This is a genomic window from Lysinibacillus sp. KCTC 33748 (assembly GCF_002237755.1).
Lineage (GTDB): Bacteria > Bacillota > Bacilli > Bacillales_A > Planococcaceae > Lysinibacillus.
The window spans coordinates 1-104,218 of the sequence record NZ_MWSJ01000015.1 but is presented as its reverse complement, the minus strand read 5'-3'; the positions used below and the strand labels follow the sequence as shown (position 1 = coordinate 104,218).

The following is a 104,218-nucleotide window of genomic DNA, read 5'->3' as shown; positions in this document are numbered from 1 at the left end:
GCTTTCGACGCTTCGATCACTTTCGAGCAAAAATCTTATTAAATTTAAAGTATAAAGAAATTGGAGTTCATCTGGGTTAAGGTGCTGAAAGAGTATAGCACCCCAACATTTGACTTAGAACCTGTTTTAGGAAATTTTGTTTCCCTCTTACTATATTACGTCTGTCTGCCCTCAACGATTGTTTTAAAGATTCTTCTTCAACTAACGTCCCCATTAGTTGAAGAAGGTCCTAAGTATTATTTCTTCGTTATTTTGAAGGAGATCAAACGGTCACTGACTATCGTTCAACTATATGAGTAACTCTCTTATTATATGTTTATCTTCCAATACTCACCAAATCCATAAGGCTTTTTTCAATGTTTTCTAAAGATTTTACTAAAATAGTTCTTGGACATGCAAAATTGATTCTTTGGAAATGTTCTCCCCCCGCCCCGAAGATATATCCATCATCCAGTGCAATTTTTGCTTTTTTCTGCAGCATTTGCTGCAGTTCCACATCTGTAAAATTAAGATCACTAAAATCAAGCCATGCTAAATAAGTCCCCTCAGGTCTAACTAACTTTACTCCTTGCATTCGTTCTTTTATAAATTTATCAATTAAATCAAGATTGTTTTGCAGGTATTCAATAAGTTGCTCAAGCCACTCTTCCCCGTTATTGTATGCTGTTATCTGAGCCACTGATGCAAAAGATCCTGGATCGATGTCAATTGTTGTTAGTTTATGGTTTAATTCTTCCCTTAATGATTCATTGGGTATTATAATATCAGAAATATGCAAACCTGCAAGATTGAATGTCTTTGAAGGCGATGTACATATAATTGAGTTCATTTTAAATTCCTCAGAAATCTTACCAAATGGAATATGGCAATTTGGCTGATATATTAAATCAGAGTGGATCTCATCTGAAATCACCAGTAAATTATTCTCTAAACAAATTTCACCCAACCGTTGTAACTCTTCAGCTGTCCATACACGTCCAACTGGGTTGTGGGGACTACATAAAAACATGAGCTTTGTTCTGCTATCTTGAGCAATTCTTTCTAATTCAGAAAAGTTCATTTCATATTTTCCATTATTAAATATCAATGGATTATTAGCAATATGACAACCATTATTGGTGATAATGTTAGCAAATGGGTAATAGACAGGACTTTGAATTATCACCTTATCACCTGGCTTACAGAATGTTTCTACAATAAAATTTAGTGCAGGTATTATTCCAGGCGTGAAAAGTATCCATTCCTTTTCAATATCCCATCCGTTTCTCTTTTTATGCCAATTTACTACTGACTCTAAAAATTCATCACTTTTATGACCATAACCAAAAATACCATGTTGTGCTCTCTCTGTTAGTGCCTCAATGATAGGTTGAGCTACTTTAAAATCCATGTCTGCAATCCACATTGGAATGCTTTCTGCATCTCCAAAATTTTCTTGAAGATGTTTTTTAGACCATTTTATAGAATCAGTTTCTCGTCTATTAATAATTTCATCAAAATTATATTTGATCATAATATCTTCTCCATAGATTCCTTTAGGGATTTACAATAAGAAATAAACTGTAGCTAGCTTTTTATACCAAACTATACTTTACTAAAGTCCTCTTTAATAATTGAGTACATGTATAAATCATCGAATTTACCACAAGTATATTCATAATGTCTCAGCAAACCTTCTTTACTAAAGCCTTGCCTTTCAACAAGTTTTTGTGATGAAAGATTAGCTGGTTCAATTAATGCCTGAATTCTTTCTAACTGAAGGTGATGAAAACCATAATTAACAACAGCTTCTAATGCTTCACTAGCTATCCCTTTTCCCCAGTAATCTTTGCTTAATTCATACCCAACTTCAGCTCTATTATGTTTTGTAATCATATTAAGAAAACCGCAACTTCCTATAACCTTACCACTATCTTTTAGAGTTATTCCCCATCTAATTCCTGTACTTTCTTCGTAAATTGATTTATACCATCCAATTTCATCTTCAACATCTTTTACATTTTCACAGGGCATTATTCCCATATGTTTAACAACATCTTTATCAGATAAGTATTTAAATATATCATTAACATCTTCTAGCATTATTTCTCTCAAAATTAATCTATTTGTTTCAAGTATAGGAAATTTATTTTTCATTTAATTACCATCCTTTCAAACCTCTAACATTCGATTTATTTCTTATCAAAAGAGTGGTTTTGAATTTATTTAAGTGTTATTACTTTTACTTATAATATTTTTAAACTCAGGAGTTTCCATTAATCCTTGGAAAAATTTATGTTTGGCTTCTCTATAGATATCCATTGATTTGCCTTCATATTCCTTCTTTAAATTATCGTATTCATCACGGTAATTGATATTAGCCAATAAAACCTCTCTTAATTTCCAAAAGAAATCAAAATCAGCATCAATTATAGTTAATTGCACGCCTAAAGGTGGATTGGTCGTATCATCTTTAAATGCCCTAAAGGTATCAGTCTTAATACTTTCCTCATTATGTTCATATATACTTGAAAGTAGTTCCACAGCTTTCGGAAATTGCTCAGCACAAACACGTACTTGGATGTCTAAATCCCCCTTAGTTAAACTATTAGGAATTGCTGTACTGCCCACATGCTGGATATCTACATCAGGCAAAAGCATTTTAATCTTATTTTTATTCAATAAAAATGTTTTCTCAACATTTTTATTGAATAGTTCACTATCAAAAAAATTTACCTTTTCCATAAGGATCTCCTTTCTATTATTTATTATTCTTTCGATGTTCCCCTATAAAAGGGTACTTCAATAAAGTTGTGAAGAAATCCTACTTTGGAGAAATAGAACTGAAATGGTTTTATTTAAATATTTAATTTACTTTAACTTTCATTAGAGGGAGACTACGGTCAGGAAATACAGTAGATGGAGCAGAACCAATATTTTTTGCTCCCATTTTTAAATAAAAACCTTCTGCGTTAGGATCGCTATCTATAGTAAACTCGTTTAACTCTAACTCCTTTGCTTTATTTAATAAATGGCCCCATATTATTTTCCCTAATCCCTTACCGATATAGTTAGGTTCTATGAATAGTGCATCTAATTTTTTTTCATTTATATCAAAGCTATAAAATGCTACTATTTCGTTCCCACTTTCAACTAAATAAACTGAATTCTTTTCTATATATTCTTTTGTTACCGTTAAAGCATCTGTATCTTTACATTTTCGGATAAAATCTTCTGTATAACCCCAGTAAGCTTTTGATTTATAAGCTATATTGCTTAATATATTACTATCCTCAATTTGGGCTCTTCTAAATAACATATTAATACCTCCTATTTTGCTTTTTTTCTATAATGGCTGAGTGATACTGTATTAAAAATTAATATTGTTCCAATACCGCGTTTCAATTCCTATTTTTGCTAATCAATACCTTTTCTTTTAGATCTCCATTCATCTTCAATTCCCTCAATTCGCTGAAAAGCAAGCTGATATATCAAATGGAAGTCCTGTATTCTCTTTTTAGCTACATGATAGTCATCTAATTGATCTTCTTGGATATCTGACTCTTCTGGCCAGTTTTCTAATATACTCTCAGTACCTGATAAAAATTGTTTCATTTTTGTTAAAAGTGTTTGAGCCATTATTAGGCTATTATCTTCAGCTACATAATAATAATCTTTTCTATCACTTATTTTAGATTTTTTCACTGACAATCCACCTGCTTCTAAATCACGAATTCGGATGCTTACAGCGGCTTTTGTTACTCCTAATTGATTAGCCATTTCTTGTAAACTTAATGGTTTAGACGAAAATAATAAAGCAGTAAAAAGTCTTGCAGCTAATAAATTACCACCGTCAGCACTTAATTTCTCCAATTCTTGGCTAAATTGTTCCTGTAAATTATGAAGATTAGACATTTTAGTTCTCCTTATCACTTTATCATTAACGATGACGTTAACGATATTAATGATAAATAATGAATAGGATATTGTCAATGTGTGTTAGCGTTAAATTAGATCATTTTATTTTTAAATTTCCATTTTCAATCCAAGTTTTTATTTGACTAAATATTACATCTACCATATCGTTAATATCGTTAAGAACAATTTTAATGATATTAACGATATGGGGTGTGTCTAATGAATTCATCATCAATTGAAGATAAACATTATGAGTGTGCAGAGAGATTACTGGTTTGGAATACGCTAAAGGATGTACTTAATGGAAAAATTATTCCGAACTGGTTCGGAGAATCAGAGTGCTTTTGGTATCAAAGAGATATAAATACATGCAGCAAGCAATTTATAGTGGTTGATCCAATAAGGAAAAAAAGAAAAGAAGCATTCGATCATGAAAAGCTGGCAAATGCTCTTTCCCTATTAACAGGGAATCCGTATACTCCTTATGACCTTCCATTTGATTCATTCAGCTTTATCGATAACGAGCATTCAATTCAATTTAGTATAGAGGAAGCCTCCTGGGTTTGTCATTTACATCAATATGAATGTAAAAGGATAAAAACAAATAGAGGACTTTCGCCATATGAAAGCTGTTCACCTGACGGAGATTGGTCTGTTTTTACTAAAAATAATAACTTGTATTTGCGCAGTTTAAATACTGCAAGTGTTAAAGCACTTACTGTCGATGGTGAACCATATTATGATTATGGAATTCAGCCAGATTCAAGCACAAGTGCAGTTTTTGATCGTTTGTACCAAAAACATCTACCACCTCTGGTTTTATGGTCGCCAAATTCTAAAAAAGTTGTTTCTCATAGGTTGGATCAAAGAAAAGTTAGAACACTACATTTGATACAGTCGGTTCCACAAAATCAAGCAGGTGAACCTGAAGCTCATGCTTACCGATATCCTTTGGTTGGTGATAAATATGTTCCACTAATAGAATTTTTTATTTTCGATATAGAAAGTGAATCTACAATAAAGGTTGATTTCGGTCCTATAATTTCTGGAATGATGTCACCTTTAACGCATAATTCACAAACTGCATTTTGGACAGATAAAAGTAATAATTTCTTTTTTTTAAATTTCTCTAGAGATTATCGAATGGTCCAATTTATCTTAGTAGATGCTGAAACAGGTAAGGCTAGAATTTTATTAGAGGAAAAGAGTAATAGTTTTATATTTACAGATTTATATAATCTCGGCTTTGGAGGTGTGAACATAAGATGGATAAATAAAAGCAATGACTTTATTTGGCATTCCGAACGAGATGGTTGGTCACACCTATACTTATATGATGGAAATACTGGACAATTAAAGAACCGTATAACGTTGGGAGAATGGGGAGTTCGCCAAATTATAAGCGTTGATGAGGAGAAGGAATGGTTATACTTTACAGCGGGAGGGAGAGAAACTGGCCGTGATCCTTATCTTCAACATCTCTATAGAGTTCGCTTTGATGGAACTGAACTCATGCTTTTAACCCCTGAAGATGCAGAACATGAGGTGTTTATCTCCCCTAGTTATAACTATCTTGTAGACACTTACTCCCGTGTTGATTTACCACCTCAAACCGTATTACGTAAAACTGATGGAAGCTTTGTTTGTCATTTGGAAAAAGCAGATGTGAATCAACTTTTAGCAAAGGGGTACAATATTCCTGAACGTTTCACGGTTAAAGCAGCTGATGAAGTTACTGATTTATATGGGATTTTGATACGACCAGCAAACTTTACAAAACATAAAAAATATCCAGTTTTAGATAGTTTTTATGGTGGTCCTCAACTCATTCACACTCCTAAAAAATTTACTTGGGGTGGTGAGTTTTTAGTAGGACCTCTAGATTTTACAGGTGGAGCACAGGCATTTGCTCAGCTTGGATTTGCAGTTATTATAATGGATGGAAGGGGCACACCCTATCGTTCCAAATCGTTTCATGATTATTCTAATGGAAACTTAGAACGAGCTGCCGGTTTAGAAGATCATGTAGTAGCCCTTAAACAATTAGCACAGCGGTACCCTTTTTTAGATAAACACCGTGTTGGTATATACGGGGAATCTGGTGGCGGCTACGGATCTACTAGAGCAATCCTATCATATCCTGAAACCTATAAGGTTGCAGTTGCTGGTTGTGGAAATCACGATCAACGTTATTATTTAGCCTTTTGGGGCGAACGATTTCAAGGAATGTTTGATCCTGAACTATATAAAGAACAAGATAATACGCTCTTAGTAAGTCAGTTAAAGGGAAAATTACTTTTAGTAACAGGAGATATGGATGATAATGTGCATCCTTCTTTGACGATCCGAATGGTACACGCACTAACTAAGGCAAACAAAGATTTTGATTTAATGATTCTTCCTAATCGGCATCACAGTATTAGTGCAGATGTTTATTATATTCGTCGACGGTGGGACTATTTTGTTCAGCATTTATTAAAGGTAGAACCCCCTAAAGAATATTCCATTAAAGATCCTATGTTTCCAGGATAACTACATTAATTTGATGGGAGAATCTCCCCCCTCTCCAATTATGCTTTTCTGTCAGTAAATGAACGTTTACAACACATTTTTATCAATCTTTTTTACAAAACAACAATCAGATTTCAATACAAGTTAGCTATCTTATTACGTCACATAATAGAAATGTATAGCATCTAGCTACTGATTTTGTTACTAAGGGTCACTAGTATAGTGATCCTTTTAAATTCTTTCCTTATATTGAAATTAGTTGCCGTTATATAGGACTCGATATTCCACATAGATATTCTACTTACTCTTACTGATTAATTAGCTATGCTAAAGTTAGTTCTCGAATATCTATAAGTGTTACATACTTATCACGTTTATTACTGACATCGTTATAAATGCCACGAGCTGTAATAAGTGTAACATCCAAGAAGGAAATTTTATCTCTGGTAGAAATAATCGGATGAAAAGAAAGTTAGGTGTTAAAAATGTCTGATTATGATAGTTCTGCACATTTGAAAGCGATTCATGCCAACCGTAAGGTAAAAACCTATCAAAAGGTAGATAAAGCAATTAAAAGGCTTGTAAAGACCAATGAAAAAATTAACTTTAACATTGTATCCAGTGAAGCAAATATATCAAAAGCAACACTCCATTTTGAGAAAAGCTTGCTCAAAATGGAGGTAACCTTTCTAATTATTTTTATAAAAAGTTTCATCAATTAGATGAGAGTCATTGAGCTAAAGCACTTCATTAGTACAATAAATCCAATAAAAAAGACCATCAAAAATGATGGTCTTACTTCACTAACTATCACACAGTCATTAAAAATCAAAGGACATTATAGAAAATAAAATCCTCCATCTTTAAATTTATTGTTCCATAACATTTCTAATAAACAATTGCTTATTTTTATGAGCAATTGTACTTACTATCGCAAGCAATAGCCCCGAAATAACGAATACAATTCTAACCCCTAACAAATCTGCTAATACTCCCATAACAAGAGAACCAACGCCAAAAATCCCAGTTCCGATAGCACCTAATGAAGTATAAACAGTTGACAACTGTTCTTTTGTCACACTAGTTTGTATAACTGTTTGTTGAGGAATGGTTTTAATTTGTCCAAAAAGCCCTACACAAAATGATAAAAGTAAGGAAATCAATGGAATGCTGTTGATGCTAAATAATATTGTGAATAAGAAACTTGCGAATGAACCGACAAAAATAAAGGTTCCTATTTTCTTTTCAACAAAAGACGAAAATTTAATACAATAAGCACTTCCTAAAATCAGACCTAAAAAGTTAGCTCCATTGATAAATCCCCACCATTTTTCATCAACGTTCAATGCATCATTGACAAACACATATAAAATAGCAGCTATCCAAACCGTTGCTGCCATTGTTTCCAAAAATTCTATCCAAGCAATCTTTTTTAATACTGGCGTGTTAGATAAGGTTTTCCAACCCTCTTTAATCTTTTCTAGTTTCCCTTTTAACTCGGTTGTTTCATGGTTTACACTTTCTAAAAGGCAAAGTATTATGCTTGCAATGACAAATAAACATCCAACTAACCAAATAAGTTGTTGAGAACTCATAATAATTAGCAATGAACTTCCTACGAACCACATACCTGCTTGTATGACCTGCGTAACAGTTTCTGAAATGCCATTAGCTTGAATTAGATGTTCAGGTTTAACATAATATGGAGTCAATGTCTGTCTTATTGGATTTGCACAACCGTCAAAAAAAGCAATCAATCCTATTATTAAAAAGATAAAATAATAATTAGCTGCTGTTAAACCAATTAACATAAACCCTAGAATAAAGAGTAAAATCGTTTTTGCAATTTGTGACCCAGCAAGTAACCATTTAAGATTTAATTTCTCAACCAAAAGAGGTGTCAGCAGACTGGATATAAACATAGAAGAAGCAATCGTAAATGGCACAAAAGATGCTGCAATTGCAGAATCTGTTAACAAAAAAATTGTACTTATAACACTTACTATATATAATACATCGCCTATATTAGCGAGTGACTGACCCAAAAGTAATAAAGAAAAATTTCTATTTAATTTCATTATATATCCCCCATTTTTTCATTCAAATTTTGAATCAATAGGGGGAATTTTAGATTGGACTATTCATTTTATATCCCCAATATTTCATTAGAATTATGAATTAATAGGGGGATTTTAAATTGGACTATTCATTAAAATTTGACTCCTATCATATATCGATAAATCTGGGGGATGTAGATTTATCACAAGTTTTGTATCAACAATAATTACTTATATGAATTATAGCATTGTTTTCAAAAAAATTTCAGAAAAAATAATATATAGAGGTTCTTGTCTTTATTATACAAAATCTAAAAATTCTTGTCCTTAGTTTTGGACAAGAACTTTTAGACATTTTATTTTAAGACACCAAATTTTAAAATTTGGTGTCTTAAGTTTCATTAAGTTCAAAACCATTTTGTTCTATATACGAGAAGAATATACCGATTAATTAAATCTCTTAAAGTCTTATCGTATAATCGAAAGGGACCTGTTTTTTCTTGACAAACCCTCTTGTCTAAATAGATTGTGTATTACTTAATTCTAAGTAAGCGAATTAATTCTCTCTGTTGTTCCTGATGAAAATAAATGCTTTGGAGAGATGATAAGAGTTTTAAAAAAGGATGGAAGGATTCTGATCTTTGAAAATTTGCTCCTAAAAATCAAAAAATAACTCTAACAAAAAAACTGTTTAGACCATTTATAAGCATGTTAGGAACTGATATTGGACGAAGTTTTGAGGGATTGATTAACTAAAATGAACGAAGACTCAAAATTATAAAAGATGAACCCATAATGTTAAACGGAATGTATAGATATATTGAAGTAATTAAACTTTCTTAACTACTAAATAATAGGCATAGCTGCACAAGCACTATGCCTATTATTAGTAACTGCACTTATTGTCAAACATACACTTCTAAAAATTATTGGATTAACAATTAAATGCGTCACACTATCTATTATTAATCAGTAATGAAAACACCTATAGGATACTAAAAATAGTATAGTTTGTTAAATCCGAGTGAGTGTTTAGTATTATAGTTACTTACATTTTAAAGCTATCGCTTTTGTACGTCGCTCATTAAATTCCATAATTCGCGTTTCATTATTATTACCTACTTCAGATTTTAAGCGCTCGATTGCTTCATCAAGAATAGCAATTTCATTATCATAATCTTTTAATTTACGATAAGCCTTCGCATAAGAACTATAAAGCGCAGGTGCATTATACCCGTTAAAACGTGCTTTATCGAATAGTTCTATAGCTCCAATAATGTTGCCGGATTTGCGTTCTTTATCACCTTCTTCGTAATAATGAAAACCTTTATCAAAGCCTTTCTCCCAATTGTTTAGATTTTTAATATCTTTTAATGGTACACGATTATGAATAGCATTGATTACTGGTTCTTCTTTCGAAACAGAAGCAAACTCTTCAAACTTATTCTTTAAATGTTTCCATACATCAATCAAATGATACGTTGGAATTTGACCTCCTAATTCAATTAAGGCTTTCTCTTGATCAATATCGTAATTTATGACGTAATCATCACCAATGTATATCCATGCCGTTACAGATTTAGCAAATTTACTTTTCAGCACCTTATTTTCATTTGCTTTTAACGTGTTTGTAACCTCATCTTTATACTTTTCTAAATTCCCACCATATATAATACTAATTTCATCACGCATACTACGTGTAATAAAGGCAACAGCTTTTAAATTTTCGTTCTGAACTTCATCGAAAGTACGGTGTTGTATACCAAAATAATGTTCTTCTATTTCAGATGCATATAAAACTGGCGCCGTTTCAAACTGTATTTTGGGTGTACTTGGACTGCGATCATAGCCATTCCCTCGTTTTGTAAACAAAGGGATATGACGATTGGTTAATCTATCATTAGTTTCGTTTAAAATACGAGATATCTCTTTGCTTTCCAATTCAATCGCTTCACTTTCAGTTAACCCTGTAGCAACGAAATGATTATCTGTTTCATACATTTTTCGGATTTTTTCAGCTTCGTATGCTCGCTGATGGAACTCTATAAAACGTTTGCCACGTCCTTTGCCAACATAGAATATTTCTCCTGTTTCTTTAATAAACCATTCATACACATAAAAATCTTTTTCAGTACTACCTGTTGATACACCAACGGGTAATGATGTTAAATTTATATTTCCTTCATTGTTAAGTCCTATTGAAAATCCTAGACCACCTGTGTATTCAAATTTATTTGAGTTTGTATTTTCTGAAACTGGCTTTTGGTTAGTATTCACCTTTTTCTTCTCTCCAAGCTCTACGTCTTTCTTTTTACTCTTAAACAATTTACTGAAAATCCCCATAACAACACTTCCTTTTTGAAAATGTAATATTTCAACAAAATTATAGATTCTTTATAGCCCCCTACTTCGAATAACAATTATTAAATAAAATACTAACTTTCACATTTGAACGTACGATAAATGACGAGGTATTTTGAAAATATTTCTTCTTAACATAAAAAAGAAGCATGATTTTAACCATGCTGCTCTGTAATTTATAAGTGTTCCCTCTTTAACATTTATTCATTTTTTCAAAGATTAATTTTTAGTGTTATATGTTGTACATCCTTATAAAAAACTAATTGAATAAGTGTGTAAATTAATGATATTAGACTTATCCCACTTTTTAAAGATCTCATTTTTCGTATGTCTTAAAAATTTCATTTGCAATATTTAATATTAAACGGAGTTCGGTTTCACTTTTACCTTCTATTAGATCTTGCAAGATCATAATCAACTCTTTTTTTTCAAAATACTTGTTATCGAAATTTAGAGTATCAAATTTAAAGATACTACTCGGTGCTTCTTCCAAGCCTTCAGTAATCTTTTCTAAGGTCTGGATGGTAATATTCCTATCCCCTCTTTCAACTCCAGCCAAATATGAAGTTTGCAGTCCACATTTTTCGGCCAATTCTTCCTGAGTTAGTTTTTTTAATTTCCGAATTTCCTTGATGTTGCTACCAACTAATTTGACTAAACTTTCCACAAAATCACCTCACATTTAGACTATGTGAGGTTTGTACTATCTTACAGATACATATAGTATAAATTTGATTTAATTATGTACTTATAAGTACTATGCTGTTTAAGTATTAAATTTTTGTTAAGGAGTTTTTATTATGAGTAATAACTTACCTTCAAATATAGCAATAGAAAATGTATTACAGTCTAAAATGCGTGGTCGTGTTACGTATCAAGGCTTTGTTTCATCTCAAATTGCAGTCAACTTTTCATATTCAAAACTTTATAATGATTCTTCTGGTAAAGGCTATCAACGTCCTATTGATAAAAAAAGATGCAAAGATTTTGCAAGTTATTTATCACAAGGTGAAGATGCTCTTTACACGCCAATATTATTAAATGCTTCAGGACATTGGGAATTTCACGCATATGATGGTCAAAGAAGAAATTTTAAAGCTACATTAATGGATGGGCAGCATAGATTAGGTGGAATAAGTGAATATATTAATGAAACAGACAGCACACTTAATGTTCCCTTCCTGGCTTTTCATTATTTAGATGAGGATGAAGAAATTAAATTATTTGATGTAATTAATTCAAAAGCTAAGGGTATTGGTACATCACTAAGTCGCTATTTAAATAGGGATAATGATGAAATAAGCTGGGTCGCTACAAATTTAATTCTAAAGCCAGAGAGCCCATTCTTTAGTAAAGGAACCTTAATTGGAAGAAGAACTAAAGAAAAAAACGTAACATTACAAAATCTGTACAACATCATAAAATTATTAACCAAAAAATCTGCTTTAGCAAATCTCTCAAAAGAACGAAAACTAAATATAGCTTTACTTTACTTCAATTTAATAAAAGATTTGTTTCCAGAACAGTGGAATGATAATCAGTTGTATAGAATGACACATATTACTTGTTTAAATGCATTGGCGATTGTTGGAAATGAAATAATTAATGACAATTATTCAATGAAATCTCAACAACCGGATTCTGTAAAAATTACCGAACTTTTAATTAACTTGAAAGAGGTTGATTGGTTATCTACAGGGAATTTAAAGTATTTAAAAGGGGCTACGGGTTCTAAAATGTTGGCAGATGATATTTTAAATTGTATAAATAGTTAATAATAAAGCCTCCGATTTTTCGGAGGCTTTATTAAATGAAAAGTGCAGTTTTATAAAAGTGTTTATTACGAAATCAGCTATTTAGATAAAAATAAACTGAAAACGTTTTATTATAAAAGCTGACTTTAGATCCATTGTCCTTCCTCATCTATTAACTTTATTTTGGAGTTACTTTCGATTAATCTGATTAACCATAATATTTGAGGCTTTTTCTCTGAATAAAAAGATTCTAGTAACTCACTTAGAATGTCATATGAATAATTTTTCAATATAGATGCCATATCTTGATATGCATGAAAATGATTTTCTGGCCATTCAAATAAAGCGTTTAGAATCCTTTTAATTGCGGAAAGACACGGCAAAACTACCACGCAATTTATGCTAAGGTGGAACATAGACCGCAACACAGCAGTTATACCAAAATCAGCTAATCGCGAAAGATTAAAATCAAATTTGGATATATTCGATTTCACATTTTCCGCAGAGGAAATGAATAAAATAGCAAACTTGGATCAAAATAAAAGAGGATTTGTTAATCCAAACAATAATTTCTTTTTATGGATCACCCAATTTCTTCGTTAACTCCGAAAATCGGGTTTTCCTATAAGATGATGGCACATCCGTATTTTTAAAGTAATGTCATCGCTAATGTTTCACAAAATTGCGAAAAATAATATTCCCCCAATCACACTTGAAACTAGATTCCTTGAATAAGGTGAGATGAATAGCTGGAATCTGGATTCTAGTGTTGGGGGTGGAATAAAGTTTGATTAAAAGTATGCTATGAACGTTCATGTAATACGACAAGCCTAGCCTTGTTCCCGACAGCCCTTTATTCCTCGTTTCTTCTACAACATAAACAAAAATACCCTATAAGATGACCTTTTTGAAAGTGTCTATCTTATAGGGTACATTTTAATACGTAAACTTCACCTTTTTTCTAATATTTTTACGCTAACTGCAGCATACGTAATTATTACTTTTTTATCCTTTTTTCAATGAACCTCCACAATGGATAAGCTACTTCTATGTCTTCTTGTAAACTATTCCTTAGCGTTCAGATTTAGCCTCTCTGAAGATTATCTAAAGGAAAATTATTAGCAGTTACACTATTGCGAATTTCACGCTTTTTTTTCCGGTGAATAGATAGTATTACTATTTCCATCAATAATTAACACTGATTTTCCTGGTATTGTCTTGCCTTGATAGTTAAATTTATCTTCTGAAAAATTCGCGACTACTTTTAATGCTTCGCCATATTCAGTCATTTGAACGAGTCTATCATCTGAAATTATTTTAAAATCTGTCATTTCTTTCGTTATTGCTTTTTTGCTAAAATTTGACCATACCTTTGAATGCCTTACAATTGTTTCTTTATGTTTTTCCCACTCGTGTTTATCTATATGATATAAAGGAGGAACATTATAAAGTATCTCATACAACATTCTATTTGTTATTTCGTCTTTAAATTTTAAGGTTCCCCATCCCCACCAATGAGTTGTGATCACTGAATCGTTGTAAACCAACTTATACAATGGGATCGTGTAGTTTGAATCCAAAAATAACTTCTTGTACTTATCCTTTAGTGGTATTTGTTTAGAAAACATTTCGGGAACTCCACCATTACTCGAATAGTATCTCCCTACGTAATACTCACTTTGTTTGTTTTTTGCCATATCCTCGTCCATCCAAGAAAATGATGGCGTTTCTATTCCATGTGCAAAGGCAATAGATTTGCTAGCAAAATCATTTCCGCCCTCAGTTCCTACTACCATATTCCATTCTTTTTGCAGATACTCCATTCTCTTAATCCTAGCCTGGATATCTTCCTTTTCAGTAGTAATATGTTCTGGCGAATAGTCATCAAAGATTTCTCCAGTACCATCTGTGTCTAAAAACCATGAGTTAAATGCTAAGCCAGTATTTAAAATCGAAGTTACTCTTTCTTTTACACTAGGCATTGCAAGCGTCGGATTCAACTTTCTACCTGCACCTTGGAATCCTTCAATCTTTTCTCCATTTTTATTTGTTACAGTTGCATTCTCGTAAAGTGAAGTGTCCTTAAATTTAGCAGTTTCCCACTTCTCTTTACCTGGTTCATGGATTGAATGATATGAATCATAGGTACCAAATAGATAGCCGAATTCTTCTGCTTCTTTTACTAACTCTGGTTTAATGAATCCTTCCTGCCAATCATCCAAGCCGATCCACATATTTTCTAGCCCAGAATCCTTCATGTCCTTTATCACATCCACAGTATTAGCATCTGCCCACTTCTTTATTGGGTCAACTACTTCTCCAAGCATGCTTTTTAATAATCTCTTATTTAGGTCAATTAATTCAACGGGATTTAATTTTTCTATTCCTTTGTTTAACAGCCTCTGAGTATCTTTATCTGTTTCAGTAAATACTTCCGGATTATAGAATTCCTTTAGTTGCATTACGGCACTTAAGGCTTTTATTATTCTTTTTTTATTGTATTTATCTACATAATCTAAGGTTTTTAAATCTTCAAAAGCTGATGAAAGCTCTGATCCATCCTCAACATTAGTAGTTAATAGCCTCTGAATCCATAATTTCAGTTTTTCGGGAAAACTGTCTCTCAGCTTTGCCCATTTAATATTTTCTTCTGAAATCACAGTTCTGTCCCAAAAATAAGCATGAGGTGCTCCATAAAGCTTTTCAATATTACTATTTTCTTTAGCCTTATCCGCCAAGCTTTTGAAGTTCCCCTGTTCAATCAAATAATTTTTATAGGTCTTTGCAACATCTACTGGATTTTTTTCCGTTAAATATATTCTGAAACCATATTCCTTCTCTTTATTAATAGTTGGAAACTCATGATTAAAAGTAAACTCAATATCGTTTTCTGTATTATAAACAATTTCACTATTATAAGGGTTTTTAATTATATATACTAGTGAATACCCACTTTTATCAACTGCAAAAAATTGCATAGATAAAGCCTCAATTACCTTCATTTTTTCTTCACTTAAGTAATTTTTCCAAATTGAATCATTGCTTGGAATATACTTCCCTTGATTTAATGGGAGCATATATCCGTCACCTTTCACTTTTGGCCATGCAAACATGTTGTCTTCATCTTTGCTGGATTTTATGGTTACATCAACATACTTATCTTTTTTTTCGATATCAACCTTAATTCCCTGTTCTGCGTAGTTCCAGCTAATGTTATCTCCACTGTCTTTTAAATTTGAAACTTTCATTTTCCCCAATGGTTCAGATAATTTCTCAGTAATTCCATTGGATTCCACCTCAAGCGCAAGTGTCTCAGGATCCACACTAAAGTTAAAGTCTAAATTATTTATTTGTGGTTTACCCTCTATACCTGTATTAATTTTTTCTTTCTTACATCCCGTAAGAACGCTTGTTAATATTGCAGCAATTAACATGATTGATAGAATTTTTTTCATGTAACACACCTCCATACCTAGAGTAATATCGGTTTGTTACACTAATGTGACAAACAAATCTAACATATTATTTTTTAATTCAAAATAAAAGGCAAGCCCAAATCCTTAGTAGAGAGATTCTATTTTTGATTTTCCAATTCGTAAAAAGTTCTCCAAATATTTTCTAAATCATTTATGTCAATTCGCCAACCCCAATAGTTTGGAAATAAAGAAATAAGGTCTTTCTATTGTAAATATGGCTGAAAAATAAGGTATTGATAGAGAATACACATTGCAACAAAAATCCTAAGAGTGAGGTAGCAATCAAAAAACAAAAGAAAAGATGAAAAGGAAGTACGTAACCTTTCACAAAAGGAACTTCGCTGGCTTTTAGAAGGTTTACCGCTTCAGCAGCTAAAAGCGATAACGAAATCTGCAAAAGGTGTCTTTTATACTCCCTGGTATAATCATCCATAACTTATTCTGAACGGAAATGTGGTGAATGATTTGAAGAACGTTCCTAATCGAGAAAATCAAAATTAACGATTAATTCGAATACTTGCGCAACAATTAGCTCAGTCAAATCGACAAATCGAAGCATTGACTGGACAAGTTCGCCAATTAACCAAGGCTTTATATGGTTCAAAATCGGAAAAATCAAAGTATCAAGGGCCAGACTGACATGGCTCTTTATTCGATGACGATCCGTCTTTTAACGAATCTGAGCACACAGAAGAACATAGCTCAGCGACGGTTACTTAAACTGTTAAGCGTAAATTACAAAAAAAACGGAATGATTCTTTTCATGATGGGATTGAAATAGAAGAAATTCACCATCATCCCACCAATACACAATGCGACTGTTACCTTGGCCCAATGACCGAAGCCGGTACAACTATTGCGCGTGAAGAAGCAAAATTCATTCCGGCAAAAATGATGCGCATTCAGCATATTGAACATACCTACGAGTGCAAGCACTGCAAAATGGATGCCACACAAAAAGCACAAATGAAACGTGGGAAAGCCCCACAAGCTGCCATTCAGAGAAGCATTGCGGGACCTACCGTTCTAGCAAAACTCATCTATGATAAGTTCATCCAATACTTGCCTCTTTACCGTTGGGAACGATATGGCCTGCTTACGAATGATAAGAACTTTTCAAACTGGGTGTTCCATGCAGCAATGGAATAGACCCAAGTACGTCGCTTTATCCAATATTTATTAGGATCATTAAAACAAAAACCTCGTTCGGTGAACCGAAAAATTTCTTCCTTAAAATCATTCACAGCTAATGATTTTACGCACGGGATTGAATCGCCAAAGACCGATGATAAACTTCCTGTCTATATGACACTAACGGATCTATAACAGCTATTTGACTATTTAGAGCGCTCCCAATCACGTTTTTCGATGCGGAATGAGCTAATGTTTAAATTATTAGCAACAACAGGTCTGAGGCGTTCTGAGCTCGTTTCATTGACCTGGGAACAAGTTGATTTGGTAAGTGAAACAATTCGAATAGAAGGAAAAGGGAAAAAAGAACGTATATTGCCCCTTCATCCACACTTAATGCCGCTTCTGGCATCCTATAAAGCTTCTTTAAGATCATATCAAATTTATCCAACAGAACCTGTTTTTCTAAATAAAAATCGTAAAGCATTAGATCCGCGGGGTTTACATGTCATTTTTTAAGATGTATTGAAAAAAGCAGGCCTTCCACCTACCCGCTTCTCGCTACATCACTTACGGCATACTTTTGCAACATTGATGTTACAGCAAAGTAAAGATAACGTTGATTTACGAACACTGCAAGAATTACTTGGCCATGAAAGTATTACATCAACTCAAGTCTATACACATGTTAAGTTTGAACAGAAAAAGAAAGCAATTGATTCTTTTCGAATATTTTGATTCCTTATTTTTTAAAAGGAAGCAACTACCCGTAAATGGGTAGTTATTATTTATTAGAAAAATCGTAACCGTTCAATTGATTTGGATAGCTAGACTGAAAATGATTAGTTGTTAATTGCGGTTGATAAGGATAATTCATATTTGTTGACGGCATTGTAAATCCTTCTGATTGAAACCCGACTTGTTGACGATAAGAATAAGGGTTTACTTCAGCTGTTTGAAACGGTGATGTTACATTTTTACCTTCAATTGAAGGATTAGAAAAAAGTGTAGCATTATTAGAATAAGGACTTGTATTCGATAACATTGCGTGCTCCTTTTTTTAAAAAGTAAAACGAATTAGTTGATCCTTAAATTCATTAATATAGTGTGGATTTTTTAATAGGTTTTCATATGCTACTGGTAGTTGTTCATAGATCGTTCCTAAATCCATTAGTTCTGTTGTGACCCAGGTATTTATATTATGTAAACTAAAATTATTTGTCGTGGAGGAGGGCTTGGTTAACTACTGTACATGGACATCAAAGTTTATACTTTACTTTGATGACAAAATTGTTTAGACTTTGGTGTCTTATGTGTTTTCTCAATTTGATATTAAATTCATATTAAAAAAACAGAACCATACTTGTTAGTTCTGTTTTTTTAATCTTTGTTGATTATTAGATTCAATACTACTTTATTCAAAGTAAACGAAGAGAAATTAGAATTACAATAACGATCTTACTACCCACTTTTTATTTATCCCACACTCTCATCTGCTAGTGCTACTATTTTTTATTACCAAATTAGCCGTTTCACATGGATGGTTAAGAGGAAAATGATGACCATATGGAACAAAATCAACCTTACCAAGATGCGAAGGAGCAGAATAGCCTCTGTCATAATCCCCCCAAATAATGCGAAGATTATACTTTGTTACTTCATTGAAATCACCTTGAACGTTTTTAAATAGTAAACTGTTAAGCTGAACCGTGGTATTTAAAATTCTAGGAGAAGTAAAACTGTTACTTATTTTTTCAATATAATGTTCAGGGATGTTCTCCGTACTTTCAAATAAACCATTACTTAATAAATAACGCTCTATCAAATTAGTAGTTGCCAATTTCAATGTCCATTTGTTCATAAATTGAGGAACATTGATCGATTTAGCATTTTTTTTAGCAACAGGTGGCTGAAGTAAAGTAATTGTATACTTCTTATCTATGTACTTTTGTACTAATGCTTCCAAAAGAATATACGCACCAAATGAATGGCCAATTAGATGGGCCCCATTAGTAGCTTTCTCCAATAACTTTTTCACTACATTCAAATAGATATTTAAAAGGTTTTTCTCTCGTTTAAATGGAGAACGTCCCAAACCTGGAAGGTCCATGATCCATACAGGTCGACCCGTTTTTTCATGAAGCTCTTTTCCTAAAGGAAATAAATCCTCTCCATCACTTAATAAACCATGTAATAAAATAAACGGTTTACCCTCTCCTTGTGATTGGTAAATGGTAGTGTTATTACATAATGTTCGTTTAAATAAATGACTGTGCTGGCCATTTTGATACATCATGCGATAATCCAGATCAGCTATTACGGCTGGGAGAAATTTCATTACATTTGTCTCCTTAAACCAATCTTCTCCCATAATCTTTTTCGCTGAACCATTTGAAAATGTTCGATTTGTAATAAAGTTTAGCCCATCAGCAGGAATTTGGGTTATTTTGCTTACGCCACTATTCATAAGTGCTTTCATAAATGGCAATGGGGCAGAAATTTTAGGTGCAGTCATATTCATACTTTCTGACATAGCATCTAATAATTCTGAAATATTCTGATCATGTTGTTTATCTTCAACAAGTGTATATGTTTGTATAGTTGGTTGCTCCAATCTGAATACCTGCACAATAAACTTTGCTAGTTCATCGTTTGCAATAAGTGGTAATCTATATTCCTTACCTCCAGGGATCACTGGCATGAGCCCTTTTCGCATACTCTTCACAAGCAAGCCTAAGCCTCCTGTTTGTTCCGTACTCCCTGTTTTACTACTACCAACTACAGTTGGTGGATTAATTACTGAAAGCGGATAACCTACTGTTGATGCCTGCTGACGGATATAAAGATCTGCTAAAAACTTTGTTCTCTCATATGGATTTTTTATTTTCAAAAAATTGTTTCCTTCTTTAAACACATCTATCGCAATCTTGCTATTTATATCATCAAAGGGACTCATATAGCCTACAACATGAATAAATTGTTGCAATCCCTTCAATCGATGAATATTTTTAGCGAATTCACTAATATGTTGGGCACCATTCAAAAATACGGAAGCTGCCTCTTTGCTTGTCGCTTGAATATCCATGGGGCCACCTGCGTGAATAATCACATCCGTTTTCAATACCAACTCCTTATCTTCAGCACTTAGACCTAAGTCTATTTTCGACAAATCACCTTCAATAAAGTGCATAACTGCCTCTTTTAAGATGCCTCTTTCTTGATAAATGCGTGTTGCTTTACTTTTCGATCTCACTAATAGAAGAATTGTAACATGCTCTTTGGCTAATTCCTTCACTAATTGCTTTCCAATAAAACCTGTGCCACCAGTTAAAAATACTGTTCTCATATAAATCCCCATTTTAGTACTATTCAGTACTAATTTGATGTAAAAAAAATGCTTCTTTTATCGAAGCAAGTTAAAAAAATGATCTGCTGTTTTCATGATTACAGTTGCATCCTTCAGTGTTTCTGAAATAAATAGCGCTCCTTCAAGATTTGTAATAAAAAGAGATGCAACCTCGTCAATATTAATTGTCTTTCTAAATTCACCATTCTCTATCCCTTGTTTAAGTAATAGAGAAACTTTCGTTTGTAATCCTGCAAAAAAAAGACCTATTTTTCCTTTTACTTTTGTGGCATTTGCAGGGCTTTGAATATAAAGCGTAATAAATGGACAGCTCCCCTTATATTCTCTCGTCTGAACTCCTTGTGATAATTGCTTTAAAAACAGTTGGATACGATCTTCAACTAATAATTGGTTTTGAGATAGTAAGCCATCAATTGCAGATTGATACATTTCTATCCAATAATCAACGACCCCTTCCAACAATTCTTCCTTATTAGAGAAGTGATAATACACATTAGACTTTGAAACTTTGCTTACACGAACTAATTCATCCATGCTTGTATAAGCAAACCCTTTTTCTAAAAATAATGTTGCAGCTACTTCAATCACACGTTTTTGATTCATTAATTTTACCCTTGTCATAATTAGTACTATACAGTCCTATAATAGGTGTTGCAAGTATTTTTGTTAGTTTTATAAAAATTGATCAAAAAAGCTATACTTTAATTGATTTTACTGCTAATAATTAATCTCATTTTGAACAAAGTTGAACTGAACCCCAAAACTGTTTTGGATGGCTTGCAATTCAACAATCTGGCCCTTTAGATGAAGAAAGACGCATTCCTTTTAAAAGTAATGCGCCTGTTTATGTAATAGCAGTTTACTTCTTTTTGTTTGCATGCCTTTTTGCAAATGTAGAAGGGGAAAATGAAACTTTGTATTTCCCTTCAAGTTCCTTCCTTACTTTTTCCGTTAGCTTTAATCCTTGTTGATTATGTATTTCTTCAAGTTCAATTCCAATAGGAACTATTTCATCATTAGCCCAATCAATCCACTCACCATATTTTAATATCCATTTTGTTAATTCCGATTGCAGTTCGATGGAAATTGGAACATATGATATTTCAAAGTTACAGAGGCATTTATTACACCATATAGCATCAGCCCCGATATCTGCTTCTACTCTTAAATCATATGTTTCATCACATTTACATTGTTCAATCATTGCTTTTTATCTCCTCTTATCTTTTCTCTACTATTTTTTGAGTAAAGAGATGATTTCTTTGTTTTGTTCAATCTGGATTTCAATATTTACCCAAATAATCTGAACCCATCTTAATAGTAACGCTACTAACAATATAGGTATTAACTGAAACAACAATCCAACCATATCTACCGTATCTCCAGAAAAATTCATGCAAACCCTTCTTTATAATATAATTTTAACATATATAGAATTCAGTTTAACAATTAAACAATATGGCCCTTTTCATGAAGAAAGATGCTTTCCTCATTACAGAAAAGCGCCCGATTGCGGAATACTTTTGATTTACACTTTTTATATAAAAATTACCTGATAATGTATTTTTTTAAAAGTATCAAATTGTTATTAGAATTTATTATAGATAGGGAGAAGAATATAAAATAATTGGACCCGAAGTTCTTATCATTTTACACTTCGTTTGTTTAAGTAGAAAAGGTTTTTCCTCCATAGATGAAGTAAAGCCCCGGTTAGTTCAATTATTTTTAAACAGAAGTTTTAAAATATTCTTTGTAAACTCCTCATATGAAGAATTCTTTCCCCGCTGGTTATACCACTTTCGAATCGTTTCTACTAACCAAAACGGCACAGAATTTCCATCTATTAAATGATAGTATTGCTCATATCCTTTTTTTAAATGCTCCCATCGAAAATCATTACCTTGTAATGTGTATTCAGAGACATCAATTATTTTTGCTCTTCCATTTTGTAGTAAAATATTTTTCAAATGGATATCACGGGGGTTGAGGCCCTTATTCCGAACATATTCCCTTGCATCCTCCACTTCATTTACAACCTGTTCTGGAATGTGAATACCTTGTAGAATGCAGTCAAAGAGAGTCGTTCCTTCTTCATAGCCTAAAATAAGATATTCGTCATATGAAGCAAAACATGTTGAAAAGAAAGGTGAATCTTCTAATAATTGATAAACATTTGCTTCAACTTTTACTTTGTGTAATTTGTCCTTAGCATATATTTTAAATGCATAGGCTGGGGCAGAAAGAGACTGAAAAACAGCCGCATCTGTCCCAACACCTATACACTTCAAATCATTAGCTTCACCACTTATGGTTACTGGATCGTTATTTGGATTTGAAAATACTTTAATTTTAGAAAGAGAGCCAATAGCTTTGTCCCAGTCGTTTTCCAAATAATCACTCCCTTCATTAGCATTGAAGAAACCTACATTATCCAAGTTACTTTAATAGTGATTCTCTATTCCTCTTAACAAAATTCAGATTATACATTGCAGTTCATTGATTTTTACCTAACACTCCCGTAAAAGCTTGGAGGGTACTATTTTCATCATTATTTTGAATACCTCATTATCATATTCTTAGATTTTAATTAAATTCCTGAACATCGAATTTTTACTTTGAATTTTTTAAATTGGTTTTTTGTAGAATGATAGGTTTTAATTATTTTGATCCTCAAAGAACATATATTGTGATTCTGAAACACCTAGCTATGTTCATCACTCTTTGAATAATTTTTATGAATATTGGACAAATCTACATTGAACGATAATTAGCATTATTTAAACGAATAATCCCCTTTTGAACGATAAATTATAGGAAACTTCCGATAACTAGAAAGTTGTGACCAAGGTATTTATATTATGTAAACTAAAATTATTTGACGTGGAGGAGGGCTTGGATACGTCAAATACCCATCTGGCATCTTATAAAGCTTCTTTAAAATCCTACCAAATTTATCCATCAGAACCTGCTTTTTTAAATAAAAATCGTAAAGCATTAGATCCGCGAGGTTTACATGTCATCTTTAAAGATGTGTTGAAAAGGCAGGCCTACCACCTACCCGCTTCAAGCTACATCACTTACGGCATACTTTTGCAACATTGATGTTACAGCAAAATAAAGATAACGTTGATTTACGGACTACTTGGCCATGAAAGAAAAAGAAAGCAATTGATTCTTTATACTTTAAAAGGAAGCAACTACCGTAATTGGGTAGTTATTTTTTATTAGAAAAATCGTAACTGTTCAATTGATTTGGATAGATAGACTGATAATGATTAGTTGTTAACTGCGGTTGAGAAGCCATATTTGTTGACAGCATTGAAAATCCTTCTGATTGAAACCGGACTTGTTGACGATAAGAATAAGGGTTTACATCACCTGTCTGAAACGGTGATGTTGAATTTTTACCAATAGAAAATAGTGTAGCATTATTTGAATAAGGACTTGTATTCGATAACATTGCGTGCTCCATTTTTAAAAAAGTAAAACGAATTAGTTGATTTTTAAATTCATTAATATAAATATAGTGTGGATTTTTTAATAGGTTTTCAAATGCTACTGGTAGTTGTTCATAGATCGTTTCTAAATCCATTAGTTCACCAAACTTCTCTTCCATTTCTAATGCAGTTTCAAGAACTGTTTCCAATAACATTTGTTCAGTACGTAGCTGTTTTAATTCTCGAGAAGATCTAAGGAAATAGCTATCTAAAGCACCTAAAGACGTTTTTTTAGAATGTAATAGCAGCATTCGAATAGAATTATCTTGGACCCCCATATCATGGAATATGCCTGCTATTGAATATCTGGGGTAAAATACTTTTCTGTTTTAGTTTTCTTTTTCATGTCACTTCCATTGGAGATCGGCATTTCTATAATCCATCTTAATAATTCGTTAATTATCTTTTGTAAGGATTAATTACGAACAATCATATCTAACAATTTTTTATTGCTTCAATCCCCTTCTTTTCAATTACTTTCTTTCAAGGATACTACCTTTTGTTTAATGATCTTTTTAGATAGCTGAGAATGCTTTACTTAGAGCGACGCTTATTAAACAATCCCACCCGATTGTGGAATACGAAACTCCGCATATACAGGATTATTAATCAAATTATTGGTATCAAATACGGTTTATTCCTATGTTTTTAAATCAATTTCAATACGATACTCAATTGGTAACATTCAAGTTCGCTCCGTTTCAATAAAATTTCATCTTCTCTAGAATCGCCAACAATCTCGTCCGATTGAATAATACCAATTATTTCAAAACATATAGACACTCACAATTGGCAATGATAGGAAAAAAGTATGATGGGCGATTGCTAATCTTTCGTGTATTCTTGATGAAGTTGATGAACACATCAATATATGATTAAGAAAACAAAACAGAATGAAAGAGAGTGCCTTATGAATGAAATCCTAGAGCGAGAGAAAGACTTCGGATTTGCTAGAGTTTATGCTATTGAACTGCTGTTTAAAGAAAAGCCAGTAGTGGACCGCGAACTACTCTACAGCAAGATAGAACAATACATGGGGAAAACAGATCGACCACAAAATGAAAAGAATGGGTCGCTGGCAGTATGGGAGCCCTATGAGCAACATGAGAAAAGCGAAATGCTTCACTTCTTTCATTTGAATTATATGGTGAAATATGCAGAAGGAGAAATGCCTGCACAAACAACGCTTACTGGCATGAATGTAGGTCCGATATCTGATTACGAAGCCGCTTTGCAGCAAAGTTGGTATTGGAATGAAGCAGGCCAAACATTGCAAGAGTGTAGTCACGCGTTGTTACTTGTCGATATGATGGCATCTGGACTGGAGCCAAAAAAAAGATTGGAGCTACATACGAATGTTCTTCGTGCAATAGTGGAAACGGTCCCATGCGCTGCCATTTATTTTAGAGAAAGCAATAAGTTGGTCGAGCCATCCATGTTTTTGGCTGCTATTGATGAGGGCGAAATGTTGTATGGGGCATTGAACATTCGGTTCTACAATGTTGAGGGTACTGGCAGTGAACGTCAGGAAGGTCTCATGGATTCCATTGGGCTTGCTGCACTAGGCGTTCCTGATGTGCAATGTCACTTCTATGATATGGATACCAATGAAGTTGCAGGCTGCCTGACTAACTTTGCTTATTATTTATTTAATCAAGGTGATATTATTACAGATGGAGAAACGATGGGTTTTACAGAGGGGATGCGTTGGCGCTGCGAGCATCAATATGCATTGGCTGTTCCGCACCGCATAGTTATTGATCTTGATCCCGGTGAGGGCAACTATGCAGGTCACCAGGGCGAGTCTGAAGAATAGTTGCTAATGTATGCATTTACAACGTTAAGCACAAAGAATTACACGCTATGCTTGTTCATTGTTGTGGGATAGATCAAAAAGTTCCATTGTTTGAATAGATTCAAATAATGACTAACGAACAATAAAAGATCCTTTTTATTGAATTAAAATAATATCCCCTTTTCTTAGCTGTTAAGTGCTTAAAAAAAGGGGATATTATTGTTTATAAAAATGCTTATTGGATTCGTTAAATATGTTAGCGCTTATAAACGGGTTGTTCTAACATAATCGGATTCGGATTGCTAAGTACCCATTGCACTGCCAACTCGCATAGTCTCGCAGGTTCCTCATCTCCATCGCCTTTGTGAAGTTCTTTGCCTAAAGTGATAGACTCCTGAAGTGCAGCGGGATGTAATGGCGTACCTAAGCTAAGGTATTGGTTCAAACTTTTGAGCATTTTACGAAAATCATTATCCCAGTTGATGCCGCCGTTATCTAAAATTTCGTATGAGACTTTACCGGTAATACGAATAACCTCTCCTTGTACAGTTTGAGCATGTCCTTGCGAAGGAATTAGTAAATCCCAAAGTTCATTATGTTGAGCCTGCCAGCCCTTTGTACATACTGTTATTGGAGACGTACCATCATGCGTTTTCCGCTTCTCTACTGGTGGAACATCAAATAGCTCATAAAGACGGGAAAGTGCCTCATCCGTTTCGTTCAAATATTCTTTATTAAAACCTTCTCTGTGAAATTCAAAGTCTTTTCCAATTCGCTTAATAGAATTTTTCATTTCCGGCGTTACAGCTATACTTGCGCTCAAAAAAATCTCAGAAACTTCCACTAGATCAACAATATTCATATTTCTACATACTGCTAAAGCTTTGTCCAAAGGCGTCTCATTCATCATATTTACCGCGCTAATATTTGCGCCTTTAGAAACCAATGTGCGCACCGCATTTGGTTTAAAAAAAGCAGCCGCAGCAAATAAAGGTGTTTCATTTTGATAATCCAAGGCTTCTATATCTGCATCTAACTCAAGAAGCAATTCAATATTTCCCCGCCAACTTATTGCCTGATTATGTAAAGCCGATCTTTTGTAGTTGTCTCTCGCATTTATATTTGCCCCCTGTTCCACGAGCCAGCGAACCAATTCATCTGGTACATTGAAAAAGCTTAAGGCTGTTGTTTTACTATAACCACCATATGCATCTAGCTCGCACTTTGTAAATACCTCTTGTAATGCCGCAATATCACCTGCTTCAATTAGTTCATTAAAATTTTTCGGTAACGTTTTTCTCTTCCTCGCCATATGTATTTGCGCTCCTTACATTAGATTTTTGAATATAGTTCATCACGTCATTTACCATATATATACGCCCATCTCGATTGCTCTCACAGCGCACAATTATTAAAAGATAAACAGTCGTATTCACTTTTTGATAAGAAAACTCTAAAAAGAAGAAACGAAGAACCATAAGGATCATTTCTTTGCGTACCCATTACCGCTGTATGGTTCAAATACAGCTAAATAATAATCGAAGGTTCCATTTTTTCGATCACAATCAAATGTTTCAATTATACCAACAATATTATTGTATCTATCAACTGCAATAAAACGGAATTCATTCCAATTGTCCTTCTATTCATTCTCTCATTTTTTCAGCTGAACGAGGAAAATAAAGTGAGTCCATATTTCGTAGAATCTCATCATCTAATGATTCAAATATTAGATATCTTTAGGTTGAATAGCTCATAGTGTAAGTTTTTTTCTTGTCCAATAAGTAACTGCCATTATAACCTCCCCCCGTTATTTTCTAGATATGTAAAGGTAGCGAGTTTGAAATCCCCCCTTTTTAACAGCATCTTTATACTATTCTGGCTGTTTATTAATAAGTCCTTCTTAAATTAAACTACTTCGTTAGTTCAATAAAAAAAAGAGTTGCCTATGCAATTCAACATTATTCAATTAACGCACCCTGATAGATTAATAAGTCTTTAGTTTTGTCCCCATTTATTTTCGAAAATAAGATGTTCTAAAGAACGTCTTTTTTCCCAATTAGCTAACTCTAAAATGGGCTTTTCTGGGTAATTTTCAGTATAACCGATTGATATAAGAGCAATGGGATCGATGTGTGGTGGTATTTCTAAAATGTCTCTAATATCATTCTTTTTATAAAAACTTACCCACCCCATCGCAAGCCCTTCAGCACAAGCTGCTAACCACATATTTTGAATAGCACAGGCTGTTGATAAAATATCTGTTTCAGGAATTGAATTTCGTCCTAATACATGGGAACCTCCTCTTGTAGGGTCACATGTAACACAAATAGTCATAGGAGCTTCTTTTAAACCCTCAATTTTTAAATCAAGGAATTTCATTTTTTTCTCCCCATCATAATGAATAGCTAATGCTCGGCTTTCTTTTTCTGCTGCCCAAGCCAATTTTTCTTTAATTTTGTCAGTGGAAATCAAAATAAAGTTCCAAGGTTGCATAAATCCTACTGAAGGTGCATGATGAGCTGCATTTAATATTCTATGTATAATGTTTTCAGGGATAGGAGTTGATAAAAAACTTCGAATATCTCTCCTATTATAAATAACTTTATAAATAGACTCTCTTTCTTCATTAGAAAACATAAATTCCTCCCCTTTTCTTTACAAAAATGTTTATTTTTAATATTAACTGATTTTTCATTATTCCGCCACGTAAGTTGAAGTAAAAATGCACCAAAAAGCGTGGTTTGGGTATGTTTGTCCTTATCGCTGTATCCGCATAAATCTGACTCCACCTCTCCTTACTTCGGATTAACATTCGTCAAATCGAATACCACATTTCCGTTCAGTTTCATATAGACAACTTTAAATATAATATTCGTGTTTTATTTAATTCTTGATGTGTTCAGCCGATGGACAAATAGCACTTCTATCTCTTAAACACGAATGTTTTAGAACAAATGGTGCAATATAATTCGTTTATTATATTTTGTTAGGATTATTTACGGACAATTAGCTCTAACAATATAATTCACTTCAATTTACACTTTCCGTAGCGGCTTTTTTCGCTAGTCTTGTGATTTCTTTAACAATGTCGATTAGCGTTACGCCCTTTGCAAACTGTGTTTGTTTGCTATTTGGAAATTGAATTGGTTCTTTTTGGGTTGACATAATAACTCTCCTTTTTTTGTTTTCATTTTGGGAAATTAAAAACTATATTTGTCTACTGAGAATATTCAATAATCTAAGATATTGATAAATCTCAATCATTGAATAATCTAAAAAGACGCTTTCCATGTTTCCATGAAAGCGCCCGATTGTTGAACAGTCGTCATCTACCTAAATTTCTTTTACTCCTTTAGTGGTCAGAAAAATACGGGTTTACAACGCTTAAAAATTCAAAGAATAACCCTATACAAATGTTCAAACTTTCTACCTCGTTACGCTGCTATTGCGGTTTCTTATTCTGACCATGGTGAATGTAAGATACAATGACAGAAATTCTTATTTTTATATTCCGGTCTAAAATGTTGAACAATATCTTCTTTCATATTACCAAAAGTAGTTTCTGGCTTATGCTTAAAGCCTCCATAAAACGCTGGAATAATTTCCTGTTTGAAATTGTTACGAGGGAAGGCTTTTATAATTTCTTCACGTAGGTGCGCAGGAAATTGTTCAAATCCATCCCCCATCACATCTAAGCCAACACCTGAAAAGAGTAATCCTACTTCAGTCTCTTTATGTTCTGCAATGCCAGGTGTAGTGTGTAATGCGATCGAATCCCATACTAGACGAATCGATTCATCTGGAATTTGATACTGCTGTAGGAAGCTTCTTGCTGCATTTGCACCGTCCACTTCAAATCGTAAATCTGGGCTACTAAATTTTTCTGTTAAGCCTAAATCATGGAATAATGCACTAACATACAGCAACTCTAAATCATAATTCTGTTTAGCATTTTTTCCGTTGACTGCACCAAATAAAAACACACGATTCGAATGATTCCACAACAAGTCATTTCCATGCTCACGTAAAATATCTACTGCATCTTTCGCCAATTGAGAATCTGGAATTTTAATGCCTGCTATTTCTTGAAACATCATAAAAAAAACCCCTTTACAATTTGATAGTTCTTTATGAACTTATCTTCAGTGTAAAGAGAATTTTATCATTCGTCTATTGTATCATTTTTATGATAATGATAGATAAAATCTATAATGAAGCACTTAAAAATTATTTAAATTTGGATTTCAGAAAAAAATATAAAAAGGGCTACATATTACATATGCACCCCTTTTTAGTCTCATAAATTATTTTTTTATCTTTTCTTTCTCAATTAACATCGTACCTTTTTCTTTTAAGCTTGTATGGAAAGAAAAAGCTTTCTCAAGAATATGTGGTGTATGCCCACCCACTTTTTCTTTTGCTTCTTCAAAGTAAGCACGTAATTGTGGTCTATACTTAGGATGTGCGATTTCGATAAGCTTTTCTGCTCTCTTCACCGGTGGAAGTCCACGAAGATCAGCATATCCCTGCTCTGTCACAATTACATCTACATCATGCTCTGTATGGTCGATATGTGATACGAAAGGAACGATTGTTGAGATAGCTCCATTTTTTGCTAGGGAAGACGTTACAAAGATTGTAATTCTAGCATTACGAGCAAAGTCACCAGATCCACCAATTCCATTCATCACTTTTGTTCCGCTAACGTGAGTTGAATTTACGTTTCCGTAAATATCTACTTCAATCGCAGTGTTAAATGAAATAACGCCTAAACGACGAATAATTTCTGGATGATTAGAAATTTCCTGAGGTCTGAACAAAACTTTCCCTTTGTATTTTTCTAAATCTTCAGCTAGTGAATCAACACGCTTCTTCGAAAGTGAGAACGAAGTACCAGCTGCAAATTTAACTACACCAGCATCGATCAAGTCAAAGATACCATCTTGTAATACTTCTGAAAAAACTTCGATATCTTTAAACTGAGAATGTTTCATACCATTTAAAACTGCATTAGCAACAGACCCTACCCCAGACTGTAATGGAGCTAATGATTCTGTCAATTTTCCAGCTTCTACTTCACCAGCTAAGAATTCTAATAAGTTATTTGCAATTTGCTGTGTTTCTTCATTTGGCTCAAATAACGGTGAAGGAATATCAGGCTGTTCTGATAATATAATTCCTTTTACTTTATCTGGATTAACTTTGATTCCAATTTCTCCAATTCGATCTGAAACTTTGTACAGTGGAATCTCTCTACGCTCACCTTGATTCTTTGGTACAAAGATATCATGAAGGCCTTCGTACGCTTTAGGAGCAGTAGTGTTAAGTTCAATGATAACGTTATCAGCTTGTTCCACAAAGATGGGTGAATTCCCCACAGAACCAGTTGGAATAATATAACCTTCTTCAGTGATCGCAGCTGCTTCGATAATTGCATAATCAAGGTTTCCTAATGACCCTTTTCTTACTTCTTCTGCTGTATGTGATACATGTTGGTCAATATAGTATATCTCACCTGCATTGATTTTCCCACGCATTACAGGGTTAGCTTGGTAAGGAACACGTAAATTAATGATGTCAGCTTCAGCCATTGATTGGTCAGCAGTTGGCCCTAATGAAGCCCCGGTATATAGATTGATTTTGAAGTCTTCTTTCTCACCACGCTTAGAAAGTGCAAGTGGAAATTCTTTTGGCTCACCGAAAAGTGTAAATCCACTCATTCCAAGATTCATTCCGTCTTCAATCCAAGAAGCTGCTTCCTCTGCCGAAACAACTTTATCTACAAATGCTTTATTTCTGATGAATTGACTTAAATCTTTTCCCATTAACAATCACCTCATATTAGTTTTATACCTTGTTTTTACTTTACAAATTTTTGACATGATATTCATAGACATTGTTGTCAATTAAAAACCCCCTTACAATGTCTACTTCTCATCTCCATGAGCTGTCTTGTCTACATTGTAAAGAGGACTCCACTGTTCGTCTATTACATCATTTCTATAATAATGATAGATAAAAACTATAATACAAAACCATACAAAGAATTAATGTCATCTTTCTCTGTGTGAAAATGAAGCTTTTCGATTTCACGTACTAGTAACTTAATATATTCACGTGCTGCATAATTAATAAAACAGTTCTTTTTAAACATGAGATACACTGCCCTTGTCAAAGATGGTTTTTCAATTTGTTGGAAAAATAAATCCTCTGTATCATAAAATTCGTATAATGTGCGCGAGATAACACTACGACCAGCACCACTTCGAACTAAATCTAAGATAGACTTAATACTAGACGTTTCAACAATAGGCTCTAATGGCTTACCAATTTCATTGCTGGTCTTATTAAGTACTTTTCTACATTGATGCATACTTGGAAATAAAATAAGAGGGCCATCTAAAACAGAAGAAAATGAAACTTTTTGCTCTTCACTACTTTGATTACTAATCAAATAAAATTCTTCCTCATACAACTTCGTTACTTGCAACAGTTCATATTGATTAAGTTGAAAACCAATACCAAAATCAGCTCGATTCTCTAGAATGGCCTGTTCTACTTGGTCTGTAGTTTCAATGAACACTTTAATGTTCGGATATAGCTGGTTAAATTGAATACACAAAGTAGATACCAAATCCGTTATTTCCCCGGGCAACACAGCAATCCTCAATTCCCCGATTTCTACTTTCGAAAATGCTGCAATTTGAGAAGATATACTTTGAATAGAACCTTGAATATTCAATGCTTCTTGTTGGACAATTTCTCCTACCTTAGTAAGTTCAATTTTCTTGCCAACCCGGTTAAATAGTGAATAACCTATTTCTGTTTCAAGCATCTTAATCTGATGGCTTAAAGTGGGCTGTGAGATTCCTAATTTTTCAGCTGCTTTTGTAAAATGTAGTTCCTTACTAACCATTAAAAAATACTCTAAATGCCGTAATTCCATAATACTTCAATCCTTTTTAATGAAATTTTTATTACTTTTGTTAATCAGATAATTTAGTTATTATATTTTAAAGTAATAATCCTTTGATGTAAACAATATTAGTGCAGAAATTGGACGGTTTAGCTTTTTAGAGAAACATGTGCATGGTAACCTTCAATAATTTGTTGCTCCTCTAACTTCCATACTTGCTCAGTTACTGACGGAGAAGATAAGTGAACAGCTTTCCCTAAATCCTTCATTGAAATTTTTGCATTTGACTGTAATAATCCCACGATATTTTTATCAATTTGGTCCATAAATTATACGACCTTTTTTTATAAAATAGAATACCCTAAATTCTTTATATAATAAATACAAACAATCAAATATCCTTATTAAACATATTTATTAGCCTTCTATATTTGTATAAAATGAGGGTATCAGGAGGCGATTTGGGATATGAAAAAAGATTTTTATGAACTTCAACAAAGGGATGCTTTAATGGCATAAGGACACAGAAGTGAACAAAATTTTTTATAAAAACAAGAGTATTTCAAAACTACAACAATATTGAAAACAGTATTAAAGGAGAACATATATGGGAATTGAACTTGTTCATTTTAGCATTGGTAAACCGAAACCAATGAAATATGCAGTAAATAAAGAAATGACAACAGGTATCTGTAAAGAACTTGCTGAAGAGGTTTTCCTATCAAAAGATGGATTTCTGGGAGACGGTGTAGCTGACCTAAGGTTCCATGGTGGGCCTGATCGAGCAGTTTGCGTCTATCCTTATGAACATTACGCACAGTGGGAACAAGAATTTCAAACGAAGCTCCCTCCATCTACATTTGGTGAAAACATTACTGTAACAAATATGTTAGAATGTGATGTATTCATCGGGGATACATATCAATTAGGAGAGGCCATTATTCAAGTTACACAAAGCCGAATCCCATGCAGTACCATTTCAAAAAGACTTGGCATTCCTGGGATTTTACCTCGCATTGTAGCGACCGGTTATACTGGTTATTTATGTCGCGTTCTTGAAGAAGGTATCGTTCGTAAAGATTCACAAATAAAACTGCTAGAACGTCATCCTGACTCAGTTTCTATTCTATTTTCTAACGAAGTATATTTTCATAGACGGAAGGATATTGAGGCAATGGAGAAAATTGTAGCTGTTCCAGAACTAGCAGAGGATTGGCGTGAACCGTTAACAAGTCGTTTAGCAAAATTAAAATAATGTATCTAGGGTTCCCATTCGCTTTTTAACGAAAAAATACGAACAAACAAAAAGATGGGGTCCCGACACATAATCATTTTTAGGAGTATCTTTCCCGATGTTCAACTAAATATCCTGATTTATGCCACAATCCCTATATAGAAATTTGGATAAGGAGCAGTACCACTTATTCCAAATTTCTAGCCCAACCCAAGGAAAGAAAGCGCAACGATTAATAGGATTATAGAATCGATCGGTGCGAATGGAGCTAATAAGCCAGCAAATAACGAATTCACTCCGAAAGCCATACTTTAATTACTAAATTTTCACATTGATAATAATGCTGTGAGAGCAATCGAGATTCAGTAACACGTACCCTTGCCCATCTCGATTGCTCTCACAGCGCACAATAAAAGTATTCCGTGTTTCTTGATTTTACATAATATAGGATGAGCACCTCCTGTTCTACAACTTTAGACTACAGCTTTTCCTTATCCCTTCAATATTTGTATGTATTAAATATCTCATTAGTAATTTTTTAATACTATGCGTATTTCGGTTTCTCTTTTGACTTCTATTAGATTTTGCAAGATCATACTCAACTCTTTTTTTCAAAATACTTATTATCGAAGCTTAGAGTGTCAAATTTAAAGATACGACTTGGTGTCTTTTTCCAAGCCCTCAGTAATCTTTTCTAACGTCTGAATGGTAATCTTCCTATCCCCTATTTCAACCCCAGACAAATACGAAGTTTTCTGTCAGCATTTTTCAGCTAATTCAATTTCCGTATTCGATGTTGCTACTAACTAATTTGACTAAACTATCCACAAAATAATTTCATAATAATAAAAAAGTTGATAAGGAAAAATACTCCGTATCACCTTTTTAGCCTTTGTTAAGATATAGTATCAACTAGCTTAGTTTGTTCGCTCTTATGAATAATTTTTATGAATATTGGACAAATCTACATTAAATGATAATTAGCATTATTTAAACGAATAATCCCCTTTTGAAGGATAAATTATTGGAACCATCCGATAATTAGAAAGTTGTGACCAAGGTATTTATATTATGTAAACTAAAATCATTTGGCTTGAGGGAGGGCTTATACGCCAACACCCCATAATTGTAAAAGAACACCAAGTACGCACATTCGCAATTTATTCGTAATTTCGAAAAAAACGAGACACAAAGTTTACACAGTTAGTCATTCCGACTTTTTTATAATGTGTGTTGCTAAAAGTAAAAAATGATGAACATCGAGAATTTGATGTTCATCATTTTCTATAACTATTTTTTAAAACCTATTTAACCGTTATTATCTTCATACTTTGTACCTTCTGGAAAAGTATTGGACATTTCTTTAGCATTTTTGAAGTTAGAGTCATTTGACAAGATAAGCAAATTTTCGCAATCGTGTCCTATGCAAAAAATATTTTGACCATCTAGCATGCGAATTTGTTTACTATTTGAGTTATTCTTCTCAAAGAATATATTTTTTTGCGTGACCCACAATACTAGATCCCCTGCACATGATATTGGTATGACTAAAGAAAACAACTGTTTCAATTTGCCTTCATTTACAACTTCTATAATTTTATACTTTCCTTCTAAATCATAGTTTTTAGGATAAAATGCATATTGAACACAAAATGAATTGAATTCTTTTTTCATGTAATCTTCAACTTCAATGAAAAAGTACAGTGGAAATCCATTTATCTTTTTTATCCAAGAAGGAAACCAATTCTCATTACATTCAGGTAAATAAAGCCCAGAAATATCAATAAGAAATTGAGGTAATTCTTTGATAGCAAAAGGCATCTTTTTTAAATAATCTTGGACATTCTCACAATCAATATTTACATACTCAAAGTAAAACCCCATAATTAACTCCTTTATATTTTCCTTTTACCATACCCACATATATTTCTTTTCACCAGTAAATGTATATCCTTTTATATACTGACCATTCCATCTGAAAACATAGTGAACATTAGGATTCCCTAAATGATAATGCCAAGCTTTTTCTTTAACAGTTTTTTTCCCATTTTTGAAAGTAACTATTGCATATTCAAATGAAAAAATTCTTCTATCTCCTGGACCACTTTTCTTCACAATAGATACTAAATTACCCTGACCAAATCTTATTGTATATTGTTTACTAAAATTTTAAAAATACTTGTTTATATTGCTACTTACAATATAATTTAATACTTTCATTAATTTTCGTGTTTTTTAGCTAGGTATTAGAAATATATAATACAGAATCTTTTTCAATATAATAATTTGCTGTTATTTTTTGTTTACTACCATTCTCAACATATATTATTTCTAACTGATTGTCTTTTGAAAAATTAGCAGTTCTTAAACCCTTACCAAACAAAAGCGAAGCATGTAGTATTGTAACAAAAGCTACACAATCGTTGAACCGGATGCCTCCTAATCCAACAGATAATTCTTTCCTATCTTGACGCTGCAAATTCTAAAAAACAAATGGGCTGCGTCTGCTTTCGTGTTGTCTTTATTCCGAAATTGAAGAGTTTTATTTTCATGGGAGTTTAAAAGACATTCCTGCTTCTTTTAATGCAAGATCATAAACCTCACCGTTTAATCTTTGAACATCAGTCTCCAGCAATTCTTTTCTAATGGTACTAAATAGGTCACTTGTAATGTGAGGAAATTCATTTTCCCAAACCTCTCTTTTATTCAGTTTGTTTAGCGATTCAATGATAATAAGATAAATGTTCGGGTATTGCTTCTTTATGTCGGAAGAATATTTTAAAAACTCTTTAAGGTACTTATCAAAATGATGACAGTCGCATTCTTCAACACCTGTATAGAATGGAAATCCACTTGCGTCTTCCCACTCTAAGAGAAGTCCCCAAAAAGCAGTAAGTGAACCTGCTCTATATCTGAAATTATCGTCATTAAAATGTTTATAATAGGGATAAAATAATTTGCCACACCAGTCTAAGTCTATTATCCCACCCATGCTTATCATATCATTATGTAACAGGACCAGTTTTTCATTAATTGAACTCATTGATAGACCTCCTTTAGAACACGATTAAGAATAGCTTTTAAACAGTTTATTTGTTTTTCCATATTCAAGTAGCCTGCCCCGTTAGCGAAAATAATTATAATTTTACTGTCCAAATTTTATAGATGATTTGTCCATTTATTTCTGTTTTTCCTGTACAGACACCGATTTGCAAGTTGTTATAAACAGCCCATTGAGGAAAAAGGGATGCTAAATATTTAATTACTTTTTCATCAGGTGTTGCATATCCTACATTATTTTTATCACTTAAATAGGCAACAAAATCTGGATATAATGCTTCTGTCCATTCTTTAACTTCAAACTCCGAATCAAAAATACGGTTATCCTCTTTATAGCTTCCATTTATCCATTTAACATTCCCCATTGAATCCACCTCATTTCCAATTTTTTCACAACTATTGCTATATTCTTATGCTAACCTACTCTGTTAGCATAAGAAGAAATTGCTCTAATTGAACAATCGAACTCCGTTAGCTTAATAAGGATTATTCATTTATTTTGTAGAGGAAAACTTTTGAGAGAAATTATCTCTCAGGACTTTAGCCAATACTAACTAAACGCTTGCTAATTTTTACTGACTCTAAATATTTAATTTCTTAATATTTTTCAATTGCTTTTCAAGAGACCAATTTTTTGGTTTTTTACTCTTATCTACCCATGTAGCCCCTCTTTTAATCCATTTATCTAGATATTCTTCAAAAGTTAAACCTTGATCTAAATCATCATATCCAGATTGGAAACCACAACAATCGCAAATTACAAAGTTTGGTGCATCATCTTCTAAATACTGCGGCCATTCTAATTTATCAAAACCACAAACTTTACATGTAAACATTTTTTTCACCAACTCACTTTAAATTTTGAAAATATTTAAAACCATTTTTGGGTTTATAGAAAGATCCGATTTCTTTACTATTATGAAAAATAACTAAATCCTTAGTTGAGTGTCTATAAGTGGCTACTCTTCCACCCGAAATCGATCATGGTCGATAATTTGGATTTCATGCTAAATGATGAATTTCCTCAAACTATTTATTACTTTCTTTATTTTAGGCTTTTTTTGAGCTAACTTGCTCTGTTAGTAAAAAAACTTCCTCACTTGTTGGAGAAACGCCACCGTTCCTATTTCATTCCATAGAATACTTTACCTATCAAATCTTAACAATGTATTGCCTTATTTTATATATGTAATTTCTTCCTACAATAAGAAAAGAGAGCTGTCAAAGCAGCTCAATGGTCTTCAAGTAAAGCCCCTGGTACTACCCCGAAAGAAGCTTTTATTGAATGGGCGTGTTGATAGTACGAACGTATCTTCTCTTCAATAAAAAAATTATTCATCATGCATTGTGCCTTCAATGATTTTAAGAGTAATTTACAGACAAATTGGGTTAAAATAATATGTTTGATTATGAATGATTTATTAAGTAATATAATCAAGCCTCATAGTTAAAGGAGTTGATGGTGGTGGCACAATTAATCAACATATTAGTTGTTGAAGACGACAATGATATAAATCAATTATTATGTAGGATCGTTGAAAAAAGTGGATATGCTTCACAGCCAGCTTTCTAAGGAACAGAAGCCATGATTTACTTGGAGAAGCAAGATTGGGATATGGTATTACTCGATCTAATGCTTCCTGGTATGAATGGAGAAGAAATACTGTCAAAAATAGCTGAACAAAGTAACACTCCAGTCCTTATTATCTCAGCAAAACTGGAGCAGCAAGCTAAAATTGATGCTTTAAGATCGGGGGCAGATGACTATATTACGAAACCATTTGATATAGATGAAGTATCAGCGAGAATTGACTCTCATTTGAGAAGATATCGACGTTTGCAGGAACTTCCGATGAAAAAAGAATTAAGGTACAAAAACATAGTGATTGATACAGAAGCTAAAAAAGTAGTTGTTGAGGGGAAATCACTCGCTTTTACAGCTCGTGAATACAATATTTTAGTCCTTCTTATGTCATCACCTAACAAAATTTTCACGAAAGAGAACTTGTTTGAAAATGTTTGGAATGAACCATTTTATGGTGATGATAATACCATTAATGTTCATATGAGCAATTTAAGAAGTAAGCTCTCTAAGGCTAGCCCCGGTGTTGAATATATTGAAACAATCTGGGGAATGGGCTACCGTCTTAAATCTTAAGGTTTTCTTTAGATTTAACTTAAGCTTCTCTTATGTTCTTCTTACTATACTAAGTATATCAAGTAAGGGAGGTAAGTATATGAAAGATTGTGTACTTAAGACAAATCAATTATCAAAGCAATATAAACATCAAGTTGCTTTAAATAAAGTGAATCTATCGATTGAAAAAGGTTCTATTTACGGCTTTATTGGGCAGAATGGTGCTGGTAAATCCACGCTAACTCGTTTAGTGACTGGATTAGCAATGCCCACATCAGGTACTGTAGAGTTATTTGGAGAAACGGACGAAAGGAGGTTAATTCAAGCTAGAAAGCGTATCGGTGCTACGATTGAGCAACCTGCAATATATCCACATATGACAGCTGCTGAGAATTTAGAAGCACATAGACTTTTAAAAGGCGTCCCAGGTAAAGAATGTGTTCAAAAAACACTAGCACTTGTTGGTCTTCATGATACGGGGAAAAAGAAGGCGAAGAATTTTTCTTTAGGTATGAAACAAAGACTTATTCTTGCGATTGCTCTTTTAGGAGATCCAGAGTTTTTAATTCTAGATGAGCCCATTAATGGATTAGACCCTATGGGAGTTGTAGAAATAAGAGAGTTATTAAAAAAGCTCAATAGTGAAAAAGGCGTTACTATACTGATATCAAGTCATATTTTAAGTGAACTTCATTTGTTAGCTACTCATTATGGCTTCATTCATAAGGGAGAATTGATTGAGCAAATGACACTTCATCAGCTAGAAGATAAATGTCAGCAATATTTCCATATTAAAGTAGATAATACCGAAAAAGCTGCAACAATAATTGAAACTGTGCTTTCTACTAATGATTTCGAGGTCATGCCAGATGGTGTGATTAGACTATATAAGTATCTTGATCAACCAACCAAAGTTTCTACAGCATTAGTTAACGCAGGGTTAATCATTGAACAGTTTAAGTCAATGGGTCAAGATTTAGAAAGTTACTTTACAAAGCTTATTGGAGGAATTCAGCATGGGTAATCTATTAAAATCAGAACTATTTAAGTTAAAAAAGGATACATCGTTTAAAAAACTGACATTGGCATTGATGTTAATTGCTGCCCTTTTTCCTCTAATAGCGAGTATTTATGGAACAGAGCAAATTAGCGTTAATGAATTATTTCTAACTATCATTGGTAAGAACAATTACGTGTTAAAATTAATCCCATGTCTTTTAGCTGGTTATTTTATCGCTAGTGAATATTCTTTGGGTACTATGAAAAGTATTGCATCTTCGGGCAATAGCAGAATTAGAATTTATATCTCCAAATTAATGGTATTTTCATTTGGGGCAATCATTTTTTCAGTAATATTACCAATTGGTATGACAGGAACTGGGGCTATTCTTTCTCAATTTAACGATATGCCCGATTTAAAATACTTTGCTCAAATAATTATTTTTACTATGTTATATGCTGCAGCATTTGCATCAATAATGATGTTATTTGCAACGATGTTTACAGATAGTGGAAAAACGATTGGCTTGCTAATCTTAATATTCCTTCTATTTGATGGTGTAATGTTCATGTTAGCTAGTAAGATCACTTTATTTGAATATATTTATAATTATTCGGTATTTAAGTTATCATACGACTTCATTAATATAAATGCTTTGGAAAGCATTGAAGTATTTAAATTAGCGATAGTCCCGATTGTAACTTATGTGATATTTGGATTACTAGGAGTATTAGCATTCCAAAAGAAAGAAATTAAATAAATAATAAAAAGAAAGGCGAGTGAAATGATGATCTATATAGTAATTATATCTGTTATAGCTGTATTTTTTATCCTCATTCGCTTTTACTTATTGAAACTGGAACTAAAACGAGTTACTCGACAATTAAATCAGTTAAACAATAAAGTAATCTCAAAGAAAATAGATCTAACATTTTATGACAAAGATCTTGAGAATTTAGCAAAAAATATTAATGACCAAATTGATTTAACAAATGAAGCAATTTTTGAGAAATTAAGAACTGAAAATGAAATGAAGCAGGCAATTGCAAATATTTCGCATGATATTCGTACGCCAATGACGTCTATTTTAGGTTATATACAATTTTTAGAATCCGATGATATAGGTCTTGAGAAAAGGATAAAATACCAAAAGAACATTAAAAATGGAGCACTGAGATTGAAGGTTTTATTAGATGAGTTTTTTGAATTATCGACTATTGAATCAGCTGATTATCCATTAAAGGTGGAGAACCTCAAATTAAATAAACTGCTAGTTGAAGTGTTAATTGGTTTTTATGATGATTTCAATAAAGCACAGATCGAACCATCAATCCTTATTCCAGATGATGAAATTTATATTACAGGCGATTCATCAGCTGTTAAACGTGTAATAGAAAATTTAGTTTCCAATGCGATTAAACATTCGAGTGGCAATATTACTATTCAACTTGTTAAAAATTCGTCATCTGTTCAACTTAACATAATGAATCCTGCCAAAGAATTAAAAGAACAAGACCTCCCCCTTCTTTTTGACCGTTTTTATAAAGTTGATCAAACAAGAACAAAGAGAAGTACAGGTTTAGGATTGTATATTGCAAAAAGCCTCATGATAAAGATGGATGGAAATTTATCTGCAAAATTAAATGGAGATCAATTACTGATGAAATGTGAATGGAAAAATTGAATGCTATTTCTCTGGTGTGTTTCAAACTACTATTTAACGTTTAAAATCAAAGTGAATAAGATGATTTGAAGAATTTAACGAACAAAAAACTCACAAAATTTTTATCTGTATTTTGTGGTGCTGCAGCTTGGAGGCGATACTTTTCCCTTTACTCTTATTTGATATATAAACACTTACTTCCCCAACTCCAGAATATACAGTATGTGTAGAGACAGGTGAGATGGCAATCCATCCACTCACTCTGTTATGTTCCTCTGCTACAAAGCGTAAAGTTGCATGATGTCTTTCATCCCATACTTGTTCACCCGGTACATATGTTTCAAACGTGGCCATCCCAGTATCGATTCATTCTTTATAGATGTTTAATACCTCTTTTAAATCTTTGTGTTCCATTTTTCGAATAAGCAATGTTACCATTCAATTTCCTCCTTATTATTTAGAAGAGGACTGCTAGCAATTGCTAACAGTCGAATAATTAACAACATGTATTGGATTGATTGGAAAGATTACTACTGCATACGCCTGTTTCTGGTAGCTCTAATTCCACACGTTGCGAAGCTTCCTCATCGCCTGCTAAATAGGCAGTTATTGATCGGACTTGTTCAAAACCTGTAGCCATTAAAAATGTTGGTGCGCGTCCATAACTTTTGGCTCCGACAATATAGAAACCATTTTCCGGCTGTCTTAATATTTCTTCTCCATGCGCTCGTACTGTCCCACAGCTATGCATATTAGGATCAATGAGTGGTGCTAATGCTTGCACACTCTCTGTTACATTATCGATGGAAAGACGTAGTTCGCTGTTTATTGAAAAATCCGGTCGATTCCCTGCATTTACAATGAGTTCATCGAATCCTGTTAATACTGTTTGTTCTCCATTTGTAGTACCAACAATATTTATTTTTTCATCTTTTTTCACCATTGAAATATAAAATGGTGTCACTACTTCAATCTTACCTGCATCTACTAATTCATGAATACGTACACCTAGCGCTCCGCGTGCTTTCAAGGCATCTTTTTCTTCCCCACCATATACTTCCTCAACAGATTTTTTACGCATAATCCAAACAAGTTTCGTTGAAGGATTTTCTTTTTGTAATTCAACCAGAGATAATAAAGTATTGATAGCGGAATGACCGCCTCCAATAACCGCGATCTTCTTGTTAGCATATCTTTTAGTATTCGTATGAATATTTGGAATACCATACTCTATGCGACCTGCTAATATTTTTTCATTTTGAAGCCAAACACCTGTTGAATTTGCTGGGTTTGGGTTTCCCCAAGTACCTGTTGCATCAATAACAGCTTTAGCTTCAATGACATTTATGTCGTCTTCCGTTTCAATATATATAATAAAGGACTGATTTACACGATTTTTTGATTTCATCTTATCATTTAATTGACGTGAAACGCCCACTACTTTCGAGTTTAATTGAATGAAAGGTTTTATTTGTGCTAACGCTGCTAAAGGTTTTAAATAGAGATCAATTAATTCATGTCCAGTCGGTAATGTTTCTAAGTTAGGTTCTTGCCAATCCGTATCCTCAAGTAAGGTTTTAGCAGCTTTATTGATGTTATATCGCCATGGAGAAAAAAGTGTAACATGACCCCAAGTGCGAATGTTATGAGCTATTTCACGCCCAGCCTCTAGTAATATAAAGGATTGATTTTGTTCCACTAAATGAGCAGCTGCAGCTAACCCAATTGGACCAGCACCAATTATTACAGTAGGTAAATTCGTATTTAAATCATTAAAAGCCTCTTGTGCTTTAATGTTATTAGTAGTACAGCAAGAATTATTTTGCTGAATTATATTAAATGTTTTCATAAATAAACCCTTCTTTTCTATAAAATTTCAATATAAGCATTTCCTTATATACAGTTTATTTTTTACGTCTAGCATTAAGCTAGACGCAGTTATACTTAAAACATGGAATTAATATGCTTCAATCTCACACATTTTTTTCTCAATTTCTATTTTTGCTTTCTCGAATTGGCACCATGTTGAAGAACCATAGCGATCTTTATCTCCTTTAAAGAAGAAATCAAAAGCAAATGAATTGGCTTGAGCTACTGTATAATCTCTACTAGTAATAATAAGGGTCAAATAGGAAATGAAGTATTCTTTTGTTAACACACTGGCATGATTTACTGTCATGTTTTCATCCTCCTATTTATCAGCTTATGTAATTGCTGTGACAATGTATTTTTCACCTTTACTTATGTGGAATATCAACTTCATCAGCAGGATTTTGGTGAATATCCTAATAAGACTAAACCTAATTCGCCATTCTCTTCTTCTGCATGAATTGTGACTTCTGTTAATTGAAGAACTCCTATAATTTAATGGTTTTAAAATATTTCTTTTGCCAACGTAAGGCAACCCAAACAAGTCCAATAAGTACTGGCACTTCGACAAGTGGACCAATAACAGCAGCAAAAGCCACCCCACTATGAAGTCCCAAAACACCTACAGCTACAGCAATTGCTAACTCAAAATTGTTACTAGCAGCTGTAAAAGAAAGGGCTGCTGTGACAGGATAAGATGCACCTACTTTACGTGAAGAAAAGAATGAAACTGCAAACATCACAACAAAATAAATGAATAATGGGATAGCGATTCGTACAACATCGAGTGGTAGTTCGACTAACTTTTCACCCTTTAATGCAAACATCATCACAATTGTGAATAGAAGTGCTATTAAAGTAAGCGGTGAAATTTTTGGTAAGAACTTTTCCTCATACCACTGTTTCCCTTTTGTTTTTATAGCTATTAATCGTGTTAGGAATCCTGCAGCAAATGGTATCCCTAAGTAAATAAGAACGCTTTTTGTAATTTCCCACATAGAAATGGATACATTAAAGTTTTCTAATCCAAACCAACCAGGTAATACATTTAAGAAAAAATAAGCAAAAATTGAATATGTTACAATCTGAAAAATAGAATTAAATGCAACTAGACCAGCTACATATTCGCGATCTCCACGAGCTAAATCATTCCATACGATTACCATTGCAATACATCGAGCTAACCCAATCATAATGAGCCCAGCCATATACTCTGGATAGTCTCTCAAGAATATAATGGCTAAGAAGAACATTAGAAACGGACCAAGTAACCAGTTTTGGAAAAGTGACAATAAAAGAACTTTCCAATCCTTGAACACACGCCACATTTCCTCATACTTTACTTTTGCCAAAGGTGGATACATCATAACAATCAGCCCTATGGCAATAGGTATAGATGTCGTGCCAACTGACATAGACTCTAATGCTTCACCAATATTAGGCATTGAAATACTTAATAAAACGCCTATCCCCATTGCAACAAAAATCCAAAGAGTGAGATAGCGATCTAAAAACGAAAGCTGTTTTGTTAAAGAATCATTATCCATTAATTTTCCTCCCCTATGTGTGTACAGTCAGAGCCACAATTGCATCCATTTAATGGCTCAATTTGGTCTAAAATACCTTTCATAAGTGGTGTCTGCTCCTCAACTAAACGATAATGTTTCCATGTACCAACCTTTCGTTCGATAATAATGCCTGCCTCTTTTAATTTTCGAAGATGCTGACTAACTGCTGGTTGTGAAATGCCTAAGACATCCACAAAATCACATACACATACCTCCCCATTTTTCATACATGCAAGTAATTTAATGCGATTCAAGTCAGCTGTTGCTTTTAATTGTTTTTCAATTAGTGTATTTTCCATCCTATCTGCGCTCCTTATATAACCATTTACTTATATATTATTGAAAATAAAATCACCAATTAATTGCAGGTGATTAAATCAATATATAACTATACACTTATATTATGCTCCCTATTGTTTAATTGCAATAGTACGGAAATAAATTTTTTATTTATTTAATAACTGTTTCTTTTATGTATTGTTAATACGCCCACATAACTAATATATTTCTAAGTCCCATATTAAATTTAGGAAATTACATTTCAAATGGTACATCTTCATATCAAGATATCTCCACAAAAAAACGTCTGCTCTTTACTATGTGCAGACATTTTTCCTTTTTAAAAAACTTCAAACCAATCGGGAACATTATATTAATACTATTCGGAAAAACCTTCCAAATGACAATGGCACTTTTAGGTAGTCTCTTGCCTGTTGAGTTTCGTACAGGTTTGGAAACCTAAGTGGTGACTGTCGATACCAGATCCTACTCTTTCTAAAAAGTAACAGGTCTGTCACTTTAATGAGACAGACCTGCTACCTTTTATATTTTAAAATCGTTTGACACCACTAAAATTACCAGCAAGTGTCATTGGGGCCTTTAGGTCGACTAGGAATAGAACAACGGTTGAATCTTTTGTTATTTGTATTGTTGTTAACTCTTCCGCAGTACCTGAAATTGCATCGCCTTTATATAGGCTTTCCCCATGTGCCATAATTTCGCCATCCATTACATATAGCCAAGGCGTATAGCCTGCCACAATCGGTAATGTAAAGGCTTCATCTATTTTTCCGTGTACATCATAAACAATGATTTGCTGACGAATTTCAAGTGGGGCTTTCGCTTCTGTTGGTCCTGCAATTAAACGCCAGTCACTGACTTCTGGTAGTTTCATTTCCGCAAATTGAACGCGAGGCTCAAAATCTTTTTCAGACGGACGTATAAATACTTGTAGCATTTCAACAGGGCCTGTTGGTGTAGATTCCTCATGGAAGAAGCTTCTCCCAGCACCCATTATCATTAGCTTTGTTGATGAGCAAGTTTCTTTCAAGCCTGATGAATCTTCATGTAGCATTTCGCCTTGCCACATATAACTTAAAATTTCATCATTAATATGTTCGTGCATACGAATCATTGTACCTTTCCCAATTTTTGCGTGGTCAATTCGGCTAAGTGGACCAAATGCATGATCCTCTTTTTCAAAGATTCCATCGATTAAACCTGGTCGATGAATTTGTAGGGAAAATACGCCTCCACCGTTTGAATATGCTTGTTCATTCCGTAAAATATTCACTCTTCATGCACTCCTTGATTCGCCTTTTTTAGTAACTGGATCAACTGTTCAAGTTCATCTTCTGTTAAATTCTCAAATTGCCCTGCTCGGAATTGCTCTTGTGCAGGGACAATTTCATTTCGTAGTGCAACGCCTTTTGGTGTAAGTGAAATATATTTTGTCTTCCACTCTTGTTCACGTTGAATAAAGCCTGCTACTTCTAGTTTGCTTAAGATTTGGGTAATATTTGAATTGGTCACTACAAGACGGTTCGCTAATTCTGATTGCGTAACCCGTTCACCTTCTTTTAAATGACTAATAATATCAAACTGACCTGTCCGTAATCCCCACTTGGCTAAATGACGATTGCTACAGGTCATACTTTGGTTAAAAAAACGGGTGTAACGAAACCAGGCAATATAGCTTAATCGAATTCTTCTTAATGAGTATTTCATAATAATCCCCTATCATTTAATATATTAATTGATGTTTGTTATAATTGCAAAAAATTGATTTTATCTTTTATTAGAAATATCTTATTTCCTAATATAAAGATGATTTCTTCACTATTTTACAGTATCGATAAGCAGTTTGGTAATGCATACGTAAATATGTCATGAATTCTCACCTATTTGTATTATTTATAAATATTATATCTATACCCTTAAAATCAAACTATTTCCGTCTTTTACTAAGAATAAGTCAATTCCGAAGGTGTTCCACTTGAATATTTATCATTTAATATATAAAATGATGATCGTGACAAATCTTTTTATTAAACTACTACACATCGTTATCAATAAAGGGGAAAATGATATGGCTGAATTATTGACGAATGAAGATTATCTTTTTTTAGGAGCTCGCGTAAAACCTTTATTATTAAGTACAGAAACTGGCGGGAATTTCTCAGTATTTGAATTTATTGAAGTAAAAGGATTAGAAGCGCCGTTTCATATTCATGAAAATGAAGATGAAATCTGGCGTATAGTTGAAGGAGAAATTACATTCTTTTTAGAGGAGCAAGAAATTCATGCAGTTGCAGGTGATACAATCTTTGTACCAAGAGGGAAATCTCATACGTTCAAATTAAAAACAAATACTGTAAAAGCGATTTTATCCCTTACATCAACTGATTTTGAAAATGTCATTCGTGATATCGCTAGACCTGTCACTTCTGCAACTGAATTGCCAAATCAACCTGTTTCAAAAAAACAAGCGGAACAATTAATTGCTTCTGGCAAGAAAAATGGATTAACAATTTTAAAACACGAATAGTAACTGTAAGTTATTTGGTTATTTAACATGAAATTTATTAGTAAGATTAAGTTTAAAAAATCGCCCTTCACATACAGTGAAGATAGCGATTTTTTTGCTTTTTTCTGAACTAAATGTAAAGCCTGCATCTTGTAAAAGTACTACCTTTCCCATAAATCTTTAGGATTTTATTATATGCATCTATACTATTTCCTTTTAAAAACAGAAAATGGATTTATAAAACTGATTCCATTAATAAATTCTTTGAAGAAATTTTTAACTAGAAAATCACCTATAAAATTAACACTATAAAGCCCAATTGAATATTTGATACGAATAATACATATATTGGTTTAGTAATTCATTAAAACAGAACGCTATAATTATCCTAATGATGGAATTATAATATAAGCGAAAATTATCTATAAAGATAGGATGATGACAATTATAGAAAAATCGGTTCTTGCTATGGTTATTTTACGTGTATTGTCTGGAAGTATTGAAGTAAGTGCTGGATTGTTGATGCTAAAGTTGAATAATTTAGAAAAAGCATTCTATATTAATACAATGCTTGCATTGGTTGGTCCAACTGTTTTAATCGTAACGACAGCAATTGCATTATTTGGACTAGCTGATAAAATTCCTGTGGCGAGAATCATTTGCCTATTTACGGGAATAACACTTATTATTATTAGCTCACATGTAAAGTAATATGGACATTCCATTCTTAATCCTTGCTATACTCTTTATTACAAAATAAACCTCACATTTATTAGCCGTATTTTATTGTCCTTTCTAAACAATACCTTTTGATTATTCTTTCTAATAATGTTCATTAGTTTGCTGTAGCGTGTGACCACGCTGCGTTTTTTTTATGTATAAGTAACCTCTACCTGAACAAATTTATATGGAGTGTATCGCTCGCACTTATTGGGTTGTGGCGTTGATTGACCGTCACATCCTCCCTCATTCAGGGTCACCTTAACTTAGTGACCCTTTTATAATTTCTATTCTCAGATTGTATAATAACATTACACTGCATCAGGTAGTTTCCTATTTGAATAAAGTAAGAATCTTTAAAGCAACTTCTTTCGACTTAACATCGATCGAAACATTTTCGACCTCTACCCATATTGGTAAATGAGTTTCTCTATCTTTGTTTTTGTCAGTGTATTCTCTTCATCTTGTCCAGTTCCCAAATCCCCTTTTGAACGATAAATTATAGGAACATCCGATAATAAGAAAGTTGTGACCAAGATATTAATATTATGTAAACTAAAATTCATGTCTACAAATCGAATGCATAAAGCTTTTTATACTATCTTTAAATTGAAGCCCACGAATATCTCTATTTACATATTCCAATATGATAAGATTGTATAAACCTCAAGTCCACCTACTATTAAGTTCCCAATAATAATAAATGCTAAGTTTCCTTTTAATTTAGTATTTTTCTTTTTCCCTACTCCACCTAACGTTCCAGTAGTCCCTATAAAAAAAGACAATACAGGATATATAAAGATAAAATACTTACTGCCGTACCAATTGGGACCGTTTAATTTGAAGGTAATAGGAATCTCATCCGATATATTTTGTACACCAATAATTGATAACACCAAAAACAAGCCACAAAATATCCAAGGAATAATACATACTGACTTTTTAGATTTATTCATAATAATCTCCATTCTCACAGATTTTTCAATTAATTGCGGTCTTTATTTAGCTTACTTTCTTCAGTATTATTGATTATTTTCGTTTTCACACTGCTCTTCCCAAATTAAATAGGCTCACCATTTATCGTTTTAGCATATAACATGCTAGTTACGATGCTTAAAATTAAAATAGTAACAACATCATATATGCCTGCTATCGAACCAGACCATAGTACTTTTGGAACTGCTGCAATGAGTACCAGAATTATTCCACCGAACATCCCCAATAAACTTGATACACTCTGCTTTACTACTTGGAGTTCTGATTGCCAACTATAATTTACAAATCTTAAATTAATTGCAACTCCGTATATTGCTGAAAATACTGCAAATGCACATGGAAGAAGTACTAATATGATGGAATCAAATAATGTTGCTCCAAACACTCTTCCGATTATTATTCCGTTTATAATCGTAAGAGGTATTGTAACCGTAAGATTAACAAGTATCTTACTCTTTACAACCAATTCTTTCGACAATGGAAAAGTTTTGATTATCCAAATATTTTTTCCTTCAAGTGAAAAAGACACGCTACTTGTATTTGATAGACATACCATCAATGACATTATATACGGTGTTACTCCATACAGAATCTCTACTGTATTAATATTATCGATCGGCATATTTTCCATCACTTTTGTGATTGAAATCATTAAAGAAATCGTAAAAATAACCATCATGATCATTCCGAACACTTTGTTCATTATGTACGTTGTGGACGAAAATAGTCGCTTGATTTCTTTTATATATAATGCTTTTAAAATACTTGATCTTTTTAATGTTTTTACTTCATATTTTTTGTTACTACTCATTGATCGAATTTTAGTATTTAGTCGTTTGTATACAAACGAAAGACCAATAATGAAAATCACTGTTAACACTAATGAAACTGCTATATATATAAGAAAATCTCCCACTGTTCCAGTTACCAGTATTTTATTATACAAATAAAACATTGGATACACTTGGTTAAACTGATTCAATATATTTGTTAATATCAATTTCATATCACTTGGATCTAATTTATAACCACTCAATGTGGGTGCTAATACTAAAAATAAAATAATACACATATAGCTAATTGAAGAAACCGCACGAGAATATTTTAATCTCGATGAAGCTTCTAAAACTAATATACTAACAATTGACGCTACAATTGATGGTACTAATGAAACTGTAAGTATTCCAATCAGTATCTTTATCCAAAAAACTCCGTTTACTGTTCCTGTAGAGAAATATACTGCTCCCATTAGAAGCATGATTATTAAAGATACTACCGTATTCAAGAAATATATATAAAAGAATCTACTTACAACTATTATGGACGTTTTAATAGGAAGTGACATTAATGTATCATAATCTCTTTTTCCAAATAATTCATCACTAGCACTAAAAAATGCGAAAAACAATGATAGAACAGTACTCAATAAAAATGAATATGCAAGTATGTGTTCTCTCATATTATATTCATTCAGCATATATGCAAGACCTGTAATATACGCTAGCACGATAACAAACGGAAGAAGTATACCGATAATAACCATTTTATCACCAATACTGGCTTTACCTTTTAGGGTATTAAGTCTTACTTGCGAAATAATCCTAACTTTTAGAAGAATTAGAAAATGTCTCATCTTTTAACTCCTTCATAAAGAACTCTTCCAATGTTTGATTTTGTATGATTTCATCCATCGTACCACTATAAACTAGCTTTCCATGATTGATCATAGCCACCTTATTACAAAGCCTTTCTGCAACATCTAAGACATGTGTAGAAAAAAATATTGCATTCCCTTTAGCAGTCATTTTCTTCATTATCTCTTTTAAAACAACTACTGCTTTTGGATCAAGACCTACAAATGGCTCGTCCAGAATCAAAAGCTTTGGTTCATGAATAATAGCCCCAGTTATTGCTAACTTTTGCTTCATTCCGTGAGAATAAGAGGATATTAGATTTCCAAGACTTTCTGTTATTCCAAACATTCCAGAATGTTCTTTTATTCTCTTTACTCGAACATCTTCCGGAACTCCGAAAATATCTGCTACAAAATTTAAATACTGGATTCCTGTCAAATGTTCATATAATTCGGGACTATCAGGAATATAAGAAAATGTCGATTTGCATTTAAGAGGCTCTTTCTTAATAGAATGCCCATCAATGTAGATGTCGCCTTCCTCAAAATCTAGGATTCCTACTACTGATTTGATTGTTGTACTTTTCCCTGCTCCATTATGACCTATAAATCCAAAAACATCGCCATTTTCTACAGATAAGCTAATGTTATCGACAGCTTTTTTTTGACCTTTATACACTTTTGAAAAATTTTTAATATCTAGGATTCCCATTCTTTCATCTCCTTATCTTATGATGTGTGTTTTAGTTTCTTCTAATCCTATTTATTGCTTACTCCCCTAGAACTCACTGACTTGAAGCGAAAATTACAAAAGTAAGGATATAATAGAGTCAATTTAATAATAAAGCTCCCAGCTAAAAATTAAGACAACCAGTAGTAGCGCAGAGACACAAGAAAGTACATAGCCGATTTTTTGACCACATGTTGTTGTCGTTTTCTTCCACTGCACTAGCAGGGACACTAGACTAATTGCTACGATGACGATATACGCATAGTTCACCAAGAAATGAATATTCAGCGCAGTATAAGAAGTATAATTAAAAGTTCTGAAAGTTATAATTATGAAATTAATAACAGGTACAATACCCGCTAAGAGTAATAGCGTTTCCCACTTCTTCATCACTGTAAATTGAACTTCTTTTTTTCGATGCTTTATCGCTTGGATCAACACGATTAGTAAAGCAATGAGAGTGTATAGGACACTGAAAGCTACTGCCACGATACTGAACATATTAAAGATTTTCGTACTTTGAGAGACCGGTAGTATATCAATTGTCGGCATTGAGATCTTTTCCACTTCACCATCGTTCAACGTAATATGAAGATATATATTATGATCATCTGTAGATTTATAAAGATACGAAGCGATTTGTTCATATGTCATCCCAAAAACATTAAATATGTTCGAATCTGTCGCATCAATATCCCTAATACTTAGCGCCCCGTACAACTTGTTAAAACCTTTATAGGGATGTCTTGCCATAATGTAACTTCCTTCAAGCTCCTGCGTATTTGGCAGTACTTGATTGCCATCTACTGCAGAATACTCGCCGTACACGAATTTTGGTAAGCCATAACTCAGCCCTACTTCACCCCTTTGATTGGTCATGACAATTACACCCAAATGCTCATCTTTTGAAAAAGTGAAATTGTTCGAAAAACTATCTGTATTTCCTGCATGTTCCAATACATCTACTGAATATAGCCCTTCCCAAAAACCATGCGCATTTCGAGGAAAGCCATCACCATAGAAATCACTCGTCGTCAGCATTTCATCTAATGTACGATTGTTTTGAAATAATGGACTTTTCACGCCATCTGCTGGCATGAGCGCCACCATAAATTTCGCTGCATCCGTAATCGTACCAATTGCGCTACCAGCTGGATACAAACCAATAAATACCCGTTTATTTTTTGAAATACTAAATTCATCGTTGCTATTAACACTGTATCCATAAACTGCTTCTCTGTTCGTTGCTATATCTAGGTTATCTTCCTGTGTAGGATGAATCGTTGTGTCCTTCATCTCCAAAATAGAAAAAATATGTTCATTAACATATTCATAAAATGGCTGATCCGCGAGCTGTTCTACAATAAACCCTGCGAGTGCCACACCATAGTTCGAATAGGCGACCACATCTCCTGGCTCATGCACTTGATAAGGCTCAATAATGTGAAGCGTTTCTTCTAAGGGCTTTACTTCATCCGCTGACTTATAGAATAAATCTGTAGATTTCTCCTCCCACCCAGCATTATGGTGCATAAGATTCAACATCGTAATAGGGGTATCATATTGCAGTTTTGTCAAAAATCCGTCCGGCAAATACGTGCGAATATCTTCATCTAATTCCAACTTTCCCTGCTCTACAAGCTGCATTACACTGGTCCACACAAGAAGCTTCGTAACAGATCCCCATTCAAAAACAGTATCTGTTGTGACTTTTATTTGATTTTCAACATCTGCATAGCCATAAGACGTATTCATGAAAATTTCTCCGTCTTTCACAATTAACACATTCGCTCCAGCAGTAGATGTCCCAATGAATTTAGATGCATATTTATCCACGCGATCCTTTAGTTCAGCATAAGGTATCCCTGAAGGTGTCAACATTCCCTCATTTGCAGAAGCAGCTGATACAGAGCAAAGTACCATTACCAATACCATTAAAATTATTTTCCTCATTATATCTCTCCTTCTTTGAAATTAACATAAATTGGATATGTCGGGCTCTTTCATATGTATATTGCCAATCTAGATCAGAACCTCGCCTCCAAACTGCATTGGTTACTATCCATAATAAATCTGTTATACACAAAGCAACCCAGTTTTGTTATAAGAGTGAATTTTTCTGATAAAACAAAAAAGAGCTTTGTCTAACCGTTTACGAATTTACTGCATCTTTGAAAGCGTGTCCCATTGAGTGAAAAGTCCAATGACAAGAGCAATTATTATTATGATGAAAATGGGAATTTAGGAGAGTAAGGCTAACATTTCAGATGGTCCTGAAATCTCTATTTACTTAGTAATATTGGTAAGCCAGCAGCTATTACAAAAATTCCGATTAAAATTAACCAAGCAAGCGGCTTTGCTAAATTTATTGTCCAGCCAACTCCAAAACGTTTTTCTAAGAACAATGAGGGATCATTTCGATTAAAATAAAATTGACCAAGCTTCCAATAGTGATCGTCATCACGATTTATTACTGTACCATCTGCCGTTCTTACATTTTTCACACGACTTCCACCCTGCCCAGTTGTAATGACAAGTACAATCACACCAATAATCATGATTGCTGGAAACATTAATGAAATTACAGTCATATAAGTTGTTAAAATCGAATAAATAAATGATAGCTGGATTACACTAAAAAGTACTGTAAGCAAGATTCCACTAGCAATTAGGAAAACCGACCACCTTCTACGAAAAATAATGTTTTGTTCTATTGATCCATCTGGATTTTGAGCATTCAGCTGTTGTTTTGATCTACCAATCATCCAATTAATAAACATGAATAATGCAATCATATAGATTTGTGTTATTGGCATGATTAAGACAGATCGATATGATTTTTCTGTCCAATTGGTAACCCCACCAAATAAATCATATTGCGTTGGAATCCGTTCAGGAATTTTTCCATACTGCGTAAAGGTAATAAATAGCGTGACAGCTACTAAAGCAAAAGTAATTAAAAACCAGTAATTAGAATAAATTAATTTTTGCTGATAAAAATTTGTTTGTAGTACAATCTTCTGTTGTCTTTGTTCATTCCATTTCTCCTTTTCTTTCAGTTGTTTCATTTGCTTATGAAATACTAAATAGATTAAAAATGAAATAATCATAAAACCAAGTATAGTTATCGATAAAACAATCCCCATTGTCTCTCCATCGTTTGGAGAATGCTTTCCTACGATTAAATAAAAAATAAATAGTATAACAATACTAAAAGCTGTCATAACTGAAGCATATTGTTTTCGCATTTTTTTTAGTTTTTTATCCATATAGACATCAGACGGAATAGAAACTCCAAAACTCTCTGTACGTCGTGTCCAATACGGCATACCAATCAAAATAATAAAAATAGGTATGAATAAAATAATTGAAATCCAAAAGATATGATCCATCGTTTAGCTTCCCCCCTGAACATATGAAGTAAAAATCTCTTCACAAAGCTTCATAAAATCTTCTTTATTTACATCTCGACAAATGGCCTCTGCAATAAGGGGATGTAATATTTCTTTCATTTCTTCCTGAAAAGATACATCTGCCTTTGGAACTCCTTCTGGATTAACCAGAACTCCTTTTTGACGATGATTTAGAATAAATCCTTTTTGTTCCAGCTCTTTATACGCTTTGTTCACCGTGTGTAAATTGATTCCTATATCTGCTGCCAATGAGCGAACAGATGGTAATCGTTCACCTGGAACAAGCTCCTTCTTTGCAATACCTGCAATAATACAATGGATAAGCTGTATATAAATTGGTGTTTTAGACTCAAACTCTAAATGAAAAATCAAAGCAATCCACCCTCCTCTCTGTATAATGTATGTTATATTTGTAATATAACATACATTACCAATATATCAAAGAATTTTCATAAAAAAACCTTAACTGTTTTTATATGACAGTTAAGGACTGTTTTTCAATGTATTTGGAATTATTATTAATATAAACAGTTATTAATAAAGAAAGCTGTCATTTTGATCAATCTTTATTCAAAACGTCAGCTTTTTATATACTGTAAAGTCATGGGTTTAGAGTAATTACTACTTAAAGCTTCATCTCATTCCATAATAGAGTCCAATACAATTGTATATACTCCTCCTAAAAGTTCCTTTGGTTCTATTCTAGTATTACAAGCAGAAAGTAAGACCAACATCATAAACAGACAACTAAAATATCGAAATTTAAATTTTACCCCGTCCTTTTATTCGATGTATTTTGAATTTATCTCACTAAACTGTTCAGCTAGCTCAATAAGTACATTATTTAAGCAATGTTTGAAGATTTATTAGCAAGGGTGCATACACGATTAGTGGAATAAGCAAAATTACTGCACCAATTTTTTTAATTCCTCTTTGTAATAGTAAAAGAGAAGTCACGAAAAATAATGGGTAAATAATAAAAGTAATTATTAATACACCTTCAACTAATTGATATAATTTTCCTGTAAATGCACCTATGAATGGGATTGAAATCCATTCTAGTAAGCTAAACGCAATAACCAATATCCACAGCCATTTAAGTGTCATCACTAATCACCTCAATATATATTTGATTGGTTAAAAATAGTAAAAACTCTTATTTCGCTTTATCACCGATTATTATTTCAATTTTTTGTATTAACCTAATAAACCTAATTGCTGTTCAACTAAAGTGTTTTATTATCCCCCCGTTTCATTTAAGTTATGGTAAGGTCATAAAAAGGTTTCATTCGTGACCTTTTCAAAAGATAAAATTCGTGTTTTATTCGATTGATATAGTATCCAGCCGATGAAAGAATGGCATTTTCATTATATAAACACGAATGTTTGTAATGATTACACACGAAAACGTTCGTTAATTGTATTTGTCTGGAATTTTTGCAAACAAATCAGCACTTACCTGTATTTTTGCAGTACTGAATTCGAGACAACTTGATATGATTTGCTGAAATATCTTCAAGTGATTCGATCCCTCACTAGAACATGTGGGGCGTTTATGTGGTAACAAAAGGGATGTTGGTTGGTTTATGAAAAAGACTAGGTTCTATCATAGTAGAACCTAGTCTTTTCATTTAATTTCAAACAGTATTTCCATCAACTTACACACTCATTACTTAAAGAATAGTTTTCTTCCCAGTCGGAGTGATACACATCGTTATGCTTTCACTTTAGATTCAACGAATTGATTAAAAAATGAGAGGATTTTTTGATAAACAGCAATTTCATTTTCTTTTTTAGAGAACCCATGTCCTTCGTCTTCAAGAAGCATGTACTCGACATCACGCCCTTTATCTTTTAAAGCTTGTACGATTTGATCAGATTCCTCTTTCACAACACGTGGGTCATTCGCTCCTTGGATAACGAGCATTGGTTTGACCATGGTTTCTAGATACGTTAATGGTGAGTATTCAATGAGTTTTTGCTTGTCTCTTTCAGGATTTCCTACCCATTGATCCATAATTGGCTTCCAGTCTTCAGGAACCGAGTTGATAAATGAGAACAAATCAGATGGACCAAATATATCCACTACGGCTTTGAAATACTCAGAATGTCTACCGTGAAGCAATAAGGCCATGTATCCTCCATAACTTCCGCCCATCAATAAGATATTGCCTTTTTCAGCGTAGTTATTATCAATGAGCCAGTCGAGAGCAGCTACATTATCAAGGCGTGGGCCGTATCCCCAATCTCCTTCTACCATTTTCGTGAAAGCCAATCCATAGCCTGTCGAACCGCGGAAATTCGGAGCAAAGATGCTATACCCATGATTTAAAAAGAATTGGAAGGAAGCTCTAAAAAATTTACGCTCTGCAGCTTGCGGACCACCATGCGGCCAAAAGATGATTTCACCATTATCATTTTCCTTTTTAGCTTTGAAAAATAAGGACTCTATTTCAAGTCCGTCAAAGGAAGCATAAGTAATCACATCCGGCTCAACTAATTCGCTTTGATCTACACCTGGAACTGTGTATCCCGTTAAAGATGCCCACCCATTTTCCTTAAATTGATAAATATTATGCGGCTTCGTAGCCCCTCTTCCTAATAAATACAAACTTCCGGATTTTGTGACGATAAGCTTTTCGATGACGCTGCACGGTGAATCTAGTTCTTCCCAATTATTCGATAGCAAATCATGCATGTATAAACGATCTTCTACACCTTTTTCACTAATTACATACAGGCACTGCTTTTCTTTGTTATATTTCAACGAAGTAAAGCTTTCATTCTCCAAATCTTTCAATTTTACAAACTCATTTGTCTCTAAATTATACGAAGCCAAATACGTAAAATCAGCATTGTAATTCGTTAATAAATAGATGAGCTCATTGGATACAAAAACTGCGTCACTGACAGTATGTTGCTGATCTGTTGGCGGTGTCAGGAGAATATGTTCCTCTCCTCGTTTGGCGTATAGGAGTGTATACGTATTAGCAAAATGTTTATAGTAGAGGGCTGCCTCTTCATTAGGGCTAAAATCGATTAAAAAAGTGGGCGCATCTTTTCCCTCAAGAATTGTTTCTTCCTCACCGGTCACTAAGTCATAGGCATATGCATTTAAATACGTAGGATTTCCTTTCGAAGATGTATAGTATAGCTTGTTCCCATCTTCTGATAAAATTGGCATAGCATTGCGGGTTCCTTCTTCATAAATAATTTTCTTCATTGTCCCACCTTGAAGCGGAAGTCCATAAAACTGCGTATTTTCGTCCCCATTCTGGTCAAAACCGGCAATGATGAACCGTCCTTGTTTATCATAGAGGAGTCCTTGACAGCTCTGGTCAATAAAAGTAAGCGGTGTCGGGAACGTATTTGGTAAATTCATGGCCCATAAATTATACTTACCACTTAAATTAGTACTGAAAACTAGTTGTTTTTCATCTGGACTAATCGCAAAATCCCCAATCGAAAATGTTCGTAAAAACTGTTCTACATCTGGTTTAGAAAAAGATATCATAATGAAAACTCCTCCTTTTTTGAATTGAGTGAAAAGTCTATCTCTTTATACAATACCATTATTACACTTTAATGTATAATTTACGCTAATTAATATTATCTAAACTTTGATTATAAAAGTTAAAATCATAATACTAGTTACAACTTAGCGAAAAATATGGCCGTTCTAAGTACCATGTTTTAGACTCTAACAAAATTGCATTATTCCTTTTTAAAGTAAAAAAAAACGATTTCCATCATCGAAATTCGTTTTTTTAATATACTCCTAGCATTATGCTGTTTCAGTTATCAGTAGTTGTTAATGTTGTCGTTGAAGAACAGCCATTTATTAGTAGCTGCACTTATTGTCATACATTTTGCAGAAAAACTTAGTTCATTGGGCTTCCTCATCGGCCGAGGGACCGTAGATGCCCGGCACCGAAATATCAAGTAGGCGCAAGTATACCCCGAGCTGTGCCCGGTGGTGGACCATGTGGTTTAATCCGAAAGTGCGGAACGCAGTTGCTCGGGCTCGCGGCGGATGATTTGGTCACCATGGCGCAGCGTCCATTCCTCACCGAGCGTTTTCTCGTCACATTCGGTCAGAAAATTTTTCAATTTACCGATGTTTGCGTCAAACTCATCGAGAACGTCAGATTGTTTTTCCAAAGGCTTCCGTCGCAGTGGCACGGTCGAAAGATCAAACTCTGGGTACTGAAGAATTGCGATTTACCAGTTCAGCAGGTTGATCAGGTGTGTGGCCAGCTCGCCAAGCGTCATCGATTTCTCATGTGGTCTCCATGGCATATGTTCCTCGGATAAGCGTTCCAGAATGCGACGTGTAGTAGCCAATTCATGCATTGCGTCGCCAACAATCAATTGTTTAACCATAAATGCCTCTCCTCCATTTGCTTAGCATAGTATAAATTCCATTCGAGTAGAAAGCTGCAGTCTAAAGAACTGTTTTCGATAAAATCAGTGCCTTACGAAACTGGTTATATTTTTTAGTGATCCACAGAACAGCGCTCAGACGATTCGAGAATCATATTGACGGGTACTTGGTTACATGGATTACGCTCAGGTCAATTTGAAGAACATAACAAAAGCGCTCGAACGTTCCTATTTTTTAGATGAGTTCTCTTCTTTTACTTCGTTCTTAATTTTTGAGTAGAAATCCCAACTTTTTAAAACCACCCAAAATATAATGACTACTAAAAATGAATAGTGTTTATATTCGCTAGGAAGTTGCACAATAAGTAATATTGTAATGATAAAAAATGGTGGCATAAGTATCCAATAACGCTTATTTTTAAAGTGTTTTATTACGATTCCCTCCGTTTCATTAATGTTATGGGTCAGGTCATAAAAAGTTCCATTCGAGACTTTTCCCTAAAGATAATATTCGTGTCGATTGATGTAGCATCTAGCTGCTAGACGAATGGCACTTTCATTATATATACACGAATATTCTATGTAGTTTTATTGATAGTTGTTCGTTAATTACCGTTTACCAGGAATTTTTGCAATCAATCGTCTCTAACTATATATTACTTCAATTTCTCTCTTTTCAAAGAGCATTACTTAAGGAATTTTAACATTGTTTAATGATCACTTTTAAAGTGTATTCGACGTATGTATCGCTAATTCTCATTGCTAATAAGTCGAAAAATCTAAGACTATGAGAAGAATCCGATAATTAGTAATATGTGAATAAGATATAAATATTATGTAAACTAAAAATCATTTTGGGTGATCAGCATTTAGTTATGACCACCATTAGAATTAATATGATTAATTCCAACATCCTCGACAGCATGAAGCATTGTAATGCTCTCCTTATAATTTTCATGATTATCCACGTAATTTAATCTAAATAAATTCTCTAAACCCTGATTCCATTCTCTTTCGAAAAATAAAAAAATAACCTCTTGCAGATATAATACGCAAAGAGGTTACTTTCAACGAACTTTATTATCTATTAAGCATCTCCTTAAGAGCTTTTGTACCTTAAATTACACATCAATTTCAATACCGATTCCTTGTTGCTTTGCCTTTTGAAATATTCCTTTTGCGACTGCTAAATCATAGTAAGCTGCACCTACTGATTTGAAAATGGTTATCTCGTTTTCATCTTCTCTACCTTTACTAGTTTCTGTGACAAGTTTACCAAGTTCACAATATATATTATCGAATGACCATATACCTTTTTCAACAGCATGAATAAATTCTCCAGCTTCATTTTTTACACCATTATAATCATCTACTACAATTTTCTTAGCCTTCAAAATCGATGTTTCATCAATTTCGCGCATACTTGGTAAATATGAACCTATGCCATTAATATGAACGCCTGGCTTTAAATGATCTCCATCTAAAACGGCACTAGTTGATCTAGTAGCACAGCAAATAATATCCGCTAGCTTTACTGCTTCAGATACTTCTTCTATTACTTCAAAAGGGATCTCCACACCGTGCTCTTCCAATTTATTACCAAAACGATGTGCTTTTGATGTTGTTTTATTGACTAGTAATATTTTAGTTATAGATCTTACAGCTAATACCCCTAGTACTTGCTCAAATGCCATCCCACCTGTACCGATTACTGTTAGTATAGTTGCATCTTTTTTAGATAAATAATCAGTAGCAATTCCACTCAAAGCACCCGTTCTAAGTCGAGTTAAATACGAGGCATTCATCATAGCCATATGTGTACCATTCTCTGCATCAGTTAGTAATAAGACACCTTGAGTTGTTGGTAACCCCATTGGAGAATTTTTAGGGAAAATGGTAACCACCTTTACAGCTGCAACTTCACTTACTAAATCGGCACTTGGCATATATAGTGCAGACGCATCATAATCAGGAAAATCTATGACAGTACGATGCATGTTCACAATTTTGTTTTCCTCTTTTGCTATTAATACCTTCTTAATGTCCTCTATAGCATTTTTCATACTGTAGCTTTTCATAATTTGATCTTCATTTAATATCAACATATCAAAAACCCTCCAATGAATTTTATCATTACGACTCCATAGTCCCGACTGGGATTTTTTCCGTATCTTCTATTTTAGAATCTTTTTGTATGTCAGTATCTAAAGTCTCTTGACTACGATCTTTAACAGCCCAAATAGCGATTAATGAAACGATTGCTGTAAAGATAATATATAGCGCAATCGGTACATAAGAATTATCAAATTTAACTAAAAGAGCTGTTGCTACTAATGGAGCTGTTCCTCCTGCTACAGCTGCACCAATTTGGTATCCTAATGTGATCCCTGTGTAACGAATTTTTGCGTCGAAAATTTCTGAAAACATTGTACCTAGTACGGCTGTAATTGGCGACCAAATAACGCCTAGACCGATGATTGTAGCTATTACAAGTAATACGGCCGATTGTTGCTGTAACATCCAGAAATAAGGGAATGCAAATAGGATCATTCCAATAGTTCCAATAATGTATAACTTTTTGCGACCATATTTATCTGATAAGCTCCCCATTATTGGAATTAAAATCGTCGTAATAATTGTTGCAATCATTACGGCAGTTAGCGTGACTGTTCTAGAAAAACCTAAATTTGATGTTGCATAGGATACAACAAATGTCCCAAAAATATAAAAAGGTGCTGTTTCTACAACCTTGGCTCCAATAGCAATTAATACTTCACGCCAATAGTTTTTCAACGTCTCTATAATTGGTAGTTTTGGAATCTCACCTGATTCTTGAACTTTTTTAAATGAAGGCGTCTCATCAATTCCTTTACGAATCCATAAACCAAATAAAACTAAAAATGCACTTATTAAAAATGGTATACGCCATCCCCATGTCATAAAAGAACCTTCAGGAAGTAAAGTCATAATAGACAATGCAACAGTTCCAAATACCATACCAATCGTTACACCCATTTGCGGAATAGCTCCATATAATCCTCTTTTTTCTTTTGGTGCGTATTCTACAGCAAGTAAAAGTGCTCCGCCCCATTCACCACCAATACCTAACCCTTGCACTAATCTTAAAGTAATCAATAATATTGGAGCCCAGATGCCAATGGCTTGATATGTAGGAAGTAACCCCATCCCAAAAGTTGCAATCCCCATCAAACTCAACGTTAATACTAATGTTTTTTTACGGCCAATCTTATCTCCAATATGGCTGAAAATTACTCCACCAAACGGCCTAATAAAAAATGATAAAGCAAATGATGCGTAAGCAAGTAACAAACCTACTGTTGGATCTTCATTCACAAAAAACAATTGATTAAAAACGAGTGCAGCAACTGTACCATACAAAAAGTAATCAAACCATTCAATTGAACTCCCTACTAAACTAGCAATCCAAATCTTTCTCATTTGTTTTGCACCCATATAGTTTCCCCCTTTGTTCAAAATTGAAGTGGAACTTCAATTTCTCCTTGTTCTTACTTTACAATCGCCTGAATTATCTGTCAATAATGTAGATTATTTTTTTATTATGACTTTCTATTGAAACGTGTATAGAATAAAATATTATAAGCAATAAAGGAGCTTGATATAATGACATCAGATTTTCTAGGGGAGACATTAAAAAGAATACGTAAAGAAAAACAATTTACTTTAAAAATGCTTGCCTCTCAAACAGGAGTTTCTATTAGCTTCTTATCTCAGGTTGAAAGAGGTAAATCCAATGTAACATTAGACTCTTTGAAGAAAATTTCAGATGCTTTAGGAGTAAATCCAAGTGTTTTCTTTACTACTAACAATGAAGAATTAAACGAAATACGTTCCCAATTCCATTATTCGGACTTATCAGATGGTAGTATAGGTGCTTCCTATTTCCCGATCCTTGTTACGTTAAAAGCTGGAGAAAATGAGGGAAATGCTCTTTCACATGACGGTCATGAATTTCTTTATATTGTAGAAGGTGAATTAACCGTTATTATTGAGGAACAAGAATATGTTTTAAAAGAAAACGAATCTAAAATGTTTGATGCTCGAAAAACACATTATTGGTACAATTACCGAGATAAACCAGTTAAGTTCCTGCTTGTCTCATCTCAATAAAAAAAGACTATGAAGGACACAGCCATTAAATTATCCAACTTTTGTTTTTTAATGGAACTGTTATTTATTGTAAAAACCAAAAGAGCCATGCTACGCTATACATGTACATGGCTCTTATAATACAACTAACTATAAATGAAAAGAAAAAGAACTTTCTAATCTTTAAACACACGCCACATTTCCTCATATTTTACTTTTGCCAACGGTGGATACATCATCATAATTAGCCCAATCGGTGCCACAATTACATCCACTTAAAGACTCAATCTGAACTAAAATGCCCTTTATCAACTGCATTTGAACCTTCGCTAAACTATAACACGTTCAGTAATAATGCCTGCATCCTTTAATTTTCGCGATGCTGACTAACTACAGGTTGTGAAATGCCTAGAACAAAAAATGCAACGTTGCATGATTTCCTTCAACCCACTATACATGCAAAATGTGATTCTTATCAGAAAAAATAATAAAGTCCAGTTGATTACTGCGATTTGATATAATGAATCAGCATTTTTATATTATTTTTTCGGAGGATTTATGAGCAACCCTAATAAAAATAAATATTTATCTTCATTAGCTATTATTGCTGGTTTAATATTACCAATCTTTCTACCTGCATTTATAATGATGGTCCTAGTTAATTTCATGCCTAATGAAATTACTCACTCAAGAATAAGTTCATTATTTATATTATCAATTGCGCTATTTATAATTGCTGGTATTTTCACTAAAGTATTAAGCCTTGTAGGTTTAACTGAACAAAAAATAGAAGAATTAGGCTTTCTAGGTTTTATTATCACTGTTTTGACGTCATTTATCTCTATAGTTGTAGGATATTATTGGATGAAAACTCTCCACCTTACTTCTGTTGAGTTATCTACCATTGGAATTTTAATAATTGCAGCTATCACTACAATTGTTTTAACAGCCCTAATAAAAATTTTAGAGAAGTTATAATCAACACAAATGCCCAGGCTCAATAATAATTGAAACCTGGGCATTAAAATTATGCAGTTACTAATTATGTTCTTCTGCTACTAAGTGTAAAGTTGGAGAATGTGCTTCATTCCATACTCCCACCTTTGGCTTCAGCAAATATAGGTAGGACATTACTAAAAACACTTTAGCAGTTTACTCTAAGAAGCCTTTGATGGTGTATACGTAATGTTTTTTCTAACCTTTTGTTTTATGTTTTTAAATCGATGTTCAATCCCAAGGTAACGATCTAAGCTTAAAACATAACTTTTGTTTAAAAATAGCAATATACAAAATGCACTAGTATAAAGAGTTAAACTAATTAAATTCATATTCCCAGAAAGAATAAAATTCATATGCATAAAAAGACAAATAAGAACAGAGGGAATGATCATTAATCCTACTATCAGAACAATCCCGATAATAATTTGAACGATTGGAATCATGTAATTAAAAAACATAATATGCTTTAATACGAAGTGTTCGATGAAATACTTATAAAATTCTGGCACATTCGGTTTGTCTAGTGCCATCATTAAGTAATTTTTAATAAATATTCCTGGTTCACTAAACCAATTTTTCTCTGTAATTTTCGTTATACCCGCAAAAAGCCAGCCAATCCCAAAAAGCAGTCGCATTAAAGTAACTAGTGATTGAAAGGCTTGTTCTCCAAATCGTGTTGATAATAATTTCATATACTTAATTGTCCTCTACCGTTTATTTGAGAAGGTTTGCCCTCCTCTGTATAATTCTTGCTTACTATTAATTTTTATTCCTTTGGTTTTTAAACTCTTTCACATTTTCAACTTGACGAGTTCAAAGATCTTCCCTCTTTTCCGATAAGGGTATAGCCATTTTTCCAGGCTTTTTTATGTACATGCCACAACTACTTTTCGAAATACATACCCTCTTTAATCAATAATGATAATCATTCTCAAGAAGAATATCAGTAAAGATTATCGTTGTCAATGTAATATTTAGGTGAAAAATTTATATCTATAAAACTTGTTCAAAACCTGTTGCCATATAAAATGGTTTCAATACTTCAATCTTACCTGCATCTACTAATTCATGAATACGTATACCTAGCGCCCCGCATACTTTCAAGGCATCTTTCTCTTCCCCACCATATACTTCTTCAACAAAATTTTTACGCATAATCCAAACAAGTTTCGCTGAAGGATTCTCTTTTTGTAATTCAACCAGAGATAATAAAAAAGTATTGATAGCTGAATGACCGCCTACAATAACCCGCGATCTTCTTGTTGTCATTTATTCGTATGTATATCAGAATACCATAACGCTGTTTTTCAAATTTAAGGGTAACTAAAAACGCCAGGATCAATGATTTACCAATGATCCTAGCGTTTGATTCTATTATTTTATATGTGTTCAGTTATTTTCTGGGCGTCTCACAAAAAATGCTAATAGTAGACCGATTACGGCCACAATCACTATAGCCCCAAATGCAAATTGAGTGCCTACTGCAACTAGTGTTTCAGGGGTTGCAGTAGAATGCTCTACTGTATAGCTGTGTTGTCTTGTTGTCATAAGTGTAATTGCTAATGCGGTACCTGCTGCACCTGCAATCTGCTGAAGTGTGTTTATGACAGCGGAACCGTGTGAATACAATTTTTTGGGTAAATCATTAAGTGCGTTTGTTTGCGCTGGAATAATAGTTGTTGATACACCTACGTAGAAAATCATACATGAAACTATTACTAACCAAAGTGGTGTTGTGGCGCTAATGACAAAGAATAATATACTTGTTGAAATAACTAAGCATAAGAACCCAAAACGCAAGTAAAATTTTGGACCAACACGATCAAAAGTTTTACCAACAATTGGAGCAAAGACGGCGTTCAATATGTTTCCAAGTAACATCGCTAACCCAGCATTCGTCGCTGAAAGTAATAAAGATCCTTTTAAATACAAAGGCATAAGAATCGCAATTGCTAAAAGTAATGAGAATACAATAAATATTAAAACTGACCCAATAGTGAAATTGCGATATTTGAAAACTTGTAAATCAATCATCGGATGCTTACTTGTAAGTTGACGCCATATGAAAAGTAAAAGAGCTACAATACCTACAACTATAATGATTGTTGCCAGTGTAGAATCTTCTGAAATAGTACTTAATCCATAGATAATACTACCAAATGCAATTGTTGAAAGAACGATAGATAAAAAATCGATTTTCGGTTTTGTTAGTGTTGTGACATTGTACACTTTTGGCATAAAGGTAAAGAAAATAACGATATATAGGGCAATGCTTATCCAGAAAATATAATGCCAGCTAGATATATCGACGATAATGCCAGCGATTGTTGGCCCAGTTGCTGGAGCAAGTAATGACCATTCCCATAATCCCCATTGTTGCACTGCGCTTTGCGAATGGTACAACCATGAAAATAACGTTAATCATAAGTGGTAAAATTAATCCTGTACCAACTGCTTGAATTACACGTGATAGTAATAAAATTGAAAATGTTGGTGCTAATGCCCCAATAATTGAACCAACAATGGAGAATGAAATTGCTATAATAATAATCCAACGTGTTGAGATCCATTGAATAATAAGGGCAGAAATGGGTACTAAAATCCCCAATACTAATAAATAACCTGTTGTTAACCATTGTGCACTCGGCGCACTGATGCCGAAGTCTCTCATCACATCAGTCATAGCCATATTCATGGCTGTTTCTCCAAAAAGGCCAACAAATGCTGCAATCATTAATAATGCAATCATTGGTTTTGGGTTTCGTTGCTGTTCTGTATTCATAATTACTCCTTTTAAGGCGGTCTATATAATTTTATTATAAATCGTATTAACGATCCTAATATTAGACCAGTCTATATATTTTAAGTTCAAAAAATAAGTCCTAAGCTCTTATAAAAAGAAACTTGGAACTGTTTTTTGAAGCATTTTAATAGGTTCATTCGATTTCTCTGTAATGGATAATACTAAAACACCTATGATAGCTGCGTTAAGTGATACTGCAAGTATCTTTGCTTTATCTGTAGCCATACCTGATTCAACAAACTTATTATAATAGTGCTGTTGCACCTTGCTGTAATTTTCTTGACAAACTACCCGAATTTCTTCGTTCTCAAAAGCTGACTCCATTGAAATCAATGCAAATGGTGGCATATTTAACATATCGGGGGTGTCTAGGTTTTTAAAGTTTTCACTCAAATGATTCAAATAATTTTGCACCGCGATTGTTGGATTTGGATCAGAATTTAAGTGTATTTGAATGTTAGCAAGTAAACGTTGAGATGACGACTCAACAACTTCCTTAACGAGTTGATTTTTCCCATCAGGAAAATAGTGATAAAGAGAACCTTTTGGTGTCCCTGATTCTTTCAAAATTTGATTTAAACCTGTAGCCTGATAACCTTGCAAATGAAAAAGTCTTGTAGCTACTTCAAGCAAATGATCACGTGTCGAACTTTTTTTCATTGTTCTCCTCCCTTTTTCTATAATGACCGGTCTATTTTTAAATAATAGTAAAAAATTTTTTTAATGTCAATGGTTTGATTTGTAATAACTGTATTAAATCGAGTATTTAGCATTCCATTGTGGGTGTGACGACGTTGCGGCTTCTTTATGTATAGAAAACATTAATATGTACACATTAGTATTGAGTGTATTCGCACGCACTTAGGTTGTGGCGCTAGTTGACCGTCACGACCTCCCCATTTGTGGGTCAATCCATCCACTGCCCCTATAAACGTAAAAATTTATTTATATTACATATCGAGGTGCTTTAAATGACTAAATTCGGAAAATGTTTATACATCGCTTTTTTTGTAACACTGTTTTTATTGACATCGGTTTGGGATTATTTCGAAAATAATAATTTGCCTTTACTAGAGAATTTTTTCTTTTCCTTTTGGGTAGCAAGTTTTTTATTCATTGCATTGCTACTTAGAAGTAAGAAAGAGGAAATGGAAAAAAGCGAAAAACCAGAGGCAGAATAGATTATTCTATTCTGCTTTTTTTCTTTGCCTTTATAACTGGAATAAAGAGCTATAGTACTGTCACTCTTTTTTCATTTCTTAAGGCCATGAACTAACCAACCTTAGTTATTAAATCATATAAATAGTAGTGTTAAGATAAAGCAGTTCCTTATGGACGCAATAATTATTATACGCTTCTCCTTCTTCAATTCACTTTATATTAAAAGGAGGAATCCACAGTTATACATCTAAATTTATTGTCATTCCTACTGTCATTATGCTGGCTAATAGTTTTCTTTATCACAATTAACTCTACTCAATTCACACTATTTTTTGAATCTTACTTTCACGTAGATCCCCTAATATTTTTATTAGTAGCAACAATAATTACTTTTTTTCTTGCCAATTATGGATTGAAGAATGTAAAAAATTTAACTGCTATCGTTAGAGGACTTCTCACAATTATTATAACTTTAATTCTATTGGTTATAATTTGTATAACATTGTTCATAAGGATTTTTTTAAATTGAAAAACCAGATGGCGAGTGTTTAATTAGTATTGGTCACTTTCTTTTTAGGAAGTGGCCTTTTTAATTTTAGGCTAATTTCTTAATGATTGTTGTTAATCGAACGAGGGGCCTATATTTAAAAGAGTATGTTATATTTTGGATTGCAAGAAAGGTCGAATGAAATAGTATAATTAAGCGTTATTTAACTTATTTCGTAAGAGGTGCTTAGTATGTTTAAAAAGAAAATATTGATTGGACATTCAGTAGATACTGCCCAGGCAATTATTGAACACAGAGAAAAAGGGAACGTTCCGCCAGAAGAGACCGTCCAGGCAATGATCGAACACTTAGAGACAAGTAACATTCCATTTGAAGATACTGTCCAGACAATTCTCGAATACTTAGAGAAAAGTAATGTCCCATTGGAAGTAGATATCGAAACCTTTTTAAAGCCGTCGTCTGAAGTATACGAGCTTTTTTATACGGTCAAGGTTCAAAAAAAATATGCAAAACAAGCGGAAGCCTTTGTTACACAGTATGTGCCGCAAGAAGATCTGATACATCGGTATAAAGTGGCGAAAAAGAAAAGTAGAAAATTACTTAGGAAAGAAAGAGCCCCTTATTTGCTTGCAGCCTTTATATATTTTAATGCAGTAGCGGCTTTCCAAACTAGTAAAGACTTAGGAGCGTACAACGTTTCGTCTATTGTTGGCGCCTTTTTATTGATGTGCGGCGTGTTTATGACGACAAAATATTACAAAGCGATGAAAAAAGAATCGGGTGATTTAAGAGAGAATAATAAGACGTTGATGATGATCGGTATTGGTATGATAGTTCAGCCGTTAATTCTTTTATATCTGCACTTCGACGTTTTAATCACATCTTTTAGATAGAGACCTTGTTCTAGTGTCTTAAATAAAGTTTTTTGGTCTGCATTCTTTATTTCCATAGCCACTTCATAAACATATCTCTACAATATCAAACGCTTCCTTGAACCCGCATTATATTCGACATTTATCAAATTCGTATAAGCAACAATCTATACGAAAACAGCCTAATTTTAAGAAAAAGCTCGAATTTCATTTCTTACATTTCCACGGTTGTAATGTTTTTAAATACAAGTACATACACTTGTTTTGGGATAGCAATCTGTTGCATGTATCGCCCCAAGTTGTTAATGCACTCTGCTATCCTTCATAGCTAAATAAACTGACATTAGAACAAAATAATTTATAGTGTAAACAATACGTAAAGCTATAACGACCGCGTTATGGCTTTTTTGTTATTTGCCACGATCTGAAGCTTATGATAGCATTCATTTTTTACTGCTTTTCTTTATTTTCATTTTGTTCTTTCTTTTGCTCTTTTTCTTCAGGTACTTCTAATTCTTTCTTTAGCTTTTCTTTTGCCAATGTACTTTCCTCCAATAACTATTAAATTGTCCGCTTTAGGGCGATTTATACTTTTATCGTTGGCTAAATTTCAAAATGGTTTACCCCTTAAATTCCAATTTAATTTTACGTCTTAATAGAACTAAAGATTGGTTATTTCCAACGCAATTACATCTGTGCGCTTTAATCTACGAAGATGGTTATTGGTCGGCTTATCATTACCCCTTCATTAAGGTTCGTAGCAATTTTGAAAAAGAACAAGCTAGATAAATTAAACACAAAAAGACCAGGTACTCACTTTTTAGGAGCGCCTGATCTTATCCTACTATACTGCTGAATGAACAGACGATTTTGAATGCCCCCAAAAGACATCCATTCTCTATGGGTCAGCATATAGGTACAGCTGCATCCCTACGTCTGAGCCGTTCTGAACTTATTTGGATATTGTCTCTTCACCCACACATTATCCCGCTTCTAGTAACTGATCAAGCAACTTTAAGATCAGTTCAAGTTCAGATCCATCAGAACTAGTTTCCTGAATATAAAACAAAATCATTAGATCCGCACGATTTGCATGATATTTTTAAAAATGTGATAAAAAAGACAGACCTTCCACCCACCCGCTTCACGTTACATCACTTATGGCATTTTTTAATTACGTTAAATAATTTTCAAATTTAATATTCGTGTTTTATTTCATCTAAAAAGTATCCAGCCGATGGACAAATCGCACTTTTATAGCAATAACACGAATGTTTTTGGAATTTTAATATGAAAAAATTCGCTTTTATACTCTTTTTTGATATTTACAAAAAGTAGTCTCTAACTACATAACACCATAACCACTTGTTTCAAACACTGTTTCTCACGGATACTTGCTTTTTCAAAGTATCTTGGCAGCCTTTAAACAATACAATAATGCATACGTATATACATACAGATACATCAATAAGCAATTAAGTTAACTGCTACTTTCCATCAATTACATCAAAAATGAAAGCAAAAAATGTTGATAAGATTATTTTGAATGAAGTATTTGATGAAGAAACTAAATAAAATCTAGAAGAACTATTTAATAGCTCTTTTACTATAGGTTGTTGCTCCCTGATTTTAGATAAGTAGAATTTTAAATTGTCGGATAAAGCAGGTGTTTTCTTACAATGTGAAGAAGTGCTTATAAGGGAATATATTAATTCAACGATTATGGCGAAGAAATAGTATATAAGAGGTGAAGGTAAGGTGAAGTTAAAAACAATTTTGTTTTTATTTATTTGTACTATGTGGTTAGTGGCTTGTAACAGTAATGAAGAAAAATCAAAAACGATAGAAATTCAAGAATTAATTAATTTCGAAGAAGAAAAACCCGACACATTACAGTTAATATCCGATGCAAAGGATATTAAAATTATAGAGAAAACGTTTAAAAAGGCTAGAGAGTTTGGTGAAGTAGATAACAATGTAGTCCCGCAATATAAGATCAAACTAAACGATGATGAATACTATTTATGGATAGACAATACATTTACAGGGACAATAGCAAACGTAAATAGTAGAAATATGTTTTATAATATCTACACTACCGAAGAATTTAAAGAGGCCATTAATTATCAAGAACAAAAATAAATTACTTCTAAAAAACTTGATCAAGGCTATTTGGATATCTATATAGCAACAATCCATACGAAATAGCATTTCTCAAAGATTGTTGCTATTTTTGCAGTGCCTTTTCGAATCATTTTAGCGATAGATATCCGTTAACAAAGAGCGAGCATAAATATGATTGAACTTTTACGACCTTTTATGGTTGGCACCTTTCCTGCGGGGAGAAAAAAAGTGCTATTTATATTGGCTCCACGCTGTATGAAAGCAGCTTTTCAATAAGGCTACTGAATGTTTCTTACTTACTAAAACATTACAATAACTACATTCCCTTGATTATATGTGATGTCGAAATAATCTAGTATTGGAAAGTCCCCGATTTTCATGGTAGACCATTGATTTTAGTAGTTTACTTATGTGTAGTTATACATTTTGAACAGTTACTTTCCTTGTAAATGCGCTAACAGTTATACTTACTAAAATATTAACACTCAGTGCAAGGAAACCAATGTTGATATCTTGTATATAGGATGGCCAGCTTGGAAACAGCTTACTTAAATGAGCACCTGTAGCTGCTTGCCAACCCACAATCGTAACACCTACGATAATCCCAGCAAAGACACCTTGTAAAGTTAATGGATTTTTCTTCAAAAGGCTACATACAACCCCTGGTACAAATTGAGTAACTAGTCCATACCCCATTAAGAATAATAACGTAATTGCTCCGCCACCACTAAAAGTGAAGTATAGTGCTACAAGTGCAATTACTGGAACGGAATAACGAGCAATGATACCAATTTGTTGATCGGTAGTTTGAGGTCGAATAGGTTTTACGACATTTTTCGCAAGCAATGTAGCTGCAGACATCAAAATCAATGAACCTGGTACAATGGCAGTTAATAACCCTGCTGCTCCAACAAATAAGATAAATAATAAAAATAATGCATAGATAGGAAGCATAATCGCATTATTTCTTAAGGCATTTCCACTTTTCGCTGAAAAAGTAGCAACAAATGTATGCGGCCACATATAAAACCCTAACGATGTTAACATGATCGTTGAAATATACCATGAGGCACTAAAACCTGAGTCTGGAAGTGTTAAAAACCCTGGTTTAACAGCTTCGATTGCTTCCCACATTGGTTGAATCCCACCATAATAATGTATAGGTAAGTAGATACCTAGGAATATCACAACACCAAGAATAAGAAAATCTTTTATTACAGCTGTCCAAGCCGAGCCATGAATTCCTGAAACCATAACATATGCAATCATTGCAATTGTGCCAATCCAAATTGTTATTTTCGGATCAATCGCTCCATAGGAAGCTTCGGAAACAATAATGCCAAGCCCTTTTAATTGAATGATTAAATAAGGAATTAATGCTACTAACCCTACAATGGCTACGAGTGTGCCGAGAATTCTACTGTTATATGCCTGTTCAAAAAAGTCAGATTGAGATAATAAATTATGTTTCTTTCCATAAGCCCATATTTTAGGTGTTAACCAGTAAGCAATTACATAGTTCAGCATCGCGATATTGTAAAATGCTACGCCACCTTTTCCATACATCCAACCACTTACTCCTAAAAATGCATTTGTAGTATAAATTTCTCCAGCCATTAATAAGAAAATGAAGATAGATCCAAATCCACGGCCTCCAACACTCCATTGTTCAAGGCTCATATCTTTACCTCTACTTGCCGCAATACCTAAAAATAAAGCAATCACTAAGAAGATGGCAATGATTCCAACTGAAATGATCATATTATTCCACCTCCTCTTTTGCATCAGGATTTATACGATGAACTAAAATCATTAAACCAGTTCCTAAAAAGATCCATAAAACCATCCAAAATAATAAAAATGGGAGACCCAAAATATATGGCTCGGTACTTTTAATAAAGGGAATTCCTAAAGGCATCCCAAAATATGCAATGAACGTGAGCAAATAACAGAGCTTTTTTCGTGTCATTATTCCTATCTCCTTTTTTATTCATTTATTAATTGTTGGAATCCATTATCAATAAATAGACTCTTTATATCTCTTTTATCAGGAGTAAATTCAAATTGGTTTTTGTAATTTAGAAAATCGATTGTATATTGTACTGTTGCCGCCACACCTAGTTTTAAAGCATCTTCATCTAAGTCAAAGAAACCATTATGGTTTCAGCCCCTATCCCTTCTTCAAGGTTTTCTATTCCAATGAATGCAAACACACCTGGGAAGTACTTTTCATAAAACGCAAATGATTCTGATGCCATCCAAGCGGGAATTGAATGTAATGTATCTGTACCAATTGCCTTTTTCACTGCATCGATCGCAATCTGTGCACATTCTTTTTGATTGTAGACGATTAAGTCCGATTCTTTAGGCTCTATAATAAATTCATAGGTGCAATTATGCAGGTCACATACTTTTTCTAGAATTCTCTTAAATTCTTTTGCTGCATGGGCACCTTGATCAACATCTAAATACCTGACTGTTCCTGAAAACTGTAAACTTTCTGGAATAATATTTGCTGCGGAACCTGAAATAATCGTTCCAATTGAATAGGTAATGGTTTTAAAGGGATCTAAAGTATTTAACCGCATCGCTTTTAAATTGTTATAAAAATCGGTAAAGCAATCTAAAGGAGCAACTGATAAATCTGGTCTTGAACCATGTCCGCTTTTTCCTTTTATTAAGACATTGAAAACAAAAGAAGCGGCCATTCTTGGGCCCTGGTCAATAGATATTTTCCCAGTCGGAAGATCAGATTTTAAGTGGATTCCCCAAATTCCGTCTCCTCCGATTTCGTGTAATCGTTTACAGAGATTATAAATTCCTCCGCCCATTTCTTCCCCTTGTTCAAAAGCGAGAAGTACTCTTCCTTTAATTTTATCTTTGTTTTGAGTCAAGATTTTTGCTGCACCTAAAAGCATTGCTGTATGACCATCATGGCCACAAGTATGAGCAGCTTGATCAGTCTCAGAAAATACTACTTTTTTCTTTTTTAAGTTATTTTCCTCTTCTTTCATCGGCAATGCATCTAGATCTGCTCTAAGAATTAACGTTTTTCCTGGTTGATTCCCTTCGATATAACCAATAATCCCTCCATCAGAAACGATTTCGTAATCAACGCCCAATTTAATTAATTCGTCTGTCACCACTTTCATTGTCCGTACTTCATGTAATCCAATTTCAGGGTGTCTATGGAGATCTCTTCTTATCTCGATTACATAACCCTCTATTTCTTTTGCAGCTTTACATGCATCAAGCTCCAATTCGATCATTTTCATTATCTATACACCTCTTCCAAATGATTTTTAGTTTCGACATCTTGAAATTCTATTGCGATTCTTTCGAGTGCTTCTTGTATAAGGGATCTTGGCGAAGGGATACAAATTCTTTGGAAGTCTTCACCTTCTATTCCAAAGAAGTGGCCATCTTCAAGGATGACATTGGCTTTGTTATAAATACGATCATGAACTTCTTGAGCTGAAAGATCATACCCACTAAAATCCATCCACATTACATATGTACCTTCAGGGATCCTCACTTTGACTGTAGGCATTTTTTTAGCTAAGAAATTTTTCACATACACTATTGTTTCGTCAATATAATCTATTAGTTGCTCTAACCATTCTTCTCCTTCGTTGTAAACAGCTATAAGCGCTGCAATTGTAAACGGTGATGGTAACTGCGTCCCCATTGTGTCGCTAAATTTTTTTCTAATTTCGGGGTTTGAAATAATTACATTTGTACAGTGCAGACCAGCAACATTAAATGTTTTGTTAATGGCTGTACATGTGATGATATGGTTCGTACCCTTAGCAACTTTTGCGATTGGTAAAAATTTTTTGCTTTTTCTAATGAGATCCCCATGAATTTCATCAGCTATAATAATCACATTATTTTCCGCACAAATAGTTGAAAGCCTGTTTAGTTCCTCATATGTTAAAATCCTTCCAGTAGGGTTGTGAGGACTACAGAGAATGAACATTGTAGTATTTTCTTCTTTTGCTTTTGCTTCAAAATCCTCAAAATCAATTGTGTAATAACCTTCAGCGTCACATTTCAACGCATTATTTCGAACGACTCTTCCATTTTCTTCGATCGTAGTAGTAAATGGCGGATAAACAGGTCGTTGTATGATAATTCCATCACCAGGCTTAGTTAATGCTTTTACAGCTATATTCAAAGCATGGACAGTTCCAGGGCTATATACAATCTCTTCTCTTTTGATAGTCCAATCATGTCTCTTAATAAACCAATGCTGAATGGATTCATAGTACGCCTCTGGAAAAGTAGAATATCCAAAAATACGATGATCCACCGTTTTATGAAGAGCATCGATCAAGGGTTGCGGTACAGGCAAATCCATATCAGCTGTAAATAGTGGAATGGTCTCATAGTCATACCTTTCTGTATAACCCATTGTTTTAATGAAATCTTCGCCATCCCACTTTAAAGAATACGTATTTCGACGATTAACCACTTCATCAAAATTATATTTCAACTCTTCCCCTCCTCTTGATTGTGTTCAAATTTTCTATTTAATCTCAGTTTTAAAATCGTTTAGATTAAATTTTTCTCAGTTTAACACCTTAACTGTAAAATGGTCAATGATAGATTTCAGAATTTTTTAAAAAATATATAGATTCGAAACAGATGGTAAAATAAAATTATATTTGCCTCTAATTCTGGAGAGGAGGATACATTGTGGATAAAGAAGAGATTTTTTATGAACTAATGGAAACGATTTATGAGACGTCTAGGGTAATTAATTCATATGAAAGTATTCCGAGGAAATATGGAATAGATGATGAATTGTATATGATTGAGGTTCATACACTCAACGTAATTGGGGATCAAGTAAAAACTACTACTTCCGAAATTGCGGAAATTAAAAATTGTACTAAAAGTGCCGTTTCTCAAATGGTTGATAAATTAATTAAAAAGGATTTAGTCGTTAAATATAGAAACCCGGACAATTATCGAGAATTGAATATTGAATTAACACCAAAAGGCAAATTAGTTTATGACTATCATAAGAAGCTAGATCTAGAGGAGTATCGAAATTATCTGAAGAACCTCGAGCAGTTTACAGCTGAAGATTTCGAAAAGTATATTACACTCTTAAATGTTATCAATCGTAGGACACAAAGCGTGCTTAATGACAAAAAATCAACGGTGTAATGATTTCCCTTCCACCTTATATTGGATATCACAAAAAAGAGTGTTTCAAAGTTGAACTTTGAAGACACTCTTTTTTGTGATACATGGAACAGTTCTATAGCCTCTTGGTCGATAAGCAAAGAAAAAACAAGAAGCCTTTTACTCGAAGGCTTCTTGTTTTTATCATATGGACGCAACATTTATTTAAGCTATAAAACAAGCAATAGCTGCATAGATAGTAGCGCCACCAGTTCAAGTTGTGCAACTCGGTAGCACTACTCTTGATTAGGTTCCATATAGTATGGATTTACATGGATAAGGACTTCCCCGACATCGGGGTATTTTTTTAATATCGCATTTTTTATGTCACGAGCAATATCATGACCTTGTTTAATTGTTAAATCATGATTAAGGGATAGACGAATATCGAGAAGCTTATAGTGACCGTGTTCTCTTGCACGAATTTTGTCTATTCGTTGCACTTGATTAAATTCATGAATAGTAGCTTCATAATCGTCTAAAAGTTCCTGATCTACACTTTTTTCCATTAAAACGTCAACAGAAGGTTTAACTAATTCCATTGCGATTCTAAAAATAAAATAAGCTACTAAAGCACTGGCAATAGCATCAGCGTATAACAAAAATGTCCATCCAATGGCATTTCCTATTATCGCTAAGAGGACACCAATAGATGCAGCAAGTGAAGCAACAATATCACCTTTATGATCTAACGCAATCGCTATAATCGCCTTACTATTCCACTTTTTCCCCTGTTTTATAGAGTATCTATATAGTATTTCTTTCGCTATGTAAGAAATAATAGCTGCAATCAATGCACTGTATTGTGGTACGCTAGGTTTATCAAAAAATGCTAAAATCGCTTCTACTAAAATATATAGTGAAACTAATATTAAAATAATTCCAACGATTGCTTCACTAATAACCTCCGCCTTACCATGCCCAAAGGGATGATCCTTATCAGGTGGTTTATTAGAAATACCAACCACCGCTAGCACAGCAATCGAAGCAACTACATCTGCTCCAGAGTGAATACCATCTGCAAAAACGGCCTCACTTCCCCCAAAAAGACCAAAGAAGATTTTACCTACCATAAGAATTACGTTGGATATAAGTGCAATCCATGCAACCTTTTTGCTAATTTGTTCTCTCTCACTAACCATTTATATCTCCTCCGAGTAAGAGTTTTATCCATAAAAAATGTGGGAAGAATTATTCTCAAATACTCTTTACTCTTCTTCCTCCAATTAATACTCAACTATGATATCAGACGAATATCGAGTGGGTCTACAGCAATCTTTTTCACCATTACTAAATAAAATTCGAGCGTAAAAATAAGTTGCCTTAGACCAAGATTAATCTTCACGAAAATAGACATTTTACCCTAGCTAGATGAACCTTTAAAGTCGTTCACCTTTTGCATCGGCTCCTATTCTTCTATCATAGTAACTATAGCTTTCGAACCGCTTTTATTTTCTGTTCCACTTTTCGAAATACCCAAGAAATCATCGTTAGTACAAAATAGAGTATGACAAAATTAAGAATTACACTATTTTCACTTTTGCTAGCTATATAAACGTATAGCCCGGATGCTTAGTTGAAGATTTGAGAAAACAGTCTTTCCCAAAGGTCATTGCGGCTAAAACTAAAAGGCAGATTTACTCTACAAAACGGGTAGAATAAATCTGCTTTTTTGTTTTAAACTTTGGTGAGTGGAGACATTCCTAAATTTACTATTTTTCTATTAGTTCTTCTTGCCATAAACGTTCTATATTTACTTCATTGTTTGTGTAATATAATAAAAACACATCAGGGTTACTAAGGCTGTTCCAGCAATCAAAATCAAAGCTGTTATCATAATGCATTAGCAGAAGAGACATTAAATTTCCATGAGTAACGATTATTGTGTTTTCAGCTTCACTTTTAAAAATTTCATCTACAACTGTTACTATTCGGCTCATAGCTTCTTTACTTGACTCTCCACCTTGAAATTTCAGCTCCAAATCATTGAATGTTGCTTTAAGTTTTTCAAACCAATCAGGTAAATCCGTAGTACTTAGTGTACGTTCTGATAAACGTTCATCAATCTCTATGTCTATGTTTGTTTCCTCACGAATCGGTGCTACTGACTGAATTGCACGTAAAAAAGGACTTGAAATAATTCGATCAATTTCTCTATTTGAGAAAAATTCAGATAAATAGTTTGCTTGTATCAATCCTTTTTCCGTAAGTTGTGACTCTGGTGGTTGCCCCTGTGCTTCACAATGTCTTACAATATATATCCTTTTTTTCATTACAAAGCCTTCCATTTATGTATAACTACTTTACTTCTATGATTAATTTAAAGCAGTGATGACAAATGAATTTGAATCAACGCATGCCAAGTTTAATGCTTTCCTTTAAATGGGGGTGGCTTAATAGTTCTTCAGGTATTAACCATAACACCGCTTCGAGATCATCGCTTCCCCCATTCATATTCACAACTTTTTCACCTGTAGCTGATCCATACGGCGCTTTATAATGTAATAGCTATTCTACTTCTAAAACAAAGGCATAGAAAGCGTCGCCATTAGATACATTCGCCTGCTTTTCATCCATCCACCAAACGCCATAAGAATAATAATATACGCCACGTTGTGTAGGTGCAGTAAAACGATTGTCTTTGACCACGACATCAGTTTCCTTGTTACCACTTATTTGTGCAACATGAAATTCATTCGGTTTTATTTTATAGTCCATTACAAGCGTTATAGTTTCACCTGATTGAACTTTTATGGGCTTTTGGCCTTCTAAAAGTTCAATTGGTCCAGCAGTATCAACACATCCATTTTGCCAACAATAAGTACCGAGTGTAGTTTCAAATTTTTTATTTTCAATCTCTATAAAGGATTTAGGAGGCTTTTCTCCCGACAATCCATTTGAACATCCCATTATAAAAGTAAGTCCTAAAAGAGCTACTACATATAAAAAATATGTCTTCATGCACATCCCTCCTTACCATTCGACGAGCTCGTTTAAACTACGTTACAAAACATTTTCCGTATTATGTAATAAAGGTAAAATTTCTTTCTACAACACTTGCTACATTCTTTGTGGGTGTTCTTTCTAATTGTGAACATAGAAACGGCTGAGTTCTTGTATAACAAGAGTCTCAGCCGTTTGTTTATCCAGGATGGATGATCGTATTTTTAATACTTAGTTTGACAATTCACCCGCTTCAAGTCCTAGTTTAGATTGAATCATGATAGGTACCTAATTAATAGTACCTGTTGGGTGTAATGTAGTTCCTCCAATTGAAACTTTTATTTCTTTAGATAATGGAACATTGTATTCATCAATAATTGTTCTCCACCAATCCCATGCGAGACCTGTACATTCTCTCGCATAAATTCTTATATTTTTCGAATTAGGTGGAAGTGGTATTACAGTAGAGAAATGAGCTGTTTTGTCTTTCCAGTTTCCATTCCAAGTTTTATGAGATAGCACTTCTTTACCATTTTCATCATATGAAAATTCATCCCATGCAACTTCAAATTGAGCGACATATGCTCCATAATGATCAAGGATGATGCTGCCTTTAGAGTATTCTGTAGATGTCGTCTCGACATAATCTGTATTATTATGGACAGCAGCAATTGAATTGTCCTTTAAGAAAACACTTGTATAGGATATTGGGTATGCTGGATTTTTAAGACTAAATTCTGCATTATCTTTAATTATTTTTCTAATATCATTAAAGTCTTTTGAGACAACTTGATTATGCTGTTGTGAATCTCCACCTAATACTACAGCAGTAAAAGAACTTTCTTCAAAAATATCTTTATACTGTCCACTTGTTTCTACATTCGTATTCACATTATTTAGTAAGGCTTTAAATGCAGCTTGTACATCTTTGCTCTTAGAGCTTGTTTCTAATTTTACATAAATTGTTCTGCCATAAGCTACATTTGACACCATAACGGGAGGAGCGTCATTACTTACCCCTTTACGTGTTAACTCTTCAAAAGACACACTGTCATCAAAAAGGTCTGATGGATTGTTAGGTAGTTCTGCACTTACTGTATAAAATATTTGTTTATATGCCGCAACCATCACTTTTTTCTCTCCATTAGCGATGGCATTAAAGTCAATTCCTAGTGAATTATCAAGAACTTTGGCGTTCACATTTAGCGTACTTGCTATTTGTGATTTGCTATAAACCATAGACTCTGAATATTGTAGTCTAGCGGGTAAAGTATGGGTTGTTGAATATTTTTCACTCCAAGTAGATACTAGCTCATCTACTGCACCAGAAACATTACCATATGTAGGATTATCCACGGTCGTAGTATTTTCTCTTTTCATGCCAGGTAAATCTATGCTAATATTTAGCGGTTTTCTTTTCGCCACTAATAAACTAGGTTGATTGTCTACAAAAGCTTGATTTGCAAGTTGTAATGCACCTGGATAAGTACGATTCGCCATAGAATCGATAATTGAAATATCCACTGGTGAGGTTGTAAGTGATTTTTTATTTCGTTCCACCACTATAAATTTATCATTTGAGTTAATACCTTCTCTTGGAACGAAACTATCAATCTTCTCTCCTTTTGCTGCTAAAACCTCGTTGTTATTGTAGTTCAAGTTTGCTATACCCGTGTCAATGTCATTCGAATTGCTTTTTTCACTAGGTTGAGTATCAAGTGTTTCAGCAAAGGTAATAACCGGATAACTTATCATGCATAATATAACAGATAAGCTGACTAGAAATTTTATTACGTTAAAATGATTTCGATTTCCCAAAATTACCACTCCTTTCTTAGGGATATTATACCACAAAACCATTTTGTTAAAATATAGTAAATTGGTCTTATGTTAGCATTTTTATTAATTTTCAATAGAAAAAGCCCTCTACAAATCATCATTTTGTAAAGGGCTTCAAACCGTAAGACATTTCGTTCCATTAATTATTTAGTACTATTCCACTTTAACTTGCCCCATCATACCATTTTCTTCATGCTCAAGAATATGACAGTGGAACATGTAAATGCCTTTGTTATTAAATTTCACAGCTAATCTTACTGTTTCTCCAGCATCTATTGCGACAGTATCTTTCCAACCATATTCGTTTGTCGGAGGTTCTTTCCCATCAATGGAAAGAATTTTAAATTGAGTACCATGTATATGGAATGGATGTGTCATGCCACCCATCATATCTGGTTTATTATAAATTTCCCATATCTCAGTCTCTCCTTGTTTTTGCGTAAAGTCGATTCGATTCATATCAAATTGTTTATTATTAATAGTGACCATCTTCCCCATTCCGAAAAGTTCCAGCTTTTTAGAAACAGGCAATTTTCTTTCCTCATCGGTTACTACATAATTATTTAAGTTTTTTGGAGAATTACTAGAGGTTGCTGATTTTTTATCGACGATATTAAATGACAGTAATTTAGTATCTTCTTCATTCATTAAAGCTATATCCGTTGACTCATTGTATGTTGAAAAATCAACAATAATTTCTGCACGTTCGCCTGGCGTTAATGATAGTTCATTCATCGAAATTGGTTTATTTACAAAACCACCATCAGTAGCTATTTGTTGAAATGAATCTCCAGTACTTAATTTAAATGTATAGTTACGAGCATTTGAACCGTTTAATAAACGTAAACGGACCTTTTCTTTGCCAACTGTTAGCTTAGGATTAACTGTGCCATTTATTAACAAAGTATCACCTATAGTACCATCCTCATTCATTGCAGCTTTAAAGTTTAATTGTTTATTATCGTCAAATTTTCTATCTTGGAATACTAAAGGGAAATCATTCACACCATACTCACTTGGTAAGCCTAGCTTTTTAGAATGTTCATCTTCCACGTATATTAATCCTGCTAACCCTTTATATACTTGTTCTGCAGTCGCTCCTACAGGATGAGGATGAAACCATAATGTGGATGCTCCTTGTTTTACTGTAAACTTCACATTTTTCGTATCTCCAGGTTGTAATAGATGATGTGGACCTCCGTCTGCTTCTCCTGGTATATCTACACCATGCCAATGAAATGTCGTTGGCTCTGATAGTTGATTGTTTGTTTTAAACGTTACTTTTTGGCCTTCATTCACTTTAATGACAGGACCTAAATACGAGCCATTATAGCCATATGTTTCGGTGTTAATGCCTTTGAAAATTTCACTTGTTCCTTCTTGTGCAGTAATGGTAAAAATGCCATCTTTAGCTTCTAGTAAAGGTGGAAGAGCTAGTTCATTTTCTCCAGTCGAATGATTTAATGCTAATGGATTCGTGTGGCTTTCGTGTCCATTCATTGCTTCCATATCTTTTCCCGACATATTGGAATGATCCATCCCCTCCATATTCGACATTTCTTCTTTTGTCATCTTAGAATGGTCCATCGTTTCATCTGATTTTGAACTACTAGCACTACATCCTCCAATGATCACACTACTCACTAATAGAGAAGTAATCAAAAATTTAGGTTTCATGATGTTTCCTCCTTGCATTTCAATACAAACTAACTGTAGCAAATAAATATGAAGAAATTATGGAGTTACAAGATCATACTTAAAAAACATCATGATAGCCCTTCGGACAATAAAAAAAGATATCCATGTCAAAATTGACTAATGGACATCTAAATAACATTATTTTATAGATACATTGCGCTTCTTTACCCCCATTTATATCCGATTCCCCAAACGGTATTAATAAAATTATCACTTGGAAAACCAGCATTCACTAATTTTTCTCTTAAATTTCGAATATGAGAGTCTATTGTTCGTGTATCGATATCAGCATCATATTCCCATGCAGAACGTAATAATTCTTCTCTAGTATACGTTTTAGATGGTCGAGAAATTAAAGTTTTTATAATATTAAATTCTTTTAATGTCAGCTGAACAGTTAAATCTTGATAGTGTAAGGAGTATGTTTCTTTATCCAATGTGAAATCTTTGTAACGAATAATTTTATTCTCATCACGATAAGTTCGACGTAGTATCGCATTTACTCTTGCAACCAACTCTCGTTCGTCAAAAGGCTTCGAAATATAATCATCCGCTCCTGTATTTAGACCCTTTGCTAAATCTACTTTATCGGATCGTGCCGTTAGCATAATAATTGGAACATTTGAGAATTCGCGGATTGCTTCACAAACTTCCCATCCATTCATTTCGGGCATCATAACATCTAAGATGATAAGAGCTATGTCTTCTTTCTTTACGAGCTCAATTGCGTTTATGCCACTTGTTTCCTTTATGCAATCAAAACCATATGGCAATAGAAATAACTCTACTAAATCCAACATTCTTAGTTCATCATCAACTAATAAAATTGTTTTCATGTATATTCCTATCCCCTTCTATATTGTGATTGTAAATGTACTGCCTTTGCCTAAATTGCTTTTCACTTTAATTGTACCGCCATGGGCCTCGACTAGTTCTTTAACTACAGCAAGTCCTATTCCTGAACCCCCAAAAGTTCGCGAACGTGATTTTTCCACTCTGTATAATTTTTCGAAAATCAATTCCAGTTCGTCTGAAGGAATACCGATCCCTTCATCAATTACGTTTATTACTGTTCTTTCTTCTTGTTTCATTGCTTCTATTATTACTCTCGTGTTTTTATCTGAATACTTCATAGCATTATCTAATAAATTTAGCATGATTTGCTCCAGTCGTATGGAATCTGCGTATATGTCAAAATCCTCTTCGCAAACAAGAATTAACTTTATGTTATTCATGTCAAAAGAAGGAGCAACTCGTTTACATATATGATCTAAAAATAGATGTGCAGAAAAATATTCCTTTGACACACTAAACGTGTTTTGATCCATTTTTGCTAATTCTAATAAGTTTTTTACAAGTTCCTTCATTCGATTTGACTCTTCTGTAATAATTTCAAGATAGTGATTTCGATCATTTTCGTTCAAATTTTCTCGCATCGCTACTTTTGAATACCCAATTAAATATGTTAAGGGTGTGCTTAATTCGTGCGCTATTGATGCTAGAAATTCATTTCTTTCTTTTTGTAACCTTTCTAAATCATCGGCTAACTTCTGAATCGATTTTGCTAACTCACCAAGTTCGTCTTTTCCTATATCAGCTAGACTTACATTAAAGTCACCATGACTTAATTTTTCAGTAGCTGCTTTCATACGGATTAATGGTCTCGTTAGAACTTTCGATAATAATGCGTATATAGCAAGAAGAACAACAATGCTAGTAATACCAGATATGAAAAAGTGTTTATTCAAATTATGAACCATTTCTTTGATAGCACTTGTACTTTGAAACATGACCACATAACCAGATTGGTTGTTATTTATGTTATAAGGGTGCGCGCTGACTATATATGGGGAGTTTCGCCAGTCTGCTACTAGTATTTGATCCTTTTTTTTACTTAGATTTTTTACTAAAGGCATGTATTCTTCTATTATTGTGTTATTTAAAGTGGAACGACCAATAATACGCCCATTTTTATCTGTGATCATGACTTCTCGATCTTTATTCTTTTCCATTAACACGATATGCTTTATAGTCATATCTGAATAATTCTCGAGTAATACATCTCTATGATTTTCTCCATTTGCTAATAAACTGACTAGTTCTTCTTCAACTTTCGACTTAATAATATTTCGATGTAGGTAAAACATAAGAAATAATTCCATAATTAGCACGACAACAAAAAAACTAGCTGCTAATTTAGTAGAGATTTTATTCACCTTATTGCATGCTCCTCCTTATCTCGCGTTATATATCGTCTAAAATCCTGTAAAGCCTCCTAAAAACGGTGTTAAAAATGCGATCACTTTAGTCATCATATCAAAATATAACATGATTCCCATAATAACCATTAACACACCACCTATTTTCATAAAGAGAGCACTTCGTTTTTGAAACATTTTCATTTTCCCAATAAATAGAGACATAATTAAAAATGGAATAGAGAAACCAAGTACATAAAATAGCATATATAACATTCCTCTACTAGGATCGGATATGCCTAATGCAATCACTCCGGCAAGAATTGGACCAGTACACGGAGTCCATCCAGCAGAAAAGCCCACACCGATAAGAATAGAACCAAAATATCCTTTAGGTCTTTTCGAAAACTGTATTCTCTTATCTGAAAGTAAAAAATCGAACTTCAAAACACCTAAAATGATCAAACCAAATATTACGATAATAATAGCGCCAATTTGTCTCAGCAAATCTTTATGCATAATAAAAAGAGTGCCTATAAAAGATGTAGAGAGTCCTAATGCCAAAAAAATTATAGAGAAACCAAATAAAAATAAAAGTGTATGTATCAAAGCTTTCCGATGAAATACGCCTTTGTCATCCTTTAGGTCATTAAAGGACATCCCCGTAACATACGACAGAAATGCTGGGTAAAGTGGTAATGAACAAGGGGAAATAAACGATAATAACCCTGCTGCAAAGGAAAGAAACAAATTCAATTCTCCTGCCAAAGCCATTCACCAATCCTTCCTTATTTAATTAAACACATCAATTATTTAGTATAAATAAAAAATATGAAAAATTTATGGAGAATGTCCAATTGTCTTTATGAAAATACAATGGGGATGAAAGTTGCTTTTTCCCCCTTTGTGAACTAGCTCGTAAAGAAAGTCTTCGTATATAAGTATAAAAATCTAGCTATTAAACGAGGCGATAAACTAAAAAGGACAACAGTGCCATAAAGCACTAGATTGGATTATATGTGGAAAAGCAATGAATCACTTAACGTTTTTATGTTGGATGGAACCGCTAAATTAACCCTTTAAACCCTCTATAACCATTTATTTAAAATATTTTTAGTAAAATTGCCCATGATTATTGCAGAAGTTTTACACATTTAAAAATAAGGTTTCAATTTTGCTGTTTAACGGTAATCGGTAATATGATTGAAAAATAACTCATGGCTGTTTCATGCTATTCTTACTTTATTAAAAACTGAAAGCTTTTTGAAAGGAGTAAGTTTACATGAAGAAAAAATGGTTACTTCCCATTTTTGCATCGTTTATGTTTTTCACAGGCATGGGTGTTCATGATGCGAAAGCAGCAACAGTAGAAGATTTAACGAATACAGCAAAATCATATATAGGTGTACCTTATCAATATGGAGGAACGGATATTAAGACAGGTGTAGATTGCTCAGCATATACACAAATCGTTTATTCTAAGTTAGGTATTTCACTACAACGTACATCGAGTTCTCAATATCAGCAAGGTACTTCGATTGCGAAAGCTCAGTTAAAGTCTGGAGATCTTGTATTCTTTAATACTTCGGGAAGCGGCGTTTCCCATGTTGGCATATACATAGGTGACAGCAATTTTATTTCAGCTACTACAAGTTCTGGAGTAAAAATCGACAAACTTAATGATCCTTATTACTGGGGATCTCGTTACGTAGGGGCAAAACGCGTAGCAAACTTCTCTGAAGGAGAAGTAAAAGATGCAGAAATCGACTTTAGCGTTTATGCATCACGTGGAGAGGTAGCTCTTAAACTAGCTAAGCAGTTAAAGTTAGATACTAGTAACACTAATTCAAGTTTTCCAGATATAACACCATCGTCTAAATATGCGGGTGCTGCAGAAGCACTTAGAAAAATCGGCGTTTTTACGGGTGATCAAAACGGAAAATTCAATCCAGGTTCTCCGATGACACGTGGTCAATTATCAAAAGTTTTAGTGGAAGCATTCCGTTTAAAACAACAAGGAACAGCAGTACAATTCGTTGATGTTCCAAGTTCGCATTGGGCTTACAGTTATGTATCTATTCTTGCTTCTAATAAAATTACGGTTGGTAAAGGTGACAATACTTTCGGAGTAAATGACAATGTCACACTAGTACAATTAGACGCCTTTATCCAACGAGCAGCTCAATAACTTTATGAAAAGGTGTTTCATCCATGGATGAGATGCCTTTTTTCGTTCTTTTACTTTGAGGCAATACCATTTCATATGCCCTCCCTCCATTAAAAAAGCCAGTACTAATTTGTACTGACTTAAAAACTATTCTCTTGGTACCAATGTATAATATGTAGATTCAATCACCGTTTCCTGTTGATGAAAATAACAATTTCTTATCCATTAATTCTCGCGTTTCCCATTGAATTCGTATCGTCTATATTTGACCATCGATAGTATGCCCAAAATCGGTCCAATCGCCAATATAGTAAAGACCCATTCCCAACCAATGATTCTTTGAATTATAGGGATGAGATTAATTGAAAATATAGTAACTAGGAAACCAATACACATTTGAAAAGTAAGGGCAGTACCTACATATTCAACTTCGGCTATTTCTGAGACTGCTGCAGAAAATTGGGCGGAATCGGATATGACAGACATCCCCCAAATTATAGAAATGATGAGCGTTAACCAAATCGATTGTCCATAAGTAAAACCTATTACTATAGAGCATATAGCACTAATCACCATAGAAATAATCGTTAAATTGGCTCTTCCGATTTTATCGGAGATGAGTCCACCAACTACACACCCAACCCCTCCTGCAATTCCTATTGACATAAATGAGGATAATGCAATAAACCAATAAGGCGTTTCAGATGAATTGATAATAAAACTAGCTGTCAAAAAAGCAGGGAGCCATGTCCACATCGCGTACAATTCCCACATATGGCCAAAATAACCGTAGTTCGCAAGCATTACTGGTTTATTCAACATTACTTTTTTTATTAACTTGAACGAGAATGGTGTTTTTTGGGGTGTTACGGGAGCGTCTTCTAACATGAAAGTAACTATAATAGCCGATAAAAGAGCCAATACCGAACTACAAATGATCACGAGTTTCCAGCTTAATGAAGAAAAGAACATCACAACAAAATGCGGCAATGATGATCCTAAAGTTAATGCCGCGATTAAGATGCCGATAGCAAACCCACGTTTTTCGGGAAACCATTGTGATAACATTTTTACTGCTATTGGGTAAACACCTGCGAGGGTTATGCCAGTTAAAATCCTAAGGAGAATACCGAAAAAGCCAGAATCGACTAGTATTAGCAAGGTATTTAAAAGTGCACCTAGAAAGGCAGAAATGGCAAAAACCTTTCGAGGATTAAATCGGTCAGCTACCCCAAAATAGGAACTAAACAATGCACCTATAACAAATCCAATAGGAATAGAAGCAGAAAGCCAAGCTTCTGAATTAGAGCCAAGTTCCCAAATAGTAATTAGTTCGGGCGCGATCACCGATGCACTATACCATAAGCTTAAAGCACATAATTCTGACAATCCAATCCATACCAATGCTCTCCAAGAACCTTGCATCATAGTTTCCCCTTTCGAAATAAAACCGAATAGTGTTATTATACAAAATATTAAGAAAATGAATCTACCTTGTGTTTATATAAAGTAAAAAAAATCTTTTTTCTAATCTATTACTCATGTTTGGCACGTTTTTTTACTGGGGGCTTTCACTAATCGTTTATTGATTACCACCGATATAGCCGTTTCATTGCAGTGGATGAAGCCATTCCCCTACACCTACTTCTACTTAAAATTTGTTTAAGGGTGCAAAAGAAATATATATTTTCACAGGTGAAGAATTAAATCATCTTATTATTATTCTCTGGATATTTATTTTTATGTTTTAAGAGATAAATACCGCAAATACATTTATCAACGATACATATTATAGAATATTGAAAGGAGGGAAATTACTATGTCTGAATATAGCGGTAGTGATTACGGTTCAGGTTCAAGATTTGCGCTAATCGTTGTTCTATTCATTCTATTGATTATTGTCGGTACTAGTTTTATAGGTTATTGCTAATAGCAAATTCCACCTTTCATAATCAAAATGTATAGGATTATACAAACTAATCCTATACACCTCCCATTCTTAAGGGTCACTTTCCGCCAGTGACCCTTTTAAAAGTTTAGTTACTCAAAATTTTTAGTAATAGACAGTAAAAAAACACCTAAATATTCAGCTACTTGACGGTATCATCAGTAGCTATATAAATCAAATCAATCCCAATACTTAGAATAAGACTGGATTAAATCGATCATACTCTCCATCGCTGGAGAAACCCATTTATCTTTATGATACGTAACAAATGTAGAAATTGCGTATTGTTCATCTTTGATTATCTTCCCGTTTAATAACTGATTATCTAACTCATTTTTTACAGTGAAATAAGGAAGCATAGAAATACCGAGCCCATTCATAACACATTGCTTAATAGGTTCTAAACTTGCAAAATCTACACTTCCCTCAATCTCAATTTGAAACTCTGAAAGATACTCATTAAATATACTTTTATACGTGCAATTTTGTTCTGAATAAAGAACGGTCTTACTGTTTCCTTTTTGTTTATCTTTTAAAGGTGTAATTAGTACCATTGGTTCTTGTTTAATTTGTTCACTGTGTAAATCTTTTTCTTTCCAATCATTCTTTTTAATTACTAACGCCAAATCAATATTTCCTTGTTGAAGTTCTAAAGGAATATTTCGATAGTTAATAGAAGTGATCGATAAGTTCACCTCGGGGTATCTTTCTTTATAATCCAATAAAATTTGAGGTAATCGGTAGCTTGTTAAGGCTTCTGAAGCCCCAATAGTCAAACTTCCTGTTGGCTCACCAAATCGGTTTGCCTTTTCTTTAATTTCCGTATAGAGATCCATAATTTTTATGGCATAAGGGTAAAACTCTTTTCCGAAATTAGTAAGGATCACCTTTTTCCCTAAGCGATCAAATAAAGGCTGGTTTAGTTCCTCTTCCAATTCTTTAATATGATTTGTCACAGAGGATTGCGCATATCCAAGTTGATCGGCTGCTTTTTTAAAACCACCTTTCTCTACTATCATTTTAAAAGTCATAAGATGACGAAGCTCCATGTAATTCTTCTCCTTTTTACGTTCACTTTTATTGAACGTTTCATTCATTTATATCTATTTTACTAAACTAACATCATCAATTACAATTTATCCAGTAACCAATTATAAAAGTTGGTTAGGGTGTACAAAAATTTGGAGAAGGCGGTAAATAAGTATGAACAATTCAATTAAAAAACAAGAGATTATTAATGCATATATGTTTCGACATGCAACGAAGGCTTTTGATCCAACTAAAAAAATCTCAGAAGATGATTTCGAATTTATTTTAGAAACAGGTAGACTATCACCAAGTTCTTTAGGATTTGAGCCGTATAAATTTTTAGTTATTCAAAATATGGAGATTAGAGAAAAATTAAAAGAAGTTAGTTTTGGAGGACAAGGTCAGCTTCCTACCGCTAGTCATTTAGTAATTTTTCTTGCTCGAAAAGATGCAAAAGCTGATTCTGATTATGTACAAAATCTATTTAAGAATGTTAAAAAGCTACCTGAAACTGTCGTAGAGAATATGACGAAGGCGTATGCAAACTTCCAAGAATTTGATTTTAAGTTGTATGAAAGTGAAAGAGCATTATTTGACTGGGCTAGCAAACAAACATATATTGCACTTGGCAATATGTTAACTGCCGCAGCATTAATCGGAATTGATTCTTGTCCAATGGAAGGTTTCAATATGGATAAAGTAACAGAAGTGCTTGAACATGAAGGATTATTAGATAGTGAAAAATTTGGTGTATCGGTTATGGCAGCGTTCGGATACCGATCTGAAGAACCAGCCCGTGAAAAATCAAGACGAAGTCGAGAAGAAGTTGTTCAATGGATTAACTAATTATCTATTAGTTTATTGTAATACTTGTTTAAAAATATAAGAGTTAAAAATACAATATAGATAAGTATTTAGATGATTTATTAAATCGTTATTCAATTAACTTATTGTGTGGAATAAACAACATGAAAGAGCCTTTCTACAATAAAATGTAGTAAGGCTCTTATATTTTTTATTCAGTTTTAATACTGCTATATCGAATCTACCATTACTACAATCTAATCTAATTCCAAAGGCAGAAAAGCATATTCTCCGCTTCTAAGAACATCACATTTACGAACTGGAATAGGCTGTTTGAAAATTGGTCCGTCTAATACTGTAGTATGGAATTCTCCACCTTCCCCGCAAGGGTCAATACCGCGGGCTTCAAGCTCCTTCACGTACTCGTGGGTTAATGTTCGCCCTAAATCGTCCTCTCGCATGCCTAATGATAAATTAACAGTGACTATGATTGTAACGAATCCTAGGTTTAAAAATTCATCGACGGCTTCACGATGATCCATTTCCCATAAAGGCATGCCTAACTTTAAACCAGCATTCTTTGTAACTTTGTCATGCCAGCAGCCATGTTCAGGCATATCTAAGTCACCTGTTACTAAAACTTCTGCACCTTCATTTTTAGCTTTTTCTAAAAGGTTCATAAATACTTTTTCATAATCTGTCCAGCTTGCTGCTGCCGTATATACCGGTAAACCTAGAGAATTAGCTTGAGCACGTATGAGTTCAGGAGGCATTCCATGAGATCTGGAACGATTCCCTTCTTCCTCCATCATAACGATTAGTCCAACCGCTTCTCCAACCTGCATAGCTTTATATAAAGCTAAGACACTATCCTTTCCTCCGCTAAATGAAGCTATAAAACGATGCCCTTGAGCATTATTTTTCCAGACCATCAATTCTGTCATTCCTATCTTTCCCCTTTTATTCTACTAACTTTTTTACAAGCTCTTTCTCAGGATAACATAAAAACTCATTTGCATTTATTATTGCAAATGAGTTTTTGAAGTGACTTTCTTAAAATATATGGCTTACTTTAGTTATTTTGCTCAAGGCATTGGTAAACCGCCATCATCTCTCGTTTATTTAACTCTCGAATACGATTGAAAATAGGGATATTAGCAACAGCCTCCGTTCGTAAGTTTTCAGCCACAACATTGCTTACTTTGCCGGTTAGCCATGTTTGCACGTCTACGCCATCGACAATTTCCTTACGTCCTTCATCATTGATGCCACTTTCATAGCAACGAACACATGGTACCGATAATTTATAAACACCATCATGGAGATTATCTTCTGAAATGACTTTCTTCCCACTACAGAATGGACATTTATGATTTGCTTTAATTTTATTAATTTGTGTAACAATTTTTTTATAGCCAAATGCTTCATAAACATACGTTAATTTTTTGTATTTTCCATTCGTGAAATACTGATCAATAATGGCTTCTCTCGTTTCGTCAATATGGGCGAAATCACAAATTGTAACTTGATTATTGCTGCTAATGGCTTCGATATTATCTTTTATTTTGTCCCAGAATGGTAAAACATTTTGGAGGACTATTTCATATCCAGCAAAGCTTGCGAGTTCTAATTCCAGCATTTTCAACGACACTTGTGTTTCTCTAGGAAGTAAGGAGACATCTTCTGTAAGTGTCATATCACCGCCGACAATTGATTTTAGCTTTTCAAGCTCTGGTAAATTGCCAATCGTTTTTATAACCTGATCAATCGGTTGATGAATAAGCTCACGAATATCAGTGTCCTCAAATGTTAGTGGTTTCTTATGGTTTAACACCGCTCCTTGACAGATCGGACAGGCAATCATCTCTTTCGATGCTTTCATTTGCTCTTTAATAATCGATTTCGAAATCACCATATAACGTCCAAGGATCAAATTAAACCCTTCCCATTTTTTCGAAGACTTCGTTGCTTTATCATAAAATGATTTTTCCCAATAACCATAAAGGAATGTATGTCTTTCTTCTGCTGTCATGTCATTGTAGCTTTTACTAATATCTTGACCCAGTTCATTTTTAATCTCATCAAACAGGAATTCCAATTTCGGATATTGATAATAGTTTAATACTTCCATCACGTCTGGATGTAATAAGCCATCCCAAAATGGCACTGTTTTGTCTTGAATGACCAAATCAAAATCAAATTTTTCAATTTGCAGGCGGCCAGAACAGCTTGGGCAATGATTTTCCTGACTAAAGAAATCGAAGCTTCTTGTATCTTTATTCTTCGGATGTGACGCCACAATATGGTTGATGAGACCACCTATTTCATATAAAAAACTATACTGACTATACAAGTGTCTTTCTAGATCACTGGCGACGACAGGAGCAATAGTTGCAGATTCGTATTCACCATAAATTAATCGGGCCATCGATGATAAGCTTTTTAAAATACCACCTTTGTAAATGTTTTCGGCATTTTTAAAATAGCTAATATGATTCTCTTCTAAGTAATGAATACCATTTTTAGAGTTTAGAGTTGAAGATATATGCAATGGAACTACACTATTTGGTTTGTTATGTTGACTAAAATAATCATCATGACTGACAACATCAAGATGTCGAACAGGTTCCGGCTGTCTTTTACCAAAATCGACGATGAAATCGGAGCTTTCCATCATATAGGCATTATGTTCAATCATCATGATAGAGACAGATTCATCTTGCAAAATATCCCTAACACTATCAATGAATTGGTTTAAAATATTTTGTGATAAACCTTTGGAAGGCTCATCAAAAATAAATAAAGTATGGGGGTTTCTTGCATTCGAAAACAGCTCAGACACTAAATGAACGCATTGAAATTCACCTGTTGATAAGGATTGTGTTTTTCTTTCTAACGTCAAATAACCAAGTCCCAGCTTAATTAATAAACTTAAGCGTTTATGAGCGATGTCTTCATTTGGAAGCTCATCGATAATGTCCTCAATGGAACGTTGGAAAATATCATCAATTTCGTCACTGTATTTCGTCATTTTCTTTTTAATATCAAGAAACGTAGCAACTGTTGATCGGCTAGTAATCGATTGGTTGCGGTCTTGTCCTACCATAACCAATTTATCTTTCGGATATCGTTTTTGGAAATCCTTAGCGATACACTCATTGACAAGGGTCGATTTCCCACAACCGGACTCACCAGTAACGGTTACGAGTCTATTTTTAGGAATCTGAATGTCAGCCATTTCAATATTACGGCAGTAAAGATCATGAAATTGATAATAGTCTGTAGGCATTACCTGATTTCGTTCCCAAAAGACTGGTTCTGGACGTGGTGATACTTCGACAATTTTACCGCCATATTTCCCACTGCCAGGTCCAAAGAACAGTTGCTCATCCGCTGTATCTAGCACTGTATCAGAATGATCAATAAGCCAAATTTGGTTTTTATAGCCCAATTGTTTAATCTGCTCTAAAATTTTCAACAGCGTTTGATGATCAAGACCAACAGAAATTTCATCTATAATAATGACCGTATTTTCACTAGCTGCCATAAATTCTGCCAAGTACAGTCGTGTTAATTCCCCACCTGACAGAGTCCCCATAATTCGATTTAACGTTAAGTAACCAATATTCATTTGGATAATATTTGTGAGAATACGTTGTCTTTCTTCGCTAATCGCTAATTCCTCTGAAAGGGAATAAATCGCTTCAATACTCAAGTTGTTAATATCGGAAATACTATGTGGTTGATCCCATAATTCAAACTTATATTGCTCAACCTCTGGATTATAGCGCTTACCCTCACACTTTTTACATTCGACATTTTTAGTCGTACCACGCCCTTTACAAGCAGGACACCAGCCTAATGCATTATTAAAGGAAAAAACTTCTGGCGAAAGATCAAATTTATTTGCCAGCTTTTCACGAATCTCTTTAAAAACGCCGGTATGAGTACCAACCGTCGAACGTGGATTGGCAGAAATGGATGATTTCCCGAGAAAAAGGACTAAAGGCATTTCTTCCATCTTAATGGCACTAAAATTCGTTTCCATTATATACGGGAATAAATACTGATATTCAGCCTTTGGTAATAAAGAAACGAGACGCTTTTTTGATTCTTCACCAATTGCTTGGCAAAATGTAGTTTTACCAGATCCGGACAATCCAGCAATTCCTAATGATTGATCTTCCGGCAAGTCGACATTTAATCGGTTAATATTGTTAGCGATTAATTGATTTATTTTCATCGGATACTCTCCATTCAATCTAGTATTGTCATGTTAGCACAACTTCAGAAGTATTTGCTGTGTTTTTGAATCGACATGCCAATCAATTAAGCCTCGGCATAAATGTGTGTCAACTTCTTCTGAAAGAAGTTAAAAATGACGCTTCCCGTGTTCGGAAAAGTGTCGAATTGTTGAAGAATGGTATATTTATAAAAGCGATTCATATGGATTATAGTTCTGCTAACACTTTTTCAAGCTGATTACCATTGTTAATCCAAGCATATTTAGCTCCCTCGATTGCTCCTTGACGAGCTTTCGTTGCTTCACTAAATCCAGATTGATCAAAATGTAGGTTAGTAGTACCATCTTCACCTTGTGTCAACGTCCACGTAACCGTAGTGATTTCTCCGGCACTCGCCCAAGTGTAAGATAATGTATGAGGTTCATCCACTATAAGCACTTCACAATTGACAATTCCATCCCACCATTCGTTTGGCTCAGCTCGGAATTGAAATTTATGCCCGACGATTGGTTTAAAATCATTTTTCCATATCCATTTTTCAAGAGTGTCTGAATCCGTTAATGCGTTCCAAACTTTCTCGATTGTACTTGTAAATTGGTAATCTAAAGATACATCTGCTTTCATTTTTTTTCCTCCAATAGTAGATTTAATTTAGCCATTCTTTCTTTCCAAAATTCTTCGTAATACGATACCCAATCTTGAATTTCCTTCAACGGATTGGCATTCAACCGATATCTCGTTTCTCTACCAACCCTTCGAGCAATTACAAGATCAGCATCTTTAAGGATAGCCAGATGCTTAGAAACTGCTGTACGCCCCATTTGAAAATGAGCCGTTAATTCGTGAAGAGGTAATTCTTTTGCATCAGCCAACAAGCGTATTAATTGACGTCTTGTTGGGTCAGCAATCGCAGCATAAACATCACGCTCTAGATTTTTCTCGCTCAAAATCCCCTCTCCCTTATGAATAGGACACTAAATGGTGTCTTAATTATACGACACCATTTAGTGTCCAGTCAAATATTATTATTGACATCATGGCATTCGTTTTATTCTTTTCCACAACAATAAAAAAAGAGTGTCAAATACCTTTACAATTTGACACTCTTTTGACTGATATTTTTTAACTAGACGGCGTTGTTTAAGTCCAAATATATACTATGATCTTCCTTTAGGAATGGTAGCTAAAAATTGAACACCATTTTCGGTATTATTCATTAAATAGGTAATAGAAAGTGATTCAAATATTTGCTTTACAATATAAAGACCTAGTCCGCTCCCACCAGTATTCCGATTTCTCGATTTTTCGATTCTATAAAATGGCTCAAATAATTGTTGTATGTCCTCTTCTTTGATTGTGACACCTGTATTCATCACTTGTATTTGAATCTGATTTTCTTTTTGGAGATTGGTTACGTCTATACTTACTGTTTCTCCGTGCGGTGAATACGTAATCGCATTATGAATGATGTTTTTGAAAGCTTTTTCTAATAAATCACGATCTGTGTGTACATTCATGTTAGGAGAAATTTGTTTAATAATCTGAATGTCTTTTTCAGAAGCAAAATAACCGAGATCTTTCGTTATTGAATCTAATAATTCTAAAAGGTTGACTTCCTCCAATTGTAATTTAAAGGTATCTTGTTCTAGTTTAGACATGCTTAGAATCTCTCGAACTAATTGTTCCATTCCTTCGATAATTTTGTGGTTTTTTTCTAAGTAGAGGTCACGATTTTGATAAGGGCCGATATGATAAATCATCCCTTCTAAATATCCCTTCATAACAGTGAGCGGAGTTTTTAATTCATGTGCAACTGTTGCGAAAAATTCTCTGCGTTTTGTTTCGATCTTTCGCTCTCTTTCAATATCATCTTTTAATTGCTCATTTGCTTTTTGTAAATCGAGCATAGTTCTTTGCAAGTTATTCGACATCTCATTCAAGCTATTGGATAGTTCCTCTAATTCATCATTTGAACGAACTACGATGTTTTCGGAAAAGTCCAAGTTGGCCATCTTTTGCGCACCTTCATTCATGTAGATGAGCGGTTTTGTAATGAACCTTGAATATAAAAAGGCACTTCCTAACCCGATACATATTACAATGATACTTATATATGGGAGAAAACGGACTAAGACCTGTGTCGCTTCATCAATAGGTTGGAACGTCGCAAATACAGTAACCATTAAATTATCTTCATTTAGGAATTGAATGGGCAAAGTAATATTAAATGCATTATTAAGGTTTTCTGAATTTTGTAAGGGCGCTGTTTTTGCAGAAAGTATTGGTCGTTGGGTATCCCCCTGAATAAAAAATGAAGGCGAATATATAATAGTTCCTTCTTTAGTTTGTAAGTAAATGATGGCATTGTTTTCTTTTGTATACTCATCCAAAAGTGGAATCGCATTTTGGATTGTTAAATTTTTAGATTCATCAATTATTTCCTCAATTCCAGATTGGAGTTGATTCGTTTTATATTGTTCATAAAATGTTGGAAGGAAGAAGTATAACGTTAAATAAATCAAGACTGCAAAAGATAATAATATGAGCGAGGTGATCATAAAGAGCTTATACGTTATTCGTTTCATCTTCATGATGTTTACAATCCTATTCATCGATTTTGTATCCAATACCCTTTACTGTTTTTATATAAGGTATATTTAATTTTTTTCTTAAATTTTTTATATGTGTATCGATCATCCTTGTTTCTCCTGCATATTCATAGCCCCAAATTTTTTCTACAATAATTTCTCGAGTAAGTACCTTTTTTTCATTATGAAGTAGTAGTTGTAAAATTTCGAACTCTTTAGTTGTTAACGGTATTTCAACTTTATTTACATAAGCCTTATATCCGTCACAATCGACATTCAGTTCATTAAAATTTAAATGATTATCGCTATTTTGATTACAACTTCTTCTTAGAACCGCTTGTACTCGTCTTATTAACACATGAAATGAAAAGGGTTTTGTTATATAATCATCAATCCCTATATCAAAGCCTTTCATTTGATCTTGTTCTTCTTCTAAAGCCGTCAACATAATAATGGGTATGTTTGACTGACTACGGATCATTTTGGCAACTTCAAATCCATTAAGGTTTGGCATCATGACATCCAGAAGAATTAAATCAAAGGGTTGTGTATTAAATCGTTTCATTCCCTCTAGCCCATCTGAAGCAACCTCTATTGTATAATTTTGTGTCATCAAAAACTGTTTAATTAATTCTTGAATTTCTAAATCGTCTTCTACTACAAGAATTTGATAGTTCATCGATATATCCCCCTCGAAGCCCATTATAACCTTTCAATCTGTAGTTTATGTGAAGATACTTCATTTTCGCTTAGTAACCTCTACGATCCTCTCATCCATACAACAAATATTCGGAATCAATAATTGCTGCCGACGCTATTATTTATCTTTTCTCTAAGCTCTGTTAATGTTTAATGTTATTTTTAACTAAAATTAAAAAAGCTCTCAAATTAAAGATAGAGCTTCTTAATCATTAGTAATTATTATCGAATAGACCTTAAGTGGTTCAATATCAAATTCATTTTCAATAACCTCTTTCTCTTCTTTCTCTCCTATTGGAAATCCATCGTGATAGGGAAATTGTAAAAAGTCGTTTAGGATTGGCTCTATGTTTTCGATTACCTTATGGTTACAACCAAAAGGTAATTTTGTGTGTAAATCTGATATGAGATTGAAGTGAAGTCTTGCAGATTGCCAATCAAACCAAACATAAAAAATCATATTATGGTCACTGGTGTTAACTATCTGTTCTTTTCTATTGTTTTGAACTTGATGAAAGAATGTTATCAAATCTTCAGTAGTAAATTTGCTCACCAATTCTTGCCCCATAGAAATAGACCAATTATCTAGTGATGTTTCATCGTCTAAGTCATCAACAGAATTGCCGATAAATAACTCATCTTGTATTATTTCATCTAATTCTTTTAGAAACGCTTCTTTATTCATATTTACCTCCTATAAGTTATTCCATTAAATAGCCCGAATGTTGAACATTAAGATAGTGATTACCCCTTTTCACAAGATACTTTTATGATCTCGGAAGATGAGAAAAATCCCTTTTTATTTGTTTAAATGTCTCATTCATCCTTCCAACTACGTAAAAGTTCTTCAAAAAAGAGTTGCGGCGCAGAGGACTGATCATCTTGTAGATAGCTTTTTGCCACAGCCATAATATTTAAATTCGGAACAATAAATATATATTGTCCGTATAAGCCATTCGCATAGTAATATTCAATTTTGGTGTTACTATTAGTCATTTCACAAGTCCATAGCTGATAACCATAACCATATCCAGCTGTTCTGTCTTCTTCTGCGTCAAATTGTTTATATGGTTTTTTTGCCTCGTGGATCCAGGTAGATGAAACCACTTGATTTGATTTAAATTGCCCTTCGTTAAGTAATAAAAATCCAAATTTCACCATGTCCTCTAAATTTAATGAAATACTAAAGCCACCCTCGTGAATTCCTTGCGGGTCCTTTACCCATATGTATTTTTTTATCCCTAATGGATGGAATAGAAATTCTTCAGCAAATGAGGCGGTAGTACCTCCTGAAACTTTTTGGATGATCGCGCTTAGTAAATGAGAGTTCCCACTATTATATTCAAAAGTCGAACCTGGTCTATGTATAACTGGTTGTTCTAGTATGAATTTAACCCAGTTTTTTGAACTTTGGAATTTTCCTACTTGTAACCCCGAAGTCATAGTCAGCAAATGAAATAATGTGATTTCCTCCTTCATGGGGTCATTGAACTCTAATATTTCCGGAAAGTAGTTATAAATAGGTTCATGAATGTTTTTTATTAGCCCTTTATCGACCATAATTCCAATTAATATAGACACAATACTCTTTGTAATGGAATAAACCTTTGTCGGATTTTTTACGACTTTTTTATTCTTTAAATATTCAAAGATCCGTGTATTTCCTTTATAAATGACAAAACCTTCAATTTTAATCTTCTTCACTTTCTTCTCTAACTCATTAAAAGATATTTCACTCATACATATAATCCCTCCTCCACTAAATTGCGTCATTAGTTTATGTACATTAGTTTATAATTTAACCTAAATTTTAACATAAATTCATTAATTTCACCAAAGGTGTTATTCAATTAAATGGCCCCATTGTTGAACTAAGCTGCACCGTTAGTTCAATAAAGAAAAAAAGAGCTGCATATGCAACTCAATGATCTTCAAGAAACGCGCCATTTATTTTAACAAAGGAACCTATAAATTAGCATTCATAAGCCATTCTTAGAAATTCATATGTGCTACCATTTGTATCTTGCATAAATGTATCAATATCTTTAAACCCAACTTTTCTATATACTTTTATCGCTCTTCGATTAAAAGTTGCCACTGATAATGTAATTTTATCTGGTGTAAATCTTGATTGGACAAAATCAATACCTGCATTTAGAAATTCTAACCCTCTACCATCGCCAATCAAATCTGGCCTCATTCCTAAACCTATATCATAAATATTAGCAGCTACTTTGTTAACACTGAAGAAACCAATAATTTCATCTTCTTTCAAAACTGCAAACATTGAGCTACCTCTTGTTTCTGGGTCTGAAAATTCAGCTAAATCTTCTTCATCAGCTTCTATATTATAAAAAGAATATTCTCCATCATAGTGCCAATTATGTGCAATATCCTCAGCTTGTTCCTGAGTCATCATCTCAAGTATTCTCATTTTCAGCAATGTTGATCTTCAATAATCTGGCCTTTAGTGAAACAGCTTATTGTCACTCTTCATTTCCTTAATCGATTTTCAAATTCACATATTCTTTTAGTTTTCACTAAAAAATACTATTTTAGATTACTATTCAAAATCCACAATAACCTTTCTCATCGAACCTTTTTTATAAACGTATCGACTTTATTTCTAAACTACACTTGAATAAAAGCTTATGGGTTCAACTTCTCTATATAAACTCCTCAATATCTTCATACAGAATCCAGATTGGTCATGTACATTAATTGTTAGAAAGAAAATTGATTTTAACGTCATTTATAGAGTGTTCAGAATCAATATTTATCTGACTATATAGCAGTTATCTTTCAACTTATTAAGTTAAGGAGCAGTTATTATGTATAAAATCAATCTACGTCCATGGTTATTTTTGGTCGTATTTATGTTGTTAATGTGTTCGTGTTTGACATACGTATCCCTAAAAGCATTGGGCGCAGAGGAAATCTTCTTTAAGTGTATGAAGTCACTTGTTAAGATGACATTTATTAAAATCTATTATTTTTCAATATGAGCAATAATAAGAATCCATCTTGAAATAAGATGGATTCTTATTTTGCCGTTTAAGTTTTAACACGCCCCTTTATTCTTTTCACTTGCCTACCATTAATTTTGAGCTTCCTACAAATCTTTCTTACATGTAATAACTTCATCAATAGAAAAAATCCTCACTGAATTTTTTTGAGAATTTTTTAAGACACAAAGTTCCCCTTAGAATAAACATGCTTGTTTATCCTAAGGGGAATATATCTTTTTCATAACTATTAGTTTATTGCTGCCTGAAGATATATCTGATTGGCTTCAGTATCTTTCAGAATTGTATTTACATACATTAAAGAAACTCAATATGGAGATGTAGAACCCGATGTAGAACCTTGCATCATGTCTTCTTCTGGATTAGATGAATATGGATCCCACTGTTCTGGTGTTTGTTCACCTGGTTTTGTTGTGAACTCCTCCCACTGTTCTGGTGTCATTTCTCCTCTTGGATTTGGAGATTCCAACTGACGCTGATCAGGTGTAACTTCTTCTGAATATGTGTTATGATCTTGGTCCATATTGTTTTCACTTTGATCCAGGTTTCCACCTAAATTCATCAAATTCGCAAATAAACCAATTGCTATTCCGATAGATACTAAACCAATGGATGCTGCTATTTTCGTCCACATTATTTCCACTCCAATTTTATGTTTGACTTCTATTCCAACTACATTTTTGCAAATTAGTTCTTTTTCAGATTCTTACAAACCAAATTTCGTTTTTCAAGATACACTACCTTATCAGATTGTTTAGCGACTTCCTGGGAATGAGTGACAACGATAATACATTTATTTTCTTTATGAGCTAGTTCTTTAAACAAATTGACAATTTCATCCGAAGTATTCTCGTCTAGATTACCGGTCGGTTCATCCGCAATTAATAAATCTACTTCACAAGACAATGCACGGGCAATGGCTACACGCTGTTGTTGACCGCCACTAAGCTGTAAAACCTTTCTTTTAGCTTCGATTTCCGACAAGCCAACCATTTCTAATAACTCAAGCGCTCTTCTCTTTTTATCACTTATGTTAACTCCTGTAATTTCCATTGCCGTGACGACATTTTGCAGAGCCGTCATATACGTAATTAGATTATATGATTGGAAGATGATTGAAACATATTTATTTCTATATTTATCTAAACCAATTTTCCGTATATCTTTTCCTTTGTAAAGTACATGTCCTTCTTTTGGGTTATCTAATCCACTTGCTAAACTAAGTGCGGTTGTTTTTCCTGAACCGGATGGACCTAAAATGCTATAGAAA

At 33.6% G+C, this 104,218-nt stretch carries 92 protein-coding genes and 8 pseudogenes; 24 read left to right on the top strand and 76 right to left on the bottom strand.

Going from position 1 to position 104,218, the window contains the following annotated elements; genetic code table 11:
• Nucleotides 1-316 precede the first annotated feature (316 nt).
• The 5 genes from B1B04_RS17245 to B1B04_RS17225 all read right to left on the bottom strand — a co-directional run bounded on the left by B1B04_RS17245 (nucleotide 317) and on the right by B1B04_RS17225 (nucleotide 3,894).
• A complete protein-coding gene (locus B1B04_RS17245) occupies nucleotides 317-1,513 on the bottom strand; it encodes a MalY/PatB family protein (RefSeq protein WP_079562634.1) in 1,197 nt (398 codons plus the stop codon).
• Between the two features lie 71 nt (nucleotides 1,514-1,584).
• Entirely contained in the window at nucleotides 1,585-2,136 is a 552-nt protein-coding gene (locus tag B1B04_RS17240) for a GNAT family N-acetyltransferase (RefSeq protein ID WP_079562633.1), read from the bottom strand.
• 69 nt (nucleotides 2,137-2,205) lie between these two features.
• Nucleotides 2,206-2,724 carry a GrpB family protein gene (locus B1B04_RS17235; protein ID WP_079562632.1) on the bottom strand — a complete coding sequence of 173 codons (519 nt, stop codon included), beginning with the start codon at nucleotides 2,722-2,724 and terminating at the stop codon, nucleotides 2,206-2,208.
• Between the two features lie 121 nt (nucleotides 2,725-2,845).
• Nucleotides 2,846-3,298: a GNAT family N-acetyltransferase gene (locus B1B04_RS17230; protein WP_079562631.1), complete on the bottom strand. Its 453-nt coding sequence runs from the start codon at nucleotides 3,296-3,298 to the stop codon at nucleotides 2,846-2,848.
• A 98-nt stretch (nucleotides 3,299-3,396) separates the two neighbouring features.
• Nucleotides 3,397-3,894 (bottom strand): GbsR/MarR family transcriptional regulator, encoded by a 498-nt coding sequence (locus B1B04_RS17225; RefSeq protein ID WP_079562630.1) that lies wholly within the window; start codon nucleotides 3,892-3,894, stop codon nucleotides 3,397-3,399.
• Nucleotides 3,895-4,116: 222 nt separating this feature from the next.
• Between B1B04_RS17225 and B1B04_RS17220 the strand changes: the two genes are divergently transcribed.
• Both B1B04_RS17220 and B1B04_RS17215 read left to right on the top strand, forming a co-directional pair.
• Nucleotides 4,117-6,429 carry a S9 family peptidase gene (locus tag B1B04_RS17220; RefSeq protein WP_079562629.1) on the top strand — a complete coding sequence of 771 codons (2,313 nt, stop codon included), beginning with the start codon at nucleotides 4,117-4,119 and terminating at the stop codon, nucleotides 6,427-6,429.
• A gap of 464 nt (nucleotides 6,430-6,893) precedes the next feature.
• Nucleotides 6,894-7,070, top strand: a pseudogene (locus B1B04_RS17215) (DUF6262 family protein); the annotation flags it as partial.
• Nucleotides 7,071-7,277: 207 nt separating this feature from the next.
• On the opposite strand, the gene B1B04_RS17210 reads toward B1B04_RS17215, so the two are convergent.
• The 3 genes from B1B04_RS17210 to B1B04_RS17195 all read right to left on the bottom strand — a co-directional run bounded on the left by B1B04_RS17210 (nucleotide 7,278) and on the right by B1B04_RS17195 (nucleotide 11,493).
• Complete coding sequence (locus B1B04_RS17210) at nucleotides 7,278-8,486, bottom strand: MFS transporter (RefSeq protein ID WP_079562628.1); 1,209 nt, start codon at nucleotides 8,484-8,486, stop codon at nucleotides 7,278-7,280.
• A 1,023-nt stretch (nucleotides 8,487-9,509) separates the two neighbouring features.
• Entirely contained in the window at nucleotides 9,510-10,808 is a 1,299-nt protein-coding gene (locus tag B1B04_RS25740; protein ID WP_170939006.1) for a GIY-YIG nuclease family protein, read from the bottom strand.
• A 334-nt stretch (nucleotides 10,809-11,142) separates the two neighbouring features.
• Nucleotides 11,143-11,493, bottom strand: coding sequence for a helix-turn-helix domain-containing protein (locus B1B04_RS17195; RefSeq protein ID WP_079562627.1), 351 nt, complete (start codon nucleotides 11,491-11,493; stop codon nucleotides 11,143-11,145).
• A gap of 133 nt (nucleotides 11,494-11,626) precedes the next feature.
• Here B1B04_RS17195 and B1B04_RS17190 point away from each other — a divergent pair, with 133 nt between their 5' ends.
• Together B1B04_RS17190 and B1B04_RS26730 are read left to right on the top strand one after the other, a co-directional pair.
• Nucleotides 11,627-12,601 carry a DGQHR domain-containing protein gene (locus B1B04_RS17190; protein WP_079562626.1) on the top strand — a complete coding sequence of 325 codons (975 nt, stop codon included), beginning with the start codon at nucleotides 11,627-11,629 and terminating at the stop codon, nucleotides 12,599-12,601.
• A 333-nt stretch (nucleotides 12,602-12,934) separates the two neighbouring features.
• On the top strand, nucleotides 12,935-13,183 hold the full coding sequence (locus B1B04_RS26730; protein ID WP_368483753.1) for an aldo/keto reductase: 249 nt from the start codon (nucleotides 12,935-12,937) through the stop codon (nucleotides 13,181-13,183).
• Nucleotides 13,184-13,722: 539 nt separating this feature from the next.
• Here the strand turns inward: B1B04_RS26730 and B1B04_RS17180 are convergent.
• Nucleotides 13,723-16,035, bottom strand: coding sequence for a glycoside hydrolase (locus tag B1B04_RS17180; RefSeq protein WP_079562624.1), 2,313 nt, complete (start codon nucleotides 16,033-16,035; stop codon nucleotides 13,723-13,725).
• Nucleotides 16,036-16,563: 528 nt separating this feature from the next.
• Here B1B04_RS17180 and B1B04_RS26725 point away from each other — a divergent pair.
• Together B1B04_RS26725 and B1B04_RS26230 are read left to right on the top strand one after the other, a co-directional pair.
• A pseudogene (locus B1B04_RS26725) lies at nucleotides 16,564-17,196 on the top strand (IS66 family transposase zinc-finger binding domain-containing protein); the annotation flags it as partial.
• A gap of 201 nt (nucleotides 17,197-17,397) precedes the next feature.
• Nucleotides 17,398-17,925: pseudogene (locus B1B04_RS26230) on the top strand (tyrosine-type recombinase/integrase); the annotation flags it as partial.
• Between the two features lie 46 nt (nucleotides 17,926-17,971).
• Here B1B04_RS26230 and B1B04_RS17170 read toward each other — a convergent pair.
• The 6 genes from B1B04_RS17170 to B1B04_RS17150 form a co-directional block, all read right to left on the bottom strand.
• The gene (locus B1B04_RS17170; RefSeq protein ID WP_079562623.1) at nucleotides 17,972-18,232 is read right to left on the bottom strand and encodes a hypothetical protein; all 261 of its coding nucleotides are present in this window, start codon (nucleotides 18,230-18,232) and stop codon (nucleotides 17,972-17,974) included.
• Between the two features lie 444 nt (nucleotides 18,233-18,676).
• Nucleotides 18,677-20,533: an alpha/beta fold hydrolase gene (locus B1B04_RS17165; protein ID WP_079562622.1), complete on the bottom strand. Its 1,857-nt coding sequence runs from the start codon at nucleotides 20,531-20,533 to the stop codon at nucleotides 18,677-18,679.
• A gap of 57 nt (nucleotides 20,534-20,590) precedes the next feature.
• Nucleotides 20,591-21,157, bottom strand: coding sequence for a TetR/AcrR family transcriptional regulator (locus tag B1B04_RS17160; RefSeq protein ID WP_079562621.1), 567 nt, complete (start codon nucleotides 21,155-21,157; stop codon nucleotides 20,591-20,593).
• A gap of 256 nt (nucleotides 21,158-21,413) precedes the next feature.
• Entirely contained in the window at nucleotides 21,414-21,758 is a 345-nt protein-coding gene (locus tag B1B04_RS17155) for a hypothetical protein (protein WP_079562620.1), read from the bottom strand.
• A gap of 30 nt (nucleotides 21,759-21,788) precedes the next feature.
• Nucleotides 21,789-21,950, bottom strand: coding sequence for a hypothetical protein (locus B1B04_RS25725; protein ID WP_170939005.1), 162 nt, complete (start codon nucleotides 21,948-21,950; stop codon nucleotides 21,789-21,791).
• A 319-nt stretch (nucleotides 21,951-22,269) separates the two neighbouring features.
• On the bottom strand, nucleotides 22,270-22,944 hold the full coding sequence (locus tag B1B04_RS17150; RefSeq protein ID WP_079562641.1) for a serine/threonine protein kinase: 675 nt from the start codon (nucleotides 22,942-22,944) through the stop codon (nucleotides 22,270-22,272).
• A gap of 502 nt (nucleotides 22,945-23,446) precedes the next feature.
• Between B1B04_RS17150 and B1B04_RS17145 the strand changes: the two genes are divergently transcribed.
• The gene (locus B1B04_RS17145; protein WP_079562619.1) at nucleotides 23,447-23,656 is read left to right on the top strand and encodes a hypothetical protein; all 210 of its coding nucleotides are present in this window, start codon (nucleotides 23,447-23,449) and stop codon (nucleotides 23,654-23,656) included.
• A gap of 112 nt (nucleotides 23,657-23,768) precedes the next feature.
• Here the strand turns inward: B1B04_RS17145 and B1B04_RS17140 are convergent, their stop codons facing one another.
• Nucleotides 23,769-24,329, bottom strand: coding sequence for a hypothetical protein (locus B1B04_RS17140; protein WP_139376984.1), 561 nt, complete (start codon nucleotides 24,327-24,329; stop codon nucleotides 23,769-23,771).
• A 755-nt stretch (nucleotides 24,330-25,084) separates the two neighbouring features.
• On the opposite strand from B1B04_RS17140, the gene B1B04_RS17135 reads away from it, so the two are divergent.
• Entirely contained in the window at nucleotides 25,085-25,867 is a 783-nt protein-coding gene (locus B1B04_RS17135; RefSeq protein WP_346426993.1) for a DUF4261 domain-containing protein, read from the top strand.
• 235 nt (nucleotides 25,868-26,102) lie between these two features.
• On the opposite strand, the gene B1B04_RS17130 is transcribed toward B1B04_RS17135, so the two are convergent.
• The 8 genes and pseudogenes from B1B04_RS17130 to B1B04_RS17100 form a co-directional block, all read right to left on the bottom strand.
• Nucleotides 26,103-27,158, bottom strand: coding sequence for an ankyrin repeat domain-containing protein (locus tag B1B04_RS17130; RefSeq protein ID WP_079562616.1), 1,056 nt, complete (start codon nucleotides 27,156-27,158; stop codon nucleotides 26,103-26,105).
• A gap of 106 nt (nucleotides 27,159-27,264) precedes the next feature.
• Nucleotides 27,265-27,596, bottom strand: a pseudogene (locus tag B1B04_RS17125) (GNAT family N-acetyltransferase); the annotation flags it as partial.
• Between the two features lie 248 nt (nucleotides 27,597-27,844).
• Nucleotides 27,845-28,486 (bottom strand): 5,6-dimethylbenzimidazole synthase, encoded by a 642-nt coding sequence (gene bluB, locus B1B04_RS17120; protein ID WP_079562615.1) that lies wholly within the window; start codon nucleotides 28,484-28,486, stop codon nucleotides 27,845-27,847.
• Between the two features lie 393 nt (nucleotides 28,487-28,879).
• The gene (locus B1B04_RS26465) at nucleotides 28,880-29,014 is read right to left on the bottom strand and encodes a hypothetical protein (protein ID WP_276207766.1); all 135 of its coding nucleotides are present in this window, start codon (nucleotides 29,012-29,014) and stop codon (nucleotides 28,880-28,882) included.
• 290 nt (nucleotides 29,015-29,304) lie between these two features.
• Nucleotides 29,305-29,943, bottom strand: a complete 639-nt coding sequence (locus tag B1B04_RS17115) for an HD domain-containing protein (RefSeq protein WP_079562640.1) — start codon at nucleotides 29,941-29,943, stop codon at nucleotides 29,305-29,307.
• Between the two features lie 210 nt (nucleotides 29,944-30,153).
• On the bottom strand, nucleotides 30,154-31,674 hold the full coding sequence (locus tag B1B04_RS17110; RefSeq protein WP_079562614.1) for a succinate CoA transferase: 1,521 nt from the start codon (nucleotides 31,672-31,674) through the stop codon (nucleotides 30,154-30,156).
• A 197-nt stretch (nucleotides 31,675-31,871) separates the two neighbouring features.
• Nucleotides 31,872-32,795: a LysR family transcriptional regulator gene (locus B1B04_RS17105; protein ID WP_079562613.1), complete on the bottom strand. Its 924-nt coding sequence runs from the start codon at nucleotides 32,793-32,795 to the stop codon at nucleotides 31,872-31,874.
• Nucleotides 32,796-32,873: 78 nt separating this feature from the next.
• Nucleotides 32,874-33,091 (bottom strand): annotated as a pseudogene (locus B1B04_RS17100) (Lrp/AsnC family transcriptional regulator); the annotation flags it as partial.
• Between the two features lie 281 nt (nucleotides 33,092-33,372).
• Here B1B04_RS17100 and B1B04_RS17095 point away from each other — a divergent pair.
• On the top strand, nucleotides 33,373-34,020 hold the full coding sequence (locus B1B04_RS17095) for an MOSC domain-containing protein (protein ID WP_079562612.1): 648 nt from the start codon (nucleotides 33,373-33,375) through the stop codon (nucleotides 34,018-34,020).
• Between the two features lie 1,287 nt (nucleotides 34,021-35,307).
• Here B1B04_RS17095 and B1B04_RS17085 read toward each other — a convergent pair.
• The 5 genes from B1B04_RS17085 to B1B04_RS17060 form a co-directional block, all read right to left on the bottom strand.
• Complete coding sequence (locus B1B04_RS17085; RefSeq protein ID WP_079562611.1) at nucleotides 35,308-35,883, bottom strand: hypothetical protein; 576 nt, start codon at nucleotides 35,881-35,883, stop codon at nucleotides 35,308-35,310.
• Between the two features lie 24 nt (nucleotides 35,884-35,907).
• Nucleotides 35,908-36,114: a hypothetical protein gene (locus B1B04_RS17080; RefSeq protein WP_079562610.1), complete on the bottom strand. Its 207-nt coding sequence runs from the start codon at nucleotides 36,112-36,114 to the stop codon at nucleotides 35,908-35,910.
• A 433-nt stretch (nucleotides 36,115-36,547) separates the two neighbouring features.
• On the bottom strand, nucleotides 36,548-37,042 hold the full coding sequence (locus B1B04_RS17070; RefSeq protein WP_079562608.1) for a hypothetical protein: 495 nt from the start codon (nucleotides 37,040-37,042) through the stop codon (nucleotides 36,548-36,550).
• Between the two features lie 94 nt (nucleotides 37,043-37,136).
• Nucleotides 37,137-37,424, bottom strand: a complete 288-nt coding sequence (locus B1B04_RS17065; protein WP_079562607.1) for a hypothetical protein — start codon at nucleotides 37,422-37,424, stop codon at nucleotides 37,137-37,139.
• Between the two features lie 216 nt (nucleotides 37,425-37,640).
• Nucleotides 37,641-37,895, bottom strand: a complete 255-nt coding sequence (locus tag B1B04_RS17060; RefSeq protein ID WP_079562606.1) for a hypothetical protein — start codon at nucleotides 37,893-37,895, stop codon at nucleotides 37,641-37,643.
• Between the two features lie 629 nt (nucleotides 37,896-38,524).
• On the opposite strand from B1B04_RS17060, the pseudogene B1B04_RS17055 reads away from it, so the two are divergent.
• From B1B04_RS17055 to B1B04_RS17040, 4 genes and pseudogenes are all read left to right on the top strand, one after another.
• Nucleotides 38,525-39,217 (top strand): annotated as a pseudogene (locus B1B04_RS17055) (response regulator transcription factor).
• 79 nt (nucleotides 39,218-39,296) lie between these two features.
• Nucleotides 39,297-40,220: an ATP-binding cassette domain-containing protein gene (locus B1B04_RS17050; protein WP_079562605.1), complete on the top strand. Its 924-nt coding sequence runs from the start codon at nucleotides 39,297-39,299 to the stop codon at nucleotides 40,218-40,220.
• Nucleotides 40,213-40,956, top strand: coding sequence for an ABC transporter permease (locus B1B04_RS17045; RefSeq protein ID WP_079562604.1), 744 nt, complete (start codon nucleotides 40,213-40,215; stop codon nucleotides 40,954-40,956). Before B1B04_RS17050 ends, B1B04_RS17045 begins: the two co-directional genes overlap by 8 nt.
• A gap of 24 nt (nucleotides 40,957-40,980) precedes the next feature.
• The gene (locus B1B04_RS17040) at nucleotides 40,981-41,880 is read left to right on the top strand and encodes a sensor histidine kinase (RefSeq protein ID WP_346426992.1); all 900 of its coding nucleotides are present in this window, start codon (nucleotides 40,981-40,983) and stop codon (nucleotides 41,878-41,880) included.
• 90 nt (nucleotides 41,881-41,970) lie between these two features.
• On the opposite strand, the gene B1B04_RS17035 is transcribed toward B1B04_RS17040, so the two are convergent.
• The 7 genes from B1B04_RS17035 to B1B04_RS17000 all read right to left on the bottom strand — a co-directional run bounded on the left by B1B04_RS17035 (nucleotide 41,971) and on the right by B1B04_RS17000 (nucleotide 47,303).
• Nucleotides 41,971-42,213 carry a GNAT family N-acetyltransferase gene (locus B1B04_RS17035; protein WP_240518322.1) on the bottom strand — a complete coding sequence of 81 codons (243 nt, stop codon included), beginning with the start codon at nucleotides 42,211-42,213 and terminating at the stop codon, nucleotides 41,971-41,973.
• A gap of 142 nt (nucleotides 42,214-42,355) precedes the next feature.
• Nucleotides 42,356-43,708 (bottom strand): NAD(P)-binding domain-containing protein, encoded by a 1,353-nt coding sequence (locus B1B04_RS17030; RefSeq protein WP_079562602.1) that lies wholly within the window; start codon nucleotides 43,706-43,708, stop codon nucleotides 42,356-42,358.
• Nucleotides 43,709-43,816: 108 nt separating this feature from the next.
• The gene (locus B1B04_RS17025; RefSeq protein WP_079562601.1) at nucleotides 43,817-44,038 is read right to left on the bottom strand and encodes a hypothetical protein; all 222 of its coding nucleotides are present in this window, start codon (nucleotides 44,036-44,038) and stop codon (nucleotides 43,817-43,819) included.
• A 178-nt stretch (nucleotides 44,039-44,216) separates the two neighbouring features.
• On the bottom strand, nucleotides 44,217-45,275 hold the full coding sequence (arsB, locus tag B1B04_RS17015) for an ACR3 family arsenite efflux transporter (protein ID WP_079562600.1): 1,059 nt from the start codon (nucleotides 45,273-45,275) through the stop codon (nucleotides 44,217-44,219).
• On the bottom strand, nucleotides 45,275-45,595 hold the full coding sequence (locus B1B04_RS17010; protein WP_079562599.1) for an ArsR/SmtB family transcription factor: 321 nt from the start codon (nucleotides 45,593-45,595) through the stop codon (nucleotides 45,275-45,277). The genes arsB and B1B04_RS17010 overlap by 1 nt, the downstream gene beginning before the upstream one ends.
• A gap of 530 nt (nucleotides 45,596-46,125) precedes the next feature.
• Entirely contained in the window at nucleotides 46,126-46,869 is a 744-nt protein-coding gene (locus tag B1B04_RS17005) for a pirin family protein (protein WP_079562598.1), read from the bottom strand.
• Nucleotides 46,866-47,303: a MarR family winged helix-turn-helix transcriptional regulator gene (locus B1B04_RS17000; protein ID WP_079562597.1), complete on the bottom strand. Its 438-nt coding sequence runs from the start codon at nucleotides 47,301-47,303 to the stop codon at nucleotides 46,866-46,868. Before B1B04_RS17000 ends, B1B04_RS17005 begins: the two co-directional genes overlap by 4 nt.
• Before the next feature lie 268 nt (nucleotides 47,304-47,571).
• Between B1B04_RS17000 and B1B04_RS16995 the strand changes: the two genes are divergently transcribed.
• Nucleotides 47,572-48,123 carry a cupin domain-containing protein gene (locus tag B1B04_RS16995; RefSeq protein WP_079562596.1) on the top strand — a complete coding sequence of 184 codons (552 nt, stop codon included), beginning with the start codon at nucleotides 47,572-47,574 and terminating at the stop codon, nucleotides 48,121-48,123.
• A gap of 414 nt (nucleotides 48,124-48,537) precedes the next feature.
• Nucleotides 48,538-48,813: a YqhV family protein gene (locus B1B04_RS16990; protein WP_079562595.1), complete on the top strand. Its 276-nt coding sequence runs from the start codon at nucleotides 48,538-48,540 to the stop codon at nucleotides 48,811-48,813.
• A 641-nt stretch (nucleotides 48,814-49,454) separates the two neighbouring features.
• Here the strand turns inward: B1B04_RS16990 and B1B04_RS16985 are convergent.
• From B1B04_RS16985 to B1B04_RS16935, 11 genes and pseudogenes are all read right to left on the bottom strand, one after another.
• A complete protein-coding gene (locus B1B04_RS16985; RefSeq protein WP_079562594.1) occupies nucleotides 49,455-49,778 on the bottom strand; it encodes a DUF1648 domain-containing protein in 324 nt (107 codons plus the stop codon).
• A 104-nt stretch (nucleotides 49,779-49,882) separates the two neighbouring features.
• Nucleotides 49,883-51,451: a hypothetical protein gene (locus tag B1B04_RS16980; protein ID WP_079562593.1), complete on the bottom strand. Its 1,569-nt coding sequence runs from the start codon at nucleotides 51,449-51,451 to the stop codon at nucleotides 49,883-49,885.
• Entirely contained in the window at nucleotides 51,420-52,157 is a 738-nt protein-coding gene (locus B1B04_RS16975) for an ABC transporter ATP-binding protein (RefSeq protein ID WP_079562639.1), read from the bottom strand. Before B1B04_RS16975 ends, B1B04_RS16980 begins: the two co-directional genes overlap by 32 nt.
• Before the next feature lie 129 nt (nucleotides 52,158-52,286).
• Nucleotides 52,287-54,134, bottom strand: a complete 1,848-nt coding sequence (locus B1B04_RS16970) for a serine hydrolase domain-containing protein (RefSeq protein ID WP_240518321.1) — start codon at nucleotides 54,132-54,134, stop codon at nucleotides 52,287-52,289.
• A gap of 329 nt (nucleotides 54,135-54,463) precedes the next feature.
• Nucleotides 54,464-55,573 (bottom strand): DUF1648 domain-containing protein, encoded by a 1,110-nt coding sequence (locus tag B1B04_RS16965; protein WP_079562592.1) that lies wholly within the window; start codon nucleotides 55,571-55,573, stop codon nucleotides 54,464-54,466.
• A gap of 3 nt (nucleotides 55,574-55,576) precedes the next feature.
• A complete protein-coding gene (locus tag B1B04_RS16960; protein ID WP_079562591.1) occupies nucleotides 55,577-55,966 on the bottom strand; it encodes a GntR family transcriptional regulator in 390 nt (129 codons plus the stop codon).
• A gap of 468 nt (nucleotides 55,967-56,434) precedes the next feature.
• On the bottom strand, nucleotides 56,435-56,701 hold the full coding sequence (locus B1B04_RS16955) for a hypothetical protein (protein ID WP_079562590.1): 267 nt from the start codon (nucleotides 56,699-56,701) through the stop codon (nucleotides 56,435-56,437).
• 607 nt (nucleotides 56,702-57,308) lie between these two features.
• Nucleotides 57,309-59,108 (bottom strand): S9 family peptidase, encoded by a 1,800-nt coding sequence (locus B1B04_RS16950; RefSeq protein WP_079562589.1) that lies wholly within the window; start codon nucleotides 59,106-59,108, stop codon nucleotides 57,309-57,311.
• Between the two features lie 372 nt (nucleotides 59,109-59,480).
• Nucleotides 59,481-59,977 (bottom strand): annotated as a pseudogene (locus B1B04_RS16945) (DinB family protein).
• A gap of 1,121 nt (nucleotides 59,978-61,098) precedes the next feature.
• On the bottom strand, nucleotides 61,099-62,082 hold the full coding sequence (locus B1B04_RS16940) for an ornithine cyclodeaminase family protein (RefSeq protein ID WP_079562588.1): 984 nt from the start codon (nucleotides 62,080-62,082) through the stop codon (nucleotides 61,099-61,101).
• Nucleotides 62,083-62,110: 28 nt separating this feature from the next.
• A complete protein-coding gene (locus B1B04_RS16935; protein ID WP_079562587.1) occupies nucleotides 62,111-63,451 on the bottom strand; it encodes an MFS transporter in 1,341 nt (446 codons plus the stop codon).
• 168 nt (nucleotides 63,452-63,619) lie between these two features.
• Between B1B04_RS16935 and B1B04_RS16930 the strand changes: the two genes are divergently transcribed.
• Nucleotides 63,620-64,126 (top strand): helix-turn-helix domain-containing protein, encoded by a 507-nt coding sequence (locus B1B04_RS16930; protein ID WP_079562586.1) that lies wholly within the window; start codon nucleotides 63,620-63,622, stop codon nucleotides 64,124-64,126.
• A gap of 537 nt (nucleotides 64,127-64,663) precedes the next feature.
• Nucleotides 64,664-65,083 (top strand): hypothetical protein, encoded by a 420-nt coding sequence (locus tag B1B04_RS16920; RefSeq protein ID WP_079562585.1) that lies wholly within the window; start codon nucleotides 64,664-64,666, stop codon nucleotides 65,081-65,083.
• A gap of 179 nt (nucleotides 65,084-65,262) precedes the next feature.
• On the opposite strand, the gene B1B04_RS16915 is transcribed toward B1B04_RS16920, so the two are convergent.
• The 4 genes and pseudogenes from B1B04_RS16915 to B1B04_RS16900 all read right to left on the bottom strand — a co-directional run bounded on the left by B1B04_RS16915 (nucleotide 65,263) and on the right by B1B04_RS16900 (nucleotide 68,567).
• Entirely contained in the window at nucleotides 65,263-65,796 is a 534-nt protein-coding gene (locus tag B1B04_RS16915; protein WP_079562584.1) for a DoxX family membrane protein, read from the bottom strand.
• Between the two features lie 301 nt (nucleotides 65,797-66,097).
• A complete protein-coding gene (locus tag B1B04_RS16910; protein WP_079562583.1) occupies nucleotides 66,098-66,373 on the bottom strand; it encodes a hypothetical protein in 276 nt (91 codons plus the stop codon).
• 120 nt (nucleotides 66,374-66,493) lie between these two features.
• A pseudogene (locus tag B1B04_RS16905) lies at nucleotides 66,494-67,787 on the bottom strand (DHA2 family efflux MFS transporter permease subunit).
• A 207-nt stretch (nucleotides 67,788-67,994) separates the two neighbouring features.
• Nucleotides 67,995-68,567, bottom strand: coding sequence for a TetR/AcrR family transcriptional regulator (locus tag B1B04_RS16900; protein ID WP_079562582.1), 573 nt, complete (start codon nucleotides 68,565-68,567; stop codon nucleotides 67,995-67,997).
• 311 nt (nucleotides 68,568-68,878) lie between these two features.
• Here B1B04_RS16900 and B1B04_RS16895 point away from each other — a divergent pair, with 311 nt between their 5' ends.
• The 3 genes from B1B04_RS16895 (at nucleotide 68,879) to B1B04_RS16885 (ending at nucleotide 72,590) form a co-directional block, all read left to right on the top strand.
• Entirely contained in the window at nucleotides 68,879-69,088 is a 210-nt protein-coding gene (locus B1B04_RS16895; protein WP_079562581.1) for an RNA polymerase subunit sigma, read from the top strand.
• A 718-nt stretch (nucleotides 69,089-69,806) separates the two neighbouring features.
• Nucleotides 69,807-70,469, top strand: coding sequence for a hypothetical protein (locus B1B04_RS16890; RefSeq protein ID WP_079562580.1), 663 nt, complete (start codon nucleotides 69,807-69,809; stop codon nucleotides 70,467-70,469).
• Between the two features lie 1,737 nt (nucleotides 70,470-72,206).
• Nucleotides 72,207-72,590, top strand: coding sequence for a hypothetical protein (locus B1B04_RS16885; RefSeq protein WP_079562579.1), 384 nt, complete (start codon nucleotides 72,207-72,209; stop codon nucleotides 72,588-72,590).
• Between the two features lie 399 nt (nucleotides 72,591-72,989).
• On the opposite strand, the gene B1B04_RS16880 is transcribed toward B1B04_RS16885, so the two are convergent.
• The 4 genes from B1B04_RS16880 to B1B04_RS16865 all read right to left on the bottom strand — a co-directional run bounded on the left by B1B04_RS16880 (nucleotide 72,990) and on the right by B1B04_RS16865 (nucleotide 77,067).
• Nucleotides 72,990-74,327: a sodium:solute symporter family protein gene (locus tag B1B04_RS16880; RefSeq protein WP_170939007.1), complete on the bottom strand. Its 1,338-nt coding sequence runs from the start codon at nucleotides 74,325-74,327 to the stop codon at nucleotides 72,990-72,992.
• 7 nt (nucleotides 74,328-74,334) lie between these two features.
• Nucleotides 74,335-74,541, bottom strand: a complete 207-nt coding sequence (locus B1B04_RS16875; protein ID WP_079562577.1) for a DUF3311 domain-containing protein — start codon at nucleotides 74,539-74,541, stop codon at nucleotides 74,335-74,337.
• A 169-nt stretch (nucleotides 74,542-74,710) separates the two neighbouring features.
• On the bottom strand, nucleotides 74,711-75,847 hold the full coding sequence (locus B1B04_RS16870; protein ID WP_079562576.1) for a M20 metallopeptidase family protein: 1,137 nt from the start codon (nucleotides 75,845-75,847) through the stop codon (nucleotides 74,711-74,713).
• The gene (locus B1B04_RS16865) at nucleotides 75,847-77,067 is read right to left on the bottom strand and encodes a MalY/PatB family protein (protein WP_079562575.1); all 1,221 of its coding nucleotides are present in this window, start codon (nucleotides 77,065-77,067) and stop codon (nucleotides 75,847-75,849) included. The genes B1B04_RS16870 and B1B04_RS16865 overlap by 1 nt, the downstream gene beginning before the upstream one ends.
• 203 nt (nucleotides 77,068-77,270) lie before the next feature.
• On the opposite strand from B1B04_RS16865, the gene B1B04_RS16860 reads away from it, so the two are divergent.
• Nucleotides 77,271-77,747, top strand: coding sequence for a MarR family winged helix-turn-helix transcriptional regulator (locus B1B04_RS16860; protein ID WP_079562574.1), 477 nt, complete (start codon nucleotides 77,271-77,273; stop codon nucleotides 77,745-77,747).
• Between the two features lie 254 nt (nucleotides 77,748-78,001).
• On the opposite strand, the gene B1B04_RS16855 is transcribed toward B1B04_RS16860, so the two are convergent.
• The 8 genes from B1B04_RS16855 to B1B04_RS16820 form a co-directional block, all read right to left on the bottom strand.
• Complete coding sequence (locus B1B04_RS16855) at nucleotides 78,002-78,907, bottom strand: cation diffusion facilitator family transporter (protein WP_079562573.1); 906 nt, start codon at nucleotides 78,905-78,907, stop codon at nucleotides 78,002-78,004.
• A 570-nt stretch (nucleotides 78,908-79,477) separates the two neighbouring features.
• Nucleotides 79,478-80,038 carry a histidine phosphatase family protein gene (locus B1B04_RS16850; protein WP_079562637.1) on the bottom strand — a complete coding sequence of 187 codons (561 nt, stop codon included), beginning with the start codon at nucleotides 80,036-80,038 and terminating at the stop codon, nucleotides 79,478-79,480.
• A gap of 235 nt (nucleotides 80,039-80,273) precedes the next feature.
• Nucleotides 80,274-80,726 (bottom strand): hypothetical protein, encoded by a 453-nt coding sequence (locus B1B04_RS16845; protein ID WP_079562572.1) that lies wholly within the window; start codon nucleotides 80,724-80,726, stop codon nucleotides 80,274-80,276.
• Between the two features lie 270 nt (nucleotides 80,727-80,996).
• Nucleotides 80,997-82,463, bottom strand: a complete 1,467-nt coding sequence (locus B1B04_RS16840; protein ID WP_240518324.1) for a thiol-activated cytolysin family protein — start codon at nucleotides 82,461-82,463, stop codon at nucleotides 80,997-80,999.
• A gap of 237 nt (nucleotides 82,464-82,700) precedes the next feature.
• Nucleotides 82,701-84,224, bottom strand: coding sequence for a multicopper oxidase family protein (locus tag B1B04_RS16835; protein ID WP_079562570.1), 1,524 nt, complete (start codon nucleotides 84,222-84,224; stop codon nucleotides 82,701-82,703).
• Nucleotides 84,225-84,409: 185 nt separating this feature from the next.
• A complete protein-coding gene (locus B1B04_RS16830) occupies nucleotides 84,410-85,081 on the bottom strand; it encodes a response regulator transcription factor (protein WP_079562569.1) in 672 nt (223 codons plus the stop codon).
• Nucleotides 85,082-85,099: 18 nt separating this feature from the next.
• The gene (locus B1B04_RS16825) at nucleotides 85,100-86,461 is read right to left on the bottom strand and encodes a sensor histidine kinase (protein ID WP_079562568.1); all 1,362 of its coding nucleotides are present in this window, start codon (nucleotides 86,459-86,461) and stop codon (nucleotides 85,100-85,102) included.
• A gap of 39 nt (nucleotides 86,462-86,500) precedes the next feature.
• Nucleotides 86,501-87,217 (bottom strand): cytochrome c biogenesis CcdA family protein, encoded by a 717-nt coding sequence (locus B1B04_RS16820; RefSeq protein ID WP_079562567.1) that lies wholly within the window; start codon nucleotides 87,215-87,217, stop codon nucleotides 86,501-86,503.
• A gap of 508 nt (nucleotides 87,218-87,725) precedes the next feature.
• Between B1B04_RS16820 and B1B04_RS16815 the strand changes: the two genes are divergently transcribed.
• Nucleotides 87,726-88,631: a C40 family peptidase gene (locus B1B04_RS16815; RefSeq protein ID WP_079562566.1), complete on the top strand. Its 906-nt coding sequence runs from the start codon at nucleotides 87,726-87,728 to the stop codon at nucleotides 88,629-88,631.
• A gap of 204 nt (nucleotides 88,632-88,835) precedes the next feature.
• On the opposite strand, the gene B1B04_RS16810 is transcribed toward B1B04_RS16815, so the two are convergent.
• Nucleotides 88,836-90,038, bottom strand: coding sequence for an MFS transporter (locus B1B04_RS16810; RefSeq protein ID WP_079562565.1), 1,203 nt, complete (start codon nucleotides 90,036-90,038; stop codon nucleotides 88,836-88,838).
• A 391-nt stretch (nucleotides 90,039-90,429) separates the two neighbouring features.
• Here B1B04_RS16810 and B1B04_RS16805 point away from each other — a divergent pair, with 391 nt between their 5' ends.
• Nucleotides 90,430-90,540, top strand: a complete 111-nt coding sequence (locus B1B04_RS16805) for a YjcZ family sporulation protein (protein WP_079562564.1) — start codon at nucleotides 90,430-90,432, stop codon at nucleotides 90,538-90,540.
• Between the two features lie 197 nt (nucleotides 90,541-90,737).
• On the opposite strand, the gene B1B04_RS16800 is transcribed toward B1B04_RS16805, so the two are convergent.
• A complete protein-coding gene (locus B1B04_RS16800; RefSeq protein ID WP_079562563.1) occupies nucleotides 90,738-91,607 on the bottom strand; it encodes a LysR family transcriptional regulator in 870 nt (289 codons plus the stop codon).
• 154 nt (nucleotides 91,608-91,761) lie between these two features.
• On the opposite strand from B1B04_RS16800, the gene B1B04_RS16795 reads away from it, so the two are divergent.
• On the top strand, nucleotides 91,762-92,433 hold the full coding sequence (locus B1B04_RS16795; protein WP_079562562.1) for an NAD(P)H-dependent oxidoreductase: 672 nt from the start codon (nucleotides 91,762-91,764) through the stop codon (nucleotides 92,431-92,433).
• A gap of 215 nt (nucleotides 92,434-92,648) precedes the next feature.
• Here the strand turns inward: B1B04_RS16795 and B1B04_RS16790 are convergent, their stop codons facing one another.
• The 11 genes from B1B04_RS16790 to B1B04_RS16740 all read right to left on the bottom strand — a co-directional run.
• Nucleotides 92,649-93,335 (bottom strand): Dph6-related ATP pyrophosphatase, encoded by a 687-nt coding sequence (locus tag B1B04_RS16790; RefSeq protein WP_079562561.1) that lies wholly within the window; start codon nucleotides 93,333-93,335, stop codon nucleotides 92,649-92,651.
• A gap of 128 nt (nucleotides 93,336-93,463) precedes the next feature.
• Entirely contained in the window at nucleotides 93,464-96,634 is a 3,171-nt protein-coding gene (locus B1B04_RS16785) for an ATP-binding cassette domain-containing protein (RefSeq protein ID WP_079562560.1), read from the bottom strand.
• 208 nt (nucleotides 96,635-96,842) lie between these two features.
• A complete protein-coding gene (locus B1B04_RS16780) occupies nucleotides 96,843-97,259 on the bottom strand; it encodes an SRPBCC family protein (protein WP_079562559.1) in 417 nt (138 codons plus the stop codon).
• Complete coding sequence (locus B1B04_RS16775; RefSeq protein ID WP_079562558.1) at nucleotides 97,256-97,582, bottom strand: ArsR/SmtB family transcription factor; 327 nt, start codon at nucleotides 97,580-97,582, stop codon at nucleotides 97,256-97,258. Before B1B04_RS16775 ends, B1B04_RS16780 begins: the two co-directional genes overlap by 4 nt.
• A gap of 210 nt (nucleotides 97,583-97,792) precedes the next feature.
• Nucleotides 97,793-99,247 carry a sensor histidine kinase gene (locus B1B04_RS16770; protein ID WP_079562557.1) on the bottom strand — a complete coding sequence of 485 codons (1,455 nt, stop codon included), beginning with the start codon at nucleotides 99,245-99,247 and terminating at the stop codon, nucleotides 97,793-97,795.
• A complete protein-coding gene (locus B1B04_RS16765; protein WP_170939003.1) occupies nucleotides 99,240-99,926 on the bottom strand; it encodes a response regulator transcription factor in 687 nt (228 codons plus the stop codon). Before B1B04_RS16765 ends, B1B04_RS16770 begins: the two co-directional genes overlap by 8 nt.
• Nucleotides 99,927-100,127: 201 nt before the next feature.
• The gene (locus B1B04_RS16760) at nucleotides 100,128-100,607 is read right to left on the bottom strand and encodes a hypothetical protein (protein ID WP_079562555.1); all 480 of its coding nucleotides are present in this window, start codon (nucleotides 100,605-100,607) and stop codon (nucleotides 100,128-100,130) included.
• Between the two features lie 131 nt (nucleotides 100,608-100,738).
• On the bottom strand, nucleotides 100,739-101,662 hold the full coding sequence (locus tag B1B04_RS16755; protein ID WP_170939002.1) for a serine hydrolase domain-containing protein: 924 nt from the start codon (nucleotides 101,660-101,662) through the stop codon (nucleotides 100,739-100,741).
• Between the two features lie 232 nt (nucleotides 101,663-101,894).
• The gene (locus B1B04_RS16750) at nucleotides 101,895-102,356 is read right to left on the bottom strand and encodes a GNAT family N-acetyltransferase (protein ID WP_079562636.1); all 462 of its coding nucleotides are present in this window, start codon (nucleotides 102,354-102,356) and stop codon (nucleotides 101,895-101,897) included.
• Nucleotides 102,357-103,255: 899 nt separating this feature from the next.
• Nucleotides 103,256-103,582 (bottom strand): hypothetical protein, encoded by a 327-nt coding sequence (locus B1B04_RS16745; RefSeq protein ID WP_079562553.1) that lies wholly within the window; start codon nucleotides 103,580-103,582, stop codon nucleotides 103,256-103,258.
• A gap of 53 nt (nucleotides 103,583-103,635) precedes the next feature.
• Nucleotides 103,636-104,218: ABC transporter ATP-binding protein (locus tag B1B04_RS16740; protein WP_139376982.1), on the bottom strand; the 583-nt coding region annotated here is incomplete at its 5' end.

Coding starts and splice junctions, on each gene's coding strand:
- B1B04_RS16910 (WP_079562583.1), bottom strand. CDS start 66,373: ATGACAACAAGAAGATCGCGGGTTATTGTAGGCGGTCATTCAGCTATC.
- B1B04_RS16855 (WP_079562573.1), bottom strand. CDS start 78,907: ATGGTTAGTGAGAGAGAACAAATTAGCAAAAAGGTTGCATGGATTGCA.
- B1B04_RS16895 (WP_079562581.1), top strand. CDS start 68,879: ATGACTAAATTCGGAAAATGTTTATACATCGCTTTTTTTGTAACACTG.
- B1B04_RS17245 (WP_079562634.1), bottom strand. CDS start 1,513: ATGATCAAATATAATTTTGATGAAATTATTAATAGACGAGAAACTGAT.
- B1B04_RS16990 (WP_079562595.1), top strand. CDS start 48,538: ATGATGACAATTATAGAAAAATCGGTTCTTGCTATGGTTATTTTACGT.
- B1B04_RS16935 (WP_079562587.1), bottom strand. CDS start 63,451: ATGGGTGCAAAACAAATGAGAAAGATTTGGATTGCTAGTTTAGTAGGG.
- B1B04_RS16840 (WP_240518324.1), bottom strand. CDS start 82,463: ATGATAAGTTATCCGGTTATTACCTTTGCTGAAACACTTGATACTCAA.
- B1B04_RS17160 (WP_079562621.1), bottom strand. CDS start 21,157: ATGAATCAAAAACGTGTGATTGAAGTAGCTGCAACATTATTTTTAGAA.
- B1B04_RS17060 (WP_079562606.1), bottom strand. CDS start 37,895: ATGTTTACATGTAAAGTTTGTGGTTTTGATAAATTAGAATGGCCGCAG.
- B1B04_RS17135 (WP_346426993.1), top strand. CDS start 25,085: ATGGGGAAAACAGATCGACCACAAAATGAAAAGAATGGGTCGCTGGCA.
- B1B04_RS17155 (WP_079562620.1), bottom strand. CDS start 21,758: ATGATTGAACAATGTAAATGTGATGAAACATATGATTTAAGAGTAGAA.
- B1B04_RS25740 (WP_170939006.1), bottom strand. CDS start 10,808: ATGGGGATTTTCAGTAAATTGTTTAAGAGTAAAAAGAAAGACGTAGAG.
- B1B04_RS16815 (WP_079562566.1), top strand. CDS start 87,726: ATGAAGAAAAAATGGTTACTTCCCATTTTTGCATCGTTTATGTTTTTC.
- B1B04_RS17130 (WP_079562616.1), bottom strand. CDS start 27,158: ATGGCGAGGAAGAGAAAAACGTTACCGAAAAATTTTAATGAACTAATT.
- B1B04_RS17210 (WP_079562628.1), bottom strand. CDS start 8,486: ATGAAATTAAATAGAAATTTTTCTTTATTACTTTTGGGTCAGTCACTC.
- B1B04_RS16805 (WP_079562564.1), top strand. CDS start 90,430: ATGTCTGAATATAGCGGTAGTGATTACGGTTCAGGTTCAAGATTTGCG.
- B1B04_RS16970 (WP_240518321.1), bottom strand. CDS start 54,134: ATGAGGAAAATAATTTTAATGGTATTGGTAATGGTACTTTGCTCTGTA.
- B1B04_RS17230 (WP_079562631.1), bottom strand. CDS start 3,298: ATGTTATTTAGAAGAGCCCAAATTGAGGATAGTAATATATTAAGCAAT.
- B1B04_RS16870 (WP_079562576.1), bottom strand. CDS start 75,847: ATGAAAATGATCGAATTGGAGCTTGATGCATGTAAAGCTGCAAAAGAA.
- B1B04_RS16760 (WP_079562555.1), bottom strand. CDS start 100,607: ATGAATAAAGAAGCGTTTCTAAAAGAATTAGATGAAATAATACAAGAT.
- B1B04_RS17240 (WP_079562633.1), bottom strand. CDS start 2,136: ATGAAAAATAAATTTCCTATACTTGAAACAAATAGATTAATTTTGAGA.
- B1B04_RS16850 (WP_079562637.1), bottom strand. CDS start 80,038: ATGAAAAAAAGGATATATATTGTAAGACATTGTGAAGCACAGGGGCAA.
- B1B04_RS16795 (WP_079562562.1), top strand. CDS start 91,762: ATGAACAATTCAATTAAAAAACAAGAGATTATTAATGCATATATGTTT.
- B1B04_RS16820 (WP_079562567.1), bottom strand. CDS start 87,217: ATGGCTTTGGCAGGAGAATTGAATTTGTTTCTTTCCTTTGCAGCAGGG.
- B1B04_RS17105 (WP_079562613.1), bottom strand. CDS start 32,795: ATGGAATTACGGCATTTAGAGTATTTTTTAATGGTTAGTAAGGAACTA.
- B1B04_RS17000 (WP_079562597.1), bottom strand. CDS start 47,303: ATGAAATACTCATTAAGAAGAATTCGATTAAGCTATATTGCCTGGTTT.
- B1B04_RS17010 (WP_079562599.1), bottom strand. CDS start 45,595: ATGGAAAATACACTAATTGAAAAACAATTAAAAGCAACAGCTGACTTG.
- B1B04_RS17165 (WP_079562622.1), bottom strand. CDS start 20,533: ATGAGAACAGTATTTTTAACTGGTGGCACAGGTTTTATTGGAAAGCAA.
- B1B04_RS17070 (WP_079562608.1), bottom strand. CDS start 37,042: ATGAGTTCAATTAATGAAAAACTGGTCCTGTTACATAATGATATGATA.
- B1B04_RS16985 (WP_079562594.1), bottom strand. CDS start 49,778: ATGAATAAATCTAAAAAGTCAGTATGTATTATTCCTTGGATATTTTGT.
- B1B04_RS16770 (WP_079562557.1), bottom strand. CDS start 99,247: ATGAATAGGATTGTAAACATCATGAAGATGAAACGAATAACGTATAAG.
- B1B04_RS16940 (WP_079562588.1), bottom strand. CDS start 62,082: ATGTTGATATTAAATGAAGATCAAATTATGAAAAGCTACAGTATGAAA.
- B1B04_RS17035 (WP_240518322.1), bottom strand. CDS start 42,213: ATGGCCACGTTTGAAACATATGTACCGGGTGAACAAGTATGGGATGAA.
- B1B04_RS17050 (WP_079562605.1), top strand. CDS start 39,297: ATGAAAGATTGTGTACTTAAGACAAATCAATTATCAAAGCAATATAAA.
- B1B04_RS16965 (WP_079562592.1), bottom strand. CDS start 55,573: ATGGATCATATCTTTTGGATTTCAATTATTTTATTCATACCTATTTTT.
- B1B04_RS16980 (WP_079562593.1), bottom strand. CDS start 51,451: ATGAGACATTTTCTAATTCTTCTAAAAGTTAGGATTATTTCGCAAGTA.
- B1B04_RS17190 (WP_079562626.1), top strand. CDS start 11,627: ATGAGTAATAACTTACCTTCAAATATAGCAATAGAAAATGTATTACAG.
- B1B04_RS17025 (WP_079562601.1), bottom strand. CDS start 44,038: ATGACAGTAAATCATGCCAGTGTGTTAACAAAAGAATACTTCATTTCC.
- B1B04_RS16920 (WP_079562585.1), top strand. CDS start 64,664: ATGAGCAACCCTAATAAAAATAAATATTTATCTTCATTAGCTATTATT.
- B1B04_RS17180 (WP_079562624.1), bottom strand. CDS start 16,035: ATGAAAAAAATTCTATCAATCATGTTAATTGCTGCAATATTAACAAGC.
- B1B04_RS17040 (WP_346426992.1), top strand. CDS start 40,981: ATGATGATCTATATAGTAATTATATCTGTTATAGCTGTATTTTTTATC.
- B1B04_RS17225 (WP_079562630.1), bottom strand. CDS start 3,894: ATGTCTAATCTTCATAATTTACAGGAACAATTTAGCCAAGAATTGGAG.
- B1B04_RS16790 (WP_079562561.1), bottom strand. CDS start 93,335: ATGACAGAATTGATGGTCTGGAAAAATAATGCTCAAGGGCATCGTTTT.
- B1B04_RS17170 (WP_079562623.1), bottom strand. CDS start 18,232: ATGTTATCGAATACAAGTCCTTATTCTAATAATGCTACACTTTTTTCT.
- B1B04_RS17110 (WP_079562614.1), bottom strand. CDS start 31,674: ATGGGAAAAGATTTAAGTCAATTCATCAGAAATAAAGCATTTGTAGAT.
- B1B04_RS16785 (WP_079562560.1), bottom strand. CDS start 96,634: ATGAAAATAAATCAATTAATCGCTAACAATATTAACCGATTAAATGTC.
- B1B04_RS17140 (WP_139376984.1), bottom strand. CDS start 24,329: ATGGGGGTCCAAGATAATTCTATTCGAATGCTGCTATTACATTCTAAA.
- B1B04_RS16830 (WP_079562569.1), bottom strand. CDS start 85,081: ATGAAAACAATTTTATTAGTTGATGATGAACTAAGAATGTTGGATTTA.
- B1B04_RS16810 (WP_079562565.1), bottom strand. CDS start 90,038: ATGATGCAAGGTTCTTGGAGAGCATTGGTATGGATTGGATTGTCAGAA.
- B1B04_RS16915 (WP_079562584.1), bottom strand. CDS start 65,796: ATGAAATTATTATCAACACGATTTGGAGAACAAGCCTTTCAATCACTA.
- B1B04_RS17030 (WP_079562602.1), bottom strand. CDS start 43,708: ATGAAAACATTTAATATAATTCAGCAAAATAATTCTTGCTGTACTACT.
- B1B04_RS17220 (WP_079562629.1), top strand. CDS start 4,117: ATGAATTCATCATCAATTGAAGATAAACATTATGAGTGTGCAGAGAGA.
- B1B04_RS16890 (WP_079562580.1), top strand. CDS start 69,807: ATGTTTAAAAAGAAAATATTGATTGGACATTCAGTAGATACTGCCCAG.
- B1B04_RS16900 (WP_079562582.1), bottom strand. CDS start 68,567: ATGAAAAAAAGTTCGACACGTGATCATTTGCTTGAAGTAGCTACAAGA.
- B1B04_RS17065 (WP_079562607.1), bottom strand. CDS start 37,424: ATGGGGAATGTTAAATGGATAAATGGAAGCTATAAAGAGGATAACCGT.
- B1B04_RS16800 (WP_079562563.1), bottom strand. CDS start 91,607: ATGGAGCTTCGTCATCTTATGACTTTTAAAATGATAGTAGAGAAAGGT.
- arsB (WP_079562600.1), bottom strand. CDS start 45,275: ATGGATAATGATTCTTTAACAAAACAGCTTTCGTTTTTAGATCGCTAT.
- B1B04_RS16745 (WP_079562553.1), bottom strand. CDS start 103,582: ATGTGGACGAAAATAGCAGCATCCATTGGTTTAGTATCTATCGGAATA.
- B1B04_RS16835 (WP_079562570.1), bottom strand. CDS start 84,224: ATGAAACCTAAATTTTTGATTACTTCTCTATTAGTGAGTAGTGTGATC.
- B1B04_RS17235 (WP_079562632.1), bottom strand. CDS start 2,724: ATGGAAAAGGTAAATTTTTTTGATAGTGAACTATTCAATAAAAATGTT.
- B1B04_RS16765 (WP_170939003.1), bottom strand. CDS start 99,926: ATGGGCTTCGAGGGGGATATATCGATGAACTATCAAATTCTTGTAGTA.
- B1B04_RS16755 (WP_170939002.1), bottom strand. CDS start 101,662: ATGAGTGAAATATCTTTTAATGAGTTAGAGAAGAAAGTGAAGAAGATT.
- B1B04_RS16750 (WP_079562636.1), bottom strand. CDS start 102,356: ATGAGAATACTTGAGATGATGACTCAGGAACAAGCTGAGGATATTGCA.
- B1B04_RS17095 (WP_079562612.1), top strand. CDS start 33,373: ATGGGAATTGAACTTGTTCATTTTAGCATTGGTAAACCGAAACCAATG.
- B1B04_RS26465 (WP_276207766.1), bottom strand. CDS start 29,014: ATGTCAACCCAAAAAGAACCAATTCAATTTCCAAATAGCAAACAAACA.
- B1B04_RS17115 (WP_079562640.1), bottom strand. CDS start 29,943: ATGTTTCAAGAAATAGCAGGCATTAAAATTCCAGATTCTCAATTGGCG.
- B1B04_RS16780 (WP_079562559.1), bottom strand. CDS start 97,259: ATGAAAGCAGATGTATCTTTAGATTACCAATTTACAAGTACAATCGAG.
- B1B04_RS16930 (WP_079562586.1), top strand. CDS start 63,620: ATGACATCAGATTTTCTAGGGGAGACATTAAAAAGAATACGTAAAGAA.
- bluB (WP_079562615.1), bottom strand. CDS start 28,486: ATGTTTTCTAATGAAGAAAGAGAGTCTATTTATAAAGTTATTTATAAT.
- B1B04_RS16845 (WP_079562572.1), bottom strand. CDS start 80,726: ATGAAGACATATTTTTTATATGTAGTAGCTCTTTTAGGACTTACTTTT.
- B1B04_RS25725 (WP_170939005.1), bottom strand. CDS start 21,950: ATGAATTTTTCTGGAGATACGGTAGATATGGTTGGATTGTTGTTTCAG.
- B1B04_RS17085 (WP_079562611.1), bottom strand. CDS start 35,883: ATGGGGTTTTACTTTGAGTATGTAAATATTGATTGTGAGAATGTCCAA.
- B1B04_RS16950 (WP_079562589.1), bottom strand. CDS start 59,108: ATGATATCTTTTTCTAAACCAGATGTAGAACAGTTTTTACGAACATTT.
- B1B04_RS16875 (WP_079562577.1), bottom strand. CDS start 74,541: ATGACACGAAAAAAGCTCTGTTATTTGCTCACGTTCATTGCATATTTT.
- B1B04_RS17045 (WP_079562604.1), top strand. CDS start 40,213: ATGGGTAATCTATTAAAATCAGAACTATTTAAGTTAAAAAAGGATACA.
- B1B04_RS16955 (WP_079562590.1), bottom strand. CDS start 56,701: ATGACACTTAAATGGCTGTGGATATTGGTTATTGCGTTTAGCTTACTA.